We start from the raw sequence: 114,525 nt of genomic DNA on the forward strand, positions 1-114,525 counted from the left end.
TTCGACGAGCATTCCGCCGACAACATCCGCGACTTCTTCCGCGTCTTCCTGCAGATGGCGCTGGTGCTCACCTTCGCGGGCGGGTCGCCGGTGGTGAAGATCGGCCGCATCGCCGGGCAGTTCGCGAAGCCCCGCTCCTCGCCGACCGAGACGGTCGACGGCGTCTCCCTGCCGAGCTACCGCGGCGACATCGTCAACGGCATCGGCTTCTCGGAAGCGGAGCGGATTCCCGACCCGCGCCGGCAGATCGAGGCGTACCGGCAATCGGCCGCGACGCTGAACCTGCTGCGCGCCTTCGCGACCGGCGGCTACGCCAATCTCGAGAACGCGCATCGCTGGATGCTCGGCTTCGTCAAGGACTCGCCCCAGTCCTCGGCCTATGCCGACCTGGCGCAGCGCATGACCGAGACCCTCGACTTCATGCGGGCGATCGGCATCAACCCGGAGACGCACCAGGAGGTGCGCCAGACCGATTTCTACACCAGCCACGAGGCGCTGCTGCTCGGCTACGAGGAGGCCCTGACCCGGGTCGATTCGACCAGCGGCGACTGGTACGCCACCTCGGGCCACATGCTGTGGATCGGCGACCGCACCCGCCAGGCCGACCACGCCCATATCGAGTTCGCTCGCGGCATCAAGAACCCGATCGGCCTCAAATGCGGCCCGTCGCTGAAGGCCGACGACCTGATTAGACTCGTGGACTTGCTGAACCCAACGAATGAAGCCGGCCGCCTGACCCTGATCTGCCGCTTCGGCGCCGACAAGGTCGGCGACCATCTGCCCGCCCTGGTGCGGGCGGTGGAGCGCGAGGGCCGGAACGTCGTGTGGTCCTGCGACCCGATGCACGGCAACACCGTGACGGCGAGCGGCTACAAGACCCGGCCGTTCGAGCGGGTGATGAAGGAGATCCAGGGCTTCTTCGACATCCACCAGGCGGAAGGGACGCATGCCGGCGGCATCCACCTCGAGATGACCGGCAAGAACGTCACCGAGTGCACCGGCGGCGCTCGCGCCCTGACGGCCGAGGATCTGCGCGACCGCTACCACACCTATTGCGACCCGCGCCTCAACGCCGAGCAGGCGCTGGAAGTGGCCTTCCTGACCGCCGACCTCGTCAAGCGCGAGCGCCGGCAGCACGAGCGGCCGCAGATCGAGGCGGCGGAATAGACGTTCCGACATAGCCGGACGACGATGAGGCCCGGGACGGGGGCCGCCTTTTAGGCGGCCCCCGTCCCGGGCCTTTTCGCGTCGAGCGAGGACCGCATCACTCCAACGGCCGGTCGAACGCGACCCCGGCGAACTCGCCGTTCCGCCAGACCAGTCTCGCCCGCCGCGTGACGGTCATCTGGGGGATGACGATCCAGATGCGGTCCGGCAGCATGTGGCGGCGGGAGAGATTGATCTTCGCGCCGGTGGCCGACAGGTCGCGCACGACGCAAGGGATGCGGCCGTAATCGGGCAGAACCACCGTCGCCGGCATCACCGTGCCGTAGCGGCGCCGGCTCCGCTTGTCTTCGGGGGAACGGACCCGAGCATCCGCTCTACCTCCGGCCGCGATGATTGGTCCCTCGCTCATCCCAACCCAGGCTCCGACATGCCGCAACGTCATAGCGATACCAGGGGTAACGCGATCGCATCCGATCGGGAGCAGGGCCATCCACGCACGCGGCGCGGTGTTGAGCGGCAGGGTTAAACCACTCCTGCTTGCTTTCTCGACAATCGCCGCCCCAGGGCGTGCGGGCCTCCGGCACGCCAAGCTCCGGTGCCATAGCCGGTCGAATTGACCCACCGACATGGATGGCCGACATGGCCGCCGAAATCGCCGACCAAGAGGGTTGCGCCCCGTCTGAACCGTCGCTATACCCCCGTCATCCCGCCGGGCCAGCTCCCATCGTCTAGCGGTCTAGGACGTCGCCCTCTCACGGCGAAAACAGGGGTTCGAGTCCCCTTGGGAGCGCCACCGGCCGGACCTTCCGTATAATGCTGCTTGACACGATCGCCGCGGCCCTAGGCCGCCGCCTCGTCGCGCGTTTCGGCCACCATCGACCAAAGAGGTAGCGGGGCTTACCCCGTACACCCAAGGGATGCGCGCGCCGTTGCCGTCCCGGCTGTCCTCATGTGTATCGGCCTGCTAAGCATCGGTCATACCAACAATCGATGCTCGGCGAGAGATGTGATGCAGCGAATGGTCGTGCGCCTGCTGGTGTCGGCAATAGTGTGCCTGATGTTCGCGACATCGGCCCGTCTGTTGTACGGCTCCCTGTCTCCACGTGTGTTGGCGGTGATGCCGAACGACGGCGCGGCGCAAGTCTATCCCGGCCTGCCGATCGCGGTCGGCTTCTCCCGCGCGATGGCACCGGAGACGATCGGCCCTGAGACGATCGCCCTGCACGAGGAGGGCGGCGCGGCCGTGCCGGCGGCGATCGGCTACGATGCGGACCAGCACGCGGCCCGGCTGGTGCCGAAGGTGCCGTTGCGGCCCGGCGCGACCTACCGGATCGCGGTCGGGACCGGGAGCCGGCCTGAGAGCGCCCTCGGGCTGTCCCTCGCCGAGCCGGCGGAGGGGCGCTTCACCGTGGCGGCCGCCCCTCGCCTCGCCGCGATGCCCGGGGCGCCGGTCCTGGTCGCGGTCGGGCCGAAAAACCCCTTCGGGCCCTACTACGCCGAGATCCTGCGGGCGGAGGGGCTGAACCTGTTCTCGGTGGTCGCCACGGGAGATCTCACCCCGGACCGCCTCGCCCGGGCCACCCTGGTGCTGATGACCGAAGCGCCGGACGAGGCCCTGGCCGCGCGTCTCTCCGGCTGGGTGCAGGAGGGCGGCAACCTGATCGCGATCCGGCCGGAGGGCGCCTGGCTGCCGCTCTTCGGCCTTGCAGCAACCGGGGAGGCGCCTCCGGTCGAGCGCTACCTGCAGGTCGATGCGGGAGCGCCGGCCGCCCGCGGCATCGCCCGCCAGGCGATGCAGTTCCACGGGCCGGCGAGCCGTTACGTGCCGGAAGACGCCACGATCCTCGCCCGCCTCTCGACCGGGGCCGAGACCCTACCCTGGCCGGCGGTCTCGCTGCACCGGGCCGGCCAGGGCCAGGCGGCGGCCTTCGCCTTCGACCTCGCCACCTCGGTGGTGCGCCTGCGCCAGGGCAACCCGGCCTTCGCCGGCCAGGAGCGGGACGGGCTGCCGCCGCGGCGGCCGAACGACCTGTTCTTCCCGGACTACCTCGACCTCTCGCGGGTGGCGATCCCGCAGGCCGACGAGCAGCAGCGGCTGCTTGCCAACCTGATCGTGACGATGAGCGCCGAGCGCCTGCCGCTGCCGCGGGTCTGGTACCTGCCCGACGAGCGCCGCGCCGCCCTCATCATGGCGGGCGACGACCACGCCACCCGCCGCGGCACCCTCGACGCCTACAAGCGCCTCGTCGCCGAGAGCCCGCTCGATTGCCGGCCCGAGACCTGGGACTGCGCGCGGGCGACCTCCTACGTCACGCCGGCGACGCGGCTCGCGCCGGACCAGGCGCACGCTTACGCGGCGCTCGGCTTCGAGACGGGCATCCACGCCGATACCGGCTGCCGCGACGTCGATGCCGCGACCCTGGGCCTGGCCTTGAGCCGGCAGGTCGGCGGCATCGGGCGGCAGCTCGGCCTGCCGGCGCAGGAGACCCACCGCCTGCATTGCGTGACCTGGAACGGCTGGGCCGACACCGCCAAGATCGAGCGGGCGGCGGGCATCCGCCTCGATCTCGGCTATTACTACTGGCCCGGCTCGTGGATCCGGCGCCGGCCGGGCTTCATGAACGGCTCCGGCTTCCCGATGCGCTTTGCCGACCTCGACGGCCGGGTCCTCGACATCTACCAGGCCGCCAGCCACCTGGTGAACGAGAACGGCATCGACCAGCGCGCCGGCATCGACGCGATGCTCGACCGGGCGCTCGGCCCCGAGCAGTTCTTCGGCGCCTTCGGCACCCATTACGACTACACCGACGGCTATTTCGACCACCTGGTCGCGGCCGCCCGCGAGCGGGGCGTCGCGATGATCTCGGCCGCCCAGATGCTGCGCTGGCTCGACCGCCGGGAGGCGACCCGGTTCGAGGCCCTGGCCTGGAACGGGCACGACCTGACCTTCCGGGTCGATCTCGCCGAGGGGCCCGAGCGGGTGACCGGGATGCTGCCGGTCTCGGCCCTGTCGCACCGCCTCGCGGCGATCACCCGCGGCGGCCAGCGGGTGCATTTCCGGACCGAGACCATCAAGGGCCTCGACTACGCGCTGTTCGACCTGGAAGCGGGCAGCTACGCCGTGGTCTACGACGAGAAGACCTCGGCGATGCCGCTCCCGGCCCGGCTGCGGTGAGGCTTTCGCGCGGGGCTCGCCCCCGTCGGGGCTGCGTCATTTGGGGGCGCAGGCCCTTTCCGGAGCCCGGGCGTTGGGTCGGGACCGCGCCCCGCATCCTGCGGCGGCCCCTTCCCCGAGGCCCGACCCGATGGCTGCCGACAGCAATCCCGTTTCCGACCGCGCCCTCTCCGACCGCGCCCTGTCGATCTTCGCCTTCGCGGCCTACCATCACCTGATCAGCGGCCAGCCGGTCAGCTCCGTGGTGCGCCGGGACGGCAACGGCCACCACGCCGACCCGGAGGGCGCCGCCGAGGTCGAGCAGCGCGGCCTCGCCAGCTTGAGCGACGACGCGATCACCTTCACCGCGCCGGGCGTCGCCTTCGTCGAGACGATCGTCGCGGCGATCCGGCAGGCTGGCAGGCGCTGATCCTCGGCAGGTTTCGCAAAAGTCGCCGCCGGTCTCGCGATAAGAAGCTGCGACGAAACGAGAATCCAAGCGGATGTCGCGTCGGCCTGCCGACGTTAAGTCTGCTTCGGGCGCTTGACGGTCCGGCCGCCGCGATTGCACTCCTGCCGTCGCGGCGCCGGGCATCCGGGCTCGCGTCGCCCGGAGAGGATTCCCTTGGACGCATCCGCCCTCGCCCGCCTGATCGACCACACTCTCCTGCGGGCCGACGCGACCTCGGCCGAGGTGCGGCGCCTGTGCGAGGAGGCTTTGGCGCACCGCTTCAAGGCGGTCTGCGTCAACCCGGTCCATGTCGGGCTCGCCGCCGGGATCCTGGCCGGCGGCGAGGTCGCCCCCTGCTCCGTCGTCGGCTTCCCGCTCGGGGCGGCGACGCCGGAGGACAAGGCGGCGGAGGCCGCGGGCGCGGTGCGCCGCGGTGCGGCCGAGATCGACATGGTGATCGCGCTCGGGGCCCTGAAGGAGGGGAACCACGCGGCCGTGCGGGCCGACATCGCTGCGGTCCGGGCGGCCTGCCGGGGGCGGGTCCTGAAGGTCATCATCGAGACCTGCCTGCTCGACGAGGCCGAGAAGCGCCTCGCCTGCACCCTGGCGGTCGAGGCCGGGGCCGATTTCGTCAAGACCTCGACGGGCTTCTCGACCGGCGGCGCCACCGGGGCGGACGTCGCCCTGATGCGTGCGACCGTCGGCGACGCCGTCGGAGTCAAGGCGTCGGGCGGCGTGCGCAGCCTCGAGGCCGCCCGCGCCCTGATCGCCGCCGGGGCGACGCGGCTCGGCACCAGTTCGGGCGTGGCGCTGGTGACGGCGGGAATGGCGGGCGAGGCGTATTGAGGCCGCCTTCGACGACCCGTCCGGGTCAGGCCGTCGGGGACCGGGCCGGTTTGGACGCCCCCTCGCCCCGCCCCTCGCCCACCCCCCTGCCGGTCAGCGCCCGGATCGGCGCCGACCTGAAGGCGCAGATCGCGCGAGGGGTCTATCCGCCGGGCAGCGCCCTGCCCTCGACCCGGGCGCTGGCGGCCGAGCTCGGGGTCTCGCGCACCACCGTGACGGCGGCCTACGACCAGCTCGTCGCCGAGGGCTACCTGGAGACCCGGCCCGGGGCCCGGACGCGGGTCGCCGCCGGCATCCTGGCGGGGGCCTCGCCGGCTACGGCCGCTCCGATCCCGCCGCATCGTCTCTCCGCCTTCGGGCGGCGCCTGCTCGCCGAGCCCGCGCCGCCCCCAGGTCCGGCGCCGGCGATCGATTTCCGCTACGGCGACCTCTCGGGCGACGACTTCCCGGTCCTCGCCTGGCGGCGGGCGCTCAACGCCGTGCTGCTGCGCCGGCCGGCGCGCCTCGGCTACGGCGATCCGCGCGGGCTGCCGGAGCTGCGCGCCGCGTTGCAGGCCTATCTCTGGCGCGCCCGGGGCGTGAGCTGTGGCCTCGACCAGATCGTGGTGGTCAACGGCTCGCAGCAGGGCATCGACCTCTGCACCCGGCTCCTCGTCGATCCCGGCGACCGGGTGGTGATGGAGGATCCGGGCTACGGTGCGGCGCGCCGGGCCTTTGTCGCCGCGGGCGCCGCGCTCCTGCCGGTCCCGGTCGATGCGGAGGGCTTGCAAACCGGGCGCCTCGCCGGAATCGGGCCCGCGCGCCTCGCCTACGTCACGCCCTCGCACCAGTTCCCCCTCGGCGGCGTGCTGCCCGCCGCCCGCCGGCAGGCCCTGCTCGCCTGGGCGGAAGCGTGCGGCGCGATGATCGTCGAGGACGATTACGACGGCGAGTACCGCTTCGACGCCCGGCCCGTGGAGGCGCTGGTGAGCCTCGATCGGGCGGGCCGCGTGATCTATGCCGGCACGGTCTCCAAGACCCTCTCGCCGCAGCTGCGCCTCGGCTACCTGGTGGTGCCGCCGGGCTTGGGCGAGGTCTTCACGGACGCCAAGCGCCTCGCCGACCGGCAGGCGCCGGGCCTGGAACAGGCCGCCCTCGCGGAGTTCCTGGCCGAGGGCGGCTACGAGCGCCACCTGCGCCAGGCCCGGCGGCGCAATGCCGGCCGCCGCGCCGCCCTGCTCGCGGCGCTGGCCGAGAGCTTCGGCAACGCGGTGCGGGTGGAGGGCGCGGCGGCGGGCCTGCACCTCGTCGCCTGGTTCGAGGGAGTGCCGGCCGCCGCCGAGGCCGGGATGGCGGCGGCGGCGCGGGCGGCGGGCATCGGCGTCTACCCGGTCGGCCCGCTCTACCACGTCGCGGCGGCGCGGCCGGACCGGGCCGGGCTGCTCCTCGGGTTTGCCGGCAGCGAGCCGGACGCGATCCGGGCGGGCATCCGCCGCCTCGCCGCTTGCCTCGCCGCTTCCCTGGCCGCTTGCCTCGCCGAGGCGCGTCTTACCGCGAGCTAACCGATCGTGGACGATGGCCCATGCAGGGTCGCAGCGTCCGTCTCGACGCCGCGGACGATTTCCTCCGAGAGATCAAGCGGGTACCGGGCACCGGGAGCGAGCCTCTCACGGCAGCCCGTCGGCGGCTCTCAGCATTCGGAAAGATTTGCCGCGTAGCCCATCAGCAACGACGGCAGCAGGCCGGCGCGTCGCTCCGGCTCTTCCCGAGGGTTACCCGTGCAGCACCCATCTCCGGCACCGGCCCCTCCCTCGAGACGGTTCGGCCGCGCGTCGTCCGGATCGCGGGAGGTCAGGCTCGGGCGCCGCCTCTGGGGCACCGCCCTCCTGATGGCGGCGGGGCTCTTCACCCTCACGGCCATCGTCATCGCGCCCTCGGTCACCGCCTATCGCGGCAGCCAGAGCAACCTCCTGCACATCAGCCGGCTGCGGCAGGTGTTGGAGGCCGCCAACCGCCTCTCGGCGGAGCGGGGTCCGGCGAACGTCATGATGTCGATCGCGCCCGGCAGCGATCCGGCGGCAGAGGCGCGACTGGCCGCGTTCCGCGCGGCGAGCGACGGGGCGCTGGCGGCCCTGCGCGAGCCGGCGGCGGACGAGGCCGGCCACGCCCTGCCCTCCCGCCTCCTCTCGGCGACCGCCGCCCGGCTCCACGCGGCGCGGCGGGACGTGGACCGGGTGGCCGGCCTGCCGGAGGCGGAGCGGAACCTCGAGGGCCTCGCCAGCGCCATCGCCCGGATGATCGCCGCGGTGGACACGTTCCAGGACGTGGTCGCCTGGGAGATCCAGGCGATCGGCCGGGCCGATCCCGCCCTCGCCGGATCGGCCCTGATCGGCCACGCGGTGAGCGACCTGCGCGAGTATGGCGGCCGGATCGGCTCCGCCATCATCCCGGCCGTCGCCGTGCACCGCCCCCTCGATACCCGCCAGTTCACCGACGCCACGCAGATCCGGGGGCGCATCCTGGAATTGCTGCGGCTCCTGCGCGGGCAGGCGGCGTTCGGGCCCGGGCAGCCCCTCGAAGCGCTTTTTCGCGAGGTCGAGGAGACCTTCGCCGGGCAGGGGCTCGGCCTCATCGAGGCGACGATCGCGGAGGGCCGCGCCGCCGGCCGCTACGGCCTCTCGGCGGACGAGCTGACCCACCGCTACGTGCCGACCCTGAAGCCGGTCGAGGCCCTGCGCGACCGCTACCTCGCCGGGATGGTGGCGGGCTTTGCCGCCGAGCGCGACGCGGTGCGGATGCGGCTCGCAGGGGTCGCCTGCGGCGCCGTCGCGGTCCTGGCCCTGCTGGTCGCCCTGCTGCAATCCTTGCGCGCCTCGGTGCTGCGCCCGCTGCTGATCGCCCGCGAGACCGCGATGGCGCTCGCCGAGGGCGGCGTGCCGGCCAGGCGTCCGACCCTGGGCCCGGCCTTGCGCATCGTCGAGATCCGGCGGCTGTTCGACGCGCTCGCGGTGCTGGAGGAGCGGATGCGCGAGCGCGCCCGCCTGATGGAGACCCTGCGCCGGCAGGCCGAGACCGACGGTCTGACCGGCCTGAGCAACCGCCGCGGCCTCGCCCTGACGATGGCCCGCCTCGCCGCTGCACCGGACGCGCCGGCCGCCGCCCTGATGATCGACCTCGACGGCTTCAAGAAGGTCAACGACACCCTCGGCCACGAGGCGGGCGACGCGTTGATCCGGCAGGCCGGGGCGCGCCTGCGCGCTTGCCTTGCCGGGGACGGCCTCGTCGCCCGGATGGGCGGCGACGAGTTCGCGGTGCTGCTGCCCGGCTGCGACGAGGCCGCCGCGGTCACGGTCGCCGAGACGATCCTGCACAGCCTCTCCGAGCCGTTCCCGGTCGACGGCCAGCCCCTCCATATCGGGGCGAGCATCGGCATCGCGCTGAGCCCGGTGCACGGCCCCCTCACCGACGCGCTGCTCGCCTGCGCCGACATGGCGCTCTACGAGGCCAAGCGCGGCGGGCGGCACTGCCACCGGGTGTTCACGCCGGCCCTGCGCGACGCCACCCTGTCCTGGACCGCCCGCCAGCAGGAATTGCCGCGGGCGCTGGCGGCCCGGGAATTCGAGGTGTTCTACCAGCCGCAGGTGCGCCTCGCCGACCGCCGGATCGTCGGCGCCGAGGCCCTGATCCGCTGGCGCCATCCCCGGCTCGGCCTCCTCGCCCCGGCGGCGTTCCTGGCTCCCCTGGAGGCGAGCCGGCTCGCCGCGCCGGTCGGACGCTTCGTGCTGCGCGAGGCCTGCGCGCAGGCCGCCGCCTGGCACCGGGCCGGCGCCGCGGACCTGCGCGTCGGCGTCAATCTCTTCGGCGCGCAGTTCCACTCGGCGAGCCTCGTCGACGAGGTCCGGGCGGCGCTCGCCGAGTCCGGCCTGCCGGCCTCCTCCCTCGAACTCGAGATCACCGAGACCATCATCCTGCAGCACGACGAAGCCCTGATCGCCCCGCTGCGGGCCCTGCGCGACCTCGGCATCGGCCTCGCCTTCGACGATTACGGCACCGGCTACGCCTCCTTGAGCCTGCTCAAGCGCTTCCCGCTGACGCGGCTGAAGATCGACCGGTCCTTCGTGCAGGGCATGGAAGGCTCAGGCCAGGATCAGGCGGTCAAGGACCGGGCGATCGTGCGATCGGTGCTGACCCTCGGCCGTAGCTTCGACCTCTCGGTGATCGCCGAGGGCGTCGAGACCGAGGCGATGGCCGGGCAACTCTCGGCGGAGGGCTGCGCGGAAGCGCAAGGGTACCTGTTCGGCCGGCCGATGCCGGCGGCGGCGTTCGCGGCCCTCTGCTGGCCGGAGGAGCGGCGCTCGGCGTGAGGGTGCATGCGCCCTTCGCCAGGCGGGACAGCGATCCGGGGACCCAGGAAGTCCGGGACTTTTCGTCTATCCGGGCCACATTTCCTCCAAGAGAAGGGGTGAAACGCGCTGTCTAAATAGAAACTGGCTCTACGGGTTTGATTTCGCACGCAAATCCAAGGCGCTCGATCTGCCGCACGAGCGCCTTGGCGCGGATGGTCGGGGCCGCCTTGCGGCCGTGATCAGGCCCGGGATCGACGTAAGCCGTGCCGGCCTTGAGCATGTGATAGATCGCGGTCAACATCGAAGCGGCGACCGCGCAGATCGCCTTCTTGGGGCCGCGCCGGCCGCGCAAGCGCTGGAACTGCGCCCTGATGTAGCTCGCCTTCTTGCGCACTCCGGCCCAGGCGGCCTGCACCAAGGCCGTCTTGAGCCAGGGCGCGCCCTTGCGCAGTCGCGTCGAGCGCCGCTTGCCCGCGCTCTCGTCGTTTCTCGGGCACAGCCCGGCCCAGGAGATCAGATGGCCGGCGGTCGGGAAGCGGCTCATGTCGGGGCCGATCTCGGAGAGGATCACCTGCGCGGTGAGGTCACTGATGCCCGGGATCGTCACCAGCAGCTTCACCGCTTCCCGGAAAGGGCCGAGGTCGCGCTCCACCTGCGCGTCGATCTCCGCGATCGCTCGCCCCAACCCGTCGTACTGGCGTAGATGCACACCGAGCAGGAAACGGTGGTGATCCCCGATCCGGCCCGTGAGCGCGGCCCGGATCGCCTCGGGCGCCGCCTTCACCCGCGGGCTGACCAGCGCCTGCAGCCCAGCCGGATCGCGCTCGCCCTTGACCAGCGCGTCGAGCACGGCGCGACCGGACTGGCCCATGATGTCGGTGAGCACCGAGGCGAGCTTGAGGTTGGCCTCCTCGAGGGTCTTCTGGATGCGCTGGACGTGGCTGGCCTGCTCGCGGACCAGTTGCTTGCGGGTGCGCAGCAGGTCGCGCATCGCCTGGGTCTGGGCCTCGGGCACGAAGCTGGCGCGGATCAGGCCGTGGGCGAGCAGGTCGGAGAGCCAGACCGCGTCGGCGACGTCGGTCTTGCGGCCGGGCACGTTCTTGACATGGGCGGCATTGGCCAGGATCAGGGTGCGGCTGTCGGCGTCGAGGACCTGCCAGACCGGGCGCCAGTAGATGCCGGTCGCCTCCATGGCGACATGGGTGCAGGCGTGCTCGTCGAGCCAGGCGGAGAGGTCGAGCAGAGCGGGCGTGGTGGTGGCAAACGTCCGCACCTCACGCTGAACCTCGCTGCTCTCGGCCCGGCGGATGGCTGCGACGACGGTGTCCTTGTGAACATCGAGGGCGGCGCAGCGGGGGTAGAGGACCTTCATCACGATCTCCTTGCCGTCAGGCCGCCGGCGCAGGCTCCCGTGAGATCAAATCTAAATGACGCGCTCCGGGGCTGGCCCGAGGACCGGCCCGTGACGCAAGCGAGGGGACTGAAGAGGAGCCCGGATCCAACTGATACGCGGGGTCTGGCACACCAAAGACGAACCGATCTCTCCGCCGACGGCAAGTCCACTCTGCCATATGTTTCATCCGCAAGGGACCGCGAAGCCGGTGACGAACTAATACCAACGGTCGTTGAAAACGACCTTTGGTTCCGGTCTCGAATTTTCGCCAAGTCTCAAATTTACGCCAAGCCCGAGGTCCCGGACTTCTGGGCTTGGTGTCGGAAATTCGAGATGGATCGACGGTCCCGTCGATCTCGGGCCTGCCCGAGATCGGATCGCTGCGTCAGCATCCTGGGCCGTTGGCATAACGCAGGAATCGCCTGGATCATCCCGACCCTATTCGATGCACCTGCGCTCGGTCGATCTCGCGTAAGCCAGAACCATGTCGGGGCGAACAGGCCTTCTATCCCCGGGGCGCCGCGCCTGATCTCAGGCCGGACCCGACACATCCCCGGACGACACTCCCACCCGGGGGCCCGCTCACACCGCCGCCGCCATCGCCTCGCCGAAGGACTGCACCAGGCGCGCCTCCAGCTTGCCGTCCATGGCCGACAGGATCCCCATCGCGTCGGCCATCGGCATCGGGGACTTGTAGGGGCGGCGCTCCGTCAGGGCGGCGTAGATGTCGCAGATGGTGAGCAGGCGGACCATGTCGCCGATCCGGTCGCCGGCGAGGCCGTCGGGATAGCCGGAGCCGTCGAGCATCTCGTGGTGGTGGCGCACCGCCGAGAGGGTCATCGGGTCGCGCTCGCCGCCGGCGAGCAGCACCTCGTGGCCGATGGCCGCATGGGTGCGCATCACGGCGAGTTCGTCCGCATCGAGGCGGCCGGGCTTGTTGAGGATCTCGAGGGGGATGCGGGCCTTGCCGACATCGTGGATCAGCGCGGCGCGCACGAAGCGGAACTGGTCCTCGTGCCGGAAGCCGAGATGCAGCGCGAATTGCGCGGCGAGGCCGGCCACCAGCAGGCAATGCTGGTAGGTGGCGTCGTCGTGGGTCCAGACCGTGTCGAGCCAGCGGGCGAGGCCGCCCTCCTGCACCGCGGTGAGGATCGGGCCCAGGCCGGCCTCGACGGTGCCCATGCGGATCGGCAGGCCGGCCCGGGTCTCCGCCATGAGGCCGGTCAGCGCCTCCCCGGCCCGGACGACGCCCTGGCTCACCGCCTGCTCGGCGGCGCCGGCCATGATCCCGGCCTGGTTGGCCAGGGCCGCCACGATCGTCTCGGGCGGCACGTAGGCGGGCATGCACACCGTCGCCCCGAGGGTCTTGGCGTGGCGCAGCGCATCCTGGGTCGCCTTGCGCAGGAGGCAGACCACCGGCAGGGGCCGGTCGGCGAAGCGGCGCTGGAGCGCGCGCAGGCAATGATCGGCCTCCGGCCGCGACAGCGTCAGGTCGGAGACGACGCCGGCCAGAGCCCGCCGGTCCCGCCACGTCTCCTCGGGTCCGACGACGTCGCAGATCCCGATCGCCCGCAGGGCCGCGCTGATCGCGGCGCTGCGGTCCGGCCTGTCGGTCACGAGGACGAAGGTCCTCTCGTCGGGCATCGCGTCCCTCCCGGCGGCCGCACGGCCCCTTCTGTCCTCATCAGTTACCCGTCCAGTCCCGAACAAATGCTTACGGGGATGATCGACAGAAAAGGTGCAGTGACGGCAAGAAGGAAACAAAACCGCTCATCGGCAGCGAAAGCCGCCGGCCGCGCCCGCCGCCCGGCCTCGTCGCGGCCCCGGCGCTCCTTGCCGAGGATTGTCCCGCAAGACCGGATGCCTCTGCGTTATCGTCCTTGTAACGGTTAGGCCGCATGGTCGCGACGCGCTCGATTGAATCGGGGCACTCTCTCGGCCGGGTCCGTCCTGCGGCACCGGCCGTCTGCCTGCAACCCGTCGGCGACCCGGACCGGCCGCGTTCCGACACCCGGGGACGGCTCGCCCTCACCCAAGGCCCTCGATGTCGCTCAAGATCGCCGCCCGGATCCAGGCCCTGACCGGCGTCGCGCTGGTCGGGCTCCTCCTCATCCTCGGCCTGTCCGCCTACGATCTCGCGGGCGCGGTCACCAGCGGCCGCTCCCTCAAGACGAAGGACCTGGTGGACGCCGCCCACAGCCTGCTGGTGCATTTCGAATCCGAGGAGCGTGCCGGGCGGATGACCCGGGACTCCGCCCAGAAGACCGCCGCCGCGGCGATCGGCGCCTTGCGCTACGGCAATGGCGAGTTCTTCTGGATCAACGACATGCAGTCGCGGCTGGTCGCGCATGCCGATGCCAAGCTGGTCGGCCGGGACGTCAGCGGCCTCGCCGAGCCGTCCGGCCGCAAGTTCTTCGCCGCGATGATGCGCAAGGTCGAGGCGGACGGCGCGGCCTTCGAGACCTACACGTGGACGCGGCCGGGCTCCGACGTGCCGGTCGAGAAGGTATCCTATGCCCGCAGCTTCCGGCCCTGGGGCTGGGTCGTCGGCTCCGGCATCTATGCCGACGACACCGCGGTCCAGGTCCATGGCTGGCTGAAGAACCTGTTCGTCGGCGCCGGCCTGGTGGCGCTCCTCGTCGCCGCCGCCGCGACGCTGATCGGCCGCAGCATCGCCCGGCCGCTGGTCGGGCTCTCCGGCAGCATGGCGGCGCTCGCCGCCGGCCGGCTCGACGAGACGGTGCCGGCAACGGCGCGCCGCGACGAGATCGGCGCCATGGCCGCGGCCGTGCAGGTGTTCAAGGAGAGCATGCTGCGGGCCCGCGCCCTGGAGCAGGAGACGGCTTTGGCCCGCGTCTCGGCCGAGGAGCAGCGCCGCGCCGGGATGCGCCAGATGGCCGATGCCTTCGAGGCGGCGGTCGGCGGCATCGTCGGCCGGGTCTCGGCCTCGGCCACCGAGTTGCAGGCCACGGCGCAGGCCATGACCGCCACCGCGCGGGAGACCGCCAGCCAGTCCAACGGCGTGGCGGCCGCGGCCGCCCAGGCCGCCGCGAATGTCGGCACGGTCGCCGCCGCCGCGGAGGAACTCGGCGCCTCGGTCGGCGAGATCGGCCGCCAGGTCGACGGCTCGGCGCGGCTCGCCCAGGCCGCCGTCGCGGAAGCCGGGCAGACCGCCCGGGAGGTGCGCACGCTGACCGAGGCCACCGCCCGGATCGGCGACGTGGTCGGGCTGATCTCGTCCATCGCCAGCCAGACCAACCTCCTGGCGCTCAACGCCACGATCGAGGCGGCCCGGGCCGGCGCGGCGGGACGCGGCTTTGCCGTGGTGGCGGCGGAGGTGAAGGAACTCGCCGGCCAGACCGCGAAGGCCACCGAGGAGATCACCAGCCAGATCGCGGCGATCCAGGCCTCGACCGGCCAGGCGGCGAGCGCGATCGGCGGGATCACCGCGCGGATCGAGGAGATCTCGACCGTCGCGACGGGCATCGCGGCGGCGGTGGAGGAGCAGGGGTCGGCAACCCAGGAGATCGTCCGCAACGTTTCCCAGGCGGCGGCCGGCACCGACGAGGTGACCCACGGCGTCGCGGCGGTCGCAGGCGTCGCCGAGCAATCCGGGATCTCGGCGTCCCAAGTCCTGGCGGCATCCTCCGAGCTGTCGCGGCAGTCCGAGCATCTCGGCGCCGAGGTGAACCGTTTCCTCGCCACCGTCCGGGCGGCGTAATGCCGGGCCTCGCGGGCTCGCCGACCGCCATGCGAGCGCGCGATCCGGCATGAAGACAGTCATCCGTGACCTGCCGCCCGGGACCGATACGATCCCGGGCGGCGGATGAATGTCCGCCTTCTCCCGATGACGATGCCGTCCGGCCACATCAGGGTGTGGGAAAGACCGAGTGATCGCCGCGCCCCGTCCGATGGTGCGGCGAAGGGATCGCTCGACTGTCCGGCGAAACGACGGCGGGACAAAAAATCGACCGCAATACTTGATATGATGCCGGATAATCAATCGCTGCACATTGTTTCTCGATGTATCCGCCAGCATGATCGTCATCCGGACTTCATACGGCCAAGCTAGGCGGCGGCTCCGAACGGACTAAAGACTCCGAGGGGCTCATGCGATCGAAACTCAACGTCGCCCTGCTGGCGGCGACATGCCTGTTCCCGGTCGAAGCCTGGGCGCAAACCGTGCCGACCTCGCCGCCGGTGGGATTTGCCAACAGCACCTCGGTCAATCCGGGCACGGTGCTGAACCGCGTGCTCGACTCGTATACCGGGCTCCTGACCGGCGATCCGGCGGTGCTGACCCAGAACTACCAGACCGTCGTCACGATGACGCGGGGCCGGACCGAGGCGCAGACCCTCGCGGCGATCCACGACGACCGCACCGGCCAGGCCTACAGCATCCTCAACGGCCTCGGGCCGCTGACCTCGGCCTATCTCACGGGTGCGGGCGCCTCGTTTACCGGCACCACCCCGACGACCTTGACGCCGACCACCTACGTCGCCACGACGCTCGCCGACTACGCCGCCAACATCCGCACCGGCAACAACGCCAATGCCGGGTCGCGGACCTTCGGCAACGGCACGGCGACGCCGCTCGCGGCGGCCGTCGCCTTCATCGACGATGTCGCCCGCGCCAGCGGCTCGACCGAGCCGGCCAAGCGCATCTTCGCCCGCTACCAGGGCGACAATCCCGCCATCAACCCGCTCGATCCCCGCTTCAACAATTACAGCGCGACGACGAACCGGACCGCCCTCTCGACCCGCGACACCGCGGGCCTGGTGGTGCCGACCTACCTGTCGAACTTCCCCGTCCCGGCGGTCTACGGCACGGTCGACCGGTGGGTGCGCGGCTTCACGGTCACGCAAGCGATGATCGACGCCAATGGCGGCCGGCCGCTCACCGTGCCGAATGTCGGCACCTTCTCGGGCGGCGTCTTCACCGCGGCGACCTTCGGGGTCGGCGATTACGTGCCGGGCATCGGGACCTCGCCGCGCCCCTACCGCGTCTCGACCGACGTGAGCGTGCCCACGCCGCTGCGGCAGATCATCAACAGCACCAATCCTTACGCCGACGGCGCCTATCCGAGCGGCCACACCAATTCCGGCTCGATGCAGGCGCTGGCCACCGCCTTCCTGGTGCCGGAGCGGGCCCAGCAGCTCCTGACCCGGGCCTCGGAACTCGGCTACAACCGCATCCTCGCCGGCATGCACTCGCCCGCCGACGTGATCGGCGGCCGGATGGAATCGACGGCGATCGTCGCCACCAACATCTACGGGGCGCTCTACGACGCCAGCGGCAACCGGGTCGACTGGACCAACCCGGCCAACACCGCCGCCTACGGGGTCTACCAGGCCTACCGCCAGACGCAGTCCTACCTCGCCTCCTCCTGCGGCGCGGCGAGCGTCGCCGCCTGCCTGAACACCGCCTCCGGCAGCCAGGACGCCTTCGGCAACGCGGCACAGAACAAGGCGGACTACACCGCCCGCCTGACCTACGGCTTCCAGCCCACCGGCACCGTCACGCCGATGACCGCCGCCGACGTGCCGCTCCAGGCGCAGGTGCTGCTTCTCACCCGCTTCCCCTACCTCACCGACGCCCAGCGCACCGAGGTGCTGGCGAGCACCGGCCTGCCCTCCGGCTACCCGATCCTGAGCGGCAACACCTATGACGGCTGGGGCCGGCTGAACCTCTACGCCGCCTTCGACGGCTACGGCGCCTTCACCCGCGCCGTCACGGTGACGATGGACGCTGCGCAAGGCGGCACCTCGGCCTTCGATACCTGGCGCAACGACATCTCCGGCCAGGGCTCGCTCACCAAGGCCGGCACCGGCACCCTGGTGCTGACCGGCACCAACACCTATGCCGGCGGCACCACCGTGTCGGGCGGCACCCTCGTCGGCCACGCCCAGGCCTTCGGCTCCGGGGCGATCCGCAACGATGCCAGCCTGGTCCTCGATCAGGCGAGCGACGCCGCCATGGCCAACGCGATCTCCGGCTCCGGCAGCCTGACCAAGCTCAATGCCGGCACCCTGACGCTGACCGGCCAGAGCGGCTTCACCGGCGCGACCGCCGTCCTCGGCGGCGGGCTGGCGGTGAACGGGTCGCTTGCCGGCTCGGCCGTCACGGTCGGCCCGGGCGCCCGCCTCGGCGGCACCGGCACGGTCGGCGGGATCGTGGCGCAATCCGGCGCCACGGTCGCCCCCGGCAACTCCATCGGTACCCTGTCGGTCGCCGGCAACGCCGCCTTCGCACCCGGCTCCACGCTCCAGGTCGAGGCCAATGCGAGCGGCCAGTCCGACCGCCTCGCCGCCACCGGGGCCGCCACCCTCCAGGGCGGCACCGTCCAGGTGCTGGCGCAAAACGGCAGCTACAACCCCCGCACCGGCTACACCATCCTGTCGGCCAACGGTGGGGTCACCGGCACCTTCGCGGGCGTCTCCTCCACCCTCGCCTTCCTCACCCCGACGCTCCGCTACCAGACGGCGCAAGTCGACCTCACGCTCACCCGCAACGACGTCGCCTTCGCCACCATCGCCCGGTCCCGCAACCAGGCGGCGGTCGCCAACGCCGTCCAGGGTGCCGGGTCGGGCGCAGGCCTCTACAACCGGACCGTCGGCCTCACCACGCCGGAGGCCGTCACCGCCTTCCAGGCGCTCACCGGCGACATCCACGCCAGCTCGGTCTCGGCCGCTTACGAGACCGCGTTCTTCGTCCGCGAGGCGATCCTCGACCGGCTGCGCTGGTCGGGCGAGGCCACCCGCGACTACGGCAGCCTGCCCGCCACCTACACCGCCGACCTGCCCGGCCGCGCCGCCCCGGTCGCCCCGGTGCCGGTGCGGGTGCTCGATCCCCGCGTGTTCGGCCTGTGGGGCCAGGGCTTCGGCAGCTTCGGCCAGGCCCGCAGCGACGGTAACGCCGTCACCCTCAACCGCGACACCGCCGGCTTCGTGCTCGGCGCCGATCTGCGGCTGGAGAGCGGCATCACGCTCGGCGTCGCTGGCGGCTACACCCGCACCAACCTCGACGCGCCCGGCCAGACGGCGAGCGGTACGATCGAGAGTGGGTTCGGCGGTATCTACGGCGGCTACGAGGCCGGTCCCTTCGCCCTGCGCCTGGGGGCGGTCTATGCCGACAACAGCCTGCGCCTGCGCCGCAGCGTGGTCGTCCCCGGGTTCTCGGAGACCGAGAGCGCCCGCTACGGCGGCTCGACGTTCCAGGGCTTCGGCGAGATCGGCTACCGGATCGCGCTCGGGGCGGGCGTGCTCGGCAAGACCTCGGTGGTCTCGGCATCCTACATCGAGCCGTTCGTGGGCGGGGCCTATGTCGGCATCGATCGCGACCGGTTCGCCGAGACGGGTGGCGTCGCGGCCCTGAGCGGCGCCTCGCGGTTGTCGGAGATCCCGACGCTGACGGCGGGCGTGCGCGGGCAGACGGAGGTCGATCTGGGCTTCGGCGCCCCGGTGTCGCTGCACGGGCTGGTGGGCTACCGGCGCGCCTTCGGGGACGTGATCCCGACGGCGTTGCTGGCCTTCGGGACGGGCCCGAGCTTCGTGACGGCGGGGATCCCGATCACCCGGGACGCGCTGGTGGCCTCGGCGGGGATGGATCTGCGGGTGTCGCGGGCGGCGACGATCGGCGTGTCGTATACCGGCCAGGTGGGTTCGCGGGCCGAGGACCACGCGGTGAAGGGGACCTTCACCTACCGGTTCTGAGCCTCGGCACAGGTGGGAAAGGGGGCGCGGCGCGAGCCGCATCCCAACCCTCCCCCCTCTGCGGGGGAGGGTTCGGAGCGCGCGTCCGTGTCAGGCCGCTCACGCCGCCTGGCGATGCGCCACCGGGCAGCGGTCCGGGGTCCCCTCGTCGTCCGTGCTCCAGCGGCAGACCGGGCGGCCGGTGTGCGGATCGAGGGACCAGGTGGCGCGCAGGGCAGCCTTCGGCGCCGGCACGGCGGGGGCCGCGGGCAGGCGGGCGGACACGGCGCCCTTCGGCGCGAAGGGCAGAATGGTGAAGGTCATGATGCACCTCTCGGGGGCGGCCGTCCGCGCGGCCGGCGCCCACGAGAGAGCGCCCGATCAGGCGTCCCTGCGAGAAGCGGCCGGCACGAACGGCGCGGTCGATCGACTGTGACTGTCGCTCGGCATGGGGTTGATCGGTCCTGGAGTGAGGTGGCGGGGCGCGAGACATACACCCGGGCCACGGGGGCTCCATACGCCTCCGGACCGGCGTGTCAATGCTCATTCACCGGCCAACCATCCGAAAGATTCGCGCCTCCCGCGTGAGGCGGCGCGCTCCCCGCGCAGGGGCGGGATGAAGTGGGGGGAGGTGCGGCGGGGGCGGCTTTCCGCTACGGCTCGGGCGGGCGCCAGGAGTCCGACAGGGAGCGCGGGACGGATGACGGGAGCGGCGGGGCCGGTGACGGCGGAGGTGGCCGACGGCCTGCCGACCCGGGAGAGGCTGTGGGCGATGCTGGCGATCGGCATCGCCATGTCGATGGCGGTGCTCGACGGCGCCATCGTCAACGTCGCCCTGCCGGTGGTGGCCCGGGACCTCCAGGTCAGCCCGGGCGCCGCGATCTTCGTCACCAACGGCTACCAGCTCGCCGTCACCGCCTCCCTGCTGCCTCTGGCCTCGCTCGGCGACATCCTCGGCTACAAGCGGGTCTATTGCACGGGGCTGGCCCTGTTCGCCGCCGCCTCGCTCGCCTGCGCGCTCGCCGGCTCGCTGCCGGTGCTGGTCGCGGCCCGCATCGTCCAGGGGCTCGGCGCCGCCGGCATCATGAGCGTCAACATCGCGCTCGTGCGCTTCATCTATCCGCACCGGATGATCGGGCGCGGCGTCGGCACCATGGCGCTCATCGTGGCGATCGCCTCCGCGGCGGGCCCGAGCGTCGCGGCCGCCGTGCTGTCGGTGGCGAGTTGGCCGTGGCTGTTTCTCGTCAACGTGCCGCTCGGCCTCGCGGCGCTGACGCTCGCCACCCGGATGCTGCCGGCGACGCCCCGCAGCGGCGCCCGCTTCGATGCCCTGAGCGCGCTCCTCAACGCCCTGTTCTTCTGCCTGCTGATCACCGGCGTCGACGGGCTCGGCGAGCCGGGACGGAGCGGCACGGCGCTCGCCCTGCTGGCCGGGGCCGCCGTGATCGGTGGCGCCTTCGTGTGGATGCAGGCCCGCCTCCCGGCCCCGCTCCTGCCGATCGACCTCCTGCGCATCCCGGTCTTCGCCTTGTCGATGGTGAGCTCGGTCTGCTCGTTCTCGGCCCAGATGATGGCCTACGTGGCGCTGCCGTTCTACTTCCAGGACGTGCTCCACCTCACGAGCACCCAGACCGGCGTGCTGATGACGCCCTGGCCGATCGCCATCGCGGTGATCGCCCCCGTCGCCGGGCGGCTGGCCGACCGCTACCCGCCGGGGCTGCTCGGCGGCATCGGCCTCGTCGCCCTCTCGACCGGCCTCGCCCTGATGGCGAGCGCTCCCCCCGACGCCTCGCCGCTGGCGATCGCCCTGCGGCTGACGTTGTGCGGCCTCGGCTTCGGGCTGTTCCAGTCGCCCAACAACAAGGTGATCATCACCAGCGCCCCGCGGGAGCGCAGCGGCGGCGCCAGCGGCATGCAATCGACCGCCCGGCTGCTGGGCCAGTCCCTCGGCGCCGCGATGGTGGCGGTGATCTTCGGCTACCTCCACACCGGCGGCACCGTGACGGTGCTCTGGCTGGCGAGTGCCCTGGCGCTGGCCGGCTCGGTCGCGAGCGGGCTGCGGGTGCGGCGCTGACGGAGCCCTACGGATCGCCGCGCGAGATGCGGCAGAGTGTCATACCCGAAATTAATGACGCGCAGAGGTTGAATTCGCGGTTCCGACGACTCCCATGGATGAAACCGCCGGCCTAAAACGTGGCCGGTGAACCGGCCGGCAAGGACCGGGACCTGGGAACCGGTGCCTTGGGGACCGGACGCAAGGAGGGCAGCGTGGACGCGCGCGTCGTCGATCGAGACACCAAGGGGGCATCCGCGCCCGGATTCCTGACCCGCGAGCGCATCGTCGCCCGGGCCGGCTTCAACCGCTGGCTCGTGCCGCCGGCGGCGCTCGCCATCCATCTCTGCATCGGCATGTCCTACGGCCTGTCGGTGTTCTGGCTGCCGCTGTCGCGGGCGCTCAGCGTGGGCCGGCCCGCTCCGGCGGCCTGCCCCGACATGGGGCTCGCCACCGCCCTCGTCACCACGACCTGCGACTGGCGCGTCAGCGACCTCGTCCTCACCTTCTCGATCGGCATCGTGATGCTGGGCCTCTCAGCCGCCCTGTTCGGCGGCTGGCTCGAGCGCGCCGGGCCGCGCAAGGCCGGCCTCGCCGCCGCCCTGTGCTGGAGCGGCGGCTTCCTTATCGGGGCGCTGGGGGTCTATCTGCATCAGCTTTGGCTGATCTGGCTCGGCATGGGGCTGATCGGCGGCATCGGGCTGGGGCTCGGCTACATCTCGCCGGTCTCGACCCTGGTGAAGTGGTTCCCGGACCGGCGCGGCATGGCGACCGGCATGGCGATCATGGGCTTCGGCGGCGGCGCGATGATCGGCTCGCCGCTCGCCGACCTGCTCATCACCCGCTTCAAGGGGTCGGATTCCGCCGGGGTGTGGCAGACCCTCGCCGTGATGGGCGCGGGCTACCTCGTCGTCATGCTCTGCGGCGCCTTCGGCTATCGCGTGCCCCCGGCCGGCTGGCGCCCCGACGGCTGGACCCCGCCCGCCGCCCGCAACCGGATGATCACCAGCGGGCACGTCCACCTGCGCGACGCGCACCGGACGCCCCAGTTCTGGCTGCTTTGGGCGATGCTGTGCCTGAACGTCTCCGCCGGGATCGGCGTCCTGGCGCTGGCCTCGCCGATGCTGCAGGAGATTTTCGGCGGCGCGCTGATCGGGCACCCGGAGGTCGGGTTCGGGCAGCTCGATGCCGGAGCGAGGGCGCAGGTCGCCGCGATCGCCGCCGGCTTCGTCGGATTGTTGTCGCTGTTCAACATCCTGGGCCGGTTCTTCTGGGCGACGCTGTCCGACCGCATCGGCCGCAAACTCACCTACGCGACCTTCTTCGCGCTCGGCTGCGTGCTCTACGCGGCGGCACCCTGGGCGGCCGGCATCGGCTCGAAGGCGCTGTTCGTGCTGTTCTTCTGCGTGATCCTGTCGATGTATGGCGGCGGCTTCGCGACGATACCCGCCTACCTGGCCGACGTGTTCGGCACCCAGTTCGTCGGCGCGATCCACGGCCGGCTGCTCACCGCCTGGTCGACGGCGGGCGTGGTCGGGCCGCTCGTCGTCACGGCGATCCGGCAGGCGCAGGTCGATGCGGGGGTGCAGGGCGCGGCGCTCTACGGGCGGACGCTGCTGATCCTGGCCGGCTTCCTGGCGGCCGGCTTCGTGGCCAACCTCCTGGTGCGGCCGCTCGCCGAGCGCTGGTTCATGAAGGCGTCCGAGCTGCCCGCCGCGCCGGCCGCGGTCGAGAGCCAGGGCGGTGCCGACGGGATCGGCCGGGGCGGCCTGACGCCTGCGGCGATCCTGGCCTGGGCGGCGGTTGGCCTGCCGATCCTGTGGGGCGTCTGGATCACGCTGGCGAAGGCGCTGATCCTGTTCCGGTAAACACCATTCGCCGGGCCGGTTACCGGCTCGGCGCCAACGATGATGCAAGAACGAGAGATGCGCGGACCTTGCTCCGCGCGACGCAGGGCGTATCCGGACCCGTCTCGACAGAGTTCAAACCCGCCGTGTCATCCCGGGTCCGCGCAGCGGAGCCCGGGATCCATAACCGCTGACCGTGGAGAGTGAGGCGGCCGGCGTTCCGCTTCATCCAGCACCGTCGGCGTTCATGGATCCCGGGTTCTCGTCTTCGACGAACCCCGGGATGTCGCGGAGAGATGTCGGCGCATGGGTCTGATCGATCGGCGCGGCCGCTCAAACAGGTTCTGCGGATACCCAACGGTCACGGATCACGGCGCGGTTGCGGAGGGCGACTGACCACGCTCCCCTCCGTGCAGCGTCCTCAGTTTGCGGGCTGCGACGCCGCGACGCGGTTGCGGTTCGGCGCCTCGGTGCGCTTGCCGGCCTCGGGTACCTTCTCCGCCGGCTTGGCGGCGGGCTTCGTCTCGGCCGCATGCTTGGCGTCGGCGGGCTTGCCGTCGGCCTTCGTCGCGGCTGCAGGGTTGAGCCCGTCGACCTTCACCGACGCCGTGTGGGCGGCCGGGTGGAACCGGGCGGTGACCTTCTTCGGCAGGGGCGCGGCCGGCGAGATCGCCGCGACCGGGGTGGTGTCGGCCGCCGGCGGGGCGGCGGGGGCGACCGGAGGCGCCGCCGGGGCGCCGCCGAACAGGTTGCCGAGGAGCTTGCGGTAGGTCGCCGGGTCGCCGTCGGCGCTCGCCACGGTGATCGGCGCCGCCGGGGCGGCGGCCTGAGCGGCCTCGCGGGTCGGGATCGGGGCCGGGTTCGTCGCCGGGGCCGCGAAGGCGAGCGCCGTCGGCTTCACCGCCCCGTGCTTGCCCTTCTCGTGCTTCGCGTCGAACTTCGGGTCCATCTTGGCGAGCAGGACCGGCTTCACCTTCGGCTCGATCGTGATCTCCTCGGGCGCCGCCGCCAGGGCCTCGGGCCGGCTGATCGTCCCCATGTTGGGCCGCGGCTGCGCCTGCTCGGCGAAGAGCTGGGTGCTCGGCGAGGATTCGCGGAAGAACGGGTGCTGGCCGCCATCCTGGTAGACGAGGCGGGTCGCCGGGGTGCCCTTGGCGACGAGCTCGGCCACCTCGACCTCGTCCTTCTCGTGCTTGGCGGCAACGAGCGGATCGACCTTCGGCTTGCAGGCGCCCGCCGCCGCGTCCGAGCCGCCGAAGACGTAGCGGGTGCCGCAGACGCCGACCCGCGGCTCCTCGTGCAGGGCCTCGAAGTAATCCGAGCCCTCCTTCAGGTTGCGCCAGAAGCCGATATTCGGGTCGTTGCGGAACTTGGCGAGGTTCTGCGCCGTCATCCGGAACGGATAGGACTGGAACTGGAACGCCCGCTGCCCGCCGGCGAAGGCCTCGCGGGCGATGGCGTAGATCTCGGCGATCGACTCGTCGGTCATCGCGAAGCAGCCGGCGGACGAGCAGGTGCCGTGCACCATCAGGTAGCTGCCGGTACGGCCGTTGGCGCGGTCGAAGGCGTTCGGGTAGCCGGTGTCGAAGGACAGGTAATAGGATGAGTTCGGGTTCATCTGGCCCATACTGATGGGATAGAACCCCTCCGGCGCCTGCCGGTCGCCCTCGCGCACCTTCGGCCCGAGCTGGCCCGACCAGCGGCAGATCGGGAAGGTCTTGAGCAGCGCGTACTGGCCGTCCGTCCCGCGCTTCCACACCTCCATCTCCGATTCCTTCTTGAAGGCGCGGATCAGGATCGGGTCGCGGGGCGACATGTTCTTCGTCGCCATCAGGGCGACGGTCTTTTGCGGGATCGGCTCGCGGGCCCGGGCCGAGCCGGCGGCCGAGAAGCCGGCATCCTGGCACGCCCCGAGGGACAGGGCGACGACGAGCCCGCTCGCCGCCAGCACCGGACGCATCGCCAGACGCCTCGCCAGACCCACCATGGGAACCCCGCCTTCTCGCCATCGGACCGCCGGCACACTGACGCCGCGGACCGGTCTCCCCAACCCCATAGCTTCGTTAAACTTACCCGGCTCTTACCGCAAGAACGGTCAAGGTTGCGGGAATTCGCTCAACGATGGACCGGCCAAGACGCCGACGTCACGCATCACGGGGTTCACCCGCGAAGACATCCGCCCGGTCTTCGGCAAAACCAAGGCCGGGTTGTGTCTGGGCCGTGTGGGTTGTGCGGGGCTGTGGAAGATGGGGATTGGAGAGGGATCAGAGGCTCCGGCCGATCTCCAGGAATTTCTGCGCCCGGCGGTCGCGCAAGGCCTCCGCGTCGAGGGCCGAGAGCGGCTCCAGGGCGTTCGCGATCGCGTCGCCGGCGGCCCGGATGGCGGCCTCGCCGTCGCGGTGGGCGCCGCCGGTCGGCTCGGGGATGATGCCGTCGATCACGCCGAGCCGCAGCAGGTCCTGGGCGGTGATCTTCATCGCGGTGGCGGCGTCCTGGGCCCGGCCGGCATCGCGCCACAGGATCGAGGCGGCGCCCTCCGGCGAGATCACGCTGTAGATGGAATGCTCCAGCATCAGCACGGTGTTGGCGGTGGCGAGCGCGATGGCGCCGCCAGAGCCGCCCTCGCCGATCACCACCGTGACGTTCGGGGTCGGCAGGCCGAGGCAGGCTTCCGTCGAGCGGGCGATGGCCTCGGCCTGGCCGCGCTCCTCCGCCTCGATGCCCGGATAGGCGCCGGCCGTGTCGACGAAGGTGAGGACCGGCAGGCCGAAGCGGCCGGCGAGCCCCATCAGGCGCACCGCCTTGCGGTAGCCCTCGGGCTTGGCCATGCCGAAATTGTGCCGGATGCGCGCCTCGGTGTTGGCGCCCTTCTCCTGGCCGATGACGCAGACCGGGCGGCCGCGGAAGCGGCCGAAGCCGCCGACCACCGCCTCGTCCTCGCCGAAGACGCGATCACCGGCGAGCGGCTGGAACTCCTCGATCAGCCCGGCGCAGTAATCGACGAAATGCGGCCGCTGGGGGTGGCGGGCCACCTGCGTCTTCTGCCAGGGGGTGAGGCCGGCATAGAGTTCGGCGAGCGCCGCCGCGGCCTTGGCCTCCAACCGCGCCACGTCCTCGCTGATCGCCACCGCGCCGTCGCGGTCGCCGAGGGCCTTCAGCTCCTCAAGCTTCGCCTCGAGCTCGGCGACGGGCTTTTCGAAGTCGAGGTAGGAGCGCATCGGGACCTATGCTGTGTCGGGCCGGCGTCGCGGAGATCGAGGCGGGAGGCCGGGGCCTGTTGCGAGCCCTGCGGGTGTGGAGCGCCTGCGGGTCGGGGCGGCCCATCGGGGACCGGGCGGCGCGGAGGCTTGGCGGAGGGGCCGGCCCGTGTCAACCCGGGACGCCGGCCGGGCGGGACCCGGAACCGGGCAGAAACGAGCGTGGACGGTGCCCGGCTCGCGGCCGCGCGGACCGTATGGCGAGCACGCGGTCCGGACACATCCGTCGCCCTGCCTCTTGCCCTCTCGTGAAAACCTGCTATAGGCCGCGCCTCGCGTTCGCTCCGGCCGGGGGCTGAACGGACGGTGGCGGATCTCCAACGACCCGCCATAGGGGTTCGCCCCGTCGTCCCGTGTCTCCGCCTTCGAACAACCGCTCGGGCCTTTGCAGGCTCGAAGGGCTTGGCGCCGTGCGACGCGAGGACGAACCGGCCCGACGCCCGAAACCGCTTACCCGCGTTGTCGTGCAGCGGGCCTTAGTCTCCCTGAGAAAGGCCCATCATGGCTCTCTATGAGCATGTGTTCCTGGCTCGCCAGGACGTGACCTCGCAGCAGGTCGAAACGATGGTCGAGACCTACAAGTCCGTCATCGAGCAGAACGGCGGCAAGGTCGAGAAGACCGAGATGTGGGGCGTGAAGTCCCTCGCGTACCGCATCCGGAAGAACCGCAAGGCGCATTTCACCCTCCTCAACATCGACGCTCCCCCGGCGGCCCTCGCCGAGATGGAGCGCCAGATGCGCATCTCCGAGGACGTGCTGCGCTTCATGACCGTGCGCGTCGAGGAGCTCGAGTCCGAGCCGTCCGCGATGATGCAGAAGCGCGACCGCGACGAGCGCAAGGACCGCGAGCGCGGCCGTCGCCGCGACGATGACGGCTTCGGCGGCGGCTTCGGCGGCGGTGACCGCCCCGAGCGCGGCGACCGTCCGGATCGCGGCGATCGTCCGGAGCGGCCTGAGCGCGCCGAGCGCAACACGAACGAGGAGCAGTAAGCCATGGCTTTCGGTGCTGGTGGCGGCGGCGGTGGCCGTCGTCCGTTCTTCCGTCGGCGCAAGACCTGCCCGTTCTCGGGCCCCAATGCCCCGAAGATCGACTTCAAGGACGTGAAGCTGCTCTCGCGCTACGTCTCCGAGCGCGGCAAGATCGTGCCCTCGCGCATCACCGCGGTGTCGGCCAAGAAGCAGCGCGAGCTCGCCCAGGCGATCAAGCGCGCCCGCTTCCTGGGCTTCCTGCCCTACGTGATCCGCTAATCGTCTGATCAACAACCCGGCGGCAGCGCGCCGCCGGGTCGCTGGGGCGGTCTCAAGCACCGCCTCTAACCGCGCCCGGACCGGGCGGCGGGACAGCGGGCATAAGGTTTCCATGGTTCGTCACACCGGCATCGGCGTCATCGCCGGCCTCGCCTCGGCGCTCCTCATCGGGGTCGTCGTCCAGGCGACGCCGCTCGCTCTCGCCCTCTACCTGCTCGCCCCGCTGCCGATCCTGATCGTGGCGATGGGCTGGAGCCACCGGACCGGCCTCGTCGCCGCCGCCTCCGGCACGCTCGCCCTCGCCCTCGCCGCCTCGCCGTTGCGCGGCCTCGCCTTCCTGGTCTCGACCGCCCTTCCCGCGTGGTGGCTCGGCTATCTCGCGCTGCTGGGCCGTCCCAAAGTCTCCGGTGGGACGACGTCGGGCGAGATGGAATGGTACCCGACCGGCCGGCTGCTCGCCTGGGTCGCCGTCACCGCGTCCATCGCCCTCGTCGTCGTGGTGATGCTGTCGTCGGGCGACCACGCCGCCTACCAGGACCGGGTCCGCCGCCTCGCCCGGGCGATGCTCCAGTTCCAGATCCAGGAGGCCCCGTCCCGGGGCGCCGGGCTGGAGGAGGACGACCTCGCCCGCATCGCCGAGCGGGTCGCGGGCCTTGCCCCCGCCATCATGGCGACGACGTTCACCCTGCTCCTGACCTTCTACCTCTGGGCCGGCGCCCGGGTGGTGCAGATCTCCGGCCGCCTGGCCCGGCCCTGGCCGGATCTCGCCGCCACCGCCCTGCCGCGCCGGGCGTTGTGGGGTCTGGTGATCGGCGCCGCGCTGTCGGTCGCGCCGGGCTATGCCGGCGCCTTCGGCGTCGCGCTGCTCGGCGCCCTCTCGACGGTGCTCGCCCTGCAGGGCCTGGCGGCGCTCCACGACCGCAGCCGCGGCAAGCCCGGCCGCGTGCCGATGCTGATCGGCCTCTACGTTCTGGTCTTCCTGACGCAGGGGCTGGCGCTCGCCGCGCTCGCCCTGTTCGGCCTCGTCGACGCCCTGACCGGGCGGCGCCGGCCGGCGCAAGTTCCGCCGGTGGCCTGACCTGAATCCCCGGGCCGCTGCGAGGCGATCCGGATCCCCGACGGCGGGCACGCTCCGCCATCACACCCCGAGGCCCGAAAAGCCTCACCAACGTAAGGACGACGACCATGGAAGTGATCCTGCTCGAGCGCGTGGCCAAGCTCGGCCAGATGGGTGAGACCGTGAAGGTGAAGGCGGGCTTCGCCCGCAACTTCCTGCTCGCCCGCGGCAAGGCCCTGCGCGCCACGGAAGGCAACAAGAAGCGCTTCGAGGACCAGCGCGCCCAGCTCGAGGCCCGCAACCTCGAGCGTCGCGCCGAGGCCGAGAAGGTCGGCGAGACCCTGAACGGCAAGAGCTTCGTGCTGATCCGCCAGGCCGGCGAGACCGGCGTGCTCTACGGCTCGGTCTCCCCGCGCGACCTCGCCGAGGTGGTGACCCAGGACGGCTTCACCATCAACCGCGACCAGTTCAACATCGCGCAGCCGATCAAGACGCTCGGCCTGCACACCGTCCCGGTGGTGCTGCACCCCGAGGTCGAGGTCACCGTGACCGTCAACATCGCCCGCAGCCCCGAGGAGGCCGAGCGCCAGGCCCGCGGCGAGTCGACCACCACCCGCGAGGAGTTCAACCTCGACGATCTCGGCCTCGAGGTCGGCGCTGCCCTGGCCGAGGCCGGCCCGGACGCCAGCCTCGACCGCTGACGATCCACACGCTGTCCTGTCCTCCGGGGCGGGATAGCCGGGACAGCGGGGACAAGCCCGGGATCCGGGCTTGACTTGTTCCCATTTTGTTCCAGCATGGCGGGGTCCGCGGCGTGAGTCGCGGGCCCCGCTGTCGTTTCGAACCGCCGTTCGCCACCCTTCGGTCAAGGTTTGGTCAACGATGGTGGTGCGATGGTCGCCGCAGCGTTTGTTCCGACACGCGGTCGCCCCGACCCGTGCCGCCCCCTCGATTGAGCCGGAGCCCCGCCGGATGGCCATTCCCAGCACCCTGACGGCGAATCTCGAACCCGTGCAGCAGGAATACCGCGTCGCGCCGCACAACATCGACGCGGAGCAGGCGCTGCTCGGCGCGATCCTGGTCAACAACGACGCGTTCTACCGGGTCTCGGACTTCCTGCTGCCCGAGCACTTCATGGAGGAGGTGCACCGGCGGATCTACGAGGTGTCGATCACGCTGATCAAGGCGGGCAAGCTCGCGAGCCCGATCACGCTGAAGACCTATCTGGGCGATGCCGATCTCGGCGGCCTCACGGTCGGCCAGTACCTCGCCCGGCTCGCCGCCGAGGCGACCACGGTCATCAACTCCGAGCATTACGGCCGCACGATCTACGACCTGGCCCTGCGCCGGCGGCTCATCACCATCGGCGAGGACCTCGTCAACGGCGCCTACGAGGCCCCGGTCGAGACCTCGCCGCGCGAGCAGATCGAGGCGACCGAGCGCCGGCTCTACGAGCTGGCCGAGACCGGCAAGTACGACGGCGGCTTCCAGAAATTCTCCGACGCCCTGACGGCGGCGGTGGACATGGCGGCCAAGGCCTATCAGCGCGAGGGCCGGCTGTCGGGCATCGCCACCGGCCTGTCCGACCTCGACGCCAAGATGGGCGGGTTGCAGGCCTCGGACCTGATCATCCTGGCCGGCCGTCCCGGCATGGGCAAGACCTCGCTCGCCACCAACATCGCGTTCAACATCGCCAAGGCCTATGTCGGCGAGAAGCAGCCCGACGGCTCGATCGCGACCAAGAACGGCGGCATCGTCGGCTTCTTCTCGCTCGAAATGTCGGCCGAGCAGCTCGCCACCCGCATCATCGCCGAGCAATCGGGCGTCGCCTCCTACAAGATCCGCCGCGGCGACATCCGGCCGGAGGAATTCTACAAGATCACCGACGCCGCCCGGGACATGCAGACGATCCCGTTCTACATCGACCAGACCGGCGGCATCTCGATCGCCCAGCTCGCGGCGCGGGCCCGCCGGCTCAAGCGCCAGCGCGGCCTCGACCTGCTCGTCGTCGACTACCTCCAGCTGCTCTCCGGCTCGTCGAAGAAGGGCGAGAACCGGGTGCAGGAGATGACCGAGATCACCACCGGCATGAAGGCGCTCGCCAAGGAACTGGCGGTGCCGATCGTCGCCCTGTCGCAGCTCTCGCGCCAGGTCGAGGCCCGCGACGACAAGCGGCCGCAGCTCTCGGACCTGCGCGAATCGGGCTCGATCGAGCAGGATGCCGACGTGGTGATGTTCGTGTTCCGTGAGGAATACTATGTCAAGAACAAGAAGCCGCGCGAGGGTACGGAAGAGTTCTTCACCTGGGAGGCCGAGATGAACCGCGTCTACGGCAAGGCCGAGGTGATCCTGGGCAAGCAGCGCCACGGCCCCACCGGCACGGTCGAGCTTCAGTTCGATGCCGAGATCACCCGGTTCTCGAACCTGGCGCAGGGCGACCGGCTGCCCGATACGATGTGAGGCACCGCCTCGCCTGACTTTCGGGCAGGCGCCCCCTTCCTCGGCCCTGGCCTTGCCCCCTCGTCAGAGGGTAGACCGGGGCCGAGGAGCGAGATCATGACCGAGCCCACACCCATCGGCCATGGCGGCCGCCTCACCATCGACCTGTCGGCCCTGCGGGCGAACTGGCGGATTCTCGCGAAAGCCGCGGAGTGCCCCGAGACCGCCGCGGTCATCAAGGCCGATGCCTATGGCTGCGGGATCGCCCGGGCCGCGCCCGCCCTGTGGGCGGAGGGCTGCCGCACCTTCTTCGTCGCCCACCTGTCGGAAGCGCTCGCTGCGCGAGAGGCAGTACCGGAGGCGGCGATCTACGTGCTCAACGGATTTCCGCCGGGCAGCGCGGCGGCCTACCGCGCCGCGGGCTTGCACCCCGTGCTCGGCTCCCGCGAGGAGGTCGCCGAGTGGGCGGCGGCGAACCGTCAGGAGGGCGTGACGCGCCCGGCGGCTCTCCACGTCGATACCGGCATGAACCGCCTCGGCCTGTCGGTGCCGGAGGGACTGGCGCTCGCCGGAGACCCGATCGTGCAGCAAGCCGGCATCGACCTCCTGATGAGCCATCTCGTCAGCGCCGAGGTCGAGCACGATCCGCTCACCGACCATCAGGCGGCGGAGTTCGCGCGGGTGCGCGCCGCCTATCCGGGAATCCGAGCCTCACTGGCGAACTCCTCCGGCGACTTCCTGCCCTCCTGCCGCGCCGACCTGGCGCGGCCGGGCTATGCCCTCTACGGCGGCAACCCGCGGCCCGGGCGCGACAATCCGATGCGCCCGGTGGTGCGGCTCGAGGCCGGTATTCTCCAGGTCCGCGAGGTCGCCTCCGGCGAGACCGCCGGCTACAATGCTCGCTGGGTCGCCCCGGGGCCGCGCCGCCTCGCCACCCTGTCGCTGGGCTATGCCGACGGCTTTCCCCGCGCCTCGACCGGCCGCGGCGAGGCTGTGGTCGGCGGCGTGCGCTGCCCGTTTGCCGGCAACGTCTCGATGGACCTCATCATCCTCGACGTGACCGAAGCGCCGCCCGGGGCCCTGTTTCGCGGCGCACCCGCGACGCTCATCGGCGACGGCCTCGACGTCGACGCGGTCGGGCGCAGTGCCGGGACGATCGGCTACGAGATCCTGACCGGGCTCGGGCGACGCTACGAGCGGGTGTATCGGGGCTGAAAGATCGCTCCGGATCGTTCTGGCCGGACAGGACTGCCGCCCTCCGTGTCATCCTGGGGCTCGGCGCAGCCGAGAACCCGGGATCGATAACCGCTGACGTGGAAAAATGGACGAAAACCGTCCCGCCTCATCCTGAATCGTCGGCGTTTATGGATCCCGGGTTCCGCTGCGCGGCCCCGGGATGACACTGAGGGTATGAACCGCGTCGAGCGAGCGACAGAGCCTTCGAAAATCCGGTACGGCCCCGGTGCAGCCCATCGCCTCCTCCCCTTTCGAAAAGGCGGTTTTGCTCGAGCCCGGTTGGCGCTAGGCTCACCTCCGGCAAGGCCGGGGCGCGAGAGACCCTGGCGACGGGAGGATTCGCGCATGGACTTCACCCTCTCCGAGCGGCAGCGCCACTGGCGCGACCGGGTCCGGGCCTTCATGGACGAGCATGTCCGCCCCATGGTGCCGACCTACAAGGCCGAGATGGAGGCCTTCGGCACCGATCGCTGGCAGCCGGTGCCGGTGATCGAGCGATTGAAGCCCAAGGCCCGCGAGGCCGGGCTGTGGAACCTGTTCCTGCCCCCCTCCCCCCAGCACGACGACGGCGAGTTCCGCGGCGCGGGTCTCACCAACCTCGATTACGCGCTCTGCGCCGAGGAGATGGGCCGGATCTCCTGGGCCTCCGAGGTGTTCAACTGCTCGGCGCCCGATACCGGCAACATGGAGGTGCTGCACCGCTACGGCACCAAGGCCCAGAAGGAGCGCTGGCTCACCCCTCTGATGGCGGGCGAGATCCGCTCGGCCTTCCTGATGACAGAGCCGGACGTCGCGTCCTCGGACGCCACCAACATCGAGACGAAGATCCGCCGCGACGGCGACCATTACGTGATCAGCGGCCGCAAGTGGTGGTCGTCGGGCGTCGGCGACCCGCGCTGCGCCGTCGCGATCGTGATGGGCAAGACCGACACCAGCGCCCCCCTGCACCAGCAGCAATCGCAGATCCTCGTGCCGCTCGACACGCCCGGGATCGAGGTGGTGCGGATGCTGCCGGTCTTCGGCTACGACGACGCGCCCCACGGGCACGCCGAGGTGATCCTCAACGACGTGCGCGTCCCGGCCGAGAACCTGCTGCTCGGCGAGGGCCGCGGCTTCGAGATCGCGCAAGGGCGCCTCGGGCCGGGGCGCATCCACCATTGCATGCGCACCATCGGGGTGGCGGAAGAGGCGCTGGAGAAGATGGCCAAGCGCCTGCTGTCCCGCGTCGCCTTCGGCAAGCGCATCGCCGACCACTCGGTGTGGGAGCAGCGCATCGGCGAGGCCCGCACCGATATCGAGATGACGCGCCTCCTCTGCCTCAAGGCGGCGGACATGATGGACAAGGTCGGCAACAAGGGCGCCAAGCTCGAGATCGCGATGATCAAGGTCGCGGCCCCGCGCATGGCGCTGAAGATCATCGACGACGCAATCCAGGCCCATGGCGGCGCCGGGGTCAGCAGCGATGCCGGGCTGGCCTATTCCTACGCCCGCATCCGCACGCTGCGCCTCGCCGACGGGCCGGACGAGGTCCATAACCGCTCGATCGCCCGGCTGGAACTCGCGCAATACGGCAACCGCGAGCGGTCGAAGGCCTGAGCGGCGATTCGGAAGATCATCAGCGCGGGCGGCCCGTTCGGGAGAACGGGTTTTTCGCGCAGGCAGCAAAAAAGCACGACGATGCTTTTGACGGCGCGGATAGGGCCTTCGATACTGAAGGTCAACCGCGCCGTTCGACTATCACGGCGCCGGTTCTTCTCGACAATCGATGAGCGAGGACCCGCCATGACGCAGCAAACCGCAGAGCCGATCCGCTTCGCCTATTGGGTGCCGAACGTCTCCGGCGGCCTCGTCGTCAGCAAGATCCCCCAGCGCACGTCCTGGGACGCTGATTACAACCGCGACCTGGCGCGGATCGCCGAGCGGGCGGGCTTCGATTACGCGCTGACGCAAATCCGTTTCACCGCCGGCTACGGCGCCGAGTACCAGCACGAATCGGTCGCCTTCAGCCACGCCCTGCTCGCCGCCACGACCAAGCTGAACGTCATCGCGGCGCTCCTGCCCGGGCCGTGGAACCCGACGCTGGCGGCCAAGCAAGTGGCGACGATCTCGCAGCTCACCGGTGGGCGCATCGCCGTCAACATCGTCAGCGGCTGGTTCTCGGGCGAATTCCGGGCGATCGGCGAGCCCTGGCTCGACCACGACGAGCGCTACCGCCGCTCGGAGGAATTCATCCGCAGCTTGCGCGGGATCTGGACGGAGGACAACTTCACCTTCCGGGGCGACTTCTACCGCTACAGCAACTACACCCTGAAGCCGAAACCGGCCGAGCCCCTGCCGGAGATCTTCCAGGGCGGCTCCTCGCGGGCGGCGCGGGACATGGCGGCCCGGGTCTCCGACTGGTACTTCACCAACGGCAACACGCCGGAGAACATCCGCCTCCAGGTCGACGATATCCGCCACAAGGCTGAAGCCGAGGGGCGGCACGTCAAGATCGGCGTCAACGCCTTCGTGATCGCCCGCGACACCGAGGCGGAGGCCCGCGCCGTCCTGAAGGACATCATCGACCAGGCCGATCCGGACGCGGTGCGCGCCTTCGGCCACGAGGTGAAGAATGCCGGCGCGGCCTCGCCGGAGCGCCAGGGCAACTGGGCGAATTCCACCTTCGAGGACCTGGTGCAGTACAATGACGGCTTTCGCACCGACCTGATCGGCACGCCGGACCAGATCGCCGAGCGCATCCTCGCGCTCAAGGATGCGGGCGCCGACCTCGCGCTGCTCGGCTTCCTGCATTTCCAGGAAGAAGTGAAGTATTTCGGCGAACAGGTGATCCCGCGGGTGCGGGCACTGGAGGCGGCGCGGGCCGAGCGCAAGGAGGCGGCCTGACGCGCGCGACCAGGCCCCGGATGAATCGCAATTTAATCGACCCGGTGCGTCGATGACCTGATCATGGCAGCCCACGCCACGGCTGCCGAGACCATGACCCTTCTTCGCTCCTGCACGACGGCGCTTCTTGTCTCCCTCGCCGCCGTGCAGGCCCTCGCGGGGGAGATGAGCCGGACGCGGACGCTGACCGAGCCGGTCTATGTCCGGCCGATCTACGGGACCTACCGCCAGTGCGGCGGCGCCTGCCTCAAGAGCGGTAGCCTGTCGTGGTTCTGCGGCGCGCGCCAGCAATGCAGCCTCGATTGCGCGATCGCCCCGCCTGTCCGCCGCTGCGCCTCGCCATAGATCGGGAGAGATGACGCGAGGAGGCCGGGCATGACGAAGGCGCGGAAGGAGGTCGCGAAGAAGCAATCGACGAAGAAGGAATGGACCTGGACGAGCGCCGGACCGATCCACGCCTTCCTCGCCTGTCAGGGTCAGGACGGAAGCGGACGCACTCTGTCGGACGTGCTGGCTTTCGATGATGCGCGCCTGGATCGCGAGCACGATTTCATCCAGTGGCTGTTCCCGCTGCGCGAGCCGAGCCGGGCAGTCCCAGGGTCGCCGGTGCTCGGGGACGCGGAGGCCGAGGCAATCCGGAGCGATTCCCTGGCTCAGTCCGGCCTGCTTGCCGCCAGGGTCCGGATGGTGCGCTTCTATGTTCAGACCAAGGGATGGCTGACGGCCTTCGACCACAACCACCTGCGCATCACCCGCATCCTCACATCCCTGCGCGACCTCGTCGGGCCGGGTGAAGCCAGGGCTTTCTACGAGGATGTTCTCACCCTCGACCGGCTGGCAGGCTCCCCGGTGAACCCGGAGAGCCTCGAATATTGGCGGAAAGCGGTGGAAGGTTAGAAGAACGCCTGCAGCCCGGTCTGCGCCCGGCCCAGGATCAGGGCGTGGACGTCGTGGGTGCCCTCGTAGGTGTTCACCGTCTCGAGGTTCTGGGCGTGGCGCATCACGTGGTACTCGCCCATGATACCGTTGCCGCCGTGCATGTCGCGCGCCTCGCGGGCGATCGCCAGCGCCTTGCCGCAATTGTTGCGCTTGACCAGCGAGATCATCTCCGGCGCCATCCGGCCCTCGTCGAACAGCCGCCCCACCCGCAACGAGCCCTGGAGGCCCAGCGCGATCTCGGTCTGCATGTCGGCGAGCTTCTTCTGCACCAGCTGGGTCTGGGCCAGCGGCCGGTTGAACTGCTTGCGGTCGAGCGTGTATTGCCGCGCCCGATGCCAGCAATCCTCGGCCGCGCCGAGCGCCCCCCAGGAGATGCCGTAGCGCGCCCGGTTGAGGCAGCCGAACGGACCTTTGAGCCCCGAGACGTTGGGCAGGAGCGCGCTCTCCGGCACCTCGACGCCGTCCATCACGATCTCGCCGGTGATCGAGGCGCGCAACGAGAGCTTGCCCTTGATCTGCGGCGCCGAGAGCCCCTTCATCCCCTTCTCCAGGATGAAGCCGCGGATCTGGTTGTCGTGGGCGGGCGACTTCGCCCAGACCACGAACACGTCGGCGATGGGAGCGTTCGAAATCCAGGTCTTGGCGCCCGACAGGCGGTAGCCGCCGTCGATCTTGTCGGCCCGGGTCTTCATGCCGGCCGGATCGGAACCGGCATCCGGCTCGGTCAGGCCGAAGCAGCCGACGAACTCTCCGGAGGCGAGCTTCGGCAGGTACTTCTTGCGCTGGTTCTCGTCGCCATAGGCGTAGATCGGGTACATGACGAGCGACGACTGCACGCTCATCATCGAGCGGTAGCCGGAATCGATCCGCTCGACCTCGCGGGCGACGAGGCCGTAGGCGACGTAAGACGCGCCGGCGCAGCCGTATTCCTCCGGCAGGGTGACGCCGAGGAGGCCCAGCTCGCCCATGGCGTTGAACAGCGAACGGTCGGTCTTCTCCTCGGCATAGGCCTCGACGATGCCGGGCAGCAGGCGCTCCTGGGCGAAGCTGCGGGCCGAGTCGCGGATCAGGCGCTCGTCGTCGGTGAGCTGGTCGTCGAGCAGGAAGGGGTCGTCCCACCGGAACGCGCCGCGGGTCCCTTCATGGGGCTTCACCGGGCTGAGGTTGGTCTGGGTGGCGACCGCGGCGGACGGGGCGTTCATGCATTTCCTCCTTGCATTTCGGCCGGGACGTTACCCCGGGCGTGCCGGCTTCGCCAGGATGCGAAATCGCATTCCGCACGCGCCAGCCATGCAGGCGGCAGACGCCGCGGGAAGCGCGCTACTTGATCGGCTGCTTGTCGAGCTTGCGGGCGAGCGTCCGCCGATGCATCCCGAGCCTGCGCGCCGTCTCCGAGATGTTGAAGTCGGTCTCGACCAGGGTCTGGTGGATGCGCTCCCATTCGAGCGTCTTGATCGAGGTCGGCCGGCCGTCGAGGGACACGTCGACGTCGCCCGCCGCCTTGGAGAAGGCCGCCTCGATGTCGTCGGTGTTGGCGGGCTTGGCGAGATAATGGCAGGCGCCGAGCTTGATCGCCTCGACGGCGGTGGCGATGCTGGCATAGCCGGTCAGCACCACCGTCAGGATGCCGGGATCGTGGTCGTGGAGCGCCTTGACGCAGGCGAGCCCCGATTCGCCGTTGAGCTTCAGGTCGACGACGGCGTAGGCCGGGGTTCGCTCGGCGAGCAGCGCTTCCAGGGCGCTGAGGCCGGTGAGGCTCACGACGGTATAGCCGCGCCGCTCGAGGGAGCGGGTCAGGGTGGCGGCGAAGCGTTCGTCGTCCTCGACGATGACGAGCAGGCGGTCGTCGTCGGCCATCTCACACCGTCAGGCCGGAGAGCGGCAGGCTGATGGTCACGACGGCGCCTCCATAGCTGCGGTTGCGGGCCTCCACCGTGCCGCCGAGCTTGCGCACGACGTTGACGACGAGGAACAGCCCGAGCCCGCCGCCGAGGCGGCCCTTGCTCGATGTATAGGGCTGGCCGAGCCGCGCCAGCATCTCGGGCGCGAAACCCGGGCCGCGATCGGTGACGGAGAGCCGCAGGGTGTCGCCGTCGCGCCAGGCGGCCAGCTCGACGAAGTTGGGCGACAGCTCCAGCGCGTTGTCGAGGACGTTGAACAGCACCTGCTTGAGCGCGGTGTCGGAGACGATCTCCTGGTCCTCGCCGAACTCGTCGCGGACCTCCAGGCAGAAGCAGGATCGCATCCGGCGCCAGTCGCCGACGAGCTCAGTCACGAAGCCGCGCACGGTGGTGAGGTGCGGCGCCTCCCCGCGGGCGGCGCCGGCGGCGAGCAGGATGCCGGTGACGATCGCCTTGCAGCGCCCCACCGCCTCCTGCATCTCCTCGATCTCGCGGGCGATGTCGGGCGAGGCGGTGAGTTCCGGCATCCGGCGCCAGTCGCCGAGGATCACCGAGAGCGAGGAGAGCGGCGTGCCGAGCTCGTGCGCCGCGCCCGAGGCGAGGAGTCCCATGCGGACGATGTGGTCCTCCTCCGCCGCGCGCTGGCGTAAGGAGGCGAGTCGGGCATCCTGCCGGCGCAGGTTGCGCGAGATCCGGGTGACGAAGACCGCGATCAGGGCGGCATCGATGACGAACGCCACCAGCATGCCGACGAGGTAGAGCCGGAACAGCTCGCCGCTGTCGTCGTCCGGCGGCAGAACCAGCGGCCGGTAGGCCAGCATCAGCAGGCCGAGCGCCGCGGTGGTGACGGCGACGAGGCCGATCGTCGCCCGGCTGCTGAGCAGCACCGCCGCGAGCGTGAGCTGGAGCAGGAACAGCGAGGTGAACGGGTTGGTGGCACCACCGCTCAAGGAGAGCTGCACCGTGAGCGCCACGACGTCGAGGAGGAGGGCGACGAACAGCGCGCCCTCGCTCACGGTGCCGCTGCGGGCGATCCAGGCCAGGCTGACGAGGTTGAGGATGACGAGCCCGGCCAGCACCACCGCCATGGGCCCGAGCGGCAGCGCGATGCCGAGGCCCGCTTGCGCCACCGCGATGGTGACGACCTGGCCCGCCACCGCGATCCAGCGCAGTTGCACCAGGAGCAGGAGGTTCTGACGCCCGCCGTCATGGTCCTCGGGCGTGCCGGGATCGCCGAGGCCCGCCAGGGTGCCGATGCCGAGGCGCCGCGCCGCTCGCCCCACGGCCTCGCGGGCGGTCCGGTGCAGGGCGGCCCAGTCGGTCATGCCGTCAGCTCTCCGGGGACGGGATCGGCCCCCGCAGGCTCAATGCCCGCTCCCCGCCGGCAGGGCGCGGTAGAACGCGACCACGTCGCGGTAATCCTGGTCGACCGGCGTGACCGGCACGGCGAGGCGCAAGGAGAGGCCCGCAAGGCCGGTGAGCAGGGCGAGGACGAGGCAGGCGCGCAGCGACATCGGCGGGCGGTGCCAGAAACGCCGCCGCGCGTAAAGCCGGGGCGGCGGAAACGGGTACGGCCGGGCCGTTCACGGCTTCGAGCGGAGCGAGGGGGCGGAGCTCAACCCGAAGTCGCGGCCGGCCCGGCCGCATGCCCAGAACCTACCGGAGGAGTGATGAATGTCAACATTCGTCACTCGCCACCGCTCCGTGTGCGTCGCCCGATGTGCGCCAGCGCACAAAGTCGTTCCGGCCTCGAATCCGCCCGAGATCTTGCGTTCAAGGAGGCGCCGCTGCGGGAGCCTTCGATCGTGAGTGCGACCATGAAGCCTTTCGCAGAGATCGCCGCGGCGACGCTGCGGCGGCTGCGGCCTAAGCAGACTTGCGTTGGCAAGCCAACGCTTCGTCCGCTTGGGTTGTTGAATTATCGCAGATTTTTGTCGCAAAACCGGCCGCCACTTTTGCGAAATCTGCTTAGTGTCTTGCCGCTGCCCCTGTCCTTCGTGCTCCTGGCCCTGGCGGGCGGGCCGGCCCCGGCCGAGGAGGCCGGCCTCGCTGCGCTGGAGACCCGCTGGCACGATTGCGTGCGGCAGGCCTTCGGCGGCCAGGCCTTCGGGATGGAGCGGCGGGCGGCGCAGAGGGCCGCGCTCGCCGCCTGCAAGCCGCACGAGGACGCCTATGTCCGCGCGATGCTGGCGGCCCAGGAGGCCGAGGCGCGGGCGCGCACGACCCGCAGCGTCGTCGCCCGGGCGCGGGACTGGGCGATCGGCGCGGCGGGCTCGGCGCGGGCGGCCCTTGGCGGGGTGATGGACCGTCTGCGCTGGTGAACCGTGGCGCTTCCGTCCCGTTGGAGACCATGACAGCCAGGAGACCCGACATGACGACCGCCCCACGCACGCTTCTCGGCGCCCTGCCTCTCGCCCTCGTGCTGATGGCCGTGCCCGCGCTCGCGCAGCAGCAGCAGCAGCAGCAGCAGCGTCCGGCCGCCCCCGATCCGGCGGCGGGATTCCTGACCCGGCCGGAGCCCGGCTTCGTGCGGGCCTCGAAGCTCGTCGGCGTCAAGGTGATCGGCATGGACCACGTCCGGGTCGGCGAGATCGAGGACGTGCTCCTCACCGAGGACGGGCGGGTGCGGGCGGTGGTGATCGGCGTCGGCGGCTTCCTCGGCATCGGCCAGAAATCCGTGGCGGTGCCGTTCGACACGATGGCCTGGAACACCGGCGCCGCCGCCGCCGAGGCCCCGCCCTCCTTCACCACGCCCGGCCGCGCGCCGAGCGACGCGGCTGCCGATACCGCCGGTCCGGAGACGATGCCGGGTGCCAAGGTGACCGACCGGGCTTTGGCCGCCGTGCCGGAGAAGCGCAGCGGCACCGTCGACGACGCCACCGGCTCGGTCGCGGCGCCCGCGCCGCGGGGCCGCGCCACGGTGCTGGCGACCGGGCCCGACGGCACGGTGGCCGAGGCCGAGGTGCGGCTGACGAAGGCCGAACTCCAGGCCGCGCCGGCCTTCAAGTACGAGGCCGCCCGCTGAGCACGCCGTCCTTACGCTGGCGCCCTTTACGGGTGCCGGACCTCGCCGCCGCCTCGTCCATCGCCGCCCGCATCCATCCGGATTACCCGGAGGACGACGCGGTGATGGTCGAGCGCCTGCGCCTGTGCCCGGAGGGCTGCTTCGCGCTGGCCGCCGGGGATCGATTGCTGGGCTACGCCGTCGGCCATCCCTGGCGGGCGCGCTCGGTGCCGGACCTCGACACGCTCCTCGGTGCCCTGCCCGAGCCGGCGGGCGCCTGGTGCATCCACGACGTGGCGCTGCTGCCCGAGGCCAGGGGCCGCGGCGCCGCCTCCGACCTCGTCGGGCTGATGCGGGAGGAAGCCCGGCGGCGCGCCTTGCCCGGAATGGTGCTTGTCGCGGTCGGGAACGCCGCCGGCTTCTGGCACCGCCACGGCTTCCGGCCGATCCCGGAGGCGCCGCCCCCCGGCTACGGTGCGGGTGCGGCCCTGATGGTGCGGGACGTGTAATATAAATTCCGCCGCTCCGCCCCCGAACCAATGAAGCGCGGGGTCCCCTCTCCCGTGTGGGAGAGAGGTAGGGGTGAGGGTGATACGCTTCAATGTAAATCTCAAGGCGTCACGCTGCCCGCACTACGGTCCGATTTTTATCGCGGAAGCGTGTCATCCTCACCCCCGGCTCCTCTCCCACACGGGAGAGAGGAGACGCGTTCCATTGTTTACTGAACAGACCGATCGGCAATCGCATGACAACTTGGCCACCTCGGCATGAGGCGGGCGGGCGCGCCGGTTGCAGAGCTGTGACATTCGGCCTTTCTCGCACCCGCGGCATCTGGCCGAGGCCGGGCGCTGCGCCACCTAATCCCGCATCGTACCGAACTGAGCCGCGACGGCATGACGAGGACGGCGTGCAGAGCGTGATTCCCGCCTCAAGTCATGACGCGTCGGCCTCCCCCCGGACTGGAGCCTGACGTCGTGCGCCAGCTCTTCGCGCCGGGCGCGGATGCCCTCCTGCGCCTTGCGCTCCTCACCTTTGCGGCCTGCCTGGCGGCGCTTCCGGTAGTGGGGGCGGGGCTGGTGCGCTCGTCCTACGTCACCGGCGTGGGGGTGGCGCCGGCCCAGCCGGTGCCGTTCAGCCACAAGCACCATGCGGGCGAATTGAAGATCGACTGCCGCTACTGCCACACGACCGTGGAAACCCAGGCCACCGCCGGCCTGCCGCCGACCCAGACCTGCATGACCTGCCACAGCCAGATCTGGTCCGGCTCGGACATGCTGGAACCGGTGCGGGCGAGCTACGCCAAGGATCAGCCCCTGGTCTGGACCCGCCTGAACAAGCTGCCGGGCTACGTCTACTACAATCACGCCGTCCACGTGACCAACGGCATCGGCTGTTCGACCTGCCACGGCAGCGTCACCGACATGCAGCTCACCTACCGGGCCAACGCCTTCGAGATGAGCTTCTGCCTCGATTGCCACCGCAACCCCGAGAAATACGTGCGGCCGAAGGACCAGATCCTCAACATGACCTGGAGCCCGCCGGCGAACCAGGCCACGCTCGGGCCGGATCTGGTGCGCCAGTACCATATCCGCGGCGGCGAGCGCCTGACCGAATGCGGGATCTGCCACCGATGACAGACGACATCGGCGCGCTCCGCGCCCGCCTCGCCGCCGGCGACGGCCCGGCCTTCTGGCGCAGCCTCGACGCGGTGGCGGATTCGCCCGAGTTCCGGGCCTTCCTCGACACCGAGTACCCGGCCGCCGCGCGGCTCGCCGCCGCTCCCGACCGGCGCGGCTTCCTCAAGCTGATGGCCGCCTCCTTCGCGATGAGCGGATTGGCCGCCTGCGGCCAGCCGGACGGGCGCACCAAGGAGATTCCGTATGTCCGCCAGCCCGAGCGGATCATCCCGGGCGCGCCCCTCGCCTATGCCTCGGCGGCGCTGATCGACGGCTTCGCCAACGGCATCACCGTCACCACCCGCAACGGCCGGCCGCTCAAGATCGAGGGCAATGCCGAGCATCCCTGGAGCCGCGGCGGCACCGACGTGTTCGCCCAATCCTCGGTGCTCGGGCTCTACGATCCGTTCCGGCTCCAGACCCCGCAGCATCTCGGCCGGCCGAGTTCCTGGCAGGCCTTCCGCGCCGCCATGACCGGGCGCTTCGCGGCGCTCAAGGCCAGTGAGGGCGGGCGCGGCCTCCACCTCGTCACCGGGCCGGTGACCTCGCCCTCGCTCGCCGCGCAAATCGCCGCGATGCGCCGGGATTTTCCGGCGATGCGCTGGCACGTCTCGGCCCCGGTCGGGCGGGACGCGCTCTACGAGGGCACGCGCCGGGCCTATGGCCGGCCGCTCGAGACCCGCTGGCGCTTCGACCAGGCGAGGGTCGTCGTCTCGCTCGACGGCGACGTGCTCGATCCCGGGCCGGGCCAGGTCGGGCAGGCGCGGGACTGGATCGAGGCCCGCCGCAAGGCCGCCGGCGAGGGGCGGCTCGTCGCCCTCCACCATGCCGGCCCGAGCCCGAACCTGACCTCGGCCAAGGCCGATGCCCCCCTCGTCATCGGCTCCGACGGCCTCGACGCCCTCGTCCGCGACCTCCTCGCCGAGGCCGGGGGCGGCACGGCGGAGGATCGCGGCGGCCCGGCCGCCGCATGGCGCCAAAAGGCCTTCGCGGCGCTGAACGCGGCCCGCGGCAACGGAATCGTGCTCGCCGGAGCACAGGCCGGGCCGGAACTGCTGGCCCAGGTCCATCGCCTCAACGCGACTTTGGGCAATACCGGCCGGACCGTGTTCCACACCGCGCCGGTGCCGGTCCTCGATCCCGAGCCCCTGTCGGCCCTCACCGAGGCGATGGGCCGGGGCGAGGTGCGGATCCTGGTGATGCTCGACGTCAACCCGGTCTACGAGGCGCCGGGCGATCTCGGCTTCCTCGACGCCATGGCGCGGGTGCCGCTCAAGATCCATGCCGGGCTCTACCAGGACGAGACCGCGTTCCACTGCGACTGGAACCTGCCGCTCGCCCATCCGCTCGAAGCCTGGGGCGACGCCCGCTCCCTCGACGGGACGGTGACGCTGATCCAGCCGACGATCCGGCCGCTCTATGACGGCCGCTCGGGTCCGGAGATCCTGTCGATCCTGACCGATGCCGAGGCGAAGGACGGCGCCGCCCTGTTCGACGCACATTGGCGCTCGTCCGGCGAGTCCGAGGCCGCCTGGACCGCCCGGCGCGAGGCCTTCCTGCAGGCGGGCTTCCTGGAGAACAGCGCGCTCCCGCCCGAGACCGTCGGCGCAGCCCTGCCCGCCACCGCAGCGGCGCCCCGCCCCGCCCCCTCCCCTGCCGGCCCGGCAAGGCGGGTCGAGGTACTGTTCCGGCCCGACGCGACGGTGTGGGACGGGAGCCTCGCCAATCTCGCCTGGCTGCAGGAGCTGCCCAAGCCCCTGACCAAGGTGGTGTGGGGCAACGTGATCGCGGTGAGTCCCGCCCTCGCCGAGCGCGAGGAACTTCGCCAGGGCGACGTCGTGACCCTGGAGGCCGAGGGGCGGCGGATCGAGGGGCCGGCCTGGATCCAGCCCGGCCAGGCCGACGACGCCGTCACGGTCTTCCTCGGCTACGGCCGGCGGATCCCCGAGCAGCTGGCGGACGGGATCGGCTACGACGCCTCGCCCCTGCGCGCCAGCGCCACGCCCTGGCGTCTCGCCGAGGCGACCCTGGCGAAGACCGGCCGCAGGGCGCCGCCGGTCACCACCCAGAACCATGGCACGATGGAGGGGCACGACTTCGTCCGCGTCCAGGCCGTGGGCAGCACCACTCCCGTCGCCTCCCGCGCGGCCCTGCCCTCGCTCTATCCCCCGGCCCCGACCTCAGCCGGAGGGCGCTACGATCACGAGCGCGCCTGGGGCATGGTGATCGACCTCGATGCCTGCATCGGCTGCAATGCCTGCGTCACCGCCTGCCAGTCCGAGAACAACATCCCGGTCGTCGGCAAGGAGCAGGTGGGCTTAGGCCGCTGGCTGCACTGGCTCAGGATCGACCGCTACTACGAGGGCGGGCTCGACGCCCCCAAAACCCACTTCATGCCGGTGCCCTGCATGCATTGCGAGCAGGCGCCCTGCGAGGTCGGCTGCCCGGTGGAGGCGACAATCCACGACCGCGAGGGCTTGAACCTCATGGTCTACAATCGCTGCGTCGGAACGCGGGCCTGCTCCAGCTACTGCCCCTACAAGGTCCGGCGGTTCAACTACCTCGACTATTCCGGCGACGTGGCGCCGGTGCAGCAGCAGCAGCGCAACCCGGAGGTCACCGTCCGGGCCCGCGGCGTGATGGAGAAATGCACCTACTGCGTCCAGCGCATCGCCGCGGCGCGGATCGACTCGACGAAGAGCGACCACGCCCCGATCCCCGACGGCGCGGTCGAGACCGCCTGTCAGGGCGCTTGCCCGACCCGGGCCATCACCTTCGGGGATTTGCGCGATTCCGGCAGCCGGGTCGCCGCGGCCGCCGCCGATCCGCGCAATTACGGGCTGCTCGCCGAACTCAACACCAAGCCGCGCACCACCTACCTCGCCCGGTTGGTCGAGGACGCCGCCGTCAAGCCCGGGAGCGCCCTGTGAGCGGGACGGTCACATCCCTGCCGGCCCGGGCCGGCCTCCTCGGCAAGGGCGAGGATTTCGCCTCGATCGGCCGCGCCGTCACCGGCGCCCCGGCCCGCACCCGCTCGCGGGCCTGGTGGATCGCCTTCGCGGGGGCCTGCGGGCTTCTCGGCGTCTTCGCCGTCACCCTCGCCTGGCTGCTCATCAACGGCGTCGGCATCTGGCACAACAACAACCCGGTCGTCTGGGCGCTCGACATCGTCGCCTACGATTGGTGGATCGGCATCGCCTGCGGGGCGCTCCTCACCTCCGCCACCCTGCGGCTCACCGGCGCGGCGTGGCGCTCAGGGCTGGACCGCATCGCCGAGACCACGGCGATCCTGGCGGCGGCGGCGGCAGCCCTCTACCCGATCATCCATCTCGGGCGCCCCTGGGTGTTCTACTGGACCCTGCCCTACCCCAACACCCTGGCGCTGTGGCCGCAATTCCGCTCACCGCTGGTCTGGGACGCGGTCGACATCATCAGTTTTCTCGGGGTCTGCCTCTCGCTCTGGTATGTCGGCCTCCTGCCCGACTTCGCCACGCTCCGTGACCGCGCCTTTGAGGCGGCGCTCACGGAATCCGACGAGCGCGGCCGAACCCGGCGGCTGACGCTCCTGAAGGCGCAGGCCTACGGCATCCTGGCGCTCGGCTGGCGCGGGGCCTCGACCCATTGGGAGCGCTGGCTGATGGCCACCCGCACCCTGTCGGCGCTGGCCCTCGTCCTCGTCGTCTCTCTCCAGACCGGGGCCTCGGTGATGCTCTCCGGCACCGTGCTGCCGGGCTGGCACGACACGCTGCTGCCGGTGAGCTTCCTCGCCGCCTCCTTGCTCGCGGGCGTCGGGGTCACCGCAGCCCTCTCCGTGCTGGTGCGCCGGGCGCTCCACCTCGACGCGCTCATCACCGAACGGCACGTCGCGCTCATGGCCCGCCTGATGCTGGGTCTCGGCCTCGCCTCGGCCTATTGCTATGCCACCGAGATCTTCTCGAGCCTGCTCCACGGCGATGCCTACGACCGGGCGGTGCTGGTCCGCCGGCTCTCGGGCTCGCATGCCTGGGCGTTCTGGATCATCGTGGTCCTCGCCCTCATGCCGGTGCAGCTGTTCTGGTTCTCCGGTTTTCGCCGCTCCGGCCTCGTCGTGGCGCTGGTCGGCGTGGCGGCGGCCATCGGCAGCTTCGGCGATCATTTCATGCTGCTGATCGTGACGCTGAGCCACGATTTCCTGCCCTCCTCGGCCCATCCCTATTCCATCGGCGCCTGGGGCCTCGCCACGCTCGCCGGCACGATCGGGCTGTTCCTCGCCCTGCTGCTGCTGGCTTTACGCACCCTGCCGATGGTCTCGATCGCCGAGACGCGGCGCTTCGCCGAGAGCCACCCGGACGGGCGCCCGAGCGGCGAGCGGGCACCGACCCTCGCGGAGACGGACAGCGCACGGCTCTGGGGCGTCAGCGCCGAATTCGACGATTCTGGTGCCCTCGCGGCGGCGATCGAGGCCCTGAAGCAGCGCGATTTCGGCGCCCGGGTCGAGACCTACGGGCCGGTGCCGATGCGCCGCGCCGCCGAGACTCTGGGGCGACCGGCCGGGATCCTGCCGCTCCTCGCCCTCGGCGCGGCGCTGGGCGGGGGCATCGCCTTCATGGCCATGTGCCTCTACGCCACCGGCTTCGACTACGTGTTCGATGTCGGCGGCCGTCCCCGCTTCTCCTGGCAGGCCTTTTTGGTGCCGAGCGTGTCGTTCGGCACGCTCTGCGGCGGGCTGACGGCCTTGCTGGCGCTGCTGTTCCAGAACCGCCTGCCGCGGCTCAACCACCCGGCCTTCGCGATCCCGGGGTTTTCCCGCGCCAGCGAGGACCGCTTCTTCCTCGCGCTGGAGGCGGCGGGCCCGCGCTTCGATCCGGCCCGGATCGAGCAGGCCCTGGCGCGGCTGCCGCAGGGCCGGCCACTGATGGTCCGGAGGGTGCCGCTGTGAAGCGTCTCGCGCTCCTTCTTCCGCTGGCGCTCGTATCCTGCGACCAGGCCGACATGGTGAGCCAGCCCAAATCCAGGACCTGGGACGCGAACCCGTTCTTCCCGCAGAACCAGACGATGCGCCAGCCGGTGCCCGGCACCGTGCCGCGCAACAGCCCGGACCGGCCGGTGCCCCAGCCGGCCGCCGCGACGCCCGCCCTGCTGGCGCGGGGCCAGGAACGCTACGACGTGTTCTGCACCCCCTGCCACGGCGGCGCCGGCCACGGCGACGGGCTGATCGTGCAGCGCGGCTATCCCCGCCCGCCCGCCTTCGACGACGCCCGTCTGCGCGCGGCCCCGGCCCGACATTTTTATGACGTGATCACGAACGGCAAAGGCACCATGCTGCCTTATGCGCCGCAGGTGCCGTCGGCCGACCGCTGGGCGATCGTGGCGTATATCCGCGCCCTGCAACTGAGCCAGGGCGCGACGCCGGCGAGCCTGCCGGCGGAGGATCAGGCCGCTCTCGCGGCGGCGAGCCGGACCAGCCCGGGGGGCACACGATGAACCGTCGCCCGATCTCCCTCGCCCTCGGCATCGCGGCGCTCGCGGCCTGCGCGTTCGCCGGTGCGACCGGCAGCCCGGTGATGCCGTCCTACCTCGCCGCCTGGCTGGTGCTGGTGGCCCTGCCGGTCGGCGCGCTGCCGCTGCTGATGGGGCTCGAACTCGCGGGCTTCGCCGCAGGTCCCATGGCCGCGTCGTTACGCCGCCTGCTCGGGCTCCTCCCCATCGCCGGCCTGCTGCTGCTGCCGGTGCTCTTGAGCCTCAACGGCCTCTACCCCTGGGACCGCGGCGTGCCGCCGCGCACGCCGTTCGCGGCCGTCTGGTTCACGCCGCTCCTCTTCATCCTGCGCAGCCTCGCCTATCTGGCGGTCTGGCTCTGGCTCGCCAACACCTTCCGCCGCCCGGCCGCCGAGCCCGGAAGCCCCGCGGCGGACAAGCGCCGGAGCCGCGCCATCCTCGGCCTGATCCTCACCACGATCACCGGCACGCTGGCGGCGGAGGATTGGGTGCAATCGGCCGATCCGGGCCTGGCCTCGACCGCCTTCGGCCTCCTGGTGATGACGATCCAGGCGGGGCTCGCCCTCTCGGCGGCGGCCCTGATCGCGGCACGCGATTCCTCCGGCCGGCCCGGCCGCGACCAGCGCACCGCCGCCGCCTTCGCCGACCCGATCCTGGTGCTGCTGGCGATCTGGGGCTTCGTCCATGCGTGCCAGTATCTCACCGTGTGGTCGGCGAACCTCCCCGACGAGGCGCGCTGGTACCTCGCCCGGGACGGGGCGCTCGGCCGCCTCGGCGTCTGGGCCGGGATCGGCGTGATGGTGCTGGCGGTCCTGGTCCTGATCCCGCGCCGGACCGCCGGCCGCCCGGCGCTCCTCGCCGGCATCGCCCTGCTGATCCTGCTGCTCCACGGCGCCGAGATCTTCTGGCTCGTCACGCCGGGCTTCCGCGGCGCCTTCCGCTTCACCTGGGCCGACGCGCTGGCGCTCGTCGGGGTGGTGGGCGTCGCCGGCGGCCTCTACGGCCCGGTCGATCGCCGCCTGCGGGGGCAGGTCTCGTGAGCGGCATCACCCGGCCCGGCCCCTTCGCCCTGCTCTCGGCCGTCGCGGCGGCGGGGATCCTGCGCCTCTCCGGCATGAAGCCCGCCGCGCCGCCCGAGCCCGATCAGGGCCCGCACAACCCGGAAGGGTTCGAGGAGGAGGATGTCGATGTCCGCCGCACCACCGTCGTGGTGGCGGGGCTCGCCGGCTCGGTCGCCCTGGCGATCGGCGCGGTCGGGCTGATGATGCACCTGTTCGGCGTCTGGCATGTCGGCGCTACCCCGCCCCTGACGCCGCAGCAGACCGCCAAGGTGCAGCCGCCGCCACCGAACCTCCAGGGGGCTCCCTACGAGGACCTCGCCCGCCAGGAGGCGCGGGACAAGGCGCAGCTCACCACCTACGCGGCCCTGCCCGACGGGCGGGCCCGCATCCCGGTCGCGCGGGCGATGCAGCTGATCGCCGGCAAATCCCTCGATCCGTCCCCCCTCGATCCGGTCCCGCCCGCCGGCGGAGCCCCCGTTCGATGAACCCGACCGACCTCGCGCTCCAGCTCTGGCCGGCCGCCGCCTCCGCCACCGCGGTCGAGACCGACTGGCTGATCCTCGCCTTCACGGTCCTGACCCTGCTGCTCACGGTGCCGGTCTTCGTCGCCATCACCTGGTTTGCGATCCGCTACCGCCAGGGCGAGGAGGCCGACCGCAGCCACGGCAACGTCCGCAGCGTGCTGATCGAGATCAGCTGGATGCTGATCCCGTTCCTGCTCACCCTGATCTTCTTCGTCTGGGGCGCCCGGCTGTTCTTCATCTCGAAGCAGGTGCCGGGCGATGCCATGGTGGTCGAGGCGATCGGCCGGCAATGGATGTGGAAGTTCCAGCACCCGACCGGGCAATCCGAGATCAACGACCTGCACCTTCCGATCGGCCAGCCGATCAAGATCCGGATGATCAGCCAGGACGTGATCCACAACCTCTACCTGCCGGCCCTGCGGATGCAGATGGCGACCCTGCCCGACCGCTACACCGAATTGTGGTTCAAGGCCGACCGCACCGGCAGCTACCGGCTGTACTGCTCGGAATATTGCGGCACCGACCATTCGAAGATGGACGGGACGCTGACCCTAATGACCCAGGCCGACTACGCCGCCTGGCTCCAGAATGCCGGCGCCCAGCAGGGCGGCCAGGCCGGGGCCGGCCGCGTCGTCTACGAATCCTATGGCTGCGGCGCATGCCACGATCCCGGCGCCAAGGTCCGGGCGCCGTCGCTCGCCGGCCTCTACGGGCGCGAGGTCAGGCTCGCCGACGGCCGCACGGTCACCGCCGACGAGACGTATCTCCGCGACAAGATCCTCAACCCGAACCGGCAGAAGCTCGCCGCCGACTACAAGCAGGTCATGCCGGCCTTCCGCAACGTGATCCCGCCCGACGACCTCGACCGTCTCGTCTCGTACCTGAAGAGCACGGGGGCGACGGCCCAGCAGGAAGCCCAGCCATGAGCATCATTCGATGACGAGCGGCACCATCACCGACGGGCCGGCCCTGCGCGACCCCCACACCCCGGATTCCCGCATCGGCCACGGGGCCGATTACCTCCATGCCGAGCACACCCTGCGCTCGTGGTTCTTCACCACCGACCACAAGCGCATCGCGCTTTTGTATCTCGCCAGCATCACCGCCTTCTTCGTCATCGGCGCGGTGACGGCGGGGCTGGTGCGCCTGGCCCTCGTCGTCCCCGACGGGCAGGTCTTCACCAACGACACCTACAACAAGCTGTTCACGATCCACGGGGTCGTGATGGTGTGGTTCTTCCTGATCCCCTCGATCCCCGCCACCTTCGGCAACTTCCTGATCCCGCTGATGATCGGGGCGCGGGACCTCGCCTTCCCGAAGCTGAACCTCGCCTCCTGGTACGTGTTCATGACCGGCGCCCTGTTCACGCTGGCGAGCGTGGTCTTAGGGGGCGTCGATACCGGCTGGACCTTCTACACCCCGCTCTCCACCGCCTTCTCGAACACCTGGGTGGTGCCCGCCCTCATCGGCGTCACGATCGTCGGCTTCTCGTCGATCCTGACCGGCCTCAACTTCGTGGTGACGATCCACACCATGCGGGCACCGGGCATGACCTGGTTCCGGCTGCCGATCTTCGTCTGGACCCACTACGCCACCAGCCTGATTTTTTTGCTCGCCACCCCGGTCATCACCGTGGCGCTGATCCTGCTCATCGCCGAGCGGGCCTTCCATATCGGGGTGTTCGATCCGGCCTATGGCGGCGATCCGGTGCTGTTCCAGCACCTGTTCTGGTTCTACTCGCACCCGGCGGTCTACATCATGGTCCTGCCGGGGATGGGGGTGATCTCCGAGATCGTCCCGGCCTTCGCCCAGAAGAAGCTGTTCGGCTACAAGTTCGTCGCCTACGCGGCGATCGGGCTCGCCTCGGTGACCTTCTTCGTCTGGGGCCACCACATGTTCGTCAACGGGCAGAGCGATTTCGCCAGCGTGGCGTTCTCGGTGCTCAGCTTCGCGGTGGCGGTGCCGTCCGCGGTCAAGGTCTACAACTGGACCGCGACGATCCACAAGGGCTCGCTCAAGCTCGACACGCCGATGCTCTACGCCATGGGCTATATCGGGCTGTTCGTGCTCGGCGGCCTGACGGGTCTCTATCTGGCGACGCTCGCCATCAACCAGCATGTCCACGCCACCTACTTCGTCGTGGCGCATTTCCACTACATCATGGTCGGCGGCACGGTGCTGGCGTTCCTCGGCGGATTGCATTTCTGGTGGCCGAAGATCACCGGGCGGATGTATATCGAGGCCTGGGGCCGGATCTCCGCCTTCCTGATCTTCATCGGCTTCAACGTCACCTTCTTCCCGCAATTCATCCTCGGCTATCTCGGAATGCCGCGGCGCTACCACGTCTATCCGCCGGAATTCCAATTCCTCAACATCCTGTCCTCGGCGGGATCGACCATCCTGGCCGTCGGCTACCTCTTCCCGATGGTCTATCTCGTCTACTCGATCTGGTTCGGGAAGCGGGCGCCGGCCAACCCTTGGGACGCCAAGGGCCTGGAATGGACCGTGCCCTCGCCGCCCCCGGCCCACAACTTCCTCACCGAGCCGGTGGCCCCGAAGGTGCCCTACGACTACCCGCTCCAGGCCCGCGAGACCGGGAGGCAGCACTCGTGAGCGCAGGCGCGACCGACACCGCGGTGGGCGTCAAGCTCGTCTCGCATTTCGCGACCGTCGAGCAGCAGAAGCGCGCCGCCGTGCTCGGCATGTGGGCCTGGCTGCTGACCGAGCTCCTGCTCTTCGCCGGGCTGTTCCTCACCGCGCTGATCCTGCGCATCCTCCACCCCGAGGCGGTGCAGGCGGCGGCGCGCCATCTCAAGTTCTGGATCGGCGCCACCAACACCGTGGTGCTGATCGGCTCCAGCCTGACCATGTCGGGGGCGATCCAGCTCTCGCGGCTCGGCTGGCAGCGCGGCATGGTGCGGTTCATGCTCGCGACCGCGGCGCTCGGCACGCTGTTCCTCGTGCTCAAGGGCTACGAGTACTACGCCGATTACCACGAGCACATGATGCCGTTCCTGTCCGACCGGCCCTACGAACTGAAGGATTCACCGCCCTCGCGGCTGTTCGTGAACCTCTACTACGTCGCGACCTCGCTGCACGGCCTCCACCTGATGACCGGCATCACCATCCTGCTGGTGATGACCCGGCAGGCGAGCCGGCCGGGCTTCCTGAGCGTGCATCAGAACCGGATCGAGATCTTCGGGCTCTACTGGCACTTCATCGACCTGATCTGGATCCTCGCCTTCCCGATCCTCTACGTGGTCAACCGGTAGGAGGCGCGCCCATGTTCGGCACGAGCGACGAGCGCCGCATCCTCTGGCGGCACATGCGCGAGCCGGTCCTGACGGCGGGCGCGCTCCTGACGATGCTCGGGATCAACGTGGGATTGGGCGCCACCCTCCCCTTCCCGCATGTCTGGATCGTCGAGCTTCTGGTGGCGAGCGCCATGGTGGTGACGATCCTCATGTTCTCGATGGAGGTCCGCCACGAGCCGCCGCTGGTGAAGCTGTTTGCCGGCATCGGCTTCTTCTGGGTCGGGATCCTGTTCACGATGACGCTGGTTGATTACCTCTCCCGAGGGTAAGCCCGTTCACTCCCCGCTCACCGATCGGGCCCTATAACCGTCGCCATGTGCGAATTGCTCGGCATGAGCGCCAACGTCCCGACCGATATCCGCTTCAGCTTCGCGGGCCTGGCGCGCCGCGGGGGCGAGACCGGGCCGCATCAGGACGGCTGGGGCATCTCGTTCTACGAAGGCCGTGGGAGCCGCAGCTTCCACGACCCGGAGCCGAGCGCCCGCTCGGAGATCGCCCGGCTCTTGCGGCAATACCCGATCAAGAGCCGGATCGTGATCGCCCATGTCCGCCGGGCCAATCGCGGCCGGGTGTCGCTCGAGAACACCCATCCGTTCAGCCGCGAATTGTGGGGCCGCACCTTCACCTTCGCGCATAACGGCCAGTTGAAGGGCGTGAAGCGCCTGACGCTCGGCCGCTTCAAGCCCGTCGGCACCACCGACAGCGAGCACGCCTTCTGCTGGATGCTGGGCAGGCTCGAGGAACGCTGGGGCAGCCTGCCGAAGCCCACCCGCCTCGACGGGGCGGTGCGGGAGCTCTGCGCCGAGTTGCACGGGCTCGGGGTGTTCAACATGCTGCTCTCCGACAGCCGCACCCTCTATGCCCATTGCGGCAAGCGCCTCTGCACCCTGACCCGGCGGGCGCCGTTCGGCACCGCCACGCTGATCGACGAGGATTGGCGGGTGGATTTCGCGCAGGAGACCACGCCCGACGACATCGTGACCGTGGTGGCGACCCGGCCGCTGACCCGCGACGAGAACTGGACCGACCTCGCCCCCGGCGAGGTGCTGGCCTTCCGCCTCGGCGTGCCGGACGGGGACGAGAATGCGGCCGGCGCCGGGGGCTGAGCCTGCGCCGGTGGTGACGATGGTCGTGACGATGTTCGTGACGATATTCGTGTCTTGCCGCCCCTATCGGTTCCGGCCGGTTTCTCGCTAAGCTCTCCCTTTCCGGTCGCGGCCCCCGGGCCCATCTTCCTGAATGACAGGCAGACGCGAGAGCCATGACGCGAGACATCGTCCCGAATCAGTCGGCCAACGACCCGTCGACCCGGACTTCGCCGGCGGAGGACCGCCCCGGGCTGTCGGCCAGCATCCGGTCGCATCTCGGCACCGAGCTCCGGGCCACCTACGAGGCCCTGGGCGAGGCCGATCCGGACAACCGGTTCGCCGACCTCATCGCGCGCCTCGAAGCGGCGCTCAAGGCGCAGGGTGAGATCGTCCTGCCGGAATTCCGCGACGGGCTGCTGCAGGCGGTGCCGTCCTTGCGCGCCTTCGCGCTGTCGCTCACCAGCAACCCGGCCCGGGCCGACGACCTGGTGCAGGACACCCTCCTGAAGGGCTGGCAGCACCGGGCCCGGTTCCAGGCCGGCACCAACCTGAATGCCTGGCTGTTCACGATCCTGCGCAACATCTTCTACTCCGATCACCGCAAGCGGGTGCGCGAGGTCGAGGACCAGGACGGCTCCTACGCCGCGCGGCTGGCCACCGCGCCGCACCAGGGCGACCGGCTCGACGTCGAGGACCTGCAGAGCGCGCTCGCCAAGCTGCCGCCGGACCAGCGCGAGGCCCTGGTGCTCGTCGGCGCCGAGGGCGTCTCCTACGAGGAGGCGGCGGCGATCATGGGCTGCAAGGTCGGCACGGTGAAGAGCCGCGTCAGCCGCGCCCGCGGCCGGCTGGCGGAATTGCTGGGCTACGACGAGGAAGATCTCGGCACCGATCGGCTGATCCAGTCGGCGATGCCGAAAGACGCCTGATCCGGCCCGGAGTACTCCTGCGGGGTTCGGGACGATTTTTTCGGCCGAACGATTGAACCGTTTCGCCGGGGGCGACGTTACTCCCCCCGAAGAGCTGCCCCGCTCGACCGGGGTAGACTGGACGAAACGGAGATCGACCCGATGAAGAAGACCCTCCTGGCTGCCGCTGCCCTTGCCCTGACCCTGCCGATGGCCGCCCAGGCCCAGGGCCTGCTGCCCGGCGCCCAGCGCGGCGCCGAGGACGGTGCGGCGGCGGCCGGCCCGGTCGGCGCGATCGTCGGTGGTGCGGTCGGCGCCGCGACGGGCGCGGTCGGCGGCCTGCTCGGCGTCGACGATCGCCCGCGCTTCCGCTCCTACGCCGTGCGCCAGCACCGCTCCTACGACTGGGACGGCGATGTCGCCGTCGGCACCGTGCTGCCCTCTTCGGGCGTGAGCTACTACGAGGTCCCGTCCGATTACGGCATCCGCGGCCGCCGCTACACCGTGGTCAACGACCGCGTCGTGCTGGTCGATCCGGGCACCCGCCGCATCGTGCAGGTGATCGACTAACCGTTACGGGCGCCGCCTTCGGGCGGCGCAAACCTGGCGTACAGGAAGCCCCGGTCTCGCACCGGGGCTTTTTGCTGTCCGGTCGCGTGAAATCGTGTCGGCCGTTGCGTCGGAACCTGCAACAAATCCGGCTTGATCGTCGTTCTTGTTGATGATCGGGGCAGGCGGATTGACACCTGCGCCACGGACACTCGACGAGACGAATCCCAATGCCTTCCGACCCGCACGGGAACCACGACGCCGCGCTGCCGCAGCCGGTGCGCGAGCACCTCGGGCAGCAGCTCCGCTCGGCCTACAATGCCGAGGCCGAGAAGCCGGACTATCTCGGCGATCCGAGCCTGCCGCCGGAATTCACCCCGCAGCTGCGCCGCCTCGAAGGCCGCCTAAAGGCCCACGACACCGGCCGCGAGGCGGTGGAGGATGCGCTCAACGACATCCTGCGCGAGTTGCCGGCGAAACGGTGAGCGTCACCGCCGCGCCGCCAGCAGGTCGCGGATCTCGGTCAGCAGCTTCACGTCGGCCGGATCGTCCTTCTTCACCTCCTCGCGCCGCACCAGCTGGTTCATGCCGCGGATCACCAGGAACAGCACGAAGGCGACGATCAGGAAGTTGAGCGCCACGGTGACGAACTGGCCGTAGCCGAGCACCGCGCCCTGCTTCTTGGCCTCGGCATAGGCCAGCCCGCTCTGCACCTTCGAGGACAGCGGCAGATAGTAGTTCGAGAAGTCGAGCCCGCCGGTGATCGCGCCGACCGTCGGCATGATCACGTCCTGCACCAGCGAGGTGACGATGGCGCCGAAGGCCGCGCCGATCACCACGCCGATCGCCAGATCGACCACGTTGCCGCGCAGGGCGAATTTCTTGAATTCCTCGATCATGCCTTGAATCTCCGCGGAGGGGCTTTCCGTGCGGGCAATTCTGCCCCGCGCAGGCCGACGTCGCGCGGGCCGCACCCGTTCGGTTAAGCTGGGGCGGAGACGCGCGACGGGGAGTCGTCCGATGGCGGATTGGGATGCGGGCCAGTACCTGAAATTCGCCGACGAGCGCACGCGGCCGGCCGCCGACCTGCTGGCCCGGGTGCCGCTCGAAGCGCCCGCCCGGGCGGTCGATCTCGGCTGCGGGCCGGGCAACAGCACCGCGCTGCTCGCCGCGCGCTTTCCCGAAGCCCGGATCACCGGGCTCGATTCCTCCCCCGCCATGCTGGAGGAGGCGCGCCGGACGCTGCCCGCCGTCACCTTCGTCGAGGCCGACCTCGCCGCCTGGGAGCCGGACACAGCCCCCGACCTGATCTTCGCCAATGCCGTACTGCAATGGCTGCCGGACCACGCCGCCCTGCTGCCGCGCCTCGCCGGCTTCCTGGCGCCGGGCGGCTGCCTCGCCGTGCAGGTGCCGGACAATCTCGACGAGCCGTCGCACCGGCTGATGCGCGAGGTGGCGGAGGAGGCGCCGTTTCGCGAGGCCCTGGCCGGTGCCGCGGGCGCCCGCACCCCGCTCGGGACGTTCCAGGATTACGACACTTGGCTGGTGCGGGCGGGCTGCACCGTCGATTTGTGGCGCACCACCTACGTCCACCCGCTGCAAGGGCACCGCGGCATCGTCGAGTGGGTGCGCTCCACCGGCTTGCGGCCGTTCCTGGCGCCGCTCGATCCGGGGACCCAGGCGGCCTATCTCGCCCGCTACGAGGATGCCTTGCGCCGGGCCTATCCGATGCAGGAGGACGGGCGGGTGCTGCTGCCGTTCCCGCGGCTGTTCATCGTGGCGCGGCGGGTGTGAGCGACGGTCATCACAGCCCGGTCGATCCGATCGCTCTTCCGATCCCACCCACACCCTCATCCTGAGGTGTCGGCGATCGGAGATCGCACGCGATCGAAGATCGACTGACCTCGACGGAGGGCCTCCAGAGAGCACAGAGGCTTCTGGAGCCCTCCTTCGAGGCTTCCTACGGTCGAATGCGAGCTTCGATCGCCAGCACCTCAGGATGAGGTCGTCGATTGGATGGAGAGAGTGCCTACGAGTCTTTCCTTGTCCAACCGGTCGAGCGCTCAGGCCGCCGACGCGTCGTCGCCCGGGGCCGAGGGGGCCTGCAGTACCTCGGCCTTGAGCTTGCGCCGGTACTGGGCGGCGCCGATCGGGATCGCGCAGAGATAGCCGAGGCTGAGCAGCGCCAGGATCTCGAACGGGAAGCTGATCAGGAGCCCGAACGCCGCCACCGTCACGACGAAGATCGGCAGCACGTATTCCCGCGGCACGCGCTTGCCGACGGTCTTGCCCGAGAAGGTCGGCACGGTGGAGATCACCATCAGGGCGATCACCAGCATGTAGATCAGCGCCACCGGGGCCAGGGCCGGCGACATCTCGAAGCCGAGGAAGTGCAGGTAGAGCGGCAGCATCACCGTCAGCGCGCCGGCCGGGGCCGGCATGCCGACGAAGAAGTCCTTCTTCCATTCCGGCCGGTTGGGATCGTCCAGCATCACGTTGAAGCGGGCGAGCCGCAGGGCCATCGCGATGGCGAAGATCAAGGCGACGATCCAGCCGACCGACTTCAGGTTGTGCAGCACGAAGGTGTAGAGGATCAGCGCCGGGGCGCAGCCGAAATTGACGAAATCGGCCAGCGAATCGAGCTCGGCGCCGAAGCGCGAGGTGCCCTTGAGCAGGCGCGCCACCCGCCCGTCGACGCCGTCGAGCACCGCGGCGGCGATGATGGCGATCACCGCCGGCTCGAACTTGCCCTCGAAGCCGAAGCGCACGGCGGTCAGCCCGAGGCAGACCGCCATCAGGGTGATCATGTTGGGGATGATCATCCGCACCGGCACCGGCTTGAACCGGCGGGGTTTGGGCTCGTTCGGTTCCGGCGCGAAGGGCGGGAAGAGATCGTCCATGGTGAGGCCTCCCCGGTCAGGTGCGGCGGAACTGCCGCACCGGGCCGGTCCCGCGCAGGTCGGCGAGCACGGTCTCGCCGGCCACCGCCTTCTGGCCGAGGCCGACCAGCACCCGCGTGCCCGCCGGCAGGTAGACGTCGACCCGCGAGCCGAAGCGGATCAGGCCGAAGCGGTCGCCGACGGTGAGGTCGTCGCCGGGCTTGACCCAGTCGACGATGCGCCGCGCCACGAGGCCGGCGATCTGCACCACGCCGATCCGCACCGGCTCGCCGTCCTGCCGGGTCTCGATCACGAGGCCGTTGCGCTCGTTGTCCTCGCTCGCCTTGTCGAGCTCGGCATTGAGGAAGAGGCCCGGGGTGTAGTGGACCTGGTCGATCCGGCCGGTGACCGGCACCCGGTTCACGTGGCAGTCGAACACGTTCATGAACACCGAGATGCGCAGCATCGGCACCGAGGGCAGGTCGAGTTCGGAGGGCGGCAGCACGGTGCTGATCAGGTTCACCCGCCCGTCGGCCGGCGAGACGATCAGGCCGTCGCCGACCGGCACGACCCGCTCGGGGTCGCGGAAGAAGTAGCAGACCCACAGCGTCAGCAGCAGGAAGATCCAGCCGAGGAACTGCACGAAGGTGCCGGCGAGCACCGTCAGCACGATGCCGATCGCGATGAAGGGGTAGCCCTCCTTGTGGATCGGCACCAGCACGCGGCGGATCGTCTCGAACAGGTCGGTCATGAGTCCTCGGGGTCGGTCCTCGGGCCTTGTGCCGGCCGCGCGCGGCCGGTCCAGCGCCCGCGGATGGCAGGCGCGTGGCGCCACGTCAATCATCCGATCGACGCGGGAGGGCCCGCTTGTCGGCCATCGCCTGGAGAATGTTGGAGAAATCGTCGGTCCAGGGACGCCGCGCCAGGTCCGGGGCGATCCGCTCCCAGGCCGGATCGGTCGCGAGCGCGCCGAGATGGGCGGGATCGCGGGCGAGCACCGCGACCGTGCTCGCGGCGCGGAACCGCACCGGATCGAAGGGGAACGATTCGCGGGCGACGTGGGTCGACAGGCCGAACTCCGCCCCGACCCGGGCCAGGATGCGGCCGAGATCGAGGTGGCGGTTGGTGATGTGCATCGCCAGCACGCCGTCCGGCGCGAGCTTGGCGAGGTAGAGGGCCAGGGCCTCGCGGGTGAGGAGGTGGGCCGGGATCGCGTCGGACGAGAAGGCGTCGACGACGAGGGCGCCGAGCCCGCCCGGCGCTTCGGCGAGGGTCAGGCGGGCATCGCCCAGCACCACCGGCATGTCGGGACCGCAGGCCGCGAGGAAGCGGAATTTCTTCGGATCGCGGGCGATGCGGGCCACGACCGGGTCGATCTCGTAGAAGCGCCAGGCCTCGTCCCCGGCCCGGTGGCAGGCGAGGCTGCCGGTGCCGAGCCCGACCACCGCGACCCGGCCGAGGGAGCCGCCCCGCGCCGCGCGGACCTCCCGGATCGCCGTGCCGAGGGGTCCTTCCGGCGTGTAGTAGACCAGGGGCTCCGGGGAGCCGTCGGGTTTCGCGAGCCGCATCGCCCCGTGCACGGTGGTGCCGTGCATGAGCAGGCGCATCGGCCCGTCCGGCGTCTCGACGATCCGATGGATGCCGAAGAACGAGCGCAGGCTCACCGCGGCCTCCGCCTGCATCATCGCCAGGCAGGCGGAGACGGCGAGCAGGCCGGCCACGGCGACGCGGTGCGGGTCGCGCCAGCTCGCCGCCAGCAGGCCCGCGCCCGCCAGCACGAGGAGCTGCGGCATGGCGGCCGCCCCCAGGAGCGTTCCGGCCAGGACCATGATGGCCGCCGCGCCCGCGCCCGCCAGCGCGCTGGGCCCCGCCTCGGCGAGCCAGGCGCGCGCGCTGCCGGAGAAGAAGCCGGGCCGGCAGGCTAGGGCGGCGACGAGCAGCACCGGGTACTCGACCACCCGCGAGACCACGAGCGGCGCGACGAGCCCGCAGGCGATGCCGCCCAGCACCCCGCCGAGGGAGACGCAGACGTAGAACTCGGTCAGCCGGTCGGGCGCCGGCCGCACATGGTAGAGCGTGGCGTGGGCGATCAGGGCGCTGACGAAGAACAGGCCGAGATGGAGCGCGAGCCCGCCCCAGAGCCCGAACCCGATCGCGAAGCTCGCCAGCGCCAGCGCCGTCCCCCAGACCTGGAGGCGCAGCAGCCTGCGGCCGGGCAGGGCCGTCCCTTCCCGGAACGCGATCGCGAAGGTGAGGAGGAAGAGCGCGAGCGGGACCACCCACAGCAGGGGCGTCGCCGCGATGTCGGTCGAGATGTGGGCGGTGACCGAGACCAGGAGCGCCGAGGGCACCAGGGCGAGGCCGATCCAGGCGCCGCGCCGGCGCCAGCCGGGCGCCGCCGAGGCCGATGCGACCCGCGCCTCGTCCGCGCCCGCCGCGCCCGCGCTCGAGGCCAGGCCCGATGCCAGGACGAGGAGGCCCAGCAGCACGAACCCGCCGCACCAGGCCTCGGCCTGGGCCCGCAGCGGCAGCACCGGCTCGATCAGGACCGGATAGGCGACGAGGGCGGCGAAGGAGCCGATGTTGGAGGCGGCGTAGAGGAAATACGGATCGCGGGCCCGCGAATGGCCAGATCGGGCGAGCCACGCCTGGAGCAGCGGGCCGTTCGCCGAGAGGGCGAAGAACGGCAGCCCGACCGCGGTCGCGAACAGCCCGACGAGCGAGAGCGCCTGGTTCTCCACCGGCGGAGGGCCGAAGCCCGCCGGCAGGCCGATGGGCAGGGCGAGCCCCGCGACCAGCATCAGCCCGAGATGCAGGGCGAGCGCTGCCCGGATGCCGAGCCGCCGGGCCAGCAGATGGGCATAGAGGTAGCCGCCGAGCAGCAGGGCCTGGAACACCACCAGGGCGACCGACCACGTCGCGGAGCTGCCCCCGAGGCGCGGCAGCACCATCTTGGTGAACATCGGCTGGACCGAGAACAGCAGGAACGCCGACAGGAGCAAGGCCGCGGCGGCGGCCGGGACCTGCGCGCGGGCGAGGGCCGGGCCGAGGCGGGGGGCCGTGCGGAGCGTGGTGGTCGGCATGGGATCGGTCCGGCGGCGGCGGGTCCCGTCATAGCCGCCCGCGATTTAAGATGCCGTGTGGGAGAGCGATCGGGAGACGGGATCGGGCGCGGGTTTCATCTCTCCCCGCTCTCGCACGGGCCGTCGCAATCACGCATCTCGGTCCGGGTCACGCGGCCCGCCGCGCCTCACGACACCGAGGCCGGCTCCGGCGCCTTCGCCACCGGCCCCGGAATCTCCCCCGGCTCCAGATGGGTGCGCAGGCTCGCGCCCTCCTCCGCTTCCGCCCGCTTCAAGGCCTCGCGGGCGGCCTCCGCCTCGCGCTGGCGGTTCCACATCGCCGCATAGGTGCCGCCCTGGTCCAGAAGCGACAGATGGGTGCCGCGCTCGGCGATGCGGCCCTGGTCGAGGACGATGATCTCATCGGCGCCGACCACCGTCGAGAGGCGGTGGGCGATGACGAGCGTGGTGCGGCCGCGGCTCACCCGGTCGAGGGCGTCCTGGATCTCGCGCTCGGTGAAGGAATCGAGCGCCGAGGTCGCCTCGTCGAGAACCAGGATCGGCGGCCCTTTCAGGATGGTGCGGGCGATGGCGACGCGCTGCTTCTCGCCGCCCGAGAGCTTCAGGCCGCGCTCGCCCACCGGGGTGTCGTAGCCCTCCGGCAGGGCGGCGATGAACCGGTCGATCTGGGCGAGCGTCGCTGCCTCCCTCACCTCCTCCTCGCTCGCCTCCCAGCGGCCATAGCGGATGTTGTAGCCGATCGTGTCGTTGAACAGCACGGTATCCTGCGGCACCATCCCGATCGCGGCGCGCAGGGAATCCTGCTGCACCGACGCGATGTCCTGCCCGTCGATCGTGATGCGGCCGGCTTGCGGCTCGTAGAACCGGAACAGCAGGCGCGACAGGGTCGACTTGCCGGCGCCCGAGGGGCCGACGATCGCGACGGTGCGGCCTGCCGGCACCGTGAAGCTGATGCCGCGCAGGATCGGCCGCTCCGGCACGTAGGCGAAATGCACGTCCTCGAACCGCACCACCGCCTCGCCGATCGCGAGCGGCTGCGCGCCCGGCCGGTCGGCGATCTCCGGGTTGCGGTGCAGGATCTTGAACATGTCGTCGATGTCGATCAGGGCCTGCTTGATCTCGCGGTAGATCATGCCCATGAAGTTGAGCGGCATCGAGAGCTGCACCAGCATGGTGTTGACCAGCACGAAGCCGCCGATCGTCGCCCGCCCGGCCATGATGTCGCGGGCGGCCAGCCACATCACCACGCTCATGCCGATCGTGAAAATCACCGCCTGGCCGGCATTCAGCACGGCGAGGGAGACGTAGGTCTGCGTCGAGGCCTTCTCGTAGCGGGCCATCGACTGGTCGTAGCGGGCGGTCTCGCGGATCTCCGCGCCGAAGTACTTCACCGTCTCGTAGTTGAGCAGCGAATCGACCGCCTTGGTGTTGGCCTCGGTGTCGGAATCGTTCATCCGCCGGCGGATGGCGATGCGCCACTCCGTGGCCTTGTAGGTGTAGCCGAGATAGGCCGCCACCATCACCAGCACGACCAGTGAATAGGACAGGCTGAACTCGTAGGCGAGCGTGCCGAGCACCAGCAGGAACTCGACGATGGTCGGCACCAGCGTCAGCACCATCAGGCGCGACAATTCCTCGATGCCGTTGCGGCCGCGCTCCAGCACCCGGGTCAGGCCGCCGGTCTTGCGCTCCAGGTGGAAGCGCAGGGACAATTGGTGCATGTGCCGGAAGGTCTGGAGCGCCAGGCGCCGCACCGCGTGCATCGCCACCTTGGCGAACAGCCCGTCGCGCACCTGCGTCAGCAGCGCCATGGCGATCCGGGTGGCGCCGTAGAGCAGGATCATCAGGGCCGGCGCGGCCCAGATCCCGGTCGGGACGGGCCCGTCCTTGCCCCCCACCACCGCCACCAGGGCGTCGGTCGCCCATTTGAAGGTGAACGGCATCGCCAGGGTGACCACCTTGGCGACGAGCAGCAGCCCGAAGGCGGTGAAGACGCGGCGCTGCAGGTCGGGCCGGCCGTGGGGCCAGAGATAGGGCCACAGGCGGCGGTAGGTCGCGACGAGGCCGGGCCGCTCGGGCTCGGCCGGGGGAGTCTGGGTAGTGGACAAGGAACCGGTTCCGGACGGGATCGGCGCCGCATATAGGCCAGGACGCGACGGGGAGACAGCGCGCCCGACGCGGCCCGGACCTGCGGCGGGACGCACCCGCGCGGCGGTCGACCTGAGACACCTCGCGCGATCGGGCGCGATCGGGTCAGCCGCGGCTTTCCGGCTCCCGCGCTTGCGGCCCCTCGCCCGGCAGCACGAAGACCTGGCCGGGATAGATCCGGTTGGGATCGCGGATCTGGCCCTGGTTGGCGTCGAAGATCACGGTGTAGCGCAGACCCCGGCCGTAGGCCCGGCGGCTGATGCTCCACAGGTTGTCGCCGCGGATGACCTTCGCGGTGCTGACACCGGGCACGAATACCGTGCCGGGATCGACCGGATTCGGCGATGCCTCGGCGACCGACGATGGCGGTGAAGCCGCGACCGTTCCGCCCGCGGACGGTGCGGCTGCCGAGGGGGCGGCTGCGGGGCCGGTGGTGGCAGGCGCGCCGCGCAGCAGGGTCTGGCGGGCCGGGGCTTCGGCGGGGGCCGGCCGGTCGAGGCCGGGCGGCACCGCGAAGGCGGTCTCGGCCCGGGTCTTGACCGCGCCGGAGGCGGGATCGACCTGGTCGATCCGCACCCGGTAATCGCCCGGCTTGACCCCGCTCCCGATGGTGAAGGCGACGCGGCCATCGGGTCCCGCCTGGCCCGGCGCCACCAGCGTGTCGTTGAGGTAGAGGCGCAGGTCCGCCTTGGGCGCGCCCTGCGCGGTGACGTAGAGCCGCCCACCCGGCTCGGCATCGACGCCGACGACCTTGACCGGCGGGGAACCGGCAAGGGACCTGGTCTCGGGCTTGATCTCGGCCTTGGCCTCCGCCTTGCCCGATTCGATCTTTCCGGATTCGATCTTGCCGGGCTCGGCCTTGGGCGCGGTGTCCGGCAGGGAGAGCACGGCGGTCGGCCGGCCGGGCGCCGTCACGGCGACGAGGGGCCTGGTGCGGCGGTCCTGCGCCACCACCACCACGGCGCTGGCCCGGCCGGCGGCTTTGGCGCCGTCCGACGCGGTGCTGCGCAGGGTGATCTCGTGGCTGCCCGGCGGCAGGACCGGCGGCACCAGGGCGAAGTTGCCGGATTCGTCGGCCCTGGTGCGGGCGAAGGGCTGGCCGTCGCGCAGGATCTCGACCTCGGCCCCGGGGCGGCTGCGCCCGGCGACCACGCTCGCCCCGTCGGGCTCGACCCGGATGACGTCGAAGGCCGGCGCCTCGTCCGCCTCGGGCTTGGCGGGGGCATTGGCGGGGGCATTGGCTGGGGACTCGGCCGGCAGGGCGGCGAGCGGTTTGACGGCCGGGGCGGGCGCCTGCGTCGCGGTCGTCGCTGCCGGCTCGGCTTCCGGCGAGACGAGCGAGAACAGCCGCGTTCCACTCGCTGCGACGCCAATGAGCACGAACCCAGCGACGAGGCCGACGCCTGCGAGGACGATGCCCCTGCGCAACTCGGTCGTCCGCAACTCGGTCGTCATGGCGCAACACTCCCGCTCACGGGTCCTCCCGCCGATGGTCCACGCACGACCGCGCGACCTTTCGCCTCCGGTCGACACGCCCGCGCCATCACCCTCATATTAACAGGACTGGCGGGGCGAGACCACGCGGCGCTCACAAGCGCGGCGCGGCCGGAAACTTGCGTAGCGACGGCCGGGTATCGGCTGCGAACGGTGCGGAGACTCGATGCGGACGGTTTGCGTGTATTGCGGCTCGGGGTTCGGCACCGATCCGGTCTTCGAGGCGGCGGCGCGGGCGCTGGGGCGCCAGCTGGCCGAGGCCGGCATCGCCCTGGTCTATGGCGGCGGCAATGTCGGGCTGATGGGCACGGTGGCACGGGCGGTGCTCGACCATGGCGGCCACGTCACCGGCATCATCCCGGACTTCCTGAAGTCGCGCGAGCGCATGCTCGACGACGTGCAGGAGACCATCGTGGTCTCCGACATGCACACCCGCAAGAAGCTGATGTTCGACCGCTCCGACGCCTTCGTGGCCCTGCCCGGCGGCATCGGCACCCTGGAGGAACTGGTCGAGCAGATGACCTGGTCGCAGCTCGGCCAGCACGCCAAGCCGATCCTGCTGCTCTCGGTGGCCGGCTTCTGGGCGCCGTTCCTCGGCCTCCTCGACCACATGCGCCGCACCGGCTTCATCCGCGAGGGGCTGGATCTCAGCTACCTCGTCGCCGAGGAGCCGGACCAGGTCGTGCCGATGCTGCGGGAGGCGATCGCCAAGACGGTGCCGCGGCCTGAGGCCGAGGCGCTGATCGAGGAGAAGTTCTGAGCCTGCAGCGGCTCATGAGAAGGCCTGCCACCTCCGGCACATTCAGGAGCCGGCGGTGGCAGGCTCCGCACTCTCGCCTACCCTCAACCTCATCCCGAGGTTGTGGATGGATAAGCACATAACGCCACCAGGAGCCCATCTTGACCACGGCCCCGGACTCGAAGCCCCCGAACGACATGCTGCCCTACCGCCTGATCACGGGTAAGGACGACGCCCATTTCTGTCGCCGTATCTCGGAGGCGCTGGCACTCGGCTACCGGCTGTACGGCTCGCCCTCCTGCACCTTCAACGGCACGGATGTGATCGTGGCGCAGGCCATCGTCTGGCCGTCGGTGGTCAAGGAGTGAGGGCGGCACGAGGGGCGGTACGCCGCCCCTCGGCCCATGGTTCTACGAGCCCACCGTCCAGGTAGTGGTGCCGTCCTTGTTATCCTTCACCGTCACCCCCAGCGCCGTGAGCGCGCCGCGGATCCGGTCGGATTCGGCCCAGTCCTTGCGGGCGCGGGCGTCCTTGCGCTCGGCGATCAGCCGCTCCACCGCCGCCGCATCGACACCGGAGGCCGCCACCGCCGCCCGCTCGCGCTCGGACTTGGTCTGACCGAGCAGGCCGAGCAGGCCGGCGCCCGCCTTCAGCGCCGCCGGGTCGTCGAGGCGGTGCACCTCGCCGAGGGCCGCCGGGGTGTTGAGGTCGTCGAGCAGCGGCTCGAGCACGCTGTCGGGCGCCGGACCGGGCTCTGCGTCGCCGACGGCGTCGTACCAGCGGTCGAGGGTGCGGCTCGCCTCCTCCAGGCCGCGGAGCGTCCAGTCGATCGGCTGGCGGTAATGGGTGCGCAGCATGGCGAGGCGCACGACCTCGCCCGGCCAATCCGCCAGCACCTCGCGCAAGGTGACGAAGTTGCCGAGCGACTTCGACATCTTCTCCCCCTCGACCTGCAGGAAGCCGTTATGGAGCCAGATGTTGGCCATCACCGGCGTGCCGAAGCAGCAGCGGGACTGGGCCACCTCGTTCTCGTGGTGGGGAAACACCAGGTCGATGCCGCCGGCATGGATGTCGAAGGTCTCGCCGAGATGCTTCCAGGCCATGGCCGAGCACTCGATATGCCAGCCCGGACGCCCCGGGACCGTGATCCCGCCGGGCGAGGGCCAGGACGGCTCGCCGGGCTTGGACGGCTTCCACAGCACGAAATCGAGGGGTGAGCGCTTGTAGGGCGCCACGTCGACCCGGGCCCCGGCCTCCATCTCGTCGAGGGGGCGGCGCGACAGGGCGCCGTAATCGGGCATCGAGGGCACGTCGAACAGGACGTGGTCCTCGGCCACGTAGGCGTGCCCGGCGGCGACGAGGCGGTCGATCAGCGTCGTCATCTCGACGATGTGGTCGGTCGCCCGCGGCTCGATCATCGCCGGAGGCTTGCCGGCCACGTTCACGTCCCCCGGCATCAGGATGCCGAGGCGGCGGATGTCGTCGTGGAACTGCGCCAGCGTGCCGTCGGTGAGTTCGCGGATGGTGATCCCGCGCTCGGCCGCCCTTGCGTTGATCTTGTCGTCCACGTCGGTGACGTTGCGGGCATAGGTCACCGCCTCCGCCCCGTAGAGGTGGCGCAGCAGCCGGAACAGCAGGTCGAAGACGATCAGCGGCCGGGCGTTGCCGATATGGGCCGCGTCGTAGACGGTCGGGCCGCAGGCATACATCCGCACCCGGCCCGAATCGATCGGCCGGAGCGGCTCCTTGGCCCGGGAGAGCGTGTTGTAGAGGCGCAACAGCGAGGCCATGAAACACCTGCGGGACGGGGTCGGGCCGGGGCGCCGCGCGGGGCACCGGCCGAGGTTCTAAGTCGTTGCCGGATCGGGCTCGGTCCCGTCCGGCGGAAGGCCCGGGCGGCGCCCGTGCCGGCGACCGAGGCGGCCGCCTGTTGCACGGGTGAGACGCCCGAACGAGCCGATCCGGGTTAGCTCAAATCCGTGAGCAATTCGAGAAGGCAGACGCCGCCGGGTGCAAAGCCCTGCCGGACCCTGCGTAATCGCCCCGCTCGCACGATGCGTAGAGAGATTGTTTACCACCCACGCCCAGTGTCGGGCCGGAGCCGGATGCCGACGGCTCCGATCAGAAGGTTTGCCCCATGCGTCGCACCCTCGCCGTCCTCAGCGCCCTCGGTGTCCTGGCCTCCGCCACCGCCCCGGCGCTGGCCGCCTCGCAGGGAACCGGCCAGGGAACCGGCGTGGAGAAGACCTTCCTGATCCCCTCCAGCGACGGCTACGGCGTCGCCGAGTGCCTGACCACCGGCGGCGAGTGCGGCCAGGTGGTGGCGGATGCCTGGTGCGAGTCGCAAGGCTACGCCAAGTCGGCCTCCTACGGCATCGCCGCCCAGGACGAGTATACCGGCGCGATCGAGGCGGCTCCCGCCGTGAAGACCTCGGAGCGCCCGATCCGGATCACCTGCCGGGATTGATCGGTTTTGGGGGGCGAGTTGCCTGCTCGATAATTGAGGCAGCGTCCGCTTCATCCGACCCTGGACCTCATCCTGCGGTGTCAGTCCATCGGAGATGGACTGACACCGCAGGATGAGGTCCAGGGTGGGATAGGTTCTAGATCGCAACGGGCCGTCTGGCAGGCCGCGCGGCCTGCCGTGCACGCGGCACTCGCTTCGCACGAACGCGCATTACCCCGCTGGCGCACCGCCCGCCGCCGCCTATCTCGGGCTTCATGAGTCGCAGGAAGCGGCAACCGGGAGCGTGTGGCATGATCCGAAGCATCGTCATCGTCGCCGCTTCCCTGCTGCCGACCCTCGCCGTTGCGGCTCCGCGGCCTCGTGCGCCCGTCGGCCCGGTCATTTCCGGCCTGCCCGGCTACGATTGCCGGCTCTGGACTCCCTTCGATCACGACGCCGTCGGACCGACTCCGCGCCCGGGCGCCCGCCCGGTGCGGGCGGCGAGCGGCTGGGGCGGCACCGCCTACGGCTACGGCACCGGCGGCGCCTCGGCCTCCGGTGCCGTCGCGTTCCCGGCCGACAGCGTGGCGGAATGCGACATCGGCGAACTCACCTTCGGCCGCGCCGGCCTCGACATCCTGCCGCGCTGACAGTCCGGCTCAGGTGCCCGGCCGGTCGTGCACCGCCTTGGCGAAGAAGTCGGTCCATGCCTTCGGCCGGTTCTTCAGCACGCCGGCCTTGGCCAGGTGGTCGGCCTGGAGCATCGTGCCGTAGGGCGTGGCCGAGAAGACGACGCCGGGCTGCTTCATCATCGCGACGAGTTCGTCGGGCGTGAACTTCTCCTTGGTCGCCGCCAGGTAGATCTCGGCGGCCTTGTTCGGGTCGTCGCGGATCAGCGCGTTGGCCTCGTCGATGGCGGCGAGGACCGCGGCGGTGGTCTTCGGGTTCTGGTCCATGAACTTGCCGCGGCCGAACACGATGGCGTTGCTCAACGGCCCGCCGACCACGTCGTAGGAATTGAGCACGACGTGGATCTTCGGGTCCTTCAGCTCGATCTGCTGGTAGGGCGGCAGCGAGAAGTGGCTGTTGACCTCGCTGGTGCCCCCCAGCAGCGCGCCGACCGCGTCGGGATGGCCGAGCTGCACGGTGAGCGCGTCGAGCTTGTTGCGGCCGGCCTCGCCGAACTGGCGCTCGGCGGCGATCTGGAGCATCACCGCTTGCGCGGAGACCTTCACGGTCGGCACCGCGATCCGGTCCTTCGCCGAGAAATCGGCCAGCGTCTTCACCGCCGGGTTGCGGGTGACGAGCATCATCGGCGCGCCGGCCGAGGCCGCCAGCCCCTTCACCTCGCCGCGGGTGCGGTCCCAGGCGAGCAGCAGGTTGGTGGCGCCGCTGGTGACGAAATCGACGTTGCCGGAGATCAGCGCATCGACCGAGGCGCCGCCGCTGGTCAGCGTGACCCAGCTCACCTTCACGTCGCCGAGGCCGGCCGACGCGACGTGCTTCTCGACCAGGCGCTGCTGCTCGGCCAGCACCATCGGCATGTAGATCAGGCCGGGCTGGCGGGTGAAGCGCACCTCGCCGGTCTCGGCATGGGCGGCGGAGGTGGCGAGGCCGAGCGCGACGGCCAGCGCGCCGACGGCGCGCCTGAGGAACGGCATGGGCGAATGCTCCCTGGTCTCGGCCCCTGTCCGGACGCTTCGATCGAGCGCCCGCCGGGGCCGTTCAGGGAGCCAGGGTCCGGAAATGTCCCGGACACGTCAACCCGCGACGAAAGAAGCAGGCGTCAGGCCGAGACGGCGGAGGAGGTCTCGGTCCGATGATGGGCGGCGCGCGTGCGGTTCGCCACCATGCGGTCGTGCAGGCGGAGGATCGTGCGCGAGCCGGTCGAGGTGAAGGCGAAGGGCAGGATGCCGTGGACGAGGCAGGCGAGCCCGCCGGCGATCATGCTGAGCCCGAAGCTGGTGGCGACGCCCATATGCTCGACATAGGTCTCGCCGACGGCGGCCGGGTGCTCGGAGAAGGACAGCCTCGACATGGGGATTTCCAAGGGTCTCGGTGGTCTCGAAAGGCAGGCTGAGGATCGCACGGACCCCGCGAAGGCGGATTGCGAATTTTCCTCCGTTTTCGCATGATCGCGCAATCAGGTTGCGCCAGAACGCGATCGGTTGGGAAAATTTCGCGTGGACGAGTTCGACCGGAAAATCCTGTTGTGCCTCCAGGAGAACGCGGCCGAGTCGCTCGAGGCGATCGCCGCCCGGGTCGGCCTGTCGGCCTCGCCGTGCTGGCGGCGGATCCAGAAGCTGGAGGCGCAAGGGGTGATCCAGCGCCGGGTGGCGCTCCTCGATCCCGACCGGATGCGGGTCGGCGTCACGGTGTTCGTCTCGGTGCGGACCAACCGGCACAATGCCGACTGGGCCGAACGTTTCTGCGCCGCCGTGGCGCAGATCCCCGAAGTGGTCGAGTTCTACCGCATGAGCGGCGAGATCGACTACTTGCTGCGCATCGTCGTGCCCGACATCGCGGCTTATGACCGGGTCTACAAGCGGCTGATCCAGTCGGTCGAACTCTACGATGTCAGTTCGGCCTTCGCGATGGAGCGAATCAAGTACACCACCGCCCTGCCGGTGACTTACGCTAAGTAAGACCAGGTCCAATCATGATGGCGCGGGTCTGGCCTGCGCCGGGCGCCGGTTGCTTTCCGGGCCGATCGGTTTAGCTGCCGCCCTCGTCCCCTCCCCTGCCCGACGAAGCCCGCGACCATGACCACCTCCCGGACGACGCGCCGTCCCCTCGTGATCGCCGCCGTCATGGCGGCGATGGCCATGGTGGCGATCGAGGCGACCATCATCTCGACGGCGATGCCCGGCATCGTCGGCGAGCTCGGCGGGCTGTCGCTCTATGCCTGGGTGTTTTCCGGCTTCCTCCTGACCCAGACCGCCGCCACCATCGTGTTCGGCAAGCTCGCCGACATCCATGGGCGCAAGCCCGTGCTGCTCACCGGCATCGCGGTGTTCCTGGCGGCCTCGGTCATGTGCGGCTTCGCCTGGTCGATGCCGGCGATGATCGCCTTCCGGCTGATCCAGGGCATCGGCGCGGGCGCGATCCAGCCGGTCTCGCTCACCATCGTGGGCGACCTCTACTCCGCGCAGGAGCGCGGGCGGATCCAGGGCTTCCTCGCCAGCGTCTGGGCGATCTCGGCGGTGGTCGGGCCGGTTGCGGGTGGCTTCATCATCGCGCACGCCTCGTGGTCGTGGATCTTCTGGATCAATCTGCCGGTCGGCCTCGTCGCGAGCGGGCTGTTCATCGCCTTCCTGCACGAGGGCGAGCGGCGCGAGCGCCGGCCGGTCGATGCGGCGGGCGCCGCCCTGTTCACCCTGACGGTCGCGGCCCTGATGGTGGCCCTGACCGAGGCCGGCGAGGCACGCTGGACGATCGTCGGCATCGCCGCCGGGCTCGGGATCGTGGCGGCCTTGCTGCTGGCGTTCCAGGAGCGGCGGGCGCGGGAGCCGGTGATCGACGCCGCGCTCTGGCGCCGCCGGCCGATCGCCGCCGCCAATGCCACCTCGCTGCTGGCCGGCATGGCGCTGATCGGGCTCACCACCTTCCTGCCGATGTACGTCCAGGGCGTGCTCGGGCAGACACCGATCGTCGCCGGCATGGCGCTCACCGTGATGGTGCTCGGCTGGCCGATGGGCGCGACGCTGGCGGCGCGCTCCATCCACCGCTTCAGCCTGCGCCGCATCCTGGTCACCGGCAGCCTGATGCTGCCGCTCGGCGCCATCGCCGTCGTGACGCTCCAGCCCGGCAGCCACCCGGTCCAGGCCGGGGCCGGCTCGCTGATCATGGGCTTCGGCATGGGGCTGGTCAGCAACGCCTCCCTGATGCTGATCCAGGAGATCGTGCCCTGGACCCAGCGCGGCAGCGCCACCGCCTCGAACATCTTCTCGCGCAACCTCGGCAGCACGCTCGGCGCCACGGTGTTCGGCGCGGTGCTCAACCACGGGCTCTCGGCGGCGGGTAGCACCGTCACGGCGGACAGCCTCCAGCAGGCCCTGGCGGCGGGCGGCCTGCCGGGCGAGGCCGAGACCGTGCGGCTGGTGCTCCAGCACGCCCTGCACCAGACCTTCTGGGCGGTGCTGATCATCTCCGCGGCGGCCTTCGCCACGGCGCTCCTGGTGCCGCACGTGGCCCTCGGGCGGGCGCGCGAGGTGCCGGCGGAGTAGGCCTCTCTCAAGAAGCCCGCGCCCGCGGATGGGCGGCGTCGAAGGCGTCGAGCAGGCGGGCGGCATCGACCTTGGTGTAGACCTGCGTCGTCGCCAGGGAGGCGTGGCCCAGGAGTTCCTGGATCGCCCTGAGGTCGCCCTGGCGGGCGAGCAGGTGGCTGGCGAAGGAGTGGCGTAGCGCGTGCGGCGTCGCGGTCGAAGGCAGCCCCAGCGCGCCCCGCATCGACGCGACGGCGAGTTGCACGATGCGCGGCGAGAGCGGACCGCCCTTGGCACCGACGAAGAGCGGACCCTCCGGCGGCAGGGCGTAGGGGCAGAGTTTCAGGTACTCCTCCACCGCGGCCTGGACCTGGGCGATGGCCGGCACGCTGCGGGTCTTCTGGCCCTTGCCGACCACCGTCACGGCGTCGACCCCATCGATGGGCGCATCGCGCCGCGTGAGGCCGAGCGCCTCCGAGATGCGCAGGCCCGAGCCGTAGAGGAGCGCCAGCACCGCGGCGTCGCGGGCCAGCACCCAGGCCGGGCGGTCCTCGCCGGCGCGGATGTCGGGACTCGCCATCGCGACCGCGGCGGCGACGGGAAGCGGACGGGGCAGGCGCCGCTCGACCTTGGGCGAGCGCACCGCCGACAAAGCCGCGACGCTGCCATGGCCCTCCCGGTCGAGGTGGCGGGCAAACGAGCGCAAGCCGGCGAGTGCCCGCATCAGGCTGCGCCCGCCGACGCCGTCCTGGCGCCGCGACGCCATGAAGCCGCGCACGTCCCGGGGCTTGAGCCCGATCAGGGTCGGGATGTCGGGATTCCGGCCCCCCTTGGCCAGGTGGGCGAGGAACTGGCGCAGATCGCGCCGATAGGCCTCGACGGTATTGGGCGACAGGCGCCGCTCCGAGGCCATTCCTTCGAGCCAGGTAATGGCCGCCGCCCGCACGTCGGGGGCGCCGGGCAGCAGCAGGTCGACGGGGTCTGCGTCGGACATCGGGGGCCGGGCTCCGGTTGGGGGGAGACGAGTAGGCCCCGGATCGGGTTTATGGTGGGTTGACGCCCCCGGTCAGGCGGGGGTGAAGCGCAAGGTGACGCCGTGGCGGGCGCTCGCGCCCGGCGCCAGCAGGCGTTGCGAATCGCGCTCCGCCAGCTCGCCGGAGAAACCCATCCAGTCGGCGTGGCCGGTCCAGCATTCGAGGGACAGGAACGGCGCCGTCGGCTTGGTCCAGACCGCGAGATGCGGGAAGTCCTCGACCTCCAGGGCGATGGTCGCGCCGGAGGGAGCGGTGAAGCGCATCGCCCGGCTGCGGGCGTTCAGGAACACCAGCGCCTCGGTGAACATCTCGGGATCGAGGGGCAGGGTGTCGCCGGCGAGGGGCAAGGCCCGCTCGCTGCGCACCAGCAGCCCGCCGGGCCCGACCTCCGGCACCGCCGGCCGCTCGGGATGCGCGAAGTGCACCGCGTAGCCGCCCCCGGCCACCCGTTCGCCGCCGGCGAAGGGCCAGGGAAAGGCCGGGTGGAAGCCGAGGCCGTAGGGCAGCGGCTCGGAGCCGGGATTATGGACCTCGCAGGCGAAGGTCAGTGCCCCGTCGGTCACCGTGGCGGTGACGTCGAGGCGGAAGGCGAACGGATAGGACTGACGGGATTCCGGCGTGTCGGTCAGGCGCAGGGTCACGCTGTCCTCGGCCTGCGCCACCACCGTGAAGCGGCTGTCGCGGGCAAAGCCGTGCTGCGCCATCGGGTAGCTCGTGCCCGCCACCGTGACGGCGCCCCCGGCGGAGGCGCCGACGACCGGGAAGAGCCAGGGCGCGTGCCGGTTCCAGTGCGCCGGATCGCCCGACCACAGGTACTCGGTGCCGCCGACCCGCCAGGAGACCGGCTCGGCGCCGGCGAGGGCGAGGCGGGCGGCGGTGGCGCGGTGGCGGATCTCGACGGTGTCGGTCATCGGGGCCTCATGCAGCGGCGGGCTGTCAGAAGGCCCGCGCGTGAACCCTCCCCCCTCTGCGGGGGAGGGTGGCGAACGCAGTGAGCCGGGAGAGGGGCAGCGCGACGTTGATCCAGTTGGCGCCCGTCAGAACGGCTCCGCTTTATCCGGAAACGGCGTCCCCTCTCCCGCCCCACTCCGTGGGGCACCCTCCCCCGCAGAGGGGGGAGGGTTCAAGGGGTGCGCCCGTCAAAAACGCCTGTTTCGGGCAGATGAGCCGCTCACCCCCGCCGGGCGTTGTTGCTGCGCCGGGGCTGGCGGGGACGCGGCGGGACCTCGGCCTCGCCCCCGGCCAGGGCCTCGACCTGGAGGTCGGCCGGGCCGGTGCGCGGGAAGGTGTGGGCGAAGCGCTCGGCGGCGCCGCCGCGAACCTCGAACTTGGTCTCGCGGTCGAAGATGCGGATCGCGCCGATCTCCTCGCGGGTCACGTCGCCGCGGCGGCACAGCATCGGCAGCAGGCGGCGCGGATCGGCGTTGTCGCGCCGGCCGACATTGAGGCGGAACCACACACTCGACCCGAACGGGGCGCGCGGGCCGTCCCGCGGGGTGGTCTCGCGCTTGGTCGTCGCGCCGCGGCCGGTGGTGAAGCCCGGATCGGTGACCTCCTCGGGCGCCGGCAGGCGCGAGCGGTAGGCCCGCACCAGGGCGGCGGCGAGATCCTCGGCCGAGCGCTGGGCGAGCAGCGACTGGGCCATGGCGCGGTCCTCGTCGCTCACCTCGTCGGTGACGAGCGGGTCCTGGAGCAGGCGCTCCTGGTCGAGGGCGCGGATCTCGTCGGCCGGCGGCGGGCCGGACCAGACCGGCACCACGTTCGCCCGCACCATCAGCTCCTCGGCCCGGCGGCGGCGGGACGGCGGCACCAGCAGCACGCTGATGCCCTTGCGCCCGGCCCGGCCGGTGCGGCCGGAGCGGTGCTGCATCACTTCCGCATCGTTGGGCAGCTCGGCATGGATGACGAGGCCGAGCCCCGGCAGGTCGATGCCGCGGGCGGCGACGTCGGTGGCGACGCAGACCCGCGCGCGGCCATCGCGCAGGGCCTGGAGGGCGGCGTTGCGCTCGCCCTGGCCGAGCTCGCCCGAGAGCGCCACGGCCTGGAAGCCGCGCTCGGTCAGCACCGCCTGGAGGTGGCGCACGGAATTGCGGGTGTTGCAGAACACGATCGCGGTGCGCGCCTCGATCTGGCGCAGAGTGTTGACCACCACCAGTTCCGTCTCCCGCGGCAGGATGCGGAAGGCGCGGTACTCGATGTCGGCATGCGCCTTGGTCTCGCCGACCACCGCGATCCGCTTCGCATCGCGCTGGTAGGACTCGGCGAGCGCCACGATGGCCTTCGGCAGGGTGGCGGAGAACAGCAGGGTGCGCCGCTCGGACGGCGTCGTGCCGAGGATGAACTCCAGATCCTCGCGGAAGCCGAGGTCGAGCATCTCGTCGGCCTCGTCGAGCACCACGGCGCGCAAGGCCGACGGGTCGAGGTTGCGGCGCTCGAGATGGTCGCGCAAGCGGCCCGGAGTGCCGACCACGATGTGGACGCCGTCGGCGAGCCAGCGGCTCTCGCGCCGCGGGTCCATGCCGCCGACGCAGGAGACGACGCGGGCGCCGGCCGGGCCGTAGAGCCAGGACAGCTCGCGGTGGACCTGGAGCGCCAGCTCGCGGGTCGGCGCGATCACCAGCGCGAGCGGCGCGCCGGGCGCGGGCAGCATCTCGGCGTCGCCGAGGAGGGTGCGGGCGAGAGCGAGGCCGTAGGCGACGGTCTTGCCGGAGCCGGTCTGGGCCGAGACGACGAGGTCGCGCCCCTCGGTCTCGGGCTCGAGGACGGCGGCCTGGACCGGCGTCGGGTCTTCGTAGCCGCGGTCGGCGAGGGCCTTGGCGAGGGGGGCGGGTAGAACAGGAAAAGGCACGTGGATTCGATCCCAGGTAATGGCGACGCGCGGGGATCGAATCGGCTCCGGAGACCAGGCTTTGTAGCACATGGCCTCATCAGAGGGCCGGCCGCATGGCGGCGGGCGCTCGCGGCGCGCGGGGAATCCCTACGGTCTTTTCGTGGAGGAGGCAGCCATTACAGGGGTTGGGGCCGGAGGTCCACCCCGCACCCCGCATGGGTGGCACCTCCTCAAGGGATGCCCCGGACGGGGTGATTTTCGGCGGGATGATTCTCGGGGATCACCCCTCGATGATCGCCCGGATCCGCCGCGCCAGCAGGTCGACCGGGAAGGGCTTCGTGACCATCTGCATCCCGGGCGCGAGAAACCCCGCCATGGCGGCGTTCTCGGCATAGCCGGTGATGAACAGCACCTTGAGCCCCGGGCGATGCTCGCGGGCGGCGTCGGCGAGTTGGCGGCCGTTGAGGCCCGGCAGGCCGACATCGGTGACGAGGAGGTCGATGCGGGCGGCGCCCCTCAACGCGGCGAGGCCGGCCGGGCCGTCCTGCGCCTCGAGCGCCCGGTAGCCGAGGTCGCGCAGCACGTCGACGATGAGGCTGCGCACCGCCGGCTCGTCCTCCACCACCAGCACGGTCTCGCCGCTGCCGGCGGGCGGCGCGGCCGGGCCGGGGGCCGGGCCCTCGGCTTCGGCGAGGGGCCCGTCGTGGCGCGGCAGGTAGAGCGCCACGGTGGTGCCGCGGCCGACCTCCGAGGCGATGACCGCGTGGCCCTCGGACTGGCGGGCGAAGCCGTAGATCATCGAGAGCCCCAGGCCCGTGCCCTGGCCGATGGGCTTCGTGGTGAAGAACGGGTCGAAGGCGCGGCGCACCACCTCGGGCGGCATGCCGGTGCCGGTATCGGTGACGGCGAGGCGGATATAGGCGCCCGGCGCCACGTCGCCGTGGGCGGCGGCGAAGACCCCGTCGAGGGTGACGTTGCGGGTCTCGATGGTGAGGTGCCCGCCGTCGGGCATCGCGTCGCGGGCGTTGATGGCGAGGTTGAGGATCGCGCTCTCGAGCTGGTTGGCGTCGCAGAGCGTCGGCCACAGGCCCTCCGTGAGGCGCGTCTCCAGGGTGACGGTCTCGCCGAGCGTCCGGCGCACAAGATCCTCCAGGGAGGCGACGAGGGCGTTGGCATCGACGGGGCGCGGGTCGAGGGGCTGGCGCCGGGCGAAGGCGAGCAGCCGATGGGTCAGCGCCGCGGCCCGGTGGGCCGAGGTCAGGGCCGCCTCGATGTAGCGCGCGGCCACGTCGGTGCGGCCCTGGGCCAGGCGCGTCGACAGGAGGTCGAGGGAGCCGACGATGCCGGTGAGCAGGTTGTTGAAGTCGTGGGCGATGCCGCCGGTGAGCTGGCCCACCGCCTCCATCTTCTGCGACTGGCGGAAGGCCTCCTCCAGCTCGCGCTGCTCGGTCACGTCGCGCCCGACCGCGTGCAGGTGCTCTTCCCCCGGCACCGCGGTCCAGGACAGGATGCGGTAGGAGCCGTCGGCGTGGCGGTAGCGGTTCTCGAAGAGCAGCGTCGCGTGGCCGTCGGCGAGGCGCCTGGTCTCCGCCAGCGTGCGCTCCCGGTCGTCCGGGTGGACGAGGTCGAGGAACGGGCGGCCGATGAGATCCTCGGCGGTCCAGCCGAGCACCGCGTGCCAGGCGGGGTTGAGCGCCGCGATCGTGCCGTCGAAGCGCGCGACCAGCATCACGTCCTTCGACAGGCGCCACATCCGGTCGCGCTCGCGGGTGCGCTCGGCGACCTGGGCCTCCAGGGTCTCGTTGACCCGCCGCAGGGCATCCGCCGCCTCCCGCCGGACCCGGGCGAGGCGCAGGTTGGTCTCGACGCGAGCCAGCAGCTCGCGGGCCGAGAACGGCTTGATCAGGTAGTCGTCGGCGCCCGCGGCCAGTCCCTCGATGCGGGCCTCCTCGCCGGCCCGGGCCGAGAGCAGGATCACGGGGATGCCCCGGAGCGCGGGATCGTCCCGCAGGGCGGCGAGCAGGCCGAACCCGTCGAGGCCGGGCATCATCACGTCGGAAAGGACGAGGTCCGGGGCGTGGCGGCGGGCCGCCGCCAGAGCCGCCTGCCCGTCGCCCACCGCCTCGACGACGTGGCCGCTGTCGCCGAGCAGGCGCCCGACATAGGCCCGCATGTCGCCGTTGTCGTCGGCGAGCAGCACCCGGCCGGTGAGGCCGGCCAGGGACGGGCGGGGCGCCTCGCCGAGATCGGCGGGACCCGCAGCCTCCTCGTCGAGCCAGCGCGTCGCCTCCTCGACGAAGACGTGGGAGCGGGTGGCGGTCGACACCCCGGCCCGGGCGGCGCGGATGCGGTCCTGCGGCAGGTGGGCCCGGCCCAGCGGCAGGCTCACCGTGAAGGTGCTGCCCTCGCCCACAGCGCTCTCGACCCCGACCGTGCCGCCATGCAGCCGGACCAGCTCCTGGACCAGGGCGAGCCCGATGCCCGATCCCTCGAAGCTGCGCCCCTGCGCGCCCTCGACCCGGTGGAAGCGCTCGAACAGCCGCGGCAGCTCGGCCTCCGGGATGCCGAGGCCGGTATCGGCCACCGACAGCACCGCCCGCTCCCCTTGCGCGCCCAGCCGCACGGCGATGCGGCCTCGAAGCGTGAACTTGAAGGCGTTGGAGACGAGGTTGAGGACGACCTTCTCCCACATGTCGGGATCGACGAAGGCCGGCTCCGGCAAGGGAACGCAATCGACGTCGAGGACGAGGCCGGCCTTGTCGGTGGCCGAGCGGAAGCTCGAGGCGAGTTCCGCCGTGAAGCGGGCGAGGTCGAGGGGCTCGAAGGCGGCCTGCGCCCGGCCGGCCTCGATGCGCGAGAAATCGAGCAGCGCGTTGACGAGCTTCAGCAGCCGCAGGCCGTTGCGATGGGCCAGCTCCACCAGGCGGCGCGTGTCGGGATCGAGGGTCGCGGGCGCGCAATCCAGCACCTCGGTCAGCGGCCCGAGCATCAGGGTCAGGGGCGTGCGGAACTCGTGGCTGACGTTGGAGAAGAACACCGTCTTCTGCCGGTCGAGCTCGGCGAAGGCCTCGGCCCGGCGCCGCTCGGCCTCGTAGGCATTGGCGTTGGCGAGCCCCGTGGCGATCTGGCCGACGAACAGGTCGACGAAGCCGCGATATTCCTCGTCGAGGGGCCGGTAGGGGTTCAGGCCCGCGACGAACACCCCGGCCGGCCGGGCCTGGCCCTGCTGGGCGATCGGCACGACCAGGGCATGGGTGGGGGGCCGGTCCCAGGGGCCGGCCGGCAGCCCGGCGAAGAGGGGGCCGAGATCGGCGACGGCCACCGGCTTCGGGCCGGCGGCGTCGAGATGCACCATCGCGGCCGCAGCGGCCTCCGCCGCCCGCCCGGCGGCCGGGTGATCGGACCCCAGTCCCGCCCGGGCCAGCAGGGCCGGCGCATCGCCCGCCAGATAGGCGAGCGCCACCGGCAGGTCGCGGGTGCCCTCCCCGAGGCAGGCGGCCACCACGGCTCCGACCTCCGAAACGGTGCGCGCTGCCGCCATCCCGGTCCCGAGATCGCGCAGGCAGCGCAGGCGCCGCTCGCCGATCACCCGTTCGGTCTCCTCCGAGACGACGCAGAGCATGCCGGTGACGGTGCCGGACTCGTCCGCCAGCGGGCTGTACGAGAAGGTGTGGTAGCTCTCCTCGGTGAAGCCGCGCCGCTCCAGGAACAGCAGCAGCGCCTCGTCCCAGGTCGCCTGGCCGGTGCGCAGAACCTGGGCGATGCGCGGGCCGATATCGGGCCAGATCTCGGCCCAGACCACGTCGGAGCGGGAGCCCAGCGCCCAGGCTTCCTTGACGCCGAGCGTCGGCTTGTAGGCGTCGTTGCAGAAGAAGGTGAGGTCGGGTCCCCACGCCATCCACATGGCGAAGCGGGAGCCGAGCATGATCCGCACCGCCGTGGTCAGCGATGGCGGCCAGGCCTGGACCGGCCCGAGGGATGTCGCCGACCAGTCGTGGGCGCGCAGACGTGCGCCCATCTCGCCACCGCCGGGGAACAGGATCTCGTGCGCGTTCGGCCGGTTACCGGGCATGAGTATAGGGTCCCGCATGCCCTCGCGATGGCACGGGCGCCCCGGACTGTCAAAAACCAAACTTAAGAAATGTGAAATGCACGCGGCTGCCGTCGCGGATCAGGCGCCCTGCACCGGCCGCCCGGTCAGGGCCTCGCCGATCTCGGCCACGATCGCCTGCGGGGTGGCGCCGACCGAGACCACGAGCGGGCGCTCGTCGGGCGCCGGCTCCTCCAGGGTGCGGAACTGGCTGTCGAGCAGGCTCGTCGGCATGAAGTGCCCGTGGCGGGCGGCCATGCGCCGGCCGATCAGCTCGCGGTCGCCCTTGAGGTAGACGAGGCGCACGTCCGGCCGGTCCCCGACCAGGACCTCGCGATAGGCGCGCTTGAGGGCCGAGCAGGTCACCACCCCGTGCCGCCCCTCGGCGCGGAGCCGGTCGATCCAGGCCGCGATGGCCGCGAGCCAGGGCCAGCGATCCTCGTCGGTGAGGGGGGAGCCGGCCTGCATCTTCTCGACATTGGCGGGAGGATGGAAATCGTCGCCGTCCTCGAACTCCCAGCCGAGCCGGCCGGCGAGCAGGCTCGCCACCGTGGTCTTGCCGGAGCCGGAGACGCCCATCACGACGATGACCGCCGGGGGAGCCGGGTTTCCTGCGGCATTGTCCATCGTCGCGTGCCCTCCCGTTTTCTTTGTCATTCTCAAACAGATGATACCGCGCTGAGCGCCTGACCCTCCCCCCTCTGCGGGGGAGGGTGGCGAACGAAGTGAGCCGGGAGAGGGGCAGCGCGACGCTCTTCCAGGGATCGCCCTTCATCGGGCGCGCGGCCTCTCCGGAATCGTGGTTCCCCTCTCCCGGCCTGCTCCGCAGGCCACCCTCCCCCGCAGAGGGGGGAGGGGTATAGCCGTCGCGCTCACATGTGCAGCGCGCGCTTCTCCACCGCCAGCGCGGCTTCCTTCACCGCCTCGGTCAGGGTCGGGTGGGCATGGCAGGTGCGGGCGATGTCCTCGGACGAGGCGCCGAACTCCATCGCCACCGCGACCTCCATGATGAGGTTGCCGGCATCGGGCCCGACGATGTGGACGCCGAGCACCCGGTCGGTCGACGCGTCGGCCAGCACCTTCACGAAGCCGTCGGTGGTGTGGTTCACCTTGGCGCGGCCGTTGGCGGTGAACGGGAACTTGCCGATGTTGTAGGCGATCCCGTCCTTCTTCAGCTCCTCCTCGGACTTGCCGACCGAGGCGACCTCCGGCGTGGTGTAGACCACGTTCGGGATCACGCCATAATTCACGTGGCCGGCCTTGCCGGCCAGGATCTCGGCCACCGCGACGCCCTCGTCCTCGGCCTTGTGGGCGAGCATCGGGCCGGCGATCACGTCGCCGATGGCGTAGAGGCCGGTGACGTTGGTGGCGTAGCGGTCGTCGGTCTGGATCCGGCCCTTGTTGTCGAGCTGGACGCCGACCGTGTCGAGGCCGAGGCCCGCGGTGTAGGGCGTGCGGCCGATGGCGACGAGGACCACGTCGGCCTCCAGCACCTCCGCCGCGCCGCCCGCGGCCGGCTCGACCGTGACCTTGGCGCCGTTCCCGGTGCGCTCGACGCCGGTGACCTTCTGCGACAGGCGGAACGCGATGCCCTGCTTGGCCAGGATGCGCTGGAACTGCTTGCCGACCTCGCCGTCCATGCCCGGCAGGATCCGGTCGAGATACTCGACGACGGTCACCTCGGCGCCCAGCCGCCGCCAGACCGAGCCGAGTTCGAGGCCGATCACGCCGGCGCCGATGACGACGAGCTTGCCCGGGACCTTGGTCAGGTCGAGGGCGCCGGTCGAGGAGACCACGACCTCCTCGTCGATGGTCACGCCCGGCAGGTTGGCGACGTCGGAGCCCGTCGCGATGACGACGTTCTTGGCTTCCAGGATCTGGTTGCTGCCGTCCTCCGAGGTGACCTCGACCCGGCCGGCGCCGGCCAGCCGCCCGGTGCCCTGGAAGGCGTCGATGCCGTTCTTCTTGAGCAGGAACGCGACGCCCTTGGTGTTGCCGTCGACGCCGTCCTGCTTGAACGCCATCATCTTAGGCAGGTCGAGCTTCGGCTCGCCGACGGTGATGCCGAGCACCGGGAAGTGCTTGGTCGCCTCCTCGAACGCCTCGGACGCGTGGAGCAGGGCCTTCGACGGGATGCAGCCGACATTGAGGCAGGTGCCGCCATGGGTCGGGCGCTTCTCGACCACGGCGGTCTTCAGGCCGAGCTGGGCGGCGCGCAGGGCGCAGACGTAGCCGCCGGGGCCGGTGCCGATGACGACGAGATCGTAGGAGGACATGCGGGACTCGCGAGGTTGGGCGCGGCGGGCCTTCACGGCGCCGCCGCCGGATGAGTGATGGATGAGGAGGGCGGCTAGCGGCCGCCCGAGATCGTGAGCGTCGCGCCGGTGGCGTAGGAGGCCTCGTCCGAGAGAAGCCACAGCACCGCGGCCGCGACCTCGTCGGCGGTGCCGGCGCGCTTCATCGGCACGAGCGGGCTCAAGCGCGCCAGCCGGTCGGGCTGGCCGCCGCTGGCATGGATGTCGGTCTCGATCAGGCCGGGGGCGACGCCGTTGACGCGGATCCCCTCCTCGGCGACCTCGCCGGCCAGGCCGGTGGTGAAGGTGTCGATGGCGCCCTTGGAGGCCGCGTAGTCGACGTACTGCCCCGGCGCACCGAGGCGGGCCGCGACCGAGGAGAGGTTGACGATGACGCCGCCCTGCCCGCCGTGGCGGGTCGACATCCGCCGCACCGCCTCGCCCGCGCACAGGAACGAGCCGACGACGTTGGTGGTCATCATCCGGTGAAGGCGCGCGAACGTCATCTCGTCGACCCGGGCGGCGTAGTCGACGACGCCCGCATTGTTGACGAGGCCCCCGAGCGTGCCGAGGGCGTCGGCGGCCCGGAACAGGGCCGGGATGTCGGATTCGACCGCGACGTCGCTCCGCACCGCGAGCGCGGTGCCGCCGGCTTCCTCGATCTCCCGCACCAGGGACTCGGCGGCGTCCTTGGCCGCGACGTAGGAGAAGCAGACCCGCCAGCCGGCCCGTGCCGCCCTCAAGGAAACCGCCCGGCCGATGCCGCGGCTGCCGCCGGTGACCACCAGGACCTTGTCCGTCATTGCCGTGCTCCCCGATGACGAGAGACCCCTCCCCCAGGCGACGAAGCTATCCGGGAGGAAAAAAGAGGCGCGGGCTTCCCCTCTCCCCGTGGGCGGGGAGAGGGCTGTGTTCCCGTTCAGGGAATACAGCAAGCGCAGGCGCAGCCGGAGCGAGGGTGAGGGGGTATCTCCGGATGTGGCTCCTCCGGATATACCCCCTCACCCTCGCGGCGAACCTGCGGTTCGCAGCTCGCTCCGTCGACGACAAGGTCGCCGGAGCCCTCTCCCCGCCCGCGGGGAGAGGAGGAAACCCGCGCCACTCTCGTCACGCAAGTTTTCCGAAGGCCCCTCCCCGGGTGGGGCAGGGGCTCTGGTTTCAGCCGAACCTCAGAGGTCGAGCACGAGGCGCGCCGGGTCCTCCAGGGCCTCCTTGACCCGCACCAGGAAGGTCACGGCCTCCTTCCCGTCGACGATCCGGTGATCGTAGGACAGGGCGAGGTACATCATCGGCCGCGCCTCGATCTTGCCGTTGCGCACGACCGGGCGCTCCTCGATGCGGTGCATGCCGAGGATGCCGGATTGCGGCGCGTTGAGGATCGGGGTCGACATCAGCGAGCCGTAGATGCCGCCGTTGGTGATCGTGAACGTGCCGCCCTGCATGTCCTCGATCGACAGCTTGCCGTCGCGGGCCTTGCGGCCGAAGCCGGTGATGGCCTTCTCGATGCCCGAGATCGACAGCCGGTCGGCGTCGCGCACCACCGGCACGACGAGACCCTTGTCGGTGCCGACCGCGATGCCGACGTGGTAGTAGTTCTTGTAGACGATGTCCTGGCCGTCGATCTCGGCGTTCACCGCCGGCACGTCCTTCAGGGCGCCGATCACCGCCTTGGTGAAGAAGCCCATGAAGCCGAGCTTGGCGCCGTGCTTCTTCTCGAACACGTCCTTGTATTGCTGGCGCAGGGCCATCACCGCGCCCATGTCGACGTCGTTGAACGTCGTCAGCATCGCGGCGGTGTTCTGCGCGTCCTTGAGGCGCCGGGCGATGGTCTGGCGCAGCTTGGTCATGCGCACCCGCTCCTCGCGGGAGGCATCGTCCGGCGCGGACGGGGCGCGGGCGACCTGCGGGGCCGGGGTCGGGGCGGGAGCCGAGGCGCCGGACGAGATCGCCGAGAGCATGTCGCCCTTGGTGACGCGGCCGTCCTTGCCGCTGCCCTTCACCGACGACGGATCGACGCCGGATTCCTGGGCCAGACGCCCGACGGCCGGGCCGTTGTCGCCGGCCGAGTGACCCTTCGGGGCGGCGGCGCCGTGGCTGCCGTACGAGGCGGACGAGGACTTGGCGGGCGCCTCGGCGGCGGCCTTCGGGGCCTCCTTGGGAGCCTCGGCCTTCGGAGCCGCGCCGTTGCCGGCGGCGGCGCCGCCCTCGACGATCGAGCCCAGCAGCGCGCCGGGCTCGACCGTCTCGCCGTCCTTGGCGACGATGTCGCCGAGCTGGCCGGAGGCCGGGGCGTTGACCTCGAGGGTGACCTTGTCGGTCTCGAGCTCGACCAGCGGCTCGTCGGCCTTCACGGTGTCGCCGGGCTTCTTGAACCAGCGGCCGATCGTGGCCTCGCTCACGGACTCGCCGAGCGTCGGGACGCGGATTTCGGTGGCCATGTCTTCCGTCAGGGTTGGGGCGGTGGGGTGCCCGGAAAAGGATCAGGCGGCGCCCCGGAAGGGGCGCCGGTGACGAGGGATCAGACCGCCAGGGCCTCGTTGAGGAAGGCCTGGAGCTGGTCGAGGTGCTTCGACATCAGGCCGACGGCGGTCGAGGCCGAGGCCGGGCGGCCGACGTAGCGCGGGCGCTTGGAGGCGGAGCCGGCCTGGTTGAGGACCCATTCGAGGTAGGGGTCGACGAAGGCCCACGAGCCCATGTTCTTGGGCTCCTCCTGGCACCACACCACCTCGGCGTTGCGGAACCGGGAGATCTCGGTGGCGAGCGACTTCAGCGGGAACGGGTAGAGCTGCTCGACGCGCATCAGGTACACGTCGGAGATGCCGCGCTTCTCACGCTCCTCGTAGAGGTCGTAATAGACCTTGCCCGAGCAGAGCACGACGCGCCGGACCTTGTCGTCCTTGACGAGCTTCACGCCGTCCTGCGCCTTCTCGGCGTCGTCCCACAGCACCCGGTGGAAGGTCGAGCCCTCGGCGATGTCGGCGAGCGCCGAGACCGCCCGCTTGTGGCGCAGCAGCGACTTCGGGGTCATCAGCACCAGCGGCTTGCGGAAGTCCCGCTTCAGCTGGCGGCGCAGGATGTGGAAGTAGTTCGAGGGCGTCGTGCAGTTGGCGACCTGCATGTTGTCCTCGGCGCACATCTGCAGGTAGCGCTCAAGACGCGCCGACGAGTGCTCCGGACCCTGGCCCTCGTAGCCGTGCGGCAGCAGCATCACCAGGCCCGACATGCGCAGCCACTTGCGCTCGCCGCTGCTGATGAACTGGTCGACCACGACCTGCGCGCCGTTGGCGAAGTCGCCGAACTGCGCCTCCCACAGCACCAGGGAGTTCGGCTCGGCCAGGGAGTAGCCGTACTCGAAGCCGAGCACCGCCTCCTCCGAGAGCATCGAGTTGATGACCTCGTAGCGGCTCTGGCCGTCCTTGATGTGGTTGAGGGGCGTGTAGCGCTCCTCGTTCTCCTGGTCGATCACCACCGAGTGGCGCTGCGAGAAGGTGCCGCGCTCGACGTCCTGGCCCGACAGGCGGACCCGATGGCCTTCCGTGAGGAGCGAGCCGAAGGCGAGCGCCTCGGCGGTCGCCCAGTCCAGGCCCTCGCCGGTCTCGATCGCCTTGGCGCGGTTGTCGAGGAAGCGCCGGATGGTGCGGTGCAGGTGGAAATCCTGCGGCACCGTGGTGATGGCGTGCCCGATCTCCCGCAGGGTGTCGGCCGGCACGCCGGTGCGGCCGCGGCGCGGGTCGTCCTCGTCCTCGCGCACCGCCTTCAGGCCCGACCAGCGGCCGTCGAGCCAGTCGGCCTTGTTGGCCTTGTAGGCGGTGGCGATGTCGAACTCGCTGTCGAGGGTGGCGCGGAACTCGGCCTTGCGGTCCTCCAGCTCCTTCTGGCTCAGCACGCCGCTCTCGGTCAGCCGCTTGCCGTAGGTCTCCAGCGTCGAGGGATGCTTGCGGATGATCTGGTACATCTTCGGCTGGGTGAACGCGGGCTCGTCGCCCTCGTTGTGGCCGAAGCGGCGGTAGCAGAGCATGTCGATCACGACAGGCTTGTGGAACTTCTGCCGGTACTCGGTGGCGATCTTGGCCGCGAAGGTGACGGCCTCGGGGTCGTCGCCGTTGCAGTGGAAGATCGGCGCCTCGACCATCTTCGCCACGTCGGACGGATAGGGCGAGGAGCGCGAGAAGCGCGGATCGGTGGTGAAGCCGATCTGGTTGTTGATGATGAAGTGGATCGAGCCGCCGGTGCGGTGGCCCTTCAGGCCCGACAGGCCCAGGCATTCCGCCACCACGCCCTGGCCGGCGAAGGCGGCGTCGCCGTGGATGAGGAGCGGCAGCACGGTGGTGCGCTGCTCGTCGCCGGTCTGGTCCTGCTTGGCGCGCACCTTGCCGAGCACCACCGGATCGACGATCTCGAGATGCGAGGGGTTGGCGGTCAGCGACAGGTGGACGGTGTTGCCGTCGAAGGCCCGGTCGCTCGAGGCGCCGAGGTGGTACTTCACGTCACCCGAGCCCTCGACCTCGGCCGGGGAGGACGAGCCGCCCTTGAACTCGTGGAAGATCGCCCGGAAGGGCTTCGACATCACGTTGGCGAGCACGTTGAGGCGGCCGCGATGGGCCATGCCGAGCACGATGTCGGTGACGCCGAGCGCGCCGCCGCGCTTGATGATCTGCTCGAGCGCCGGGACCATCGCCTCCGAGCCGTCGAGGCCGAAGCGCTTGGTGCCGGTATACTTGAGGTCCAAGAACTTCTCGAAGCCTTCGGCCTCGATCATCTTGTTGAGGATCGCCCGCCGGCCCTGCTCGGTGAACGAGATCTCCTTGTCCTTGCCCTCGATGCGCTCCTGGATCCAGGCCTTCTCCTCCGGATCGGAGATGTGCATGAACTCGACGCCGAGCGTCTGGCAGTAGGTCCGCTCCAGGATCGCGACGATCTCCCGGATGGTGCCGAATTCGAGGCCGAGCACGTTGTCGAGGAAGATCGGGCGGTCCCAATCGGACTCGGCGAAGCCGTAATGCTGCGGGTGCAGCTCCTCGTGGTCGCCGCGCGGCTGGAGGCCGAGCGGATCGAGCTTGGCGTGGAGATGGCCGCGCATGCGGTAGGCGCGGATCAGCATGATCGCGCGGACCGAATCCTTGGTGGCCTGGAGCACGTCGGCCGGGGCGACGGGCTGGCCCTTGGCCTCCTGCTTCGCCTTGATCTTCTCGCCGACCGCCTTCTCGACCTGCGCCCAGTTGCCGTCGAGCGCCGAGACGATCTCGCCGTTGGCGGCGATCGGCCAGTTCGGCTTCGCCCAGGACGCGCCCTCGGCATTCTTGACGACGATCGCGCTCTCCTCCTTCAATCCGGAGAAGAAGCTGCGCCACTCGGGATCGACCGCGTTGGGGTCCCGGGTGTAGGTCGCGTAGAGCTCCTCGATGTAGTCGGCGTTGCCTCCGTAGAGGAACGAGGTTCCGAGGAGGGCGTCGTTCGCGTCCTGGCGTGCCATGGCGATCTGTCTATCCGCGCTGGTCGATCGGGGGCCGGCTTCTCTCCCTCAGTTGAGGCGGGAGGATGGCGGGGGATCGACGGTGGGGGCGTCCGGTCTCACCGGACGCGAGGATGTCTTACGCACTCAAGAGAGTTGACGTTTGCTTGCGATATGGGTGCGGAACCGGAATTCCGCACGCCACGCCTGCCATGCGCGAGGCGAAGGGCTTTTTAGCCCTTCAGGACCTCGACCAGGGTCTTGCCGAGACGGGCCGGCGACGGCGAGACGCGGATGCCGGCCTCCTCCATCGCGGCGATCTTGTCCTCGGCGCCGCCCTTGCCGCCCGAGATGATCGCGCCGGCATGGCCCATGCGGCGGCCGGGAGGGGCGGTGCGGCCGGCGATGAAGCCGACCATCGGCTTCTTGCGGCCGCGCTTGGCCTCGTCACGGATGAACTGCGCCGCCTCTTCCTCGGCCGAGCCGCCGATCTCGCCGATCATCACGATCGACTCGGTCTTGTCGTCACCTAAGAACATCTCCAGCATGTCGATGAACTCGGTGCCCTTGACCGGGTCGCCGCCGATGCCGACCGCCGTGGTCTGGCCGAGGCCCTCGTTGGTGGTCTGGAACACCGCCTCGTAGGTCAGCGTGCCGGAGCGCGACACGATGCCGACCGAGCCCGGACGGAAGATGTTGGCCGGCATGATGCCGATCTTCGACTCGCCGGCCGTCACGATGCCGGGGCAGTTCGGGCCGATGAGGCGCGACTTCGAGCCTTCGAGCGAGCGCTTGACGCGCACCATGTCGAGGACCGGGATGCCTTCGGTGATGCAGACGATCAGCGGGATCTCGGCGTCGATCGCCTCGCAGATCGCGTCGGCGGCGCCCGGCGGCGGCACGTAGACCACCGAGGCGTCGGCGCCGGTGGCGTGGCGGGCTTCCTTCACAGTGTCGAACACCGGCAGGCCGAGATGGGTCGCGCCGCCCTTCCCCGGCGAGGTGCCGCCGACCATCTTGGTGCCGTAGGCGATCGCCTGCTCGGAGTGGAAGGTCCCGTTCTTGCCGGTGAAGCCCTGGCAGATGACCTTGGTGTTCTTGTCGATGAGGATGGACATGCGTGTCTTTCCGGCGTGCGTGTTCAGATCGGACGGAACGGGTTCACCACACGGACCGAGCCGTAGGTCTGCCCGTCATTGAGGTCTTCGCTGTAGACGACCGGGGCATCGAGCCGTTCGGCCGCCGCGATGATCGCTGCGTCCCAGTAGTTGATCCGGTAGCGGTCGCAGATCTCGGCCGCCCGCGTGACGCTCTCGAAGGTGATGGGCGAAACGTGACGGTCCCGCAGGATGTCCATCCACGCGATCGCTTCTGCCGAGGTGAACGGCGTCTTCGACTTGCGCGTGGCGTTGTAGAAGAATTCCTGCAAGACCTGTCCCGAGATGCCGAAATCCGTCTCCGCGATGAGCAGGCGGGCGCGCTCGTACTTGCTGGGTGCCGAGAAGCGGCCGAGGGCCGCATAGATCAGCACGTTCGTGTCGAGGAAGCAGTCAGGGCTCATAGGAGCGCGTCCTGCTCCACACGTCCGACCCGAGGTCGCCGGTGGTGGCGTCGATCAGGGCGAGCAGACGCCGACGGTTGTCGGCATAGGTCTCGGCCCGGCCCCGACGCCGGTCGTGGAGGGCGGCGCGGCCCTCCTCCGGCTGCTCGTCCAGCACGGCCATGATCGCGCGGTGACCCGGATTGTGGATCTCCACGGGTGCGAGCGCGACGAGGTCCCTGGCATGCTGCTGAAGCAGGTCCTCGATCGAGGTCTGCCGCGCCCGCGCCACGCTGGCGACGCGGTCGAGGGTCGTCTCGTCGAGGTCCAGGATCACCTTCGTCATCGCTCGCTCCGATCGTCCGGGTCGGCCCCGCGTCCTTTAGCCCTTGCGCACCGCCGCGACGATCTTCTGCGCCGCGTCGTCGAGGTCGTCGGCCGGGATCACGTTGAGGCCCGAGGAGCGGATGATCTCCTTGCCCTTCTCGACGTTGGTGCCCTCGAGGCGCACCACCAGCGGAACTTGCAGGCCCACGGTCTTCACGGCCGCGATCACCCCGTTGGCGATCACGTCGCACTTCATGATGCCGCCGAAGATGTTGACCAGGATGCCCTTCACGTTCGGGTCGGCGGTGATGATCTTGAAGGCCGCGGTGACCTTCTCCTCCGAGGCGCCGCCGCCGACATCGAGGAAGTTCGCCGGCTCCTCGCCGTAGAGCTTGATGATGTCGAGCGTCGCCATGGCGAGACCGGCGCCGTTCACCATGCAGCCGATGGTGCCGTCGAGCGCGATGTAGGCCAGGTCGTACTTCGAGGCCTCGATCTCCTTCTCGTCCTCCTCGGTGATGTCGCGCAGCTGCACGATCTCCGGGTGGCGGTAGAGGCTGTTCGAGTCGAACGAGATCTTGGCGTCCAGGCACTTCAGGTGCCCGTCCTTGGTGACGATGAGCGGGTTGATCTCCAGCATGCTCATGTCCTTGGCGGTGAACGCCCGGTAGAGCTTGGTGGTGAGGTCCTCCGCCTCCTTGGCGAGCGGGCCGGTGAGGCCGAGCGCCTTGGCGACCGCGCGGCCGTGATGCGGCATCACGCCGGTGGCCGGGTCGACCGAGAAGGTGATGATCTTCTCGGGCGTGTCGTGGGCGACCTGCTCGATGTCCATGCCGCCCTCGGTCGAGACCACGAAGGCGACCTTGCCGGTCTCGCGGTCGACGAGCATCGACAGGTAGAACTCGGTCTCGATGTCCGAGCCGTCCTCGATGTAGAGGCGGTTGACCTGCTTGCCGGCCTCGCCGGTCTGCACCGTCACGAGGGTGCGGCCGAGCATCTGCTCGGAGAAGGCCTTGACCTCCTCGACCGACTTGGCGAGGCGCACGCCGCCCTTCTCGCCGGCCTCGGCCTCCTTGAACTTGCCCTTGCCGCGCCCGCCGGCATGGATCTGGGACTTCACGACCCAGAGCGGGCCACCCAGCTCGTTGGCGGCGGCCTCGGCCTCGGAGGCCTTGAAGATGGCGCGGCCGTTCGAGACCGGCAGGCCGAACTCCTTGAGGACGGCCTTGGCTTGATACTCGTGGATGTTCATGGGGCGACAAGCTTTCTGAAAGTCAGGCGGGGCGTGCGTGCAGAGGCGGCGCGGGGAAGGCCCCCGCGCCGCTCAAATCCGGGTTACGCCAGCGCGCCGTTGATGCCCTTGCAGGCCTCGACCAGGCCCTTCACGGAATTGACCGACTTCTCGAACATCGCCTTCTCCTCACCGGAGAACTCGACCTCGACGATGCGCTCGACGCCGTTCTCGCCGATCACGATCGGCACGCCGATGAACAGGCCGTCGACGCCGTACTGGCCGGTGAGGTGGGCCGCGCAGGGCAGGACCCGCTTCTTGTCCTTGAGGTAGCTCTCGGCCATCGCGATCGCCGAGGCGGCGGGCGCGTAGAAGGCCGAGCCGGTCTTGAGCAGGTTGACGATCTCGCCGCCGCCTTTACGGGTCCGCTCGACCATCGCGTCGAGCTTCTCCTGGGTGGTCCAGCCCAGCTTGACGAGGTCGGGCAGCGGCACGCCGGCCACCGTCGAGTAGCGCACCAGCGGCACCATGTCGTCGCCGTGGCCGCCGAGCACGAAGGCGGTGACGTCCTCGACCGAGACCTGGAACTCCTCGGCCAGGAAGTGGCGGAAGCGGGCCGAGTCGAGCACGCCGGCCATGCCGACGATCTTCTTCGGGTCGAGGCCGGAGAACTTCTGCAGCGCCCACACCATCGCGTCGAGCGGGTTGGTGATGCAGATCACGAAGGCGTTCGGGGCGTGGGTCTTGATGCCGGTGCCGACCGCTTCCATCACCTTCAGGTTGATGCCGATCAGGTCGTCGCGGCTCATGCCGGGCTTGCGCGGCACGCCGGCGGTCACGATCACCACGTCGGCCCCGGCGATGGCGCTGTAGTCGCTGGCGCCGGAATACTTGGCGTCGAAGCCGTCGACCGGGGCCGACTCGGCGATGTCGAGGCCCTTGCCCTGCGGCACGCCGTCGGCGATGTCGAACAGCACGACGTCGCCCAGCTCCTTGAGGCCGGCGAGGTGCGCGAGCGTGCCGCCGATCTGTCCAGCGCCGATGAGCGCGATCTTCTTGCGTGCCATGTCAGAACCGATCCTTCGCGGTGTGGTGGAACCGTCGTGGGCCGGGGTCCGCTCGCGAGGAGCCCGCGCCGGCGGGTGCCTCTTTGGCGAAAAAAGCCGGGGCCGACAACCCGAAGGCCCGGCACGAGGCGCCAAGGCGCCGCCGCGGCCGCGTTCAGGGGCCGTCACACGACCAGAAACTTCCTTTCTGATCAATGCTTTGCCCTGAACTCCGACCGATTGTTACATTTTCGATAGTTTGTCAGCGCCGCTACAGCGTGCCGATGCGCAGGATTCGCAGCATCGCCCGGATGACTGCGCCGAGGCGGGTCTCGATCAGGTCGCGGGGCATCTCGGCGTCGAGCTGGATCGAGACCGGGTGCAGGAAGCGGTGGCTGGTGTCGAAGATGAAGGCGATGCCGCGCTCGCGGTCGCGCAAGGAGAATGTGCCGGCATTCATCCCCTCCTCGATCACCCGCTCGACCAGCTGGCGCAGGCGGCCGCGATGGCGCCGGGCGATCGGCCGGGACTCGACCGTGGCGTCGCGGTGGACGGCGAACAGGTGCGGGTCCCGCGCCAGCACCTCGCGCTGCATCGAGGCGAGCGCCAGCAGCAAGCGTTCGAGCTTGTCGTCGGCGGGGTCCGGCGCATCCGCGATGGCGCCGAGCTCGGCCTCGACCTCGCGCAGCCAGCGGCCCGCCACCGCATCGACGAGGGCGGTCTTCGACGGGAAGTAGCGGTAGACGTTGGCATGCGTCATGCCTGCCTCGGCCGCGACCCCCACCACCGTGACCTGCCGGTGGCCGAGCCGGCGCAGGTGGTCGGCCGCGATGGCAAGCAGCCGCGCATCCGCCGAGGGTGGCACCGGCCGGGCGCGGGCGTTCGGGCCGGGGGAGCTTGAGCCGGGATAGTTCGGGCCCGTTGAGAACGGCGGGTCCGCCGGATGCGTCTCGTCGCGGGTCTGGGCGCCGGGGCGGCTGCGGGGCATGGAACTCGAAAGACAGTCAGGATCGACGGCGCGACGATCCCGCCAGGGTAGCGGCCGGCTGGCGCCAGGAGAAGCCCCGCTCCGGCGCCTTGGAGCCGCAGTCGTCAGACCCGGTAGCGCCGGTGCAGGCTCGACACCACGTCCTCCGCCAACCCCAGCCGCTCGGCGAGATAGGCGAGATACAGTTGGTTGACTCTGCGGCGCTGGTCGACGGCGAGCAGCGAGGCGACGTAGGCATAGGCGCCGAGATCGGCGTCCAGGATCGCGTCGAGCAGGTCGCCGAGCGCCAGCGGCGCGGCGAGCGCCTTGTCGAGGCGCTGGCGCTCGGCCTCCGCGGCGCTGATCCGGGCCAGCGCGTCGCGCACCGGGGCCGGGTCCTGCCGCCGCCCCTGCGCCAGGAACGCCGCCGCCATCGCCTGGATGACGAGGTCGCGCTGCGCGGGCTCCAGCACCCTGAGGTTCAGGGTCAGCGGCACCAGGGTCTGGTGGCGGTTCTGCAGGAAGGCGTGCAGCACCTTCTGGCTCAGGGCCTCGGTCACCACCGCATCCGCCCGGCCGGCCCGCCGGTCGCGCCGCGAGGCCCGGACCGGAGCGGCCGGGTCTTGCGCCGGGCCTTGCACCTCCTCGGCCGGATCGCCGCCGCCGAAGGCGCGGGTGAGGAAGGCGAAGCTCATGCGGGATTCCGGGCCGGACCTTTCAAGTCCCGCATCAACGTGCGACCGGGCGCCGGGCTCCGCCGCCCCTCCCCGCTCTCTGCGTTGCGGGCCCGCCCGCCCGTGGCTAAAGCCGGCCCGGACCTCGCGCGGGAGCACAAACGCCATGCAGACCTTCGACTCGGACGGCGTGCCGATCGCCTATCTCGACGTCGCCCCGGCCGAGGGCGCGGCCGAGCCGATCCTGCTGATCCACGGCTTCGCGTCGAACCACGCCGTCAACTGGGTCAACACCTCCTGGGTGCGCAGCCTGACCGGAGCCGGGCGGCGGGTGATCGCGCTGGACAATCGCGGCCACGGCCGCAGCGGCAAGCTCTACGAGCCGGAGGCCTACGGCTCCGACCTGATGGCGGAGGATGCCCGCCGGCTCCTCGACCACCTGGAGATCCCCCGCGCCGACGTGATGGGGTACTCGATGGGCGCGCGGATCACCGCCTTTCTGGCGCTCGGCCACCCGGACCGCGTCCGCTCGGCCGTGCTCGGGGGTCTCGGCATCCACCTGGTCGAGGGGCGCGGGCTGCCCGCCGGCATCTCGGACGCGATGGAGGCGCCGTCGCGCGACGCGGTCACCGACCCGACGGCGCGGATGTTCCGGGTCTTCGCCGAATCGACCGGCAGCGACCTGCGGGCGCTCGCCGCCTGCATGCGCGGCTCGCGCCAGACCCTGTCCCGGGCCGAAGTCGCGCAGATCGAGGTCCCGGTGCTGGTGGCGGTGGGTACCACCGACACGGTGGCGGGGTCGGGCCCGGCCCTCGCCGCCCTGATCCCGGAGGCCAAGGCCCTCGACATCCCCAACCGCGACCACAACCTCGCGGTCGGCGACAAGGTGCACAAGGCCGGCGTGCTGGAGTTCCTGGCGGGGCGGCCCTGACGGGGCGTCGGCCGGAAGCGTACTCGAACCCCTCCCCCCTCTGCGAGCTATCGGATTCACACATCTCGATTTGAGCGCCTCTCCATTTGAGAATAGCGCGCTTCTCCTCCCCACAACTTGCAGCGATACCGGGCAAGCCCGGGATCGCCGGGGGGAGGGGAAAGCGCGCATATTTACAGTGAGTTAGCTCTCAAGAGAGAAGCATGAAGCCACTAGCCCGCAGAGGGAGGGTTCGCGTGCGGCGGTCATCCTTCCGCGTCGCACAGACGGATTGCAAGTCGATCGGTTGTGCGCAAAACAATAGGGTAGCTGCGCGCCCCGGAAGAGGGCGCGCGCCCCGGGAGAACGCCATGCCGATCGACGCCAACAAGGATCTCGCCCGCGCCTACTTCACCGCCTTCCTCGACCGCGACGAGGCCTGGTGGCAGCGGCACATCGCGCCGGACTTCGTGCGGCACGATCCCGGGCTGAACTTCACGGTGCGCGGCCCCGAGGGCGTGGCCCGGCTCGGCGAGGTGCTGCATGGCGGCGTCACCGAGATGACGTTGCCGATCGACGAGGTGATCGCCGAGGGCGACCGGGTGCTGGTGCGCCTGCGCTTCCGGGGCCGCCATACCGGCGACCTGATGGGACTGCCCGCCAGCGGCCGCAGTATCGACATCGCGGTGATGGACCTGTTTCGCATCGTCGACGGGCGCCTCGTCGAGCATTGGGCGCTGCTGGACAATCTCGGGATGCTGAAGCAGGTCGGCGCCCTCCCGGCCTGATCCCCATCCCTCACCACCCGTCAGCCGGGAGCCTCCGCATGTCCACGCCGCAGATCGTCCTGCACCACTACGCCTTCTCGCCTTACGCCGAGAAGGTCCGCCTCGCCCTCGGGATCAAGGGGCTCGACTGGGGCTCGGTCGAGGTCGCGATGATGCCGCCGCGCCCGCTCCTCGATCCGCTCACCGGCGGCTATCGCCGCATCCCGGTGATGCAGGTCGGCGCCGACATCTATTGCGACACTCACGCGATCCTGCCCGCCCTGGCGCGGCTGCACCCCGAGCCCGGCCTGTCTCCGGGTTTCACCCCGGCGCTGGCCGAGGGCCTGACCTACGGCCTGGAACGCGATCTGTGGCTCGCGGTCATCGGCGTTACGGTGCATTTCGCCGGCGACCTGCCCGAGGCGTTCCTGCGCGACCGCAAGGACGATTACCTCTACGTCGACATCAGCCACGCCGCCATGGAGCCGGATTTCGCCCGCAACGCCCAGCGGGTCGCGGCCTGGACCGCCTGGCTCGCCGCTTCCCTGTCGGATGGCCGCCGGTTCCTCGGCGGCGACCGGCCGGGGGTGGCGGACCTGGCGCATTACCACCTGCTCTGGCTGATGCGCGGCGGCGGCCGGGCCGGCTCGGTCGACCGGCTACTCGGGCTCAAACCCCTCCTCGGCTGGATCGACCGGGTCGCCGGCCTCGGCCACGGCCGGCCGCAAGCGATGACCGCCGAGGCGGCCCTGGAAGTGGCGAAGGCTGCCGAGCCGGCACCGGTCGAGGCCGCGAACGCGGTGCCGGACCTGATCGCGGCGGCCCCCGGCGAGCCCGTGACGGTGACGCCGGACGATTTCGCCCGCGTGCCGGTCGCAGGGAGGCTCGTCGCGGTCGATGCGGAGCGCATCGTCATCCGCCGCGACGATACGCAGGTGGGCGTGCTGCACCTGCACTTCCCGCGGGCCGGGTTCACGGTGGCGAAGGGCTGAAGGCCGGCGGTCCCGGCGGATCGGCTCACCCATCCGCGCCGTGCCGGCGCCGCGGCCCCGGCACGATGCCCGCTCGCAAGCCCCCGGGCCGCGATGAACGGGAATTTAGTGGCCGCAACGGGATCGGCGCCTATCTGCCCCGGCGCATGGTCTGATCGTGTCGGGTCCGGGATGAAGAGCTGTGTCCTCAAGTCGGCGCCAGGGGCGGAACCGCCCATCGCCCAGGGGCATGGCCATATCCATATACTCGGCACCAGTATAATGCATCCTCCGGGATCGAACCAGAACTTCTGAGCGGCGTGCCTCGCGCGGTCGAGGCCCGTCGCTCGTGCATCCCGATCGCCGCGCGATCGGCACGGAAGGAGCCACGGCGTGGAAACCTATACTGACGTCCTGTCGGGCAAGTGCCCCTTCGGCGGCGACCGCGTCGGCGGCGCCTTCGCGACGCCGCCCACCCTGGAGAATTGGTATCCCGACCGCCTGCGCGTCGAGATGCTGCACCAGAACGGGCCGCAGGCGAACCCGCTCGGCGAGACCTTCGATTACCGGGCGGCCTTCGCCTCGCTCGATTACGAGGGGCTGAAGCGCGACATCAAGCAGTTCCTGACCAGCACGGTGTCGTGGTGGCCGTCCGATTACGGCAATTACGGCCCGCAGATGATCCGCATGGCCTGGCACTCCGCCGGCACCTACCGCATCGCCGACGGGCGCGGCGGCGCCGGCCAGGGCCTGCAGCGCTTCGCGCCGATCAGCAGCTGGTGGGACAACGGCAACACCGACAAGTCGCGCCGCCTGCTCTGGCCGATCAAGCAGAAATACGGCAGCGCCCTGTCCTGGGCCGACCTGATGGTGCTGACCGGCAATTGCGCCCTCGAGATCATGAACTTCCCGACCTACGGCTTCGCCGGCGGCCGCGAGGATGCCTGGGAGGCCGACAACGCGACCTATTGGGGCCCGGAGCTGTGGGACCCGACCAATGTCGAGGCCTTCGACGGGATGGTGCAGCGCGACAAGCGCTGGCGGGGCAAGAACGGCGAGGCCGAGTACGACCTCGAGAACCCGCTCGCGGCCTCACACCAGGCGCTGATCTACGTCAACCCGGAGGGTCCCTACGCCAACGGCGATCCGATGGGCTCGGCCCGCGACATCCGCATCACCTTCACCCGCATGGCGATGAACGACGAGGAGACCGTCGCGCTGATCGCCGGCGGCCACGCCTTCGGCAAGAGCCACGGCATGGTCAAGGCCGACAAGGTCGGGCCGCCGCCGGAGATCGCCCCGATGGAGGCGATGGGCCTCGGCTGGCAGAACCCGGAAGGCACGGGCTTTGCCCAATACACGATGACCAACGGCATCGAGGGCTCGTGGACGCCCGATCCGACCACCTGGGACAACAGCTACCTCGAGAACCTGTTCAAGTTCGAGTGGAAGCAGACCCGCAGCCCCGCCGGCGCCCTGCAATGGGAGCCGACCGACCCGAACGCGCCGCGCACCCCCGACGCCCATATCCCGGGCCAGTCGCACCCGCTGATGATGATGACCAGCGACATCGCGCTCAAGACCGATCCGGTCTACCGCGCGATCTGCGAGAAGTTCCTATCCGACTTCGACTACTTCACGCTGCAATTCTCCAAGGCGTGGTACAAGCTGACCCACCGCGACATGGGCCCGAAGGAGCGCTATGTCGGGCCGGAGACGAAGATCGAGCCTGATCTTCTGTGGCAGGACCCGATCCCGCCGGTCGATCACCCGGTCGTCGACGAGGCCGACATCGCCGCCCTGAAGGCGGAGATTCTGGGCAGCGGCCTGTCGGTCTCCGACCTCGCCTTCACGGCCTTCTCGTCGGTCGCCACCTACCGCAACAGCGACAAGCGCGGCGGCGCCAACGGCGCCCGCCTGGCGCTCGCGCCGCAATCGGGCTGGACCGTCAACCGGCGCACCCTGCCGGTGATCGAGAAACTGCGCGGCATCATGGCCGGGTTCAACGGCAAGGCGTCCGGGGGCAAGAAGGTGTCGCTGGCCGATCTCATCGTGCTCGGCGGCTGCGCTGCGGTCGAGGAGGCGGCGAAGGCGGCAGGCGCCGCGACCACGGTGCCGTTCGTGCCCGGCCGGATGGACACCACCGACGCGCTGACCGACGCCGAGAGCTTCGAGTGGCTGAAGCCCCTGGTCGACGGTTTTCGCAATTACGTCGATCCGTCCTTTGCCGAGATCACCAAGGGCCGCGTCTCGCCCGAGGAGGTCTTCCTCGACAAGGCCAACCTGCTGGCGCTCACCGCGCCGGAATGGGTGGTGCTGACCGGGGGCCTGCGGGCGCTCGACCTCAACTACGACGGGTCGCGGCACGGCATCTTCACCGACCGCGTCGGCGTGCTGACCAACGACTTCTTCACCGTGCTGACCAGCATGGACTACGAGTGGAAGAAGGCGGACGACGGCGGCATGACCTTCACCCTCGACGACCGGCAGACCGGCGCGACGACGTTCACGGCGACGCGCTGCGACCTCGTCTTCGGGTCGAACGCCCAGCTGCGGGCGGTGGTCGAGATCTATGCCGGCAGCGACGGCCAGGCACGGTTCGTGCGCGACTTCGTCAAGGTCTGGCACAAGCTGATGATGCTCGATCGCTTCGACGTGAAGCGCAACGAGGCCGGAATGACCACGGCGGCGTGAGGGACAACGCCTCGCCGGCATAGCGCAGCGCCCTCCTTTCCCCGCCTGTGGCAGTGGCATCCGGGGGAAGGAATGGCGCGGGTTTCTCCCCTCCCCCCTGTTGCGGGGGAGGGGGAAACCCGCGTCCACTCGTTGCCGGTGCAGGTCACGCCTGCGCCGGCATCACCCTCCCCACGCCCCCATCACCGTCGGAATCTTCCCCCGCAGCCGCGAGAACCCGCGATTCGACAGCGGCCAGGCTCGCTCGTCCCACTCCCGCCTGATCCGCGAACAGCCCGCCGGCAGCGCCTCCGCCGAGGGGCCGACGGGAGCGAACGGCGTCACGACCGGCAGGGCGCCGGCCCACCCTTCCTCCGCCGGCCCGGCCGGGCAATCGAAATGCCCCCCTGCACGGGCCAGCGCATCCGCCATCGCCGCCGCATCCGCCGCGCGGACCCGATCGGTCGCCCCCTCGATCGAGGCGGTCAGGCCGCCGACCCGCACCACCCGGGCGCCGCCGAGGGGCAGGCTCTCCGGGTGCAGGTCGTCGAGATGCAGGAGCAGGGCGACCGGACCGTCGGGCGGCGCATCGGCCGGCGCCGGCCGAACCTCGCGCGGCGGCGTCTCCTCCTCCAGCGAGGCGGCGTGCTCGTCGAGGTCGTCGGGGTCGTGCCGGCCTTGCGTGAATTCCCGGATGTTGTCGCGCCGCGCGAGGTAGGGTTTGCCCCGCGTGTGCAGGCCCGCGACCCAGCGCCAGGACAGGGTGTTGCTTGCCGGATCGCCGTCGAGAAGGTGGCGCAGGAAGAACGCGGCACCGAGTTCCCAGGGCAGCCGCAGGGAAAAAATCCAGATCGAGGCGAACCACATCCGAGCGTGGTTGTGCAACCAGTTCTCCTCCACGAGCTGCACCGCCCAGGTATCGAAGCCGTCGATCCCGGTCTCACCGGTGATCGCCCGCTCGTAGGTCCGGCGCAGGCCGGGCTCGGCGGCGAGGCGGCCCTGGGCGGCCTCACGCCCGGCGAGGTAGCGCGCCCACACCTCGGGATGGGTCTCGAGATGGCCCTTGAAGTAGGTGCGCCAGAAGACCTCCGTGACGAATTTTTCCGCCCCGCGCTCGCCGTAGGCCCGCACGCCTGCCCGGGCGACCTCCTCCTCGGTCAGGAGCCGGCGGCGCAGGTAAGGCGAGAGGGCGGAGGTCGTCGGCGCCACGCCGCGGCCGCGATCGGTGTTGCGGGCGGCGGCGTAATCGGCGCCGGGGCCGGCGAGGAACGCGGCCAGCAGGTCGAGGCCGGCCGCACGGGTCATGACGGGAGGATGGGGCATGCCCGCCATGTAGGACGGCGGCGCCCGAAAGCGGGGCGGCGCCGTGCCTCAGGCCAGGGCCGCCGGCGCGGCGAGCCCCGGCCGAGTCGGCGGCGCGCGGCCCGTCCTCGGCCTCGCCGGAGAACCGCATCACCGTGGCGCGCAGGCTTGCTCCATCGGCACACGCGGCACCCAGCCCAGGAACCCGGCGGCGCGGCGTCGTGCGGGCGCTGCCGCGAAGACCTCCGGCCATCGTGCATCCTCCGCCTGGGCGTCAGGCGGAGGATGCACCATCCCACTCCGGGACGACCCACCGAGGCGGAGAGCAGGCTGGAGCCTTAGAAGACGAGGCTGGGCATGCAGCGCGGGAGTCTCCCTCTTGCGCGTCGCGCACCCGCGATGCTCCCTGACGGTATGCCAGATGGCGGAGCGTCGGCGCTCGGCAAATCCCCCCGCGCACGGCACCGGGGCCGCCGCCCCGCGTTGACACCGCGGAAGCCCCGGCCGATACCGCGCCCGGCTCCCGATGCGCAGACAGATCCTCAAGACCGCGACGATCATCGTCCACGACCTCGTGGCGACGGCCCTCGCCGTGCTCCTCACCTTCGCGATCCGCTTCGACGGCCCGCTGCTGGCCGAGCGGCTCGCCCATTTGCCGGTGCTCCTGCCGCCCTTCGTGGCCTGCGCCGGGCTGGTCTATCGCGCCTTCGGGCTCTACCGGACCAAGTGGCGCTTCGCCTCGCTGCCGGATCTCGCCAACATCGTGCGGGCCGTGGCTTTGCTGACGCTGCTGCTGCTGGTGCTCGACTACGTGCTGGTCTCACCGGCCCTGTTCGGCATTTACTTCTTCGGCAAGATCGCCATCGGGCTCTACTTCGTCCTGCAGATCTTCCTGCTCGGCGGGCCGCGGCTGGCGTTCCGCTACCTGAAATACAGCCGCTCGCGCCAGAGCGCGGCGCGGGCCGCCAGCACGCCCACCCTGCTGATCGGGCGCGGCCACGACATCGAGGTGGTGCTCCGCGCGATCGAATCGGGCGCCGTGCGCAAGCTCGACCCGAAGGGCATCCTCTCGCCCCGGGCCGAGGAGCAGGGCCAGACCATGCGCGGGGTGCCGGTGCTGGGCTCCGTCTCGGATCTCGATGCGGTGGTGGCCGGCCTGGCCGCCCGCGGCGTGCCGATCCGCCGCCTCGTCGCGACGCCGAGCGCGCTCGCCCCCGAGGCCGAGCCCGAGGCGTTGATCGCCCGGGCGCGCCGCCTCGGCCTGCCGCTCGCGCGCGTCACGAGCCTCGGCGATGCCGGACGCGGGGCGGAACTCGCCCCGATCGAGATCGAAGACCTGCTCTTACGCCCGACCGTCGCCATCGACCGGCCGCGGCTGGAGCACTTCCTGACCGGCCAGCGGATCGTCGTCACCGGCGGGGGCGGCTCGATCGGCTCGGAGATTTGCGCCCGCGCCGTCGCCTTCGGGGCGAGCGCCGTCCTGGTGCTGGAAAGTTCCGAGCCCGCCCTGCACGGGGTCTTGAGCCGCCCCGGGCTCTCCGGCCGGGAGGGGGTGAGCGGCGTCATCGCCGATATCCGCGACCGCGACCGGCTGTGTCGTGTGCTGGCGGAGTTCCGGCCCGACTACGTCTTCCACGCCGCTGCGCTGAAGCAGGTGCCCTACCTGGAGCGGGACTGGAGCGAGGGCATCAAGACCAACGTCTTCGGCTCGGTCAACGTCGCCGACGCGACGCTGGCGGCCGGAGCCAAGGCGCTGGTGATGATCTCGACCGACAAGGCGATCGAGCCGGTGTCGCAGCTCGGCGTCACCAAGCGCTTCGCCGAGATGTACGCCCAGGCCCTCGATGCCGGGCGCACAGCGGGCGAGACCCGCCTCGTCGCGGTGCGGTTCGGCAACGTGCTCGGCTCGGTCGGCTCGGTGGTGCCGGTGTTCAAGGCGCAGATCGCCCGCGGCGGCCCCGTCACGCTGACGCACCCGGACATGGTGCGCTACTTCATGACGGTGCGCGAGGCCGCCGACCTCGTCCTCACCGCCGCCTCCCACGCCGACCGCGAGGCCCGCGACCCGGCGGCCGGCGACCAGCGTGCCGCCGTCTACGTGCTCAAGATGGGCCAGCCGGTGCGGATCCGCGACCTCGCCGAGCGGATGATTCGGCTCGCCGGCTTCGAGCCGGGCGAGGACATCGACGTGGTGGTCACCGGCGCCCGCCCGGGCGAGCGCCTGAACGAGATTCTCTTTGCCCGCGACGAGCCGATGGTGAACCTCGCCGGCATCGACGGGGTGATGGCAGCGAAACCCATCTTCGCCGACCGCGCCCAGTTGCAAGCCTGGCTCGACCGCCTGGCCGAAGCGGTGGCGGCGGACGACCGGGCGGCGGCCGACGCGGTGTTCGGCGAGGCGATCCCGGACTTCCTGCTGCGGAACCGGCCGGCCGGCGAGACCGGCCGCCTCTCGCAGGTGGGCTAAGCAGATTTCGCAAAAGTGGCGGCCGGTTTTGCGACAAAAATCTGCGATAATTCAACAACCTAAGCGGACGAAGCGTTGGCTTGCCAACGCAAGTCTGCTTAGGGCATTTTCCGACGACGTGGAGACCGGTTCGTCGCAGACAATGCGGCAAACCAAAGACCTAAGTTGAGGTCAGTCGATCTCCGATCGTGTGCGATCTCCGATCGCCGACACCTCAGAGCCTGTTTGAGCAGCAATTTCTGAAAAATACTTGAGATTATTGGGGGGATATCCTACCCACCACCTCATCCTGAGGTGCGACTGAAAGGAGCCTCGAAGGAGGGCTCCAGAAGCCTCCGCGATCCCTGGAGCCCTCCTTCGAGGTTAGTCGATCTTCGATCGACTGAAACCTCAGGATGAGGTGGATGGGTAGGACATCTCATGCTCACCGTCAGATTTCGGCAGTCAAATCCGCTCAAACAGGCTCTCAGGATGAGGTTGAGGGTTGGAGCGCCCCATGGCCGGCAGGCTTCAGGTCGCTGTCGTGTCCCGTGGCAACGTGATCGGGCGCTGCCCTCGGGGACGGTACAGGCCTCCTCCGGGGGAGCCATCGCGCCGGGCGATCGGGGACAGTCCCGTGCTTGCGAAGGCCCTTGCCGCGCCTGCAATCCGGACATGCCCCGCAGATGAATCGCCACGCCGCCGAGCGTGTGGCCTGCCAGGGCAAGCCTGCTCGAGACTGTGGCGGCGAGCGAGCCTATGACCTGATCCTGTGACCTGATCCGATGACCGCGTCGAGTCCAGCAGGCCGGCAGCGCCGGCCGGTCCTGCGACATTCGGCGCCCGTTCAGTACATGACACTGCCGGATGCAATCAACTCGGGCTCACTCAACTCCGAGGCGCATCATGAGATGCCTTGACAAAAAAATTGGACATCAGGATAAAGACTAAATTCGGAAAACGATTATATATATCGTCGTGTCGAGCGCCGGGCTTCATGGATGAATGAAAAATCGCAGACCTGAGTATCGAGCTGCAGGAAAGTATAATGGCGATTTATAAAATCAAGAAGACTCTTTCGCTTGCAAACATTCACAGAAACAAAACGGCAACACAACCCGCATTTCCGATCGCGTCGGCGCTTCCTGTAGAACTCGATGTTGTATTCTACAAAAATTTCTATGCGGATCTCAGTCATTTCAACAGCACGGACTCCCTGAGCCATCACTACGTCAAGCATGGCCGACGCGAAGGACGTTTCCCGAACGCGACGCGGCTGAATGAAGCGCTCGCAAAGCTGCCGCACGATTTCAGTCCGGTCGAATACCGCAAGATCAATCCTGAAGCCGAGAACCTGAGCGACCAGGATGCCCGCCTCCACTATTGCACGGTCGGCAAGTCGCTAGGACTCGCCTATCGCCCCGATCAGATTCCAGGCTTCGATCCGGATCATTTTCGCGAAACGCATCCTGCCTTCGCCCATGCCGACGATGCGACCTGCCAGGACGCATGGCAGGCCCAGGGCGGTCCGGACGGCGCCCCAGGGACGCAGGCCGCGCATCTCCAGTGCCTCGGCCTCGCCCTGCAGGCCTACCCCGCCGCTTTCCCGTGGCGCTTCTATACGCGCCTCTACCCGCGCACCGCCGTGCACCGGTGGGCGGCCCTCGCCGATTTCCTGCGCGAGGGCTTCGCCGCGGCCGGCGAGCGGCTTCCCTATGGCGAGGATGCGGCGTCGTTCCTGATCGCGGTCGGCGATCGTTTCACGCGGCTCGGCCGGCAGGAAGCGATCCGCGCCTACGAGCTGGCCGCCGCGCTGGAGCCCTCCGCCTCCACGCAGGTCAGGCTCGCCGAGGCCTATGGCCGCGCCGGCGCCTGGAGCGCCGCCCTCGATCTCTACGATACGCTCCTGGACGATCTGCCGGCGGACGGCGCGGGCGACGACGCGGCGCTGCGCGGCTTCGTGGCCGCGGCGGTGGCGCGTGGCGCGTGGCCGCGCCTGTTCGGCCGCCTTCGGGGCCTCGCCTCGCGAGTCCCGACACCCGCCGACGACGCCCTGGTCCGCGACGCAACCGAGCATTTCTTCGCCGAGCGCGGCCGGGCGGCGCGGTCGCTCTACGGCGACGGGCGACGGGAGGAGGGCGATGCGCTCCTCGCCCAAGCCGTGCGGGACGTGGCGGAGCTGTCGGCCGCGTGCCTGCCCGCCGGGGCGCGGGCCCCGTCGCCCGAACCGTTCGTCGCCGTGCTGGCCGACGGCCTTCCGGAGCGGGCGCGGCGCCGGCTCGGCCGCTCGGTCGAGCTTCTCGGCCGCATCGGTTACGCGGTGCGCGTCTTCGACCTCGCCACCGTCCGTGCCTTCGAGGACGCGCTCCCCGCCGCCACCGCGGCGATCCTGGTGCGGATGCCGGCCTGGCCCACCGTCGTCCAGGCGCTGGTGCGCGCCCGGCGTCTCGGCGTCCCGACCCTGTACGAGACCGACGAGATGACGTTCGACCCGCGCCACGCGCCGCCGCCGCGGGCGGCCTTCGAGGGCCGGATCGGCGAGCGGGCCTACGAGGACCTCGTCTTCGGGGTGGCGCTCTATCGCGGGGCGGCGGCCTTGTGCGATCACGGCCTCGCGCCGACCCGGGCGCTCGCCGGCCATCTCGACCGGATCGTCGCGACGGGACGCAGCTTCGTCGTGCGGGACGCGGCCGAGCCGGGCGAGCGGTCGGGCGCGGCGGGGGACGCGATCCGCCTGTTCCTCTCCACGCCGCAATCGCGGATCGTGGGCCCGGCGGATCCCGTCGGCGCGGCCCTGCTGCATGTTCTGGAGCGGGAGAAGCGGGTCAGGCTGACGACGGCCGGCTTCGTCCTGCTCGACGACGCCTTCGCGCCCTTCGCCGACCGCATCACCCGGCGCGGGCCCGTCCCGGACGGGGAGGAGGCGGTGCGGGACAGCGATCTGAACCTCGTGCCGGTGGACGGAAGCGAGGCCGAATCCTGCTTGGGCCCGACCGGCTGGCTTTCCGCCGCGCGTTTCGGGATCCCGACCCTGGCGGGCGACACCCCCGCCCTCCGCGAGACCCTGCGGGACGGGGTCGAGATCCGCCTCGCCGCCGGGGCGGCGGCGTGGATCGCCGCGCTCGGCGACCTCGTCGCCGCGCCGGACCGGCGCGCGGCTTTGGGTGCGGCGGCGGCGCAACGCCTGCGCACAGCCCACGCACCCGAGGCGGCGGCTGCGGATTACCGTACGATGATCGACGCCCTCCGGAGCCGACGGCCGCGATGAACGCCCCGAACCGCCTCAGCCTCACGGCCCTGCGCCGCACCCTCGCGCGGCTCCTCGATCCCGATCGCGGGAGGCACGCGCCGGCGCCCATTTCGGAGGCAGCCCCGAAGCCGGCGGCAGAGACCCCGCCCGAGACCCTGGACGCGCAGCTCGAACGCCTGATCGGCGCGATCGCCGCCCGGGCGACGACGCTTGCCATGGACGGATCCTTCTACCACGAGGTCGGCCCGGCGGTGAACGGCGACAGCCTGGAGGCGGCGTCGGCCGAGGACCTGCTCGCCGCCGCCTTCCAGCCGGGAGCCCGCCTGCTCGATTTCGGCTGCGGGTCGATGCACAGCCGGCCGTTCATCGAATCTCTCGGCTATGCCTGGCAGGGGGTCGACCATCTCGACAGCGTCTCGGGCACGGTCCGGGACGAGGTGGCGCGCCTCGGCGACGCCGTGCGTTTCTACGACGGGCGCGTGCTGCCCTTCGCCGACGGCGAATTCGACGTGGTCTGGGCGATGGTGGTGCTCCACCACGTGCAGCACATCGATCTCAGCTTCGGCGAGATCGCCCGCGTGCTGCGGCCCGGCGGCAAGCTGATCGGGCAGGTGGCGTATCTGGAGCAGATGCAGGATTACGGCACCTTCAACTTCACGCCCTACGGCCTGAAGGTGGCGGCGCAGGAAGCGGGCCTGCGGCTGACCCGGGTCGAGCCGAAGCACGATGCCTTCGTGTTCCTGCTGCGCCGCCTGCTGATCACCCTGACGGCGAGCGACGACACCCCGTTCAACGCCATGATGGGGCCGGGGGGCTTCGTCCACCGGTCCCTGATCGAGACCGGGCACCGGCTCGGCCTCGACATCCGGACCATCAACCTGCTCCGGATCCTGTTCTGCACGCATGTGGTGTTCGAGATCGAGAAGATCCCGGGCGAGGCGTCGTGATCGGCGCCGTGCCGGGCCATCCCCCGCCCGCCGGCCCGGAGCGGCGGGAGACGCCCCGCCCCGGCTGGGCACAGGCCGGCGCCGATCCCGTCGCGGCGGTGCGGGCGGCCGAGGCCCTGCGGGACCGCGGCGACATCCTCGGCGCGGCCGCGATCCTCGCCGAACTGTGCCGGCTGTTTCCCCACCTGCCCTATGGCTGGCGCGAGCGCGCGATCCTGCGCCGGCGGGCGGGCGACGCGGCGGGGGCCGCGCACGACTTCGCGCGGGCGCGGGCGGCCGATCCGGGCGACCTCCTCACCCTGGTGCAGTCGGTGCGCCAGCTCGCCGGCGCCGGGCGGCTCGACGAGGCGCAAGGCTGCCTGTCGGCCTTTCCGGCGACGCCCGCACAAGCCGGCCGGGTGGCGCGGCTCGACCAGCTGCTCGCCTTCATGCGGCGGCATCCCGAGGCGGAGGCGATGCGTCTCGCCATGGCGGTCCGCACCTCTCAGCGCCATCTCGGCACCGCCGCCGTGGAGGCCCGCATCGGGGCCGCCCTCTCCGGGCGGGAGCCCTTCTCGCTGATCAGGCTCGGCGACGGCGAGGGCGCCTGGATCAGCGATCCCGACGAGGAGGGCGGGCGTTTTCGCGATCTCTATCGCCGCAACCGCAAGCGCATCCTGCGGACCTGGTTCGGCAGCGACGCCCTGATCGACCGCCGGGATTTCCTCGACCTGCGCCAACGCATCCTGGCGACGATCCCGGCCGCCTCGGTCGTCGGCGTGACCTATCCGGAGCGGGTGCGGCACGAATACGCCATCGCCAGTCCCGACGGCGTGCCGTGCTGCACCAACGTGCTGCGCCACGTCGCAGCCCTCCTGGGGTCCGGGGGTCCGTCCTTCTGCACCCACGACATCCACCTCGACCTGCACCTCTCGGGCGCCCTGCACCGGCTCATGGGAGCGGGCCACCCGGTCGGCCTGATCTCCTGCCACCCGGCCTTGGCCGCCACGCTCGCGCGCCGGCCCGGCACCCGGGTCGCCGCCGCGCTGCTGGTGCCGGAGGAGAAGCGGTTCACCCGCGTCATCGGCGCGACCGGGATGCCGGGCACCCATTATCCGGACGCCTTCGCGCGGGTGACGGCGCGCCTGCGGAGCCGGGACTGGACCGGAATGCTCTGGCTCGTCGCCGCCGGCTACCTGGGCAAGCTCTACTGCCACGAGATCGCCGCCCGCGGCGGCGTCGCCGTCGATATCGGGTCGATCGCGGATGCGTGGTCCGGCAAGGCGACCCGCCCGGGCCTCGCCGACCTCGCCCGCTACCGCCTCGACGGCGTGTCTCCACCCCGCGCGGAGGGCGCATGACCGAGAGGGACGCTACCACGAGGGACGCGACCGCGAGGAACGAGACCGCGATGACGATGCCGGCGACGGAGCGGGTGCTGGGCGCCCTGGCGGCCCGCCAGCCCCTGGACCTGGCGGTGGCCGTGGTCACGGCGCATCCGGACGACGAGACGATCGGCCTCGGCGGGGTGATGGCCCACCTGCGCGACCTGACCCTGCTGCAGCTCACCGACGGGGCGCCGCTCGATCCCGCCATCGCGGCGAATGCCGGCTTCGCGACCCGCCAGGCCTATGCGGCGGCCCGGCGCGGCGAGCTCGTCGACGCCCTCGCCGTGCTGGTCGAGGGCCGCTTCACCCGCCAGGCCTTCTACGAGATTCCGGACGGGCGGCTGGCCGACCACCTGGCGGTGGCGGTCGAGCGGCTGGTCGAGGACCTGATCTGGGTCGATGCGGTCCTGACCCACCCCTACGAGGGCGGTCATTTCGACCACGACGCGGCGGCCTTCGCGGTGCAGGAGGCCTGCGCGCGCCTCGTGCGCCAGGGCAGCCACGCCCCGGCGCGGCTCGAATTCACCAGCTACCACCGGCGGCACGGCCAGTTGCGCACCGGGCGCTTCCTCGACGATCCGGGCCTCCCGGAGATCGGCGTGCCGCTGACGCCGGAAGCGGCGCGGCGCAAGGAGGCGGCCTTCGCCTGCCACCGCAGCCAGACCGGCAATCTCGGCCTGTTCGGGTTCGGCCCGGAGCGTTTCAGGCCGGCCCCGACCTACGACTTCTCGCGGCCGCCGCCGGGAAGCGAGGTCATGTACGGCCTGGAGGTCTGGCAGGGCCTGAGCCGCGCCGTCGCGGCCGTGGCGTCCTGAGCACGACTCGTACCGCCGCCCCTTCGAACGGACCTGTTCGAAGGGGCTGGCCAAGCCCCAACGGGCGTCGGCGCCCATGCGCCGGACGCTGTCGCATCGACGTGTCGAGGCGACAGCGCAACGGTATCAAGCCCGCGGATCGATGATCGCGATGCCGTCGGGCGCCCTGCCGCCCATCGCGACGAGCGCCGGAATCGCCTCGGCAAGGGAGAGCGTCTCGCCCAGGAGCCGCTCCGGCTTGAGCCGGCCGGCCCGGATCATGTCCAGCATGGCGTCGTAGCGCCAGGCCTGCATGCCGTGGCTGCCGTAGATCTCGAGTTCGTGCGCGATGACCTGCGCCATGGGAATTGGCGCCCGCGCGTGGTCGGCCAGCATCAGGCCGACCTGCACGTGGCGGCCGCGCCGCCGCAGGTTGGCGATGGAGTTGAAGCAGGTCTCAGGGTTGCCGAGCGCGTCGATCGACACGTGCGCGCCGCCGCCGGTGATCTCCCGGACCGCCTCGACCACGTCCGGCACGTCGCGGCCGTTGACCGTCGCATCGGCCCCCATGGCCCGGGCCAGCGCGAGCTTGGACGCGGCGATGTCCACCGCGACGACCTGGGCGCCGAGGGCGGACGCGATCATGATCGCCGAGAGGCCGACCCCGCCGGCGCCGTGGACGGCGACCCACTCGCCGCCGCGCACCCGGCCCTGGTCGACGACCGCCCGGAACGACGTCGCGAAGCGGCAGCCGAGGCTCGCGGCCGTCGGAAAGGTCATGTCGTCGGGCAGGCGCACGAGGTTGTGGTCGGCCCGGTCGATCGCCACGAACTCGGCGAACGAGCCCCAATGGGTGAAGCCGGGCTGGAACTGCGCCTCGCAGACCTGCTGGTGGCCGGCATGGCATTCCCGGCAATGGCCGCAGGCCGCGATGAACGGAACCGTGACCCGGTCGCCGATCCGGAACCGGCGCACCGCCGATCCCGTCGCCGAGACCACCCCGGCGAATTCGTGTCCCGGCACGTGGGGCAGGCGGATATCGGGGTCGTGCCCCTTCCAGCCGTGCCAGTCGCTACGGCAGAGCCCCGTCGCCTTGACGTCGATCACCACGCCGTCGGGCGCGGGCGTCGGGTCCGGCACGTCGCAGATTTCCGGGACCCTGTCGAAACGCTCGACGATCATCGCTTTCATGGCGGCCGCATCCTTGTCTCGCGGGGAAAACCCGCTCCTTCCGACAGGATTGCGACCGGGAGCGCAATCCTCAGCGACCGAAGGCGCCCTGCCCTCCCGCGACCGTCTCTCCCGCTCCTCGCCGCGCGGCGCAGTAGCCCGCCACCGTCCCGATCGCCCACAACGCCTTGTCGCGCGCCGTGCCGGTGTCCCGTCGCAGGAGCGCGCGGGTGCCGCTGGCGGTGAAGCGGGCGAGGCGAAAGCCGAGATAGACGAGGCCGTAGCGGTGCAGCCGCAGCACCCGGCCGAAGCCGCGGGCATAATCGGCGGCGCGGGTGTGGCGGCCGGCCTCAGCCACCTGGTCGTGGTGGACGACGAGGCCGTGGCGGAACACCACCCCCCTCCCCTGCGCGAGGAGGCGCAGCAGGAAGTCGGTCTCCTCGCCGGAGCGGAACGGGGTCGGGGCGCCGACGCCCAGGCTCTCGTCGAAGCCGCCGACCGCGCGGGCGGCGGCGCGGCGCACGAACAGGCCGTTGGAATTGCCGGAGAACCACACGTTGCGCCGGCCGACCGCCTGGTCGGCGGCCAGGAACGCGCCGAGGGACTCGCGGCCGGCCGCGTCGAGGGTGCGCCCGGTCACGGCATCGGCCCCCGGGTGCTCGGCGAACAGCCGCACCACCGCGGCAACGAGGCCGGGCGGATACCAGCAATCGTCGTCCGGGAAGGCGATCAGGTCGCCGCGGCAGCGGGCGAGCCCGACATTGCGGGCCCGGGACAGGCCCGGCGCCGAACGGGCATGGTCGATGCTGAGCCGGTCGCGGTAGCGGCCTACGATCGGCTCCAGGGTGCCGGGCTCGTTCTGGTCGACCAGCACCACCTCGAAATCCCGGCAGGTCTGGAGCAGCAGGGACTCGAACAGCCGTTCGAGCTGCGCCGAGCGGCCCTTGGTGCAGACCAGCAGGGAGACGAGCGGCGGGGGAGCGGAGGGGGCGTGCTCGGTGCTCATCGTCTTGATCCTCAGCCGCCGCGTGACACTTGCAGGGGTGACGCCTGCAGGAACAGGTCGCCCGGACCCTGGGCCTGCCGCGGGGCCGCCGGCTCGGGGGCGGCACCCGGCCGGGTCTCGGGCCGCGTGTCGCGCACCACCCGTTCGAGGATGGCGAAGATCCGGTCCTGGTCGACCGCGCGGCTCAGGTTGTGGTCGGTGCCCTCGAGGATCTGGACCGGGTAGCCGAGGCGGCGGGCGATCCGGGTCTCCGACTCGCCGAAATGCGCCCGCACCGTCGGGATGCCGAGGTCGTCGGCGCTGTAGACCATGCAGATCCGGGCGCCGCGGCGGCGCAAGGAGGCCACCCGGCCGGCGACGCTCGCGGCGGAGAGCGTCCGCCACGGCATCCGGGCGGTCGCACGGTCGAGGCGGGCGGCGCCGTCGCGCAGGAGCGCGCGGGCGATCTTCATCAGGCTGAGGTCGCCGGTGAGGATCCGGTGCCAGAACCGGCCCTGCCGCGCCCGCTCGCCGTAGCTCTGGCTGTGGCGAAACGTGTCCCGCACCATGGTCTCGACGTCGGTGCCGGCTTTCAGGTCGAAGCAGTACAGGTTGACCAGCACCGCCGCCCGCAGGCGGGCATCGCGGACGAGGGCCTGGAACGCCTGGTAGGCGCCGCTGCAATTGCCCAGGACCACGCCGGGGGTGTGGCCAGACGCCGCCAGGTGATCGATGGCCGCCGTGACGTCGGCGACCGAATCGGCGGCGTAGAGCGGCAGCGAGCCGTCCGGCCGGTCGGGACTGTCGCCGATGCCGCGCAGGTCGAAGCGGAACGAGGCGATGCCGGAGGCCGCCAGGCGCCGGGCGAGCCGCGTCGTCTGGCGCCCGTGCCCGGCCCGCGGGTTGCGCCCGGAATTGACCACCAGCACGGTATCGCCGCTCCAGGCCGCGGCCGGCCGGCACAGGATGCCGACGAGGCCGGGGCCGAAGCGCGACACCTCCTCGCGCCAGTCCTCGTCCTCCAGCCGGCAGGGCGGCAAGGGGGGCATGGTAACCGGCTCGATTGCGGCCGGCGCCTCCGCCGCCGCGAAGTCGCGCACCAGCGCGAAGGTCTGGTCGGGGGTGCGGGAGAAGAGCGGATCGGAGACGAGCTGCGTCAGGTCGGGGAACGGCCCGGTCTCGACCTGGCTCCCGAGCGCCCGGTAGCGCTCGGCGATGGCATCGACCTTCGGGCCGAGCATCAGGATCCGGGGCGCCGGGGCCCCCTCCGCCGAGGCGAGGTCGAGCCGCGCGAGGTCGGCGAGGGTCTGGGACCCGAGGAGGAAGCTGCCGATCATCAGCGAATCGGGCTCCTGCGGCATCGGCGTGCGGTCGGGCATCACGTCGATGAGCCGGGCCTGCATCGCCATCTCGCGCCGATAGGCCTTGCCGCTCGGGAACGGGCTCAGCATCACCAGCCGGTCGATGTCCTCGCCGGTGAGCGCCGCCAGGGTGGCGCCGAGCCGCAGGCCCACCACGGCGATCTCCTCGGCGCCCCGCTCGCGCAGGAAGGCGAGGCCGGCGCGGATCGCATCGAGCGCCGCCGGGATCTCGGGCCCCGCCGGGTCGCGCGAATCGCCCTGGCCCGGATAGTCGAAGCGCAGGGTCGGGCAGCCGGCCCCGGCGATCATCGCGGCGAGTTCGCGCCAGGAGCGATAGGCGCACCATTGCTCGAACCCGAAGGTGCCGCAGAGCAGCACGCCGCGCCGGCGCGCGCCGGGGCTGTACCAGCCGAACGCATCGCCGAGGGCGACCGGGACCGGCTCCGTCGCGGCGGGCCTCTCGCCCGTGCCGTCGGTCAGCATCTGCACAGTTCCTTCTCGTTCGATCGGAACAATCCTCGACCCTGGGGCCGGCCTGGATTGTTTTAGCGCTTGAATTTTTCTGATTCGTCTAAGACGAGCGGGGTCGGGGAGGCGCCGGCCGTGACGGATCATGCCTCGTGATCCGTCACGAAAGGGTTTTCGCGGTGATGGGCTGGCTGCGGAAGGAGTGGCGCGGGTTTCCCCCTCCCCCGCAGAGGGGGGAGGGAGAAACCCGCGCCACTCCTTCTCCCCCAAAGCCTAGCTGTGTCCCCTCACGACCGCGCCACCCGGACCGGCCGGTCGCGCATCAGGCTCGCCAGCCGCAGGCGCAGGATCGCGACCAGGAAGACCACGATGTCGACGGTGTAGCGTCGTCCGAGGCGGCGCGGCTCGCGCAGGAGACGGAACAGCCATTCGAGCCGCACGAGGCGAAGCGCCGCGGGCGCGCGGAGGGAGGCGCCGGCGGTGTAGTCGAGGAGCGCGCCGACTCCCATCAGCACGCGCGCGTCGATCCGGTGCGCGTGCTCGGCGATGAACATCTCCTGGCCCGGATTGCCGAGGGCGACGAGGAGGATGTCCGGCGAGGCGGCGTTGATCGCGGCGATGACGGCGCCGGTCTCCTCGGGCGCGAAGTAGCCGTCCCGCACGCCGACCACCCGGTGCTGGGGATGGAGGAGCGCCAGGTTGCGCGCCGCCGCCTCGGCGATGCCGGGCTTGGCCCCGAGCAGGAACAGGGTGCGCGGCACCGTCTCGGCGGCCAGGAAGGCCGGGACCAGGTCGGTGCCGTTGAGGTTCTGGCGGAAGAACCGGCCGCGGAACAGCCCCGAGCACAGGTCGATCCCGAGCCCGTCGCTGACGAGCAGGAAGCCGCGCAGGGCGGCGGCATAGGCAGGCAGGCCGAGCGCCTTCAGCAGCATGTTGGCGTTGCAGAAGCCGAGGCAGACCTGTGCACGCCGGTCGAGGGCATCGCGCAGGCGGGAAAACACCTCGTCGCGGGTGAGGTCGCTGATGCTGACGCCTTCGAGTTCGAGCCGGTCGACGCTCGCAGCTCCGGGCGCCGTGTCGGGGGCGCGGTCAGGCATGGGACGCTTCCGATTGGGGGTTGCGGTGATCCGTGTCGAGGCAAGACCATC

The 114,525-nt window shown here is 70.9% G+C and carries 95 protein-coding genes and 1 tRNA gene (1 of these 96 running past the window's edge); 54 read left to right on the forward strand and 42 right to left on the reverse strand.

Annotated features, from left to right (window positions below; translation table 11 throughout):
* Positions 1 to 1,167 carry the 3' portion of a class II 3-deoxy-7-phosphoheptulonate synthase gene (locus HBB12_RS23420; protein WP_236991559.1) on the forward strand. It extends 216 nt beyond the left edge of the window, so the window shows 1,167 of its 1,383 coding nt (coding positions 217-1,383); the start codon falls outside the window, past its left edge; it ends in the stop codon at positions 1,165 to 1,167.
* 97 nt (positions 1,168 to 1,264) lie between these two features.
* Here the strand turns inward: HBB12_RS23420 and HBB12_RS23425 are convergent, their stop codons facing one another.
* Positions 1,265 to 1,576 carry a PilZ domain-containing protein gene (locus HBB12_RS23425; protein ID WP_236991560.1) on the reverse strand — a complete coding sequence of 104 codons (312 nt, stop codon included), beginning with the start codon at positions 1,574 to 1,576 and terminating at the stop codon, positions 1,265 to 1,267.
* A 308-nt stretch (positions 1,577 to 1,884) separates the two neighbouring features.
* On the opposite strand from HBB12_RS23425, the gene HBB12_RS23430 reads away from it, so the two are divergent.
* The 6 genes from HBB12_RS23430 (at position 1,885) to HBB12_RS23455 (ending at position 9,961) form a co-directional block, all read left to right on the forward strand.
* Positions 1,885 to 1,960 (forward strand) — tRNA-Glu (locus tag HBB12_RS23430).
* 264 nt (positions 1,961 to 2,224) lie between these two features.
* Positions 2,225 to 4,342: an Ig-like domain-containing domain gene (locus tag HBB12_RS23435; protein ID WP_272913296.1), complete on the forward strand. Its 2,118-nt coding sequence runs from the start codon at positions 2,225 to 2,227 to the stop codon at positions 4,340 to 4,342.
* 130 nt (positions 4,343 to 4,472) lie between these two features.
* Entirely contained in the window at positions 4,473 to 4,751 is a 279-nt protein-coding gene (locus tag HBB12_RS23440; protein WP_236991562.1) for a hypothetical protein, read from the forward strand.
* A gap of 195 nt (positions 4,752 to 4,946) precedes the next feature.
* Positions 4,947 to 5,618, forward strand: a complete 672-nt coding sequence (deoC, locus tag HBB12_RS23445; RefSeq protein WP_236991563.1) for a deoxyribose-phosphate aldolase — start codon at positions 4,947 to 4,949, stop codon at positions 5,616 to 5,618.
* Between the two features lie 50 nt (positions 5,619 to 5,668).
* Positions 5,669 to 7,159, forward strand: coding sequence for a MocR-like pyridoxine biosynthesis transcription factor PdxR (pdxR, locus tag HBB12_RS23450; RefSeq protein ID WP_236991564.1), 1,491 nt, complete (start codon positions 5,669 to 5,671; stop codon positions 7,157 to 7,159).
* 216 nt (positions 7,160 to 7,375) lie between these two features.
* Positions 7,376 to 9,961 carry an EAL domain-containing protein gene (locus tag HBB12_RS23455; protein WP_236991565.1) on the forward strand — a complete coding sequence of 862 codons (2,586 nt, stop codon included), beginning with the start codon at positions 7,376 to 7,378 and terminating at the stop codon, positions 9,959 to 9,961.
* A gap of 112 nt (positions 9,962 to 10,073) precedes the next feature.
* Here the strand turns inward: HBB12_RS23455 and HBB12_RS23460 are convergent, their stop codons facing one another.
* Entirely contained in the window at positions 10,074 to 11,315 is a 1,242-nt protein-coding gene (locus tag HBB12_RS23460; RefSeq protein ID WP_236991350.1) for an IS110 family RNA-guided transposase, read from the reverse strand.
* A 603-nt stretch (positions 11,316 to 11,918) separates the two neighbouring features.
* Positions 11,919 to 12,980, reverse strand: a complete 1,062-nt coding sequence (locus tag HBB12_RS23465; protein WP_236991566.1) for an HD-GYP domain-containing protein — start codon at positions 12,978 to 12,980, stop codon at positions 11,919 to 11,921.
* A 400-nt stretch (positions 12,981 to 13,380) separates the two neighbouring features.
* Here HBB12_RS23465 and HBB12_RS23470 point away from each other — a divergent pair, with 400 nt between their 5' ends.
* Positions 13,381 to 15,057: a methyl-accepting chemotaxis protein gene (locus HBB12_RS23470; protein ID WP_236991567.1), complete on the forward strand. Its 1,677-nt coding sequence runs from the start codon at positions 13,381 to 13,383 to the stop codon at positions 15,055 to 15,057.
* Positions 15,058 to 15,446: 389 nt separating this feature from the next.
* Positions 15,447 to 19,049, forward strand: a complete 3,603-nt coding sequence (locus tag HBB12_RS23475; protein WP_236991568.1) for an autotransporter family protein — start codon at positions 15,447 to 15,449, stop codon at positions 19,047 to 19,049.
* A 99-nt stretch (positions 19,050 to 19,148) separates the two neighbouring features.
* On the opposite strand, the gene HBB12_RS23480 is transcribed toward HBB12_RS23475, so the two are convergent.
* On the reverse strand, positions 19,149 to 19,352 hold the full coding sequence (locus HBB12_RS23480) for a hypothetical protein (protein WP_236991569.1): 204 nt from the start codon (positions 19,350 to 19,352) through the stop codon (positions 19,149 to 19,151).
* 376 nt (positions 19,353 to 19,728) lie between these two features.
* Between HBB12_RS23480 and HBB12_RS23485 the strand changes: the two genes are divergently transcribed.
* Positions 19,729 to 21,102, forward strand: coding sequence for an MFS transporter (locus tag HBB12_RS23485; RefSeq protein WP_236991570.1), 1,374 nt, complete (start codon positions 19,729 to 19,731; stop codon positions 21,100 to 21,102).
* Positions 21,103 to 21,296: 194 nt separating this feature from the next.
* Complete coding sequence (locus HBB12_RS23490) at positions 21,297 to 22,949, forward strand: OFA family MFS transporter (RefSeq protein ID WP_236991571.1); 1,653 nt, start codon at positions 21,297 to 21,299, stop codon at positions 22,947 to 22,949.
* A 400-nt stretch (positions 22,950 to 23,349) separates the two neighbouring features.
* Here HBB12_RS23490 and HBB12_RS23495 read toward each other — a convergent pair whose 3' ends face one another.
* Both HBB12_RS23495 and HBB12_RS23500 read right to left on the reverse strand, forming a co-directional pair.
* Complete coding sequence (locus HBB12_RS23495) at positions 23,350 to 24,894, reverse strand: L,D-transpeptidase family protein (RefSeq protein ID WP_236992870.1); 1,545 nt, start codon at positions 24,892 to 24,894, stop codon at positions 23,350 to 23,352.
* A gap of 298 nt (positions 24,895 to 25,192) precedes the next feature.
* Positions 25,193 to 26,146, reverse strand: a complete 954-nt coding sequence (locus HBB12_RS23500) for an acetyl-CoA carboxylase carboxyltransferase subunit alpha (RefSeq protein ID WP_236991572.1) — start codon at positions 26,144 to 26,146, stop codon at positions 25,193 to 25,195.
* 540 nt (positions 26,147 to 26,686) lie between these two features.
* Between HBB12_RS23500 and rpsF the strand changes: the two genes are divergently transcribed.
* The 10 genes from rpsF (at position 26,687) to HBB12_RS23550 (ending at position 35,945) form a co-directional block, all read left to right on the forward strand.
* Positions 26,687 to 27,175, forward strand: a complete 489-nt coding sequence (gene rpsF / locus HBB12_RS23505) for a 30S ribosomal protein S6 (protein ID WP_093568495.1) — start codon at positions 26,687 to 26,689, stop codon at positions 27,173 to 27,175.
* A gap of 3 nt (positions 27,176 to 27,178) precedes the next feature.
* Positions 27,179 to 27,433, forward strand: a complete 255-nt coding sequence (gene rpsR, locus HBB12_RS23510) for a 30S ribosomal protein S18 (protein WP_236991573.1) — start codon at positions 27,179 to 27,181, stop codon at positions 27,431 to 27,433.
* Between the two features lie 112 nt (positions 27,434 to 27,545).
* Positions 27,546 to 28,511 (forward strand): DUF2232 domain-containing protein, encoded by a 966-nt coding sequence (locus HBB12_RS23515; RefSeq protein ID WP_236991574.1) that lies wholly within the window; start codon positions 27,546 to 27,548, stop codon positions 28,509 to 28,511.
* Between the two features lie 107 nt (positions 28,512 to 28,618).
* Positions 28,619 to 29,191, forward strand: coding sequence for a 50S ribosomal protein L9 (gene rplI / locus HBB12_RS23520; RefSeq protein WP_236991575.1), 573 nt, complete (start codon positions 28,619 to 28,621; stop codon positions 29,189 to 29,191).
* A 271-nt stretch (positions 29,192 to 29,462) separates the two neighbouring features.
* A complete protein-coding gene (locus tag HBB12_RS23525; RefSeq protein ID WP_236991576.1) occupies positions 29,463 to 30,950 on the forward strand; it encodes a replicative DNA helicase in 1,488 nt (495 codons plus the stop codon).
* Between the two features lie 96 nt (positions 30,951 to 31,046).
* Positions 31,047 to 32,144 (forward strand): alanine racemase, encoded by a 1,098-nt coding sequence (alr, locus tag HBB12_RS23530; RefSeq protein WP_236991577.1) that lies wholly within the window; start codon positions 31,047 to 31,049, stop codon positions 32,142 to 32,144.
* Positions 32,145 to 32,510: 366 nt separating this feature from the next.
* Entirely contained in the window at positions 32,511 to 33,761 is a 1,251-nt protein-coding gene (locus HBB12_RS23535; RefSeq protein ID WP_236991578.1) for an acyl-CoA dehydrogenase family protein, read from the forward strand.
* Positions 33,762 to 33,947: 186 nt separating this feature from the next.
* Positions 33,948 to 35,048, forward strand: coding sequence for a dimethylsulfone monooxygenase SfnG (sfnG, locus tag HBB12_RS23540; RefSeq protein WP_236991579.1), 1,101 nt, complete (start codon positions 33,948 to 33,950; stop codon positions 35,046 to 35,048).
* A gap of 63 nt (positions 35,049 to 35,111) precedes the next feature.
* Positions 35,112 to 35,393, forward strand: a complete 282-nt coding sequence (locus HBB12_RS23545; RefSeq protein ID WP_236991580.1) for a hypothetical protein — start codon at positions 35,112 to 35,114, stop codon at positions 35,391 to 35,393.
* 30 nt (positions 35,394 to 35,423) lie between these two features.
* Entirely contained in the window at positions 35,424 to 35,945 is a 522-nt protein-coding gene (locus HBB12_RS23550) for an opioid growth factor receptor-related protein (RefSeq protein ID WP_236991581.1), read from the forward strand.
* Here HBB12_RS23550 and HBB12_RS23555 read toward each other — a convergent pair.
* The 4 genes from HBB12_RS23555 to HBB12_RS23570 all read right to left on the reverse strand — a co-directional run bounded on the left by HBB12_RS23555 (position 35,942) and on the right by HBB12_RS23570 (position 39,402).
* On the reverse strand, positions 35,942 to 37,189 hold the full coding sequence (locus HBB12_RS23555) for an acyl-CoA dehydrogenase (protein WP_236991582.1): 1,248 nt from the start codon (positions 37,187 to 37,189) through the stop codon (positions 35,942 to 35,944). The two genes, HBB12_RS23550 and HBB12_RS23555, sit on opposite strands and share 4 nt — an antisense overlap.
* A gap of 118 nt (positions 37,190 to 37,307) precedes the next feature.
* Entirely contained in the window at positions 37,308 to 37,844 is a 537-nt protein-coding gene (locus HBB12_RS23560; protein ID WP_236991583.1) for a response regulator transcription factor, read from the reverse strand.
* Between the two features lies 1 nt (position 37,845).
* Entirely contained in the window at positions 37,846 to 39,213 is a 1,368-nt protein-coding gene (locus HBB12_RS23565; RefSeq protein WP_236991584.1) for an ATP-binding protein, read from the reverse strand.
* Positions 39,214 to 39,252: 39 nt separating this feature from the next.
* The gene (locus HBB12_RS23570; protein ID WP_236991585.1) at positions 39,253 to 39,402 is read right to left on the reverse strand and encodes a hypothetical protein; all 150 of its coding nucleotides are present in this window, start codon (positions 39,400 to 39,402) and stop codon (positions 39,253 to 39,255) included.
* Positions 39,403 to 39,864: 462 nt separating this feature from the next.
* Here HBB12_RS23570 and HBB12_RS23575 point away from each other — a divergent pair, with 462 nt between their 5' ends.
* The 17 genes from HBB12_RS23575 (at position 39,865) to HBB12_RS23655 (ending at position 55,972) form a co-directional block, all read left to right on the forward strand.
* The gene (locus HBB12_RS23575; protein ID WP_236991586.1) at positions 39,865 to 40,209 is read left to right on the forward strand and encodes a hypothetical protein; all 345 of its coding nucleotides are present in this window, start codon (positions 39,865 to 39,867) and stop codon (positions 40,207 to 40,209) included.
* Between the two features lie 50 nt (positions 40,210 to 40,259).
* A complete protein-coding gene (locus HBB12_RS23580) occupies positions 40,260 to 40,913 on the forward strand; it encodes a PRC-barrel domain-containing protein (RefSeq protein WP_236991587.1) in 654 nt (217 codons plus the stop codon).
* Between the two features lie 32 nt (positions 40,914 to 40,945).
* Entirely contained in the window at positions 40,946 to 41,401 is a 456-nt protein-coding gene (locus tag HBB12_RS23585) for a GNAT family N-acetyltransferase (protein ID WP_236991588.1), read from the forward strand.
* 465 nt (positions 41,402 to 41,866) lie between these two features.
* Positions 41,867 to 42,526, forward strand: coding sequence for a cytochrome c3 family protein (locus HBB12_RS23590; RefSeq protein ID WP_236991589.1), 660 nt, complete (start codon positions 41,867 to 41,869; stop codon positions 42,524 to 42,526).
* Complete coding sequence (locus HBB12_RS23595; RefSeq protein WP_236991590.1) at positions 42,523 to 45,498, forward strand: TAT-variant-translocated molybdopterin oxidoreductase; 2,976 nt, start codon at positions 42,523 to 42,525, stop codon at positions 45,496 to 45,498. Before HBB12_RS23590 ends, HBB12_RS23595 begins: the two co-directional genes overlap by 4 nt.
* Positions 45,495 to 47,486, forward strand: coding sequence for a quinol:electron acceptor oxidoreductase subunit ActD (locus tag HBB12_RS23600; RefSeq protein ID WP_236991591.1), 1,992 nt, complete (start codon positions 45,495 to 45,497; stop codon positions 47,484 to 47,486). Before HBB12_RS23595 ends, HBB12_RS23600 begins: the two co-directional genes overlap by 4 nt.
* A 53-nt stretch (positions 47,487 to 47,539) precedes the next feature.
* Positions 47,540 to 48,031, forward strand: coding sequence for a c-type cytochrome (locus tag HBB12_RS23605; RefSeq protein ID WP_236992871.1), 492 nt, complete (start codon positions 47,540 to 47,542; stop codon positions 48,029 to 48,031).
* The gene (locus HBB12_RS23610) at positions 48,028 to 49,086 is read left to right on the forward strand and encodes a hypothetical protein (protein WP_236991592.1); all 1,059 of its coding nucleotides are present in this window, start codon (positions 48,028 to 48,030) and stop codon (positions 49,084 to 49,086) included. The genes HBB12_RS23605 and HBB12_RS23610 overlap by 4 nt, the downstream gene beginning before the upstream one ends.
* Positions 49,083 to 49,592: a hypothetical protein gene (locus HBB12_RS23615; RefSeq protein ID WP_236991593.1), complete on the forward strand. Its 510-nt coding sequence runs from the start codon at positions 49,083 to 49,085 to the stop codon at positions 49,590 to 49,592. The genes HBB12_RS23610 and HBB12_RS23615 overlap by 4 nt, the downstream gene beginning before the upstream one ends.
* Positions 49,589 to 50,557 carry a cytochrome c oxidase subunit II gene (gene coxB / locus HBB12_RS23620; RefSeq protein ID WP_236991594.1) on the forward strand — a complete coding sequence of 323 codons (969 nt, stop codon included), beginning with the start codon at positions 49,589 to 49,591 and terminating at the stop codon, positions 50,555 to 50,557. The genes HBB12_RS23615 and coxB overlap by 4 nt, the downstream gene beginning before the upstream one ends.
* A gap of 10 nt (positions 50,558 to 50,567) precedes the next feature.
* Positions 50,568 to 52,244: a cytochrome c oxidase subunit I gene (locus HBB12_RS23625; RefSeq protein ID WP_236991595.1), complete on the forward strand. Its 1,677-nt coding sequence runs from the start codon at positions 50,568 to 50,570 to the stop codon at positions 52,242 to 52,244.
* Complete coding sequence (locus HBB12_RS23630; RefSeq protein WP_236991596.1) at positions 52,241 to 52,903, forward strand: cytochrome c oxidase subunit 3; 663 nt, start codon at positions 52,241 to 52,243, stop codon at positions 52,901 to 52,903. The genes HBB12_RS23625 and HBB12_RS23630 overlap by 4 nt, the downstream gene beginning before the upstream one ends.
* 11 nt (positions 52,904 to 52,914) lie before the next feature.
* A complete protein-coding gene (locus HBB12_RS23635) occupies positions 52,915 to 53,214 on the forward strand; it encodes a cytochrome C oxidase subunit IV family protein (protein ID WP_236991597.1) in 300 nt (99 codons plus the stop codon).
* Positions 53,215 to 53,259: 45 nt separating this feature from the next.
* Entirely contained in the window at positions 53,260 to 54,051 is a 792-nt protein-coding gene (locus tag HBB12_RS23640) for a class II glutamine amidotransferase (protein ID WP_236991598.1), read from the forward strand.
* A gap of 155 nt (positions 54,052 to 54,206) precedes the next feature.
* Positions 54,207 to 54,959 (forward strand): sigma-70 family RNA polymerase sigma factor, encoded by a 753-nt coding sequence (locus HBB12_RS23645; protein WP_236991599.1) that lies wholly within the window; start codon positions 54,207 to 54,209, stop codon positions 54,957 to 54,959.
* Positions 54,960 to 55,100: 141 nt separating this feature from the next.
* Positions 55,101 to 55,508 (forward strand): DUF1236 domain-containing protein, encoded by a 408-nt coding sequence (locus HBB12_RS23650; RefSeq protein WP_236991600.1) that lies wholly within the window; start codon positions 55,101 to 55,103, stop codon positions 55,506 to 55,508.
* Positions 55,509 to 55,717: 209 nt separating this feature from the next.
* Complete coding sequence (locus tag HBB12_RS23655) at positions 55,718 to 55,972, forward strand: hypothetical protein (protein WP_236991601.1); 255 nt, start codon at positions 55,718 to 55,720, stop codon at positions 55,970 to 55,972.
* A 3-nt stretch (positions 55,973 to 55,975) separates the two neighbouring features.
* Here the strand turns inward: HBB12_RS23655 and mscL are convergent, their stop codons facing one another.
* Complete coding sequence (gene mscL, locus HBB12_RS23660) at positions 55,976 to 56,386, reverse strand: large conductance mechanosensitive channel protein MscL (RefSeq protein WP_236991602.1); 411 nt, start codon at positions 56,384 to 56,386, stop codon at positions 55,976 to 55,978.
* A gap of 121 nt (positions 56,387 to 56,507) precedes the next feature.
* Between mscL and tam the strand changes: the two genes are divergently transcribed.
* A complete protein-coding gene (gene tam, locus HBB12_RS23665) occupies positions 56,508 to 57,281 on the forward strand; it encodes a trans-aconitate 2-methyltransferase (protein WP_236991603.1) in 774 nt (257 codons plus the stop codon).
* A 269-nt stretch (positions 57,282 to 57,550) separates the two neighbouring features.
* On the opposite strand, the gene pssA is transcribed toward tam, so the two are convergent.
* The 5 genes from pssA to HBB12_RS23690 all read right to left on the reverse strand — a co-directional run bounded on the left by pssA (position 57,551) and on the right by HBB12_RS23690 (position 65,052).
* A complete protein-coding gene (pssA, locus tag HBB12_RS23670) occupies positions 57,551 to 58,387 on the reverse strand; it encodes a CDP-diacylglycerol--serine O-phosphatidyltransferase (protein WP_236991604.1) in 837 nt (278 codons plus the stop codon).
* A 16-nt stretch (positions 58,388 to 58,403) separates the two neighbouring features.
* Entirely contained in the window at positions 58,404 to 59,117 is a 714-nt protein-coding gene (locus tag HBB12_RS23675) for a phosphatidylserine decarboxylase (RefSeq protein ID WP_236991605.1), read from the reverse strand.
* Between the two features lie 85 nt (positions 59,118 to 59,202).
* The gene (locus tag HBB12_RS23680) at positions 59,203 to 61,449 is read right to left on the reverse strand and encodes a fused MFS/spermidine synthase (protein WP_236991606.1); all 2,247 of its coding nucleotides are present in this window, start codon (positions 61,447 to 61,449) and stop codon (positions 59,203 to 59,205) included.
* 167 nt (positions 61,450 to 61,616) lie between these two features.
* Positions 61,617 to 63,557: an ABCB family ABC transporter ATP-binding protein/permease gene (locus tag HBB12_RS23685; protein WP_236991607.1), complete on the reverse strand. Its 1,941-nt coding sequence runs from the start codon at positions 63,555 to 63,557 to the stop codon at positions 61,617 to 61,619.
* A gap of 145 nt (positions 63,558 to 63,702) precedes the next feature.
* Positions 63,703 to 65,052, reverse strand: a complete 1,350-nt coding sequence (locus tag HBB12_RS23690; protein WP_236991608.1) for a LysM peptidoglycan-binding domain-containing protein — start codon at positions 65,050 to 65,052, stop codon at positions 63,703 to 63,705.
* 205 nt (positions 65,053 to 65,257) lie between these two features.
* On the opposite strand from HBB12_RS23690, the gene HBB12_RS23695 reads away from it, so the two are divergent.
* Positions 65,258 to 65,851, forward strand: a complete 594-nt coding sequence (locus tag HBB12_RS23695) for an LOG family protein (RefSeq protein ID WP_236991609.1) — start codon at positions 65,258 to 65,260, stop codon at positions 65,849 to 65,851.
* A 140-nt stretch (positions 65,852 to 65,991) separates the two neighbouring features.
* The gene (locus HBB12_RS23700; RefSeq protein WP_336886949.1) at positions 65,992 to 66,198 is read left to right on the forward strand and encodes a DUF1737 domain-containing protein; all 207 of its coding nucleotides are present in this window, start codon (positions 65,992 to 65,994) and stop codon (positions 66,196 to 66,198) included.
* 42 nt (positions 66,199 to 66,240) lie between these two features.
* Here the strand turns inward: HBB12_RS23700 and cysS are convergent, their stop codons facing one another.
* Positions 66,241 to 67,620, reverse strand: coding sequence for a cysteine--tRNA ligase (gene cysS / locus HBB12_RS23705; protein ID WP_236991610.1), 1,380 nt, complete (start codon positions 67,618 to 67,620; stop codon positions 66,241 to 66,243).
* Positions 67,621 to 67,967: 347 nt separating this feature from the next.
* Between cysS and HBB12_RS23710 the strand changes: the two genes are divergently transcribed.
* Positions 67,968 to 68,297: a hypothetical protein gene (locus tag HBB12_RS23710; RefSeq protein ID WP_236991611.1), complete on the forward strand. Its 330-nt coding sequence runs from the start codon at positions 67,968 to 67,970 to the stop codon at positions 68,295 to 68,297.
* A gap of 290 nt (positions 68,298 to 68,587) precedes the next feature.
* Positions 68,588 to 68,926 (forward strand): hypothetical protein, encoded by a 339-nt coding sequence (locus HBB12_RS23715; RefSeq protein WP_236991612.1) that lies wholly within the window; start codon positions 68,588 to 68,590, stop codon positions 68,924 to 68,926.
* 9 nt (positions 68,927 to 68,935) lie between these two features.
* On the opposite strand, the gene HBB12_RS23720 is transcribed toward HBB12_RS23715, so the two are convergent.
* Both HBB12_RS23720 and HBB12_RS23725 read right to left on the reverse strand, forming a co-directional pair.
* Complete coding sequence (locus HBB12_RS23720; protein WP_236991613.1) at positions 68,936 to 69,937, reverse strand: ABC transporter substrate-binding protein; 1,002 nt, start codon at positions 69,935 to 69,937, stop codon at positions 68,936 to 68,938.
* A 125-nt stretch (positions 69,938 to 70,062) separates the two neighbouring features.
* Positions 70,063 to 70,314, reverse strand: coding sequence for a DUF6356 family protein (locus HBB12_RS23725; RefSeq protein WP_236991614.1), 252 nt, complete (start codon positions 70,312 to 70,314; stop codon positions 70,063 to 70,065).
* Positions 70,315 to 70,459: 145 nt separating this feature from the next.
* Between HBB12_RS23725 and HBB12_RS23730 the strand changes: the two genes are divergently transcribed.
* Both HBB12_RS23730 and HBB12_RS23735 read left to right on the forward strand, forming a co-directional pair.
* Positions 70,460 to 70,921 carry an Lrp/AsnC family transcriptional regulator gene (locus HBB12_RS23730; RefSeq protein ID WP_236991615.1) on the forward strand — a complete coding sequence of 154 codons (462 nt, stop codon included), beginning with the start codon at positions 70,460 to 70,462 and terminating at the stop codon, positions 70,919 to 70,921.
* A gap of 117 nt (positions 70,922 to 71,038) precedes the next feature.
* Complete coding sequence (locus HBB12_RS23735) at positions 71,039 to 72,502, forward strand: MDR family MFS transporter (RefSeq protein WP_236991616.1); 1,464 nt, start codon at positions 71,039 to 71,041, stop codon at positions 72,500 to 72,502.
* A gap of 7 nt (positions 72,503 to 72,509) precedes the next feature.
* Here the strand turns inward: HBB12_RS23735 and HBB12_RS23740 are convergent, their stop codons facing one another.
* The 16 genes from HBB12_RS23740 to HBB12_RS23815 all read right to left on the reverse strand — a co-directional run bounded on the left by HBB12_RS23740 (position 72,510) and on the right by HBB12_RS23815 (position 93,987).
* Positions 72,510 to 73,475, reverse strand: a complete 966-nt coding sequence (locus HBB12_RS23740; RefSeq protein ID WP_236991617.1) for a tyrosine recombinase XerC — start codon at positions 73,473 to 73,475, stop codon at positions 72,510 to 72,512.
* 72 nt (positions 73,476 to 73,547) lie between these two features.
* Positions 73,548 to 74,426, reverse strand: coding sequence for an aldose 1-epimerase family protein (locus HBB12_RS23745; protein WP_236991618.1), 879 nt, complete (start codon positions 74,424 to 74,426; stop codon positions 73,548 to 73,550).
* Positions 74,427 to 74,686: 260 nt separating this feature from the next.
* Positions 74,687 to 76,363 (reverse strand): DEAD/DEAH box helicase, encoded by a 1,677-nt coding sequence (locus HBB12_RS23750; RefSeq protein WP_236991619.1) that lies wholly within the window; start codon positions 76,361 to 76,363, stop codon positions 74,687 to 74,689.
* Between the two features lie 262 nt (positions 76,364 to 76,625).
* Positions 76,626 to 80,417 (reverse strand): ATP-binding response regulator, encoded by a 3,792-nt coding sequence (locus tag HBB12_RS23755; RefSeq protein ID WP_236991620.1) that lies wholly within the window; start codon positions 80,415 to 80,417, stop codon positions 76,626 to 76,628.
* Positions 80,418 to 80,516: 99 nt separating this feature from the next.
* Entirely contained in the window at positions 80,517 to 81,062 is a 546-nt protein-coding gene (locus tag HBB12_RS23760; RefSeq protein ID WP_236991621.1) for a gluconokinase, read from the reverse strand.
* Between the two features lie 245 nt (positions 81,063 to 81,307).
* Positions 81,308 to 82,711, reverse strand: coding sequence for a dihydrolipoyl dehydrogenase (gene lpdA, locus HBB12_RS23765; RefSeq protein WP_236991622.1), 1,404 nt, complete (start codon positions 82,709 to 82,711; stop codon positions 81,308 to 81,310).
* A 74-nt stretch (positions 82,712 to 82,785) separates the two neighbouring features.
* Entirely contained in the window at positions 82,786 to 83,532 is a 747-nt protein-coding gene (locus HBB12_RS23770) for an SDR family oxidoreductase (protein ID WP_236991623.1), read from the reverse strand.
* A 366-nt stretch (positions 83,533 to 83,898) separates the two neighbouring features.
* Complete coding sequence (odhB, locus tag HBB12_RS23775; protein WP_236991624.1) at positions 83,899 to 85,167, reverse strand: 2-oxoglutarate dehydrogenase complex dihydrolipoyllysine-residue succinyltransferase; 1,269 nt, start codon at positions 85,165 to 85,167, stop codon at positions 83,899 to 83,901.
* An 80-nt stretch (positions 85,168 to 85,247) separates the two neighbouring features.
* Complete coding sequence (locus tag HBB12_RS23780) at positions 85,248 to 88,202, reverse strand: 2-oxoglutarate dehydrogenase E1 component (RefSeq protein ID WP_236991625.1); 2,955 nt, start codon at positions 88,200 to 88,202, stop codon at positions 85,248 to 85,250.
* Positions 88,203 to 88,414: 212 nt separating this feature from the next.
* Positions 88,415 to 89,299 (reverse strand): succinate--CoA ligase subunit alpha, encoded by an 885-nt coding sequence (sucD, locus tag HBB12_RS23785; protein WP_236991626.1) that lies wholly within the window; start codon positions 89,297 to 89,299, stop codon positions 88,415 to 88,417.
* 23 nt (positions 89,300 to 89,322) lie between these two features.
* Entirely contained in the window at positions 89,323 to 89,742 is a 420-nt protein-coding gene (locus HBB12_RS23790) for a PIN domain-containing protein (protein WP_236991627.1), read from the reverse strand.
* On the reverse strand, positions 89,732 to 90,067 hold the full coding sequence (locus HBB12_RS23795; RefSeq protein ID WP_236991628.1) for a hypothetical protein: 336 nt from the start codon (positions 90,065 to 90,067) through the stop codon (positions 89,732 to 89,734). Before HBB12_RS23795 ends, HBB12_RS23790 begins: the two co-directional genes overlap by 11 nt.
* A 36-nt stretch (positions 90,068 to 90,103) precedes the next feature.
* Positions 90,104 to 91,300, reverse strand: a complete 1,197-nt coding sequence (sucC, locus tag HBB12_RS23800; RefSeq protein ID WP_236991629.1) for an ADP-forming succinate--CoA ligase subunit beta — start codon at positions 91,298 to 91,300, stop codon at positions 90,104 to 90,106.
* Between the two features lie 83 nt (positions 91,301 to 91,383).
* Complete coding sequence (gene mdh / locus HBB12_RS23805; RefSeq protein ID WP_048427895.1) at positions 91,384 to 92,346, reverse strand: malate dehydrogenase; 963 nt, start codon at positions 92,344 to 92,346, stop codon at positions 91,384 to 91,386.
* Between the two features lie 250 nt (positions 92,347 to 92,596).
* Positions 92,597 to 93,313, reverse strand: coding sequence for a TetR/AcrR family transcriptional regulator (locus tag HBB12_RS23810; RefSeq protein ID WP_236991630.1), 717 nt, complete (start codon positions 93,311 to 93,313; stop codon positions 92,597 to 92,599).
* A gap of 104 nt (positions 93,314 to 93,417) precedes the next feature.
* Positions 93,418 to 93,987, reverse strand: a complete 570-nt coding sequence (locus tag HBB12_RS23815; protein WP_236991631.1) for a DUF533 domain-containing protein — start codon at positions 93,985 to 93,987, stop codon at positions 93,418 to 93,420.
* Positions 93,988 to 94,132: 145 nt separating this feature from the next.
* Here HBB12_RS23815 and HBB12_RS23820 point away from each other — a divergent pair, with 145 nt between their 5' ends.
* The 4 genes from HBB12_RS23820 to katG all read left to right on the forward strand — a co-directional run bounded on the left by HBB12_RS23820 (position 94,133) and on the right by katG (position 99,308).
* Positions 94,133 to 94,897, forward strand: coding sequence for an alpha/beta fold hydrolase (locus tag HBB12_RS23820; protein ID WP_236991632.1), 765 nt, complete (start codon positions 94,133 to 94,135; stop codon positions 94,895 to 94,897).
* 350 nt (positions 94,898 to 95,247) lie between these two features.
* Positions 95,248 to 95,664 carry an ester cyclase gene (locus HBB12_RS23825; protein ID WP_236991633.1) on the forward strand — a complete coding sequence of 139 codons (417 nt, stop codon included), beginning with the start codon at positions 95,248 to 95,250 and terminating at the stop codon, positions 95,662 to 95,664.
* A gap of 38 nt (positions 95,665 to 95,702) precedes the next feature.
* Complete coding sequence (locus tag HBB12_RS23830) at positions 95,703 to 96,635, forward strand: glutathione S-transferase family protein (RefSeq protein ID WP_236991634.1); 933 nt, start codon at positions 95,703 to 95,705, stop codon at positions 96,633 to 96,635.
* Positions 96,636 to 97,007: 372 nt separating this feature from the next.
* Positions 97,008 to 99,308 (forward strand): catalase/peroxidase HPI, encoded by a 2,301-nt coding sequence (gene katG, locus HBB12_RS23835; RefSeq protein ID WP_236991635.1) that lies wholly within the window; start codon positions 97,008 to 97,010, stop codon positions 99,306 to 99,308.
* A 162-nt stretch (positions 99,309 to 99,470) separates the two neighbouring features.
* On the opposite strand, the gene HBB12_RS23840 is transcribed toward katG, so the two are convergent.
* Positions 99,471 to 100,610 carry an FAD-binding domain-containing protein gene (locus tag HBB12_RS23840; RefSeq protein WP_236991636.1) on the reverse strand — a complete coding sequence of 380 codons (1,140 nt, stop codon included), beginning with the start codon at positions 100,608 to 100,610 and terminating at the stop codon, positions 99,471 to 99,473.
* A gap of 505 nt (positions 100,611 to 101,115) precedes the next feature.
* On the opposite strand from HBB12_RS23840, the gene HBB12_RS23845 reads away from it, so the two are divergent.
* Positions 101,116 to 103,056: an SDR family NAD(P)-dependent oxidoreductase gene (locus tag HBB12_RS23845; RefSeq protein WP_236991637.1), complete on the forward strand. Its 1,941-nt coding sequence runs from the start codon at positions 101,116 to 101,118 to the stop codon at positions 103,054 to 103,056.
* Positions 103,057 to 103,999: 943 nt separating this feature from the next.
* Here HBB12_RS23845 and HBB12_RS23850 read toward each other — a convergent pair.
* Both HBB12_RS23850 and HBB12_RS23855 read right to left on the reverse strand, forming a co-directional pair.
* Positions 104,000 to 104,416, reverse strand: a complete 417-nt coding sequence (locus HBB12_RS23850) for a hypothetical protein (protein ID WP_236991638.1) — start codon at positions 104,414 to 104,416, stop codon at positions 104,000 to 104,002.
* Between the two features lie 21 nt (positions 104,417 to 104,437).
* Positions 104,438 to 104,596 carry a hypothetical protein gene (locus tag HBB12_RS23855; RefSeq protein ID WP_236991639.1) on the reverse strand — a complete coding sequence of 53 codons (159 nt, stop codon included), beginning with the start codon at positions 104,594 to 104,596 and terminating at the stop codon, positions 104,438 to 104,440.
* 84 nt (positions 104,597 to 104,680) lie between these two features.
* Between HBB12_RS23855 and HBB12_RS23860 the strand changes: the two genes are divergently transcribed.
* Genes HBB12_RS23860 through HBB12_RS23875 form a run of 4 tightly spaced genes read left to right on the forward strand, consistent with a single transcriptional unit; the run spans position 104,681 to position 109,414 of the window.
* Complete coding sequence (locus HBB12_RS23860; RefSeq protein ID WP_236991640.1) at positions 104,681 to 106,303, forward strand: glycosyltransferase family protein; 1,623 nt, start codon at positions 104,681 to 104,683, stop codon at positions 106,301 to 106,303.
* Positions 106,300 to 107,232, forward strand: coding sequence for a class I SAM-dependent methyltransferase (locus HBB12_RS23865; RefSeq protein ID WP_236991641.1), 933 nt, complete (start codon positions 106,300 to 106,302; stop codon positions 107,230 to 107,232). The genes HBB12_RS23860 and HBB12_RS23865 overlap by 4 nt, the downstream gene beginning before the upstream one ends.
* Positions 107,229 to 108,572 (forward strand): GT-D fold domain-containing protein, encoded by a 1,344-nt coding sequence (locus HBB12_RS23870; protein ID WP_236991642.1) that lies wholly within the window; start codon positions 107,229 to 107,231, stop codon positions 108,570 to 108,572. The genes HBB12_RS23865 and HBB12_RS23870 overlap by 4 nt, the downstream gene beginning before the upstream one ends.
* Entirely contained in the window at positions 108,569 to 109,414 is an 846-nt protein-coding gene (locus HBB12_RS23875) for a PIG-L deacetylase family protein (RefSeq protein WP_236991643.1), read from the forward strand. Before HBB12_RS23870 ends, HBB12_RS23875 begins: the two co-directional genes overlap by 4 nt.
* Before the next feature lie 126 nt (positions 109,415 to 109,540).
* Here the strand turns inward: HBB12_RS23875 and HBB12_RS23880 are convergent, their stop codons facing one another.
* From HBB12_RS23880 to HBB12_RS23895, 4 genes are all read right to left on the reverse strand, one after another.
* Positions 109,541 to 110,584, reverse strand: a complete 1,044-nt coding sequence (locus HBB12_RS23880; RefSeq protein ID WP_236991644.1) for a zinc-dependent alcohol dehydrogenase family protein — start codon at positions 110,582 to 110,584, stop codon at positions 109,541 to 109,543.
* Positions 110,585 to 110,654: 70 nt separating this feature from the next.
* Positions 110,655 to 111,569, reverse strand: coding sequence for a glycosyltransferase family 2 protein (locus tag HBB12_RS23885; protein ID WP_236991645.1), 915 nt, complete (start codon positions 111,567 to 111,569; stop codon positions 110,655 to 110,657).
* 11 nt (positions 111,570 to 111,580) lie between these two features.
* Positions 111,581 to 113,392, reverse strand: a complete 1,812-nt coding sequence (locus HBB12_RS23890) for an alpha/beta hydrolase (RefSeq protein ID WP_236991646.1) — start codon at positions 113,390 to 113,392, stop codon at positions 111,581 to 111,583.
* Positions 113,393 to 113,664: 272 nt separating this feature from the next.
* Positions 113,665 to 114,474 carry a WecB/TagA/CpsF family glycosyltransferase gene (locus HBB12_RS23895; RefSeq protein WP_236991647.1) on the reverse strand — a complete coding sequence of 270 codons (810 nt, stop codon included), beginning with the start codon at positions 114,472 to 114,474 and terminating at the stop codon, positions 113,665 to 113,667.
* Between the last annotated feature and the right edge of the window lie 51 nt (positions 114,475 to 114,525).

Source organism: Methylobacterium sp. SyP6R (assembly GCF_019216885.1).
Taxonomy (GTDB): Bacteria; Pseudomonadota; Alphaproteobacteria; order Rhizobiales; family Beijerinckiaceae; genus Methylobacterium.

What these genes read in the sequence shown, in the direction of transcription:
- HBB12_RS23425 (WP_236991560.1), bottom strand. Translation starts at nt 1,576, where the DNA reads ATGAGCGAGGGACCAATCATCGCGGCCGGAGGTAGAGCGGATGCTCGG.
- HBB12_RS23435 (WP_272913296.1), top strand. Translation starts at nt 2,225, where the DNA reads ATGTTCGCGACATCGGCCCGTCTGTTGTACGGCTCCCTGTCTCCACGT.
- HBB12_RS23440 (WP_236991562.1), top strand. Translation starts at nt 4,473, where the DNA reads ATGGCTGCCGACAGCAATCCCGTTTCCGACCGCGCCCTCTCCGACCGC.
- HBB12_RS23460 (WP_236991350.1), bottom strand. Translation starts at nt 11,315, where the DNA reads ATGAAGGTCCTCTACCCCCGCTGCGCCGCCCTCGATGTTCACAAGGAC.
- HBB12_RS23465 (WP_236991566.1), bottom strand. Translation starts at nt 12,980, where the DNA reads ATGCCCGACGAGAGGACCTTCGTCCTCGTGACCGACAGGCCGGACCGC.
- HBB12_RS23470 (WP_236991567.1), top strand. Translation starts at nt 13,381, where the DNA reads ATGTCGCTCAAGATCGCCGCCCGGATCCAGGCCCTGACCGGCGTCGCG.
- HBB12_RS23475 (WP_236991568.1), top strand. Translation starts at nt 15,447, where the DNA reads ATGCGATCGAAACTCAACGTCGCCCTGCTGGCGGCGACATGCCTGTTC.
- HBB12_RS23480 (WP_236991569.1), bottom strand. Translation starts at nt 19,352, where the DNA reads ATGACCTTCACCATTCTGCCCTTCGCGCCGAAGGGCGCCGTGTCCGCC.
- HBB12_RS23485 (WP_236991570.1), top strand. Translation starts at nt 19,729, where the DNA reads ATGACGGGAGCGGCGGGGCCGGTGACGGCGGAGGTGGCCGACGGCCTG.
- HBB12_RS23500 (WP_236991572.1), bottom strand. Translation starts at nt 26,146, where the DNA reads ATGCGCTCCTACCTCGACTTCGAAAAGCCCGTCGCCGAGCTCGAGGCG.
- rpsF (WP_093568495.1), top strand. Translation starts at nt 26,687, where the DNA reads ATGGCTCTCTATGAGCATGTGTTCCTGGCTCGCCAGGACGTGACCTCG.
- rpsR (WP_236991573.1), top strand. Translation starts at nt 27,179, where the DNA reads ATGGCTTTCGGTGCTGGTGGCGGCGGCGGTGGCCGTCGTCCGTTCTTC.
- HBB12_RS23515 (WP_236991574.1), top strand. Translation starts at nt 27,546, where the DNA reads ATGGTTCGTCACACCGGCATCGGCGTCATCGCCGGCCTCGCCTCGGCG.
- rplI (WP_236991575.1), top strand. Translation starts at nt 28,619, where the DNA reads ATGGAAGTGATCCTGCTCGAGCGCGTGGCCAAGCTCGGCCAGATGGGT.
- HBB12_RS23525 (WP_236991576.1), top strand. Translation starts at nt 29,463, where the DNA reads ATGGCCATTCCCAGCACCCTGACGGCGAATCTCGAACCCGTGCAGCAG.
- alr (WP_236991577.1), top strand. Translation starts at nt 31,047, where the DNA reads ATGACCGAGCCCACACCCATCGGCCATGGCGGCCGCCTCACCATCGAC.
- HBB12_RS23535 (WP_236991578.1), top strand. Translation starts at nt 32,511, where the DNA reads ATGGACTTCACCCTCTCCGAGCGGCAGCGCCACTGGCGCGACCGGGTC.
- sfnG (WP_236991579.1), top strand. Translation starts at nt 33,948, where the DNA reads ATGACGCAGCAAACCGCAGAGCCGATCCGCTTCGCCTATTGGGTGCCG.
- HBB12_RS23545 (WP_236991580.1), top strand. Translation starts at nt 35,112, where the DNA reads ATGGCAGCCCACGCCACGGCTGCCGAGACCATGACCCTTCTTCGCTCC.
- HBB12_RS23550 (WP_236991581.1), top strand. Translation starts at nt 35,424, where the DNA reads ATGACGAAGGCGCGGAAGGAGGTCGCGAAGAAGCAATCGACGAAGAAG.
- HBB12_RS23555 (WP_236991582.1), bottom strand. Translation starts at nt 37,189, where the DNA reads ATGAACGCCCCGTCCGCCGCGGTCGCCACCCAGACCAACCTCAGCCCG.
- HBB12_RS23560 (WP_236991583.1), bottom strand. Translation starts at nt 37,844, where the DNA reads ATGGCCGACGACGACCGCCTGCTCGTCATCGTCGAGGACGACGAACGC.
- HBB12_RS23565 (WP_236991584.1), bottom strand. Translation starts at nt 39,213, where the DNA reads ATGACCGACTGGGCCGCCCTGCACCGGACCGCCCGCGAGGCCGTGGGG.
- HBB12_RS23570 (WP_236991585.1), bottom strand. Translation starts at nt 39,402, where the DNA reads ATGTCGCTGCGCGCCTGCCTCGTCCTCGCCCTGCTCACCGGCCTTGCG.
- HBB12_RS23580 (WP_236991587.1), top strand. Translation starts at nt 40,260, where the DNA reads ATGACGACCGCCCCACGCACGCTTCTCGGCGCCCTGCCTCTCGCCCTC.
- HBB12_RS23595 (WP_236991590.1), top strand. Translation starts at nt 42,523, where the DNA reads ATGACAGACGACATCGGCGCGCTCCGCGCCCGCCTCGCCGCCGGCGAC.
- HBB12_RS23605 (WP_236992871.1), top strand. Translation starts at nt 47,540, where the DNA reads ATGGTGAGCCAGCCCAAATCCAGGACCTGGGACGCGAACCCGTTCTTC.
- HBB12_RS23610 (WP_236991592.1), top strand. Translation starts at nt 48,028, where the DNA reads ATGAACCGTCGCCCGATCTCCCTCGCCCTCGGCATCGCGGCGCTCGCG.
- coxB (WP_236991594.1), top strand. Translation starts at nt 49,589, where the DNA reads ATGAACCCGACCGACCTCGCGCTCCAGCTCTGGCCGGCCGCCGCCTCC.
- HBB12_RS23625 (WP_236991595.1), top strand. Translation starts at nt 50,568, where the DNA reads ATGACGAGCGGCACCATCACCGACGGGCCGGCCCTGCGCGACCCCCAC.
- HBB12_RS23635 (WP_236991597.1), top strand. Translation starts at nt 52,915, where the DNA reads ATGTTCGGCACGAGCGACGAGCGCCGCATCCTCTGGCGGCACATGCGC.
- HBB12_RS23640 (WP_236991598.1), top strand. Translation starts at nt 53,260, where the DNA reads ATGTGCGAATTGCTCGGCATGAGCGCCAACGTCCCGACCGATATCCGC.
- HBB12_RS23645 (WP_236991599.1), top strand. Translation starts at nt 54,207, where the DNA reads ATGACGCGAGACATCGTCCCGAATCAGTCGGCCAACGACCCGTCGACC.
- HBB12_RS23650 (WP_236991600.1), top strand. Translation starts at nt 55,101, where the DNA reads ATGAAGAAGACCCTCCTGGCTGCCGCTGCCCTTGCCCTGACCCTGCCG.
- HBB12_RS23655 (WP_236991601.1), top strand. Translation starts at nt 55,718, where the DNA reads ATGCCTTCCGACCCGCACGGGAACCACGACGCCGCGCTGCCGCAGCCG.
- mscL (WP_236991602.1), bottom strand. Translation starts at nt 56,386, where the DNA reads ATGATCGAGGAATTCAAGAAATTCGCCCTGCGCGGCAACGTGGTCGAT.
- tam (WP_236991603.1), top strand. Translation starts at nt 56,508, where the DNA reads ATGGCGGATTGGGATGCGGGCCAGTACCTGAAATTCGCCGACGAGCGC.
- pssA (WP_236991604.1), bottom strand. Translation starts at nt 58,387, where the DNA reads ATGGACGATCTCTTCCCGCCCTTCGCGCCGGAACCGAACGAGCCCAAA.
- HBB12_RS23675 (WP_236991605.1), bottom strand. Translation starts at nt 59,117, where the DNA reads ATGACCGACCTGTTCGAGACGATCCGCCGCGTGCTGGTGCCGATCCAC.
- HBB12_RS23680 (WP_236991606.1), bottom strand. Translation starts at nt 61,449, where the DNA reads ATGCCGACCACCACGCTCCGCACGGCCCCCCGCCTCGGCCCGGCCCTC.
- HBB12_RS23690 (WP_236991608.1), bottom strand. Translation starts at nt 65,052, where the DNA reads ATGACGACCGAGTTGCGGACGACCGAGTTGCGCAGGGGCATCGTCCTC.
- HBB12_RS23695 (WP_236991609.1), top strand. Translation starts at nt 65,258, where the DNA reads ATGCGGACGGTTTGCGTGTATTGCGGCTCGGGGTTCGGCACCGATCCG.
- cysS (WP_236991610.1), bottom strand. Translation starts at nt 67,620, where the DNA reads ATGGCCTCGCTGTTGCGCCTCTACAACACGCTCTCCCGGGCCAAGGAG.
- HBB12_RS23710 (WP_236991611.1), top strand. Translation starts at nt 67,968, where the DNA reads ATGCGTCGCACCCTCGCCGTCCTCAGCGCCCTCGGTGTCCTGGCCTCC.
- HBB12_RS23715 (WP_236991612.1), top strand. Translation starts at nt 68,588, where the DNA reads ATGATCCGAAGCATCGTCATCGTCGCCGCTTCCCTGCTGCCGACCCTC.
- HBB12_RS23720 (WP_236991613.1), bottom strand. Translation starts at nt 69,937, where the DNA reads ATGCCGTTCCTCAGGCGCGCCGTCGGCGCGCTGGCCGTCGCGCTCGGC.
- HBB12_RS23725 (WP_236991614.1), bottom strand. Translation starts at nt 70,314, where the DNA reads ATGTCGAGGCTGTCCTTCTCCGAGCACCCGGCCGCCGTCGGCGAGACC.
- HBB12_RS23735 (WP_236991616.1), top strand. Translation starts at nt 71,039, where the DNA reads ATGACCACCTCCCGGACGACGCGCCGTCCCCTCGTGATCGCCGCCGTC.
- HBB12_RS23740 (WP_236991617.1), bottom strand. Translation starts at nt 73,475, where the DNA reads ATGTCCGACGCAGACCCCGTCGACCTGCTGCTGCCCGGCGCCCCCGAC.
- HBB12_RS23745 (WP_236991618.1), bottom strand. Translation starts at nt 74,426, where the DNA reads ATGACCGACACCGTCGAGATCCGCCACCGCGCCACCGCCGCCCGCCTC.
- HBB12_RS23755 (WP_236991620.1), bottom strand. Translation starts at nt 80,417, where the DNA reads ATGCCCGGTAACCGGCCGAACGCGCACGAGATCCTGTTCCCCGGCGGT.
- HBB12_RS23760 (WP_236991621.1), bottom strand. Translation starts at nt 81,062, where the DNA reads ATGGACAATGCCGCAGGAAACCCGGCTCCCCCGGCGGTCATCGTCGTG.
- lpdA (WP_236991622.1), bottom strand. Translation starts at nt 82,711, where the DNA reads ATGTCCTCCTACGATCTCGTCGTCATCGGCACCGGCCCCGGCGGCTAC.
- HBB12_RS23770 (WP_236991623.1), bottom strand. Translation starts at nt 83,532, where the DNA reads ATGACGGACAAGGTCCTGGTGGTCACCGGCGGCAGCCGCGGCATCGGC.
- odhB (WP_236991624.1), bottom strand. Translation starts at nt 85,167, where the DNA reads ATGGCCACCGAAATCCGCGTCCCGACGCTCGGCGAGTCCGTGAGCGAG.
- HBB12_RS23780 (WP_236991625.1), bottom strand. Translation starts at nt 88,202, where the DNA reads ATGGCACGCCAGGACGCGAACGACGCCCTCCTCGGAACCTCGTTCCTC.
- sucD (WP_236991626.1), bottom strand. Translation starts at nt 89,299, where the DNA reads ATGTCCATCCTCATCGACAAGAACACCAAGGTCATCTGCCAGGGCTTC.
- HBB12_RS23790 (WP_236991627.1), bottom strand. Translation starts at nt 89,742, where the DNA reads ATGAGCCCTGACTGCTTCCTCGACACGAACGTGCTGATCTATGCGGCC.
- HBB12_RS23795 (WP_236991628.1), bottom strand. Translation starts at nt 90,067, where the DNA reads ATGACGAAGGTGATCCTGGACCTCGACGAGACGACCCTCGACCGCGTC.
- sucC (WP_236991629.1), bottom strand. Translation starts at nt 91,300, where the DNA reads ATGAACATCCACGAGTATCAAGCCAAGGCCGTCCTCAAGGAGTTCGGC.
- mdh (WP_048427895.1), bottom strand. Translation starts at nt 92,346, where the DNA reads ATGGCACGCAAGAAGATCGCGCTCATCGGCGCTGGACAGATCGGCGGC.
- HBB12_RS23810 (WP_236991630.1), bottom strand. Translation starts at nt 93,313, where the DNA reads ATGCCCCGCAGCCGCCCCGGCGCCCAGACCCGCGACGAGACGCATCCG.
- HBB12_RS23815 (WP_236991631.1), bottom strand. Translation starts at nt 93,987, where the DNA reads ATGAGCTTCGCCTTCCTCACCCGCGCCTTCGGCGGCGGCGATCCGGCC.
- HBB12_RS23820 (WP_236991632.1), top strand. Translation starts at nt 94,133, where the DNA reads ATGCAGACCTTCGACTCGGACGGCGTGCCGATCGCCTATCTCGACGTC.
- HBB12_RS23825 (WP_236991633.1), top strand. Translation starts at nt 95,248, where the DNA reads ATGCCGATCGACGCCAACAAGGATCTCGCCCGCGCCTACTTCACCGCC.
- HBB12_RS23830 (WP_236991634.1), top strand. Translation starts at nt 95,703, where the DNA reads ATGTCCACGCCGCAGATCGTCCTGCACCACTACGCCTTCTCGCCTTAC.
- HBB12_RS23840 (WP_236991636.1), bottom strand. Translation starts at nt 100,610, where the DNA reads ATGCCCCATCCTCCCGTCATGACCCGTGCGGCCGGCCTCGACCTGCTG.
- HBB12_RS23845 (WP_236991637.1), top strand. Translation starts at nt 101,116, where the DNA reads ATGCGCAGACAGATCCTCAAGACCGCGACGATCATCGTCCACGACCTC.
- HBB12_RS23855 (WP_236991639.1), bottom strand. Translation starts at nt 104,596, where the DNA reads ATGCGCGGCCTGCGTCCCTGGGGCGCCGTCCGGACCGCCCTGGGCCTG.
- HBB12_RS23865 (WP_236991641.1), top strand. Translation starts at nt 106,300, where the DNA reads ATGAACGCCCCGAACCGCCTCAGCCTCACGGCCCTGCGCCGCACCCTC.
- HBB12_RS23875 (WP_236991643.1), top strand. Translation starts at nt 108,569, where the DNA reads ATGACCGAGAGGGACGCTACCACGAGGGACGCGACCGCGAGGAACGAG.
- HBB12_RS23880 (WP_236991644.1), bottom strand. Translation starts at nt 110,584, where the DNA reads ATGAAAGCGATGATCGTCGAGCGTTTCGACAGGGTCCCGGAAATCTGC.
- HBB12_RS23885 (WP_236991645.1), bottom strand. Translation starts at nt 111,569, where the DNA reads ATGAGCACCGAGCACGCCCCCTCCGCTCCCCCGCCGCTCGTCTCCCTG.
- HBB12_RS23890 (WP_236991646.1), bottom strand. Translation starts at nt 113,392, where the DNA reads ATGCTGACCGACGGCACGGGCGAGAGGCCCGCCGCGACGGAGCCGGTC.
- HBB12_RS23895 (WP_236991647.1), bottom strand. Translation starts at nt 114,474, where the DNA reads ATGCCTGACCGCGCCCCCGACACGGCGCCCGGAGCTGCGAGCGTCGAC.